The 98,838-nt window shown below is 46.1% G+C and carries 89 protein-coding genes (1 of these 89 cut by a window edge); 68 read left to right on the forward strand and 21 right to left on the reverse strand.

Annotated features, from left to right (window positions below; genetic code table 11):
• The 7 genes from purQ to purD all read left to right on the forward strand — a co-directional run.
• A protein-coding gene (gene purQ / locus AC1RRX_RS13250; protein ID WP_007408898.1) for a phosphoribosylformylglycinamidine synthase subunit PurQ crosses the window boundary here: on the forward strand, positions 1-570 show its 3' portion. Its footprint begins 114 nt before the window's first position; the window shows 570 of its 684 coding nt (coding positions 115-684); its start codon lies beyond the left edge, outside the window; its stop codon occupies positions 568-570.
• The gene (gene purL, locus AC1RRX_RS13255) at positions 554-2,782 is read left to right on the forward strand and encodes a phosphoribosylformylglycinamidine synthase subunit PurL (RefSeq protein WP_144464637.1); all 2,229 of its coding nucleotides are present in this window, start codon (positions 554-556) and stop codon (positions 2,780-2,782) included. Before purQ ends, purL begins: the two co-directional genes overlap by 17 nt.
• Positions 2,758-4,188 carry an amidophosphoribosyltransferase gene (purF, locus tag AC1RRX_RS13260; RefSeq protein ID WP_007609856.1) on the forward strand — a complete coding sequence of 477 codons (1,431 nt, stop codon included), beginning with the start codon at positions 2,758-2,760 and terminating at the stop codon, positions 4,186-4,188. Before purL ends, purF begins: the two co-directional genes overlap by 25 nt.
• Positions 4,189-4,279: 91 nt before the next feature.
• Positions 4,280-5,320, forward strand: a complete 1,041-nt coding sequence (gene purM, locus AC1RRX_RS13265; protein WP_144464635.1) for a phosphoribosylformylglycinamidine cyclo-ligase — start codon at positions 4,280-4,282, stop codon at positions 5,318-5,320.
• Positions 5,317-5,904 (forward strand): phosphoribosylglycinamide formyltransferase, encoded by a 588-nt coding sequence (purN, locus tag AC1RRX_RS13270; protein WP_007408902.1) that lies wholly within the window; start codon positions 5,317-5,319, stop codon positions 5,902-5,904. Before purM ends, purN begins: the two co-directional genes overlap by 4 nt.
• Entirely contained in the window at positions 5,901-7,439 is a 1,539-nt protein-coding gene (gene purH / locus AC1RRX_RS13275; protein ID WP_136803762.1) for a bifunctional phosphoribosylaminoimidazolecarboxamide formyltransferase/IMP cyclohydrolase, read from the forward strand. Before purN ends, purH begins: the two co-directional genes overlap by 4 nt.
• A gap of 15 nt (positions 7,440-7,454) precedes the next feature.
• A complete protein-coding gene (purD, locus tag AC1RRX_RS13280; RefSeq protein ID WP_032871756.1) occupies positions 7,455-8,723 on the forward strand; it encodes a phosphoribosylamine--glycine ligase in 1,269 nt (422 codons plus the stop codon).
• Between the two features lie 169 nt (positions 8,724-8,892).
• Here the strand turns inward: purD and AC1RRX_RS13285 are convergent, their stop codons facing one another.
• Positions 8,893-9,123 (reverse strand): YgaP family membrane protein, encoded by a 231-nt coding sequence (locus tag AC1RRX_RS13285; protein WP_063095886.1) that lies wholly within the window; start codon positions 9,121-9,123, stop codon positions 8,893-8,895.
• Between the two features lie 121 nt (positions 9,124-9,244).
• Here AC1RRX_RS13285 and AC1RRX_RS13290 point away from each other — a divergent pair, with 121 nt between their 5' ends.
• The 3 genes from AC1RRX_RS13290 to AC1RRX_RS13300 are packed head-to-tail and all read left to right on the forward strand — an operon-like array spanning position 9,245 to position 12,321.
• Entirely contained in the window at positions 9,245-10,987 is a 1,743-nt protein-coding gene (locus tag AC1RRX_RS13290) for an adenine deaminase (protein ID WP_144464633.1), read from the forward strand.
• Between the two features lie 24 nt (positions 10,988-11,011).
• A complete protein-coding gene (locus tag AC1RRX_RS13295) occupies positions 11,012-12,007 on the forward strand; it encodes a DUF3048 domain-containing protein (protein WP_144464631.1) in 996 nt (331 codons plus the stop codon).
• 2 nt (positions 12,008-12,009) lie between these two features.
• A complete protein-coding gene (locus AC1RRX_RS13300) occupies positions 12,010-12,321 on the forward strand; it encodes a YerC/YecD family TrpR-related protein (RefSeq protein ID WP_003155745.1) in 312 nt (103 codons plus the stop codon).
• Positions 12,322-12,356: 35 nt separating this feature from the next.
• On the opposite strand, the gene AC1RRX_RS13305 is transcribed toward AC1RRX_RS13300, so the two are convergent.
• On the reverse strand, positions 12,357-13,931 hold the full coding sequence (locus AC1RRX_RS13305; protein WP_032867582.1) for an FMN-binding glutamate synthase family protein: 1,575 nt from the start codon (positions 13,929-13,931) through the stop codon (positions 12,357-12,359).
• A gap of 195 nt (positions 13,932-14,126) precedes the next feature.
• Here AC1RRX_RS13305 and pcrB point away from each other — a divergent pair, with 195 nt between their 5' ends.
• The 5 genes from pcrB to AC1RRX_RS13330 all read left to right on the forward strand — a co-directional run bounded on the left by pcrB (position 14,127) and on the right by AC1RRX_RS13330 (position 21,569).
• Positions 14,127-14,816, forward strand: coding sequence for a heptaprenylglyceryl phosphate synthase (gene pcrB / locus AC1RRX_RS13310; protein WP_108725130.1), 690 nt, complete (start codon positions 14,127-14,129; stop codon positions 14,814-14,816).
• Positions 14,817-14,873: 57 nt separating this feature from the next.
• The gene (pcrA, locus tag AC1RRX_RS13315; protein WP_144464629.1) at positions 14,874-17,093 is read left to right on the forward strand and encodes a DNA helicase PcrA; all 2,220 of its coding nucleotides are present in this window, start codon (positions 14,874-14,876) and stop codon (positions 17,091-17,093) included.
• A 24-nt stretch (positions 17,094-17,117) separates the two neighbouring features.
• Positions 17,118-19,124, forward strand: a complete 2,007-nt coding sequence (gene ligA, locus AC1RRX_RS13320) for an NAD-dependent DNA ligase LigA (RefSeq protein WP_007408911.1) — start codon at positions 17,118-17,120, stop codon at positions 19,122-19,124.
• Positions 19,125-19,139: 15 nt separating this feature from the next.
• Positions 19,140-20,336 carry a CamS family sex pheromone protein gene (locus tag AC1RRX_RS13325; RefSeq protein ID WP_007408912.1) on the forward strand — a complete coding sequence of 399 codons (1,197 nt, stop codon included), beginning with the start codon at positions 19,140-19,142 and terminating at the stop codon, positions 20,334-20,336.
• Between the two features lie 237 nt (positions 20,337-20,573).
• Positions 20,574-21,569, forward strand: a complete 996-nt coding sequence (locus AC1RRX_RS13330; protein ID WP_039062736.1) for a phosphotransferase enzyme family protein — start codon at positions 20,574-20,576, stop codon at positions 21,567-21,569.
• Between the two features lie 37 nt (positions 21,570-21,606).
• Here AC1RRX_RS13330 and AC1RRX_RS13335 read toward each other — a convergent pair whose 3' ends face one another.
• Both AC1RRX_RS13335 and putP read right to left on the reverse strand, forming a co-directional pair.
• On the reverse strand, positions 21,607-22,299 hold the full coding sequence (locus AC1RRX_RS13335; protein ID WP_003155735.1) for an MgtC/SapB family protein: 693 nt from the start codon (positions 22,297-22,299) through the stop codon (positions 21,607-21,609).
• 120 nt (positions 22,300-22,419) lie between these two features.
• Entirely contained in the window at positions 22,420-23,898 is a 1,479-nt protein-coding gene (putP, locus tag AC1RRX_RS13340) for a sodium/proline symporter PutP (protein WP_007408914.1), read from the reverse strand.
• A gap of 421 nt (positions 23,899-24,319) precedes the next feature.
• Here putP and gatC point away from each other — a divergent pair, with 421 nt between their 5' ends.
• Genes gatC through gatB form a run of 3 tightly spaced genes read left to right on the forward strand, consistent with a single transcriptional unit; the run spans position 24,320 to position 27,526 of the window.
• Entirely contained in the window at positions 24,320-24,610 is a 291-nt protein-coding gene (gatC, locus tag AC1RRX_RS13345) for an Asp-tRNA(Asn)/Glu-tRNA(Gln) amidotransferase subunit GatC (protein ID WP_003155732.1), read from the forward strand.
• Between the two features lie 14 nt (positions 24,611-24,624).
• Positions 24,625-26,082 (forward strand): Asp-tRNA(Asn)/Glu-tRNA(Gln) amidotransferase subunit GatA, encoded by a 1,458-nt coding sequence (gene gatA / locus AC1RRX_RS13350; protein WP_007408915.1) that lies wholly within the window; start codon positions 24,625-24,627, stop codon positions 26,080-26,082.
• A gap of 13 nt (positions 26,083-26,095) precedes the next feature.
• Complete coding sequence (gene gatB, locus AC1RRX_RS13355) at positions 26,096-27,526, forward strand: Asp-tRNA(Asn)/Glu-tRNA(Gln) amidotransferase subunit GatB (protein ID WP_003155730.1); 1,431 nt, start codon at positions 26,096-26,098, stop codon at positions 27,524-27,526.
• Positions 27,527-27,591: 65 nt separating this feature from the next.
• On the opposite strand, the gene AC1RRX_RS13360 is transcribed toward gatB, so the two are convergent.
• Entirely contained in the window at positions 27,592-28,440 is an 849-nt protein-coding gene (locus AC1RRX_RS13360) for a TetR/AcrR family transcriptional regulator (protein ID WP_032871752.1), read from the reverse strand.
• Between the two features lie 128 nt (positions 28,441-28,568).
• Between AC1RRX_RS13360 and AC1RRX_RS13365 the strand changes: the two genes are divergently transcribed.
• The 3 genes from AC1RRX_RS13365 to rlmD all read left to right on the forward strand — a co-directional run bounded on the left by AC1RRX_RS13365 (position 28,569) and on the right by rlmD (position 34,300).
• On the forward strand, positions 28,569-31,712 hold the full coding sequence (locus AC1RRX_RS13365; RefSeq protein ID WP_108725129.1) for an efflux RND transporter permease subunit: 3,144 nt from the start codon (positions 28,569-28,571) through the stop codon (positions 31,710-31,712).
• A gap of 152 nt (positions 31,713-31,864) precedes the next feature.
• Positions 31,865-32,776, forward strand: a complete 912-nt coding sequence (locus AC1RRX_RS13370) for a diacylglycerol kinase (RefSeq protein WP_007408918.1) — start codon at positions 31,865-31,867, stop codon at positions 32,774-32,776.
• Between the two features lie 147 nt (positions 32,777-32,923).
• A complete protein-coding gene (gene rlmD / locus AC1RRX_RS13375; RefSeq protein WP_144464627.1) occupies positions 32,924-34,300 on the forward strand; it encodes a 23S rRNA (uracil(1939)-C(5))-methyltransferase RlmD in 1,377 nt (458 codons plus the stop codon).
• Between the two features lie 510 nt (positions 34,301-34,810).
• On the opposite strand, the gene AC1RRX_RS13380 is transcribed toward rlmD, so the two are convergent.
• The gene (locus AC1RRX_RS13380) at positions 34,811-34,984 is read right to left on the reverse strand and encodes a recombinase family protein (protein WP_162782336.1); all 174 of its coding nucleotides are present in this window, start codon (positions 34,982-34,984) and stop codon (positions 34,811-34,813) included.
• Positions 34,985-35,031: 47 nt separating this feature from the next.
• On the opposite strand from AC1RRX_RS13380, the gene AC1RRX_RS13385 reads away from it, so the two are divergent.
• Positions 35,032-38,043 (forward strand): defense-associated sirtuin 2, encoded by a 3,012-nt coding sequence (locus tag AC1RRX_RS13385; RefSeq protein ID WP_106080373.1) that lies wholly within the window; start codon positions 35,032-35,034, stop codon positions 38,041-38,043.
• A 998-nt stretch (positions 38,044-39,041) separates the two neighbouring features.
• Here the strand turns inward: AC1RRX_RS13385 and AC1RRX_RS13390 are convergent.
• From AC1RRX_RS13390 to AC1RRX_RS13405, 4 genes are all read right to left on the reverse strand, one after another.
• Positions 39,042-39,437 carry an immunity 22 family protein gene (locus tag AC1RRX_RS13390; protein WP_061046493.1) on the reverse strand — a complete coding sequence of 132 codons (396 nt, stop codon included), beginning with the start codon at positions 39,435-39,437 and terminating at the stop codon, positions 39,042-39,044.
• 305 nt (positions 39,438-39,742) lie between these two features.
• Positions 39,743-40,213 carry a TIGR01741 family protein gene (locus AC1RRX_RS13395; protein ID WP_042634939.1) on the reverse strand — a complete coding sequence of 157 codons (471 nt, stop codon included), beginning with the start codon at positions 40,211-40,213 and terminating at the stop codon, positions 39,743-39,745.
• Positions 40,214-40,300: 87 nt separating this feature from the next.
• Positions 40,301-40,780: an antitoxin YezG family protein gene (locus AC1RRX_RS13400; RefSeq protein ID WP_042634940.1), complete on the reverse strand. Its 480-nt coding sequence runs from the start codon at positions 40,778-40,780 to the stop codon at positions 40,301-40,303.
• Positions 40,781-40,784: 4 nt separating this feature from the next.
• On the reverse strand, positions 40,785-42,791 hold the full coding sequence (locus AC1RRX_RS13405) for a T7SS effector LXG polymorphic toxin (RefSeq protein WP_144464625.1): 2,007 nt from the start codon (positions 42,789-42,791) through the stop codon (positions 40,785-40,787).
• A gap of 298 nt (positions 42,792-43,089) precedes the next feature.
• On the opposite strand from AC1RRX_RS13405, the gene AC1RRX_RS13410 reads away from it, so the two are divergent.
• The 9 genes from AC1RRX_RS13410 (at position 43,090) to AC1RRX_RS13450 (ending at position 48,276) form a co-directional block, all read left to right on the forward strand.
• A complete protein-coding gene (locus AC1RRX_RS13410) occupies positions 43,090-43,809 on the forward strand; it encodes a YebC/PmpR family DNA-binding transcriptional regulator (RefSeq protein WP_003155709.1) in 720 nt (239 codons plus the stop codon).
• 179 nt (positions 43,810-43,988) lie between these two features.
• Complete coding sequence (locus AC1RRX_RS13415) at positions 43,989-44,285, forward strand: spore coat protein (protein ID WP_144464623.1); 297 nt, start codon at positions 43,989-43,991, stop codon at positions 44,283-44,285.
• A 176-nt stretch (positions 44,286-44,461) separates the two neighbouring features.
• Entirely contained in the window at positions 44,462-45,331 is an 870-nt protein-coding gene (gene ant(6) / locus AC1RRX_RS13420) for an aminoglycoside 6-adenylyltransferase (protein WP_007408932.1), read from the forward strand.
• Between the two features lie 133 nt (positions 45,332-45,464).
• Positions 45,465-45,713 (forward strand): spore coat-associated protein CotJA, encoded by a 249-nt coding sequence (gene cotJA / locus AC1RRX_RS13425; protein ID WP_007408933.1) that lies wholly within the window; start codon positions 45,465-45,467, stop codon positions 45,711-45,713.
• Complete coding sequence (gene cotJB, locus AC1RRX_RS13430; protein WP_007408934.1) at positions 45,697-45,960, forward strand: spore coat protein CotJB; 264 nt, start codon at positions 45,697-45,699, stop codon at positions 45,958-45,960. Before cotJA ends, cotJB begins: the two co-directional genes overlap by 17 nt.
• 14 nt (positions 45,961-45,974) lie before the next feature.
• Complete coding sequence (gene cotJC, locus AC1RRX_RS13435; protein ID WP_003155700.1) at positions 45,975-46,544, forward strand: spore coat protein CotJC; 570 nt, start codon at positions 45,975-45,977, stop codon at positions 46,542-46,544.
• A gap of 88 nt (positions 46,545-46,632) precedes the next feature.
• Positions 46,633-47,166: a GNAT family N-acetyltransferase gene (locus AC1RRX_RS13440; RefSeq protein WP_144464621.1), complete on the forward strand. Its 534-nt coding sequence runs from the start codon at positions 46,633-46,635 to the stop codon at positions 47,164-47,166.
• 28 nt (positions 47,167-47,194) lie between these two features.
• Positions 47,195-47,473, forward strand: a complete 279-nt coding sequence (locus tag AC1RRX_RS13445) for a YesK-like family protein (protein WP_017419062.1) — start codon at positions 47,195-47,197, stop codon at positions 47,471-47,473.
• Between the two features lie 113 nt (positions 47,474-47,586).
• Positions 47,587-48,276, forward strand: a complete 690-nt coding sequence (locus AC1RRX_RS13450; RefSeq protein ID WP_144464619.1) for a YetF domain-containing protein — start codon at positions 47,587-47,589, stop codon at positions 48,274-48,276.
• Positions 48,277-48,308: 32 nt separating this feature from the next.
• On the opposite strand, the gene hmoA is transcribed toward AC1RRX_RS13450, so the two are convergent.
• Both hmoA and AC1RRX_RS13460 read right to left on the reverse strand, forming a co-directional pair.
• A complete protein-coding gene (hmoA, locus tag AC1RRX_RS13455; protein ID WP_003155696.1) occupies positions 48,309-48,635 on the reverse strand; it encodes a heme-degrading oxygenase HmoA in 327 nt (108 codons plus the stop codon).
• Positions 48,636-48,719: 84 nt separating this feature from the next.
• Positions 48,720-49,082, reverse strand: a complete 363-nt coding sequence (locus AC1RRX_RS13460) for a VOC family protein (protein ID WP_053104743.1) — start codon at positions 49,080-49,082, stop codon at positions 48,720-48,722.
• A 160-nt stretch (positions 49,083-49,242) separates the two neighbouring features.
• Here AC1RRX_RS13460 and AC1RRX_RS13465 point away from each other — a divergent pair, with 160 nt between their 5' ends.
• From AC1RRX_RS13465 to yqgA, 5 genes are all read left to right on the forward strand, one after another.
• A complete protein-coding gene (locus AC1RRX_RS13465) occupies positions 49,243-50,109 on the forward strand; it encodes an STAS domain-containing protein (RefSeq protein WP_007408939.1) in 867 nt (288 codons plus the stop codon).
• Positions 50,110-50,424: 315 nt separating this feature from the next.
• Entirely contained in the window at positions 50,425-50,598 is a 174-nt protein-coding gene (locus AC1RRX_RS13470) for a YezD family protein (RefSeq protein ID WP_003155693.1), read from the forward strand.
• 29 nt (positions 50,599-50,627) lie between these two features.
• Complete coding sequence (ribR, locus tag AC1RRX_RS13475; protein WP_039252406.1) at positions 50,628-50,930, forward strand: FMN riboswitch-binding regulator RibR; 303 nt, start codon at positions 50,628-50,630, stop codon at positions 50,928-50,930.
• A gap of 92 nt (positions 50,931-51,022) precedes the next feature.
• Positions 51,023-51,667, forward strand: a complete 645-nt coding sequence (locus AC1RRX_RS13480; RefSeq protein WP_012117028.1) for a Bax inhibitor-1/YccA family protein — start codon at positions 51,023-51,025, stop codon at positions 51,665-51,667.
• 177 nt (positions 51,668-51,844) lie between these two features.
• Positions 51,845-52,198, forward strand: a complete 354-nt coding sequence (gene yqgA / locus AC1RRX_RS13485) for a cell wall-binding protein YqgA (protein WP_015416996.1) — start codon at positions 51,845-51,847, stop codon at positions 52,196-52,198.
• Positions 52,199-52,322: 124 nt separating this feature from the next.
• Here the strand turns inward: yqgA and AC1RRX_RS13490 are convergent, their stop codons facing one another.
• Positions 52,323-52,835, reverse strand: coding sequence for a MarR family winged helix-turn-helix transcriptional regulator (locus AC1RRX_RS13490; RefSeq protein ID WP_007408942.1), 513 nt, complete (start codon positions 52,833-52,835; stop codon positions 52,323-52,325).
• A gap of 150 nt (positions 52,836-52,985) precedes the next feature.
• On the opposite strand from AC1RRX_RS13490, the gene AC1RRX_RS13495 reads away from it, so the two are divergent.
• Positions 52,986-54,107: an FAD-dependent oxidoreductase gene (locus AC1RRX_RS13495; RefSeq protein ID WP_039252395.1), complete on the forward strand. Its 1,122-nt coding sequence runs from the start codon at positions 52,986-52,988 to the stop codon at positions 54,105-54,107.
• Between the two features lie 36 nt (positions 54,108-54,143).
• On the opposite strand, the gene AC1RRX_RS13500 is transcribed toward AC1RRX_RS13495, so the two are convergent.
• Positions 54,144-55,214, reverse strand: a complete 1,071-nt coding sequence (locus AC1RRX_RS13500) for a DUF3900 domain-containing protein (protein WP_144464617.1) — start codon at positions 55,212-55,214, stop codon at positions 54,144-54,146.
• Positions 55,215-55,378: 164 nt separating this feature from the next.
• On the opposite strand from AC1RRX_RS13500, the gene AC1RRX_RS13505 reads away from it, so the two are divergent.
• The 6 genes from AC1RRX_RS13505 to AC1RRX_RS13530 all read left to right on the forward strand — a co-directional run bounded on the left by AC1RRX_RS13505 (position 55,379) and on the right by AC1RRX_RS13530 (position 62,174).
• The gene (locus AC1RRX_RS13505; protein WP_144464615.1) at positions 55,379-58,561 is read left to right on the forward strand and encodes a bifunctional cytochrome P450/NADPH--P450 reductase; all 3,183 of its coding nucleotides are present in this window, start codon (positions 55,379-55,381) and stop codon (positions 58,559-58,561) included.
• Positions 58,562-58,853: 292 nt separating this feature from the next.
• Positions 58,854-59,447: a hypothetical protein gene (locus tag AC1RRX_RS13510; RefSeq protein ID WP_015416999.1), complete on the forward strand. Its 594-nt coding sequence runs from the start codon at positions 58,854-58,856 to the stop codon at positions 59,445-59,447.
• Positions 59,440-59,751 (forward strand): winged helix-turn-helix domain-containing protein, encoded by a 312-nt coding sequence (locus tag AC1RRX_RS13515; RefSeq protein WP_007609957.1) that lies wholly within the window; start codon positions 59,440-59,442, stop codon positions 59,749-59,751. The genes AC1RRX_RS13510 and AC1RRX_RS13515 overlap by 8 nt, the downstream gene beginning before the upstream one ends.
• Positions 59,752-60,642 (forward strand): ABC transporter ATP-binding protein, encoded by an 891-nt coding sequence (locus AC1RRX_RS13520; protein WP_108725122.1) that lies wholly within the window; start codon positions 59,752-59,754, stop codon positions 60,640-60,642.
• Between the two features lie 14 nt (positions 60,643-60,656).
• Positions 60,657-61,397 carry an ABC transporter permease gene (locus tag AC1RRX_RS13525; RefSeq protein ID WP_144464613.1) on the forward strand — a complete coding sequence of 247 codons (741 nt, stop codon included), beginning with the start codon at positions 60,657-60,659 and terminating at the stop codon, positions 61,395-61,397.
• 54 nt (positions 61,398-61,451) lie between these two features.
• Positions 61,452-62,174: a pentapeptide repeat-containing protein gene (locus tag AC1RRX_RS13530; RefSeq protein ID WP_108725121.1), complete on the forward strand. Its 723-nt coding sequence runs from the start codon at positions 61,452-61,454 to the stop codon at positions 62,172-62,174.
• 61 nt (positions 62,175-62,235) lie between these two features.
• On the opposite strand, the gene pznA is transcribed toward AC1RRX_RS13530, so the two are convergent.
• Complete coding sequence (gene pznA, locus AC1RRX_RS13535; RefSeq protein ID WP_157662605.1) at positions 62,236-62,361, reverse strand: TOMM peptide plantazolicin; 126 nt, start codon at positions 62,359-62,361, stop codon at positions 62,236-62,238.
• A gap of 962 nt (positions 62,362-63,323) precedes the next feature.
• Here pznA and AC1RRX_RS13540 point away from each other — a divergent pair.
• The 12 genes from AC1RRX_RS13540 to AC1RRX_RS13595 all read left to right on the forward strand — a co-directional run bounded on the left by AC1RRX_RS13540 (position 63,324) and on the right by AC1RRX_RS13595 (position 76,155).
• A complete protein-coding gene (locus tag AC1RRX_RS13540) occupies positions 63,324-64,028 on the forward strand; it encodes a Rossmann-fold NAD(P)-binding domain-containing protein (protein ID WP_012117035.1) in 705 nt (234 codons plus the stop codon).
• A 12-nt stretch (positions 64,029-64,040) separates the two neighbouring features.
• Positions 64,041-65,033: a TOMM precursor leader peptide-binding protein gene (locus tag AC1RRX_RS13545; RefSeq protein ID WP_144464611.1), complete on the forward strand. Its 993-nt coding sequence runs from the start codon at positions 64,041-64,043 to the stop codon at positions 65,031-65,033.
• A 2-nt stretch (positions 65,034-65,035) separates the two neighbouring features.
• Positions 65,036-66,382, forward strand: coding sequence for a YcaO-like family protein (locus AC1RRX_RS13550; protein ID WP_108725119.1), 1,347 nt, complete (start codon positions 65,036-65,038; stop codon positions 66,380-66,382).
• Positions 66,383-66,408: 26 nt separating this feature from the next.
• Positions 66,409-67,218 carry a SagB/ThcOx family dehydrogenase gene (locus AC1RRX_RS13555; protein ID WP_108725118.1) on the forward strand — a complete coding sequence of 270 codons (810 nt, stop codon included), beginning with the start codon at positions 66,409-66,411 and terminating at the stop codon, positions 67,216-67,218.
• A complete protein-coding gene (locus tag AC1RRX_RS13560) occupies positions 67,218-67,892 on the forward strand; it encodes a CPBP family glutamic-type intramembrane protease (RefSeq protein ID WP_237436811.1) in 675 nt (224 codons plus the stop codon). Before AC1RRX_RS13555 ends, AC1RRX_RS13560 begins: the two co-directional genes overlap by 1 nt.
• Positions 67,893-67,916: 24 nt before the next feature.
• Positions 67,917-68,723 (forward strand): class I SAM-dependent methyltransferase, encoded by an 807-nt coding sequence (locus AC1RRX_RS13565; protein WP_108725116.1) that lies wholly within the window; start codon positions 67,917-67,919, stop codon positions 68,721-68,723.
• Between the two features lie 469 nt (positions 68,724-69,192).
• Positions 69,193-71,121 carry a lipoteichoic acid synthase gene (gene ltaS, locus AC1RRX_RS13570; RefSeq protein ID WP_003155677.1) on the forward strand — a complete coding sequence of 643 codons (1,929 nt, stop codon included), beginning with the start codon at positions 69,193-69,195 and terminating at the stop codon, positions 71,119-71,121.
• Between the two features lie 215 nt (positions 71,122-71,336).
• Positions 71,337-72,101, forward strand: a complete 765-nt coding sequence (locus AC1RRX_RS13575) for a glucose-1-phosphate cytidylyltransferase (protein WP_015417001.1) — start codon at positions 71,337-71,339, stop codon at positions 72,099-72,101.
• 6 nt (positions 72,102-72,107) lie between these two features.
• Complete coding sequence (locus AC1RRX_RS13580; protein WP_144464609.1) at positions 72,108-73,076, forward strand: GDP-mannose 4,6-dehydratase; 969 nt, start codon at positions 72,108-72,110, stop codon at positions 73,074-73,076.
• Between the two features lie 24 nt (positions 73,077-73,100).
• On the forward strand, positions 73,101-74,012 hold the full coding sequence (locus AC1RRX_RS13585) for a putative nucleotide-diphospho-sugar transferase (protein WP_007408949.1): 912 nt from the start codon (positions 73,101-73,103) through the stop codon (positions 74,010-74,012).
• Positions 74,013-74,040: 28 nt separating this feature from the next.
• Positions 74,041-75,201: a glycosyltransferase family 2 protein gene (locus tag AC1RRX_RS13590; protein ID WP_144464607.1), complete on the forward strand. Its 1,161-nt coding sequence runs from the start codon at positions 74,041-74,043 to the stop codon at positions 75,199-75,201.
• Between the two features lie 15 nt (positions 75,202-75,216).
• Positions 75,217-76,155, forward strand: coding sequence for a putative nucleotide-diphospho-sugar transferase (locus tag AC1RRX_RS13595; RefSeq protein ID WP_007408951.1), 939 nt, complete (start codon positions 75,217-75,219; stop codon positions 76,153-76,155).
• 29 nt (positions 76,156-76,184) lie between these two features.
• On the opposite strand, the gene AC1RRX_RS13600 is transcribed toward AC1RRX_RS13595, so the two are convergent.
• The gene (locus AC1RRX_RS13600; protein WP_007408952.1) at positions 76,185-77,414 is read right to left on the reverse strand and encodes an MFS transporter; all 1,230 of its coding nucleotides are present in this window, start codon (positions 77,412-77,414) and stop codon (positions 76,185-76,187) included.
• 117 nt (positions 77,415-77,531) lie between these two features.
• On the reverse strand, positions 77,532-78,917 hold the full coding sequence (bcaP, locus tag AC1RRX_RS13605; RefSeq protein WP_007408953.1) for a branched-chain amino acid transporter BcaP: 1,386 nt from the start codon (positions 78,915-78,917) through the stop codon (positions 77,532-77,534).
• Positions 78,918-79,162: 245 nt separating this feature from the next.
• On the opposite strand from bcaP, the gene yfmT reads away from it, so the two are divergent.
• The 3 genes from yfmT (at position 79,163) to AC1RRX_RS13620 (ending at position 82,517) form a co-directional block, all read left to right on the forward strand.
• Positions 79,163-80,620 (forward strand): benzaldehyde dehydrogenase, encoded by a 1,458-nt coding sequence (gene yfmT / locus AC1RRX_RS13610; RefSeq protein ID WP_039062757.1) that lies wholly within the window; start codon positions 79,163-79,165, stop codon positions 80,618-80,620.
• 465 nt (positions 80,621-81,085) lie between these two features.
• Positions 81,086-81,490, forward strand: a complete 405-nt coding sequence (locus tag AC1RRX_RS13615; RefSeq protein ID WP_369878808.1) for a methyl-accepting chemotaxis protein — start codon at positions 81,086-81,088, stop codon at positions 81,488-81,490.
• A 142-nt stretch (positions 81,491-81,632) separates the two neighbouring features.
• A complete protein-coding gene (locus tag AC1RRX_RS13620; RefSeq protein WP_144464605.1) occupies positions 81,633-82,517 on the forward strand; it encodes an SDR family oxidoreductase in 885 nt (294 codons plus the stop codon).
• A 46-nt stretch (positions 82,518-82,563) separates the two neighbouring features.
• On the opposite strand, the gene AC1RRX_RS13625 is transcribed toward AC1RRX_RS13620, so the two are convergent.
• Positions 82,564-83,631 (reverse strand): tetratricopeptide repeat-containing glycosyltransferase family 2 protein, encoded by a 1,068-nt coding sequence (locus AC1RRX_RS13625; RefSeq protein WP_020955481.1) that lies wholly within the window; start codon positions 83,629-83,631, stop codon positions 82,564-82,566.
• Between the two features lie 158 nt (positions 83,632-83,789).
• On the opposite strand from AC1RRX_RS13625, the gene AC1RRX_RS13630 reads away from it, so the two are divergent.
• The 3 genes from AC1RRX_RS13630 to AC1RRX_RS13640 all read left to right on the forward strand — a co-directional run bounded on the left by AC1RRX_RS13630 (position 83,790) and on the right by AC1RRX_RS13640 (position 87,539).
• Positions 83,790-85,679: an ABC-F family ATP-binding cassette domain-containing protein gene (locus AC1RRX_RS13630; protein ID WP_144464603.1), complete on the forward strand. Its 1,890-nt coding sequence runs from the start codon at positions 83,790-83,792 to the stop codon at positions 85,677-85,679.
• Positions 85,680-85,868: 189 nt separating this feature from the next.
• Positions 85,869-86,291 (forward strand): MerR family transcriptional regulator, encoded by a 423-nt coding sequence (locus AC1RRX_RS13635; RefSeq protein WP_003155658.1) that lies wholly within the window; start codon positions 85,869-85,871, stop codon positions 86,289-86,291.
• A gap of 63 nt (positions 86,292-86,354) precedes the next feature.
• Entirely contained in the window at positions 86,355-87,539 is a 1,185-nt protein-coding gene (locus AC1RRX_RS13640) for an MFS transporter (RefSeq protein WP_144464601.1), read from the forward strand.
• A gap of 43 nt (positions 87,540-87,582) precedes the next feature.
• Here AC1RRX_RS13640 and AC1RRX_RS13645 read toward each other — a convergent pair whose 3' ends face one another.
• Complete coding sequence (locus AC1RRX_RS13645) at positions 87,583-89,139, reverse strand: ABC-F family ATP-binding cassette domain-containing protein (protein WP_012117051.1); 1,557 nt, start codon at positions 89,137-89,139, stop codon at positions 87,583-87,585.
• A 171-nt stretch (positions 89,140-89,310) separates the two neighbouring features.
• Between AC1RRX_RS13645 and AC1RRX_RS13650 the strand changes: the two genes are divergently transcribed.
• Both AC1RRX_RS13650 and AC1RRX_RS13655 read left to right on the forward strand, forming a co-directional pair.
• Positions 89,311-90,441 carry a DEAD/DEAH box helicase gene (locus AC1RRX_RS13650; protein ID WP_015239365.1) on the forward strand — a complete coding sequence of 377 codons (1,131 nt, stop codon included), beginning with the start codon at positions 89,311-89,313 and terminating at the stop codon, positions 90,439-90,441.
• Positions 90,442-90,515: 74 nt separating this feature from the next.
• Entirely contained in the window at positions 90,516-90,962 is a 447-nt protein-coding gene (locus tag AC1RRX_RS13655) for a GNAT family N-acetyltransferase (protein ID WP_144464599.1), read from the forward strand.
• Positions 90,963-91,013: 51 nt separating this feature from the next.
• Here the strand turns inward: AC1RRX_RS13655 and AC1RRX_RS13660 are convergent, their stop codons facing one another.
• Complete coding sequence (locus tag AC1RRX_RS13660; protein WP_144464597.1) at positions 91,014-92,033, reverse strand: NADP-dependent oxidoreductase; 1,020 nt, start codon at positions 92,031-92,033, stop codon at positions 91,014-91,016.
• 127 nt (positions 92,034-92,160) lie between these two features.
• Positions 92,161-92,511 (reverse strand): DUF3212 family protein, encoded by a 351-nt coding sequence (locus AC1RRX_RS13665; protein WP_094032623.1) that lies wholly within the window; start codon positions 92,509-92,511, stop codon positions 92,161-92,163.
• Between the two features lie 190 nt (positions 92,512-92,701).
• Between AC1RRX_RS13665 and AC1RRX_RS13670 the strand changes: the two genes are divergently transcribed.
• The 5 genes from AC1RRX_RS13670 to AC1RRX_RS13690 all read left to right on the forward strand — a co-directional run.
• The gene (locus AC1RRX_RS13670; RefSeq protein WP_003155650.1) at positions 92,702-93,049 is read left to right on the forward strand and encodes a YflT domain-containing protein; all 348 of its coding nucleotides are present in this window, start codon (positions 92,702-92,704) and stop codon (positions 93,047-93,049) included.
• Positions 93,050-93,213: 164 nt separating this feature from the next.
• Entirely contained in the window at positions 93,214-94,479 is a 1,266-nt protein-coding gene (locus AC1RRX_RS13675; RefSeq protein ID WP_144464595.1) for a pectate lyase, read from the forward strand.
• Positions 94,480-94,603: 124 nt separating this feature from the next.
• Positions 94,604-96,040 (forward strand): anion permease, encoded by a 1,437-nt coding sequence (locus AC1RRX_RS13680; protein ID WP_007408966.1) that lies wholly within the window; start codon positions 94,604-94,606, stop codon positions 96,038-96,040.
• Between the two features lie 105 nt (positions 96,041-96,145).
• Positions 96,146-96,844, forward strand: coding sequence for a hypothetical protein (locus tag AC1RRX_RS13685; protein ID WP_094031576.1), 699 nt, complete (start codon positions 96,146-96,148; stop codon positions 96,842-96,844).
• A 114-nt stretch (positions 96,845-96,958) separates the two neighbouring features.
• Positions 96,959-98,838 (forward strand): NTTRR-F1 domain (locus AC1RRX_RS13690; protein ID WP_492870927.1); only part of this gene is annotated, 1,880 nt, incomplete at its 3' end.

Here is a 98,838-nt window from a genome sequence, read left to right on the forward strand (position 1 = left end):
CTTGACGGATTTGACGGCGTGCTCATCCCCGGCGGGTTTTCATACGGCGACTACTTGAGATGCGGCGCCATCGCCAGATTCGCAAACATCATGCCGGCTGTGAAAAAAGCGGCTGCCGAAGGAAAACCGGTTCTCGGCGTCTGCAACGGATTCCAGATTCTGCAGGAGCTCGGACTTCTGCCCGGCGCGATGAGACGCAACAAAGATTTAAAGTTCATCTGCCGACCGGTTGAATTAATCGTGCAGAACGGCGGTACGTTATTCACATCTTCCTATGAAAAAGGACAATCGATTACGATTCCGGTTGCCCACGGCGAAGGCAATTTCTACTGTGATGACGAAACGCTTGAAAGATTAAAAGAAAACAATCAAATCGCCTTCACATACGGCGGCGATATTAACGGAAGCGTCAGCGGCATTGCCGGCGTCGTGAATGAGAAAGGCAACGTATTAGGCATGATGCCTCACCCTGAGCGCGCAGTCGATGAACTGCTCGGCAGCGCAGACGGTCTTACATTGTTCCGGTCTATCGTGAAAAATTGGAGGGAAACTCATGTCGCTACTGCTTGAACCAAGTAAAGAACAAATAAAAGAAGAGAAACTCTATCAGCAAATGGGTGTCAGTGATGACGAGTTCGCACTCATTGAATCTATTATCGGAAGATTGCCGAACTACACGGAAATCGGGATTTTTTCCGTCATGTGGTCAGAGCACTGCAGCTATAAAAACTCAAAACCGGTTTTACGCAAATTCCCGACTAGCGGCGAACGCGTGCTGCAGGGTCCCGGAGAAGGCGCGGGAATCGTTGACATCGGTGACAATCAGGCGGTCGTGTTCAAAATTGAATCTCATAACCATCCGTCAGCGATTGAGCCATACCAAGGTGCTGCGACGGGAGTGGGCGGCATCATCCGTGACGTTTTCTCAATGGGCGCCCGTCCGATAGCTGTATTAAACTCTCTTCGATTTGGTGAGCTCACTTCACCTCGTGTGAAGTACTTGTTTGAAGAAGTAGTGGCGGGAATCGCGGGATACGGAAACTGTATCGGAATTCCGACGGTCGGCGGAGAAGTGCAGTTTGACGCAAGCTATGAGGGCAATCCGCTTGTCAATGCAATGTGCGTCGGCTTAATTGATCATAAAGATATTAAAAAAGGCCAGGCGAAAGGTGTCGGCAACACGGTCATGTACGTCGGCGCTAAAACGGGCCGCGACGGCATACACGGCGCTACTTTCGCATCAGAAGAAATGTCAGATTCATCTGAAGAAAAACGTTCCGCGGTGCAGGTCGGCGATCCTTTCATGGAAAAACTTCTCCTGGAAGCATGCCTTGAAGTCATCCAATGCGACGCCTTAGTCGGCATTCAGGATATGGGGGCGGCCGGTCTGACAAGTTCGAGTGCTGAAATGGCAAGCAAAGCCGGCTCAGGCATTGAAATGAACCTTGATCTCATTCCGCAGCGGGAAACAGGTATGACCGCTTACGAAATGATGCTTTCCGAGTCTCAGGAACGCATGCTTCTCGTCATTGAACGCGGACGTGAACAGGAAATTGTCGATATTTTTGATAAATATGATCTTGAAGCGGTTTCCGTAGGTCATGTTACGGATGATAAAATGCTCCGCCTCCGCCATAACGGAGAGGTTGTTTGCGAGCTTCCGGTCGACGCGCTGGCGGAAGAAGCGCCTGTATACCACAAGCCGTCAGCAGAACCCGCGTACTACCGCGAGTTTCAGGAAACGGAAGTTCCCGCGCCTGAAGTAAAAGATGCGACAGAGACGCTTTTTGCCCTGCTGCAGCAGCCGACAATCGCCAGCAAAGAGTGGGTGTACGATCAATATGACTACATGGTGCGCACAAATACGGTGGTCGCTCCGGGCTCTGACGCGGGAGTGCTCAGAATCCGCGGCACGAAAAAAGCGCTGGCGATGACGACGGATTGTAACGCCCGTTATTTATATCTAGATCCAGAAGAAGGCGGGAAAATCGCAGTTGCCGAAGCGGCGCGCAACATCGTATGCTCCGGCGCCGAACCGCTTGCGGTCACGGATAATCTGAATTTCGGAAACCCGGAAAAACCTGAAATTTTCTGGCAGATCGAAAAAGCGGCCGACGGCATCAGCGAGGCGTGCAATGTTCTCAGCACTCCCGTTATCGGCGGTAACGTATCACTTTATAATGAATCGAACGGAACGGCGATCTACCCGACGCCTGTTATCGGCATGGTCGGCTTAATTGAAGATACCGCTCATATTACGACACAGCATTTCAAACAAGCGGGGGATCTTGTATACGTGATCGGCGAAACAAAACCTGAGTTTTCCGGAAGCGAGCTGCAAAAAATGACAGAAGGCCGCATTTACGGCAAAGCGCCGCAAATCGATCTTGATATAGAGCTGTCACGCCAAAAAGCATTGCTTGACGCGATTAAAAAAGGCTTCGTTCAATCCGCGCATGACGTATCAGAAGGCGGCTTAGGCGTAGCGGTTGCAGAAAGCGTCATGACGACGGAAAACCTTGGCGCCAACGTAACTGTTGCAGGGGAAGCGGCATTATTATTCTCTGAATCTCAATCCCGCTTCGTCGTTTCAGTGAAAAAAGAACACCAAGAGGCGTTTGAAGCGGCTGTGGCTGATGCGGTTCATATCGGCGAGGTAACGGCTGACGGACTTCTGGCGATTCAAAACCAGGACGGACAACAATTGGTTCACGCGCAAACGAAAGAACTTGAGCGCGCGTGGAAAGGAGCTATTCCATGCTTGCTGAAATCAAAGGCCTGAATGAAGAATGCGGTGTGTTTGGCATCTGGGGACATGAAGAAGCTCCGCAGATCACATATTACGGCCTGCACAGCCTCCAGCACAGAGGACAGGAAGGCGCCGGCATCGTGGCGACTGACGGTGAAAAACTGACGGCGCATAAAGGACAGGGGCTTATTACCGAGGTTTTTCAAAACGGCGAACTGAGCAAAGTGAAGGGAAAAGGCGCGATCGGGCACGTCCGGTACGCAACGGCTGGCGGAGGCGGATATGAAAATGTCCAGCCGCTCCTGTTCCGTTCGCAAAACAACGGCAGCCTCGCGCTCGCCCATAACGGCAACTTGGTCAACGCCACACAGTTGAAGCAGCAGCTTGAAAACCAAGGGAGCATCTTTCAGACTTCCTCCGATACGGAAGTGCTGGCTCACCTGATTAAACGCAGCGGACACTTTTCGCTGAAGGATCAAATCAAAAATTCGCTATCTATGCTGAAAGGCGCTTATGCCTTTTTAATCATGACTGAAACAGAAATGATCGTAGCGCTTGACCCGAACGGACTCAGACCGCTGTCAATCGGCATGATGGGCGATGCTTACGTCGTCGCATCAGAAACATGCGCATTCGATGTGGTCGGCGCGACATACCTTCGCGAGGTAGAGCCGGGCGAAATGCTGATCATCAATGATGAAGGCATGAAATCAGAGCGTTTCTCCATGAATATCAACCGTTCCATCTGCAGCATGGAGTACATTTATTTCTCAAGGCCTGACAGCAATATTGACGGCATTAACGTGCACAGCGCCCGGAAAAACCTCGGAAAAATGCTTGCCCAGGAGTCCGCGGTTGAAGCGGATGTCGTCACAGGCGTGCCTGATTCCAGTATTTCTGCGGCCATCGGCTATGCCGAGGCAACGGGCATCCCGTACGAACTCGGTCTCATTAAAAACCGTTATGTCGGCAGAACGTTTATCCAGCCGTCACAGGCTCTCCGTGAGCAAGGCGTCAGAATGAAGCTGTCCGCCGTCCGCGGTGTTGTCGAAGGAAAACGGGTCGTCATGGTTGATGATTCCATCGTGCGCGGGACGACAAGCCGCCGGATTGTCACGATGCTCAGAGAAGCGGGTGCGACAGAGGTGCATGTGAAAATTAGTTCACCGCCGATCGCTCATCCGTGCTTCTACGGCATCGACACATCAACCCATGAGGAGCTGATCGCTTCTTCTCATTCCGTGGAAGAAATCCGCCAGATCATCGGTGCTGACACGCTTTCTTTCTTAAGTGTAGACGGATTGTTAAAAGGAGTCGGCCGAAAATTTGAAGACACCAATTGCGGACAATGCCTCGCTTGTTTTACGGGCAAATATCCGACGGAAATTTATCAGGATACAGTGCTTCCTCACGTAAAAGAAGCGGTGCTGACAAAATAAAATCTGAAAATGACATAAAGGCAGCGGGAATTCAGGCTGCCTTTCTCTTTCTGCCTTTTAAGGAGAAACGAATTGATAAGGAGTGATAGGGATGTCTGATGCTTATAAAAATGCCGGAGTTGACATCGAAGCCGGGTATGAAGCCGTCAAACGAATGAAAAAACACGTGGAGCGCACGAAAAGGCTCGGCGTTATGGGAAGCCTGGGCGGTTTTGGCGGAATGTTTGATCTGTCAGAGCTTCCGTATCAAAAGCCTGTTTTAATTTCCGGAACAGACGGTGTCGGCACCAAGCTGAAACTCGCATTTTCAATGGATAAGCATGACACGATCGGCGTCGATGCGGTCGCGATGTGTGTAAACGATGTGCTTGCCCAAGGAGCGGAGCCGCTGTTTTTCCTTGATTATTTAGCGGTCGGCAAGGCCGATCCGGTAAAAATTGAGCAGATCGTTCAGGGCGTGGCGGACGGATGCGAGCAGTCAGGATCAGCGCTTATCGGCGGTGAGACGGCGGAAATGCCGGGGCTGTATACGGCTGATGAATACGATATTGCGGGCTTTTCAGTCGGCGTCGCGGAAAAAGACGAAATCGTCACCGGTGAACATATCGAAGAGGGGCATCTCTTAATCGGACTTACTTCAAGCGGCCTTCACAGCAACGGGTTTTCCCTTGTGAGAAAAGTGCTTCTTGATGACGGCGGACTTGATTTGGATACTGTCTATGAACCGTTTGCGCGTCCTCTCGGAGAAGAATTGCTGGACCCGACGAGAATATATGTGAAGCCGGTGCTCAAGGCGGTGAAAAGCGGTAAGGTGGACGGCATGGCGCATGTGACAGGCGGAGGATTCATCGAGAACATCCCGCGGATGCTGCCGGACGGATTGAGCGCGGAAATTGATCACGGATCATGGCCGATCCCGCCGATTTTTCCGTTTCTGCAGGAGCACGGCAAGCTGAAAGAAGAAGAAATGTTCAATGTCTTTAATATGGGCATCGGTTTTGTCCTTGCCGTTAAAGAAGAGGACTTGACAGACGTTATCGACACGCTTGAAGCTCAGGGCGAGAAGGCTTATTTGATCGGCCGGGTCAAGCGGGGCGAAGGCATTTCTTTCGGCGGTGCGGCTCTTTCATGAAAAAGTTTGCGGTATTTGCTTCAGGAAACGGATCGAACTTCGAGGCCATTGCCAAACGCATGAGAGAAGAGAAGTGGGATGCGGAGCTCTCGCTTCTCGTGACGGATAAGCCTCAGGCAAAGGCGGTGGAAAGGGCGGAGGCTTTACACATTCCGTCATTCGCCTTTGAACCGTCATCTTTTGAAAACAAAGCGGCCTTTGAACGGGCCGTTATTGAACAGCTGCGCCTGCACGGGGCGGAATTAATCGTTCTCGCCGGCTATATGAGACTGATTGGAGATACGCTGCTTGAAGCATACGGGGGCCGCATTATTAATATACATCCCTCGCTTCTTCCGGCATTCCCTGGGATTGACGCTGTCGGACAGGCGTATCGGGCCGGTGTGAAAGTGGCGGGCATTACCGTTCATTACGTCGACGAAGGCATGGACACCGGACCGATTATCGCGCAAAAAGCATTCGAAATACAGGAAAACGATACGCTTGAAGACATAGAGCATACAATACACGAGCTTGAGCACAAATGGTATCCGAGCGTTGTGAAACAGCTGCTGGGACTAAATAACAGAGGTGAAAAGGCATGACAATCAAACGCGCACTAATCAGTGTTTCTGATAAAACAAATCTCGTACCTTTCGTAAAGGAACTGACAGAGCTCGGCGTCGAAGTCATTTCGACCGGAGGAACAAAAAAACTTCTTCAGGAAAACGGTGTGGATGTGATCGGCATTTCAGAAGTGACCGGATTTCCTGAAATTATGGACGGACGGTTAAAAACGCTCCATCCTAATATTCACGGCGGACTGCTTGCCGTAAGATACAATGAAGAGCATATGGCGCAGATCAATGAGCATGGCATTGCCCCCATTGACCTTGTGGTCGTCAACCTTTACCCGTTTAAAGAAACGATTTCGAAAGAAGACGTAACATACGATGAAGCGATAGAAAACATTGATATCGGCGGACCCGGCATGCTGCGCGCCGCATCGAAAAACCATCAGGATGTGACGGTCATCACAGATCCGGCCGATTACAGCTCCGTGCTCAATGAGATTAAAGAACACGGCGGCGTTTCGCTTAAAAGAAAACGCGAGCTTGCGGCCAAAGTATTCCGCCATACCGCGGCATACGACGCATTAATCGCTGATTACTTAACACGCGAGGCCGGTGAGAAAGACCCTGAGCAATTCACCGTTACATTTGAGAAAAAACAATCGCTCCGCTATGGTGAAAACCCTCACCAAGAGGCTGTTTTCTATCAAAGCGCACTTCCCGTCTCCGGTTCCATCGCGGCGGCAAAACAGCTTCACGGCAAAGAGCTTTCTTACAACAATATTAAGGACGCAGATGCGGCCGTTCAAATCGTCCGGGAATTTACAGAACCCGCAGCTGTTGCCGTTAAACATATGAACCCGTGCGGAGTCGGTACGGGAGCTTCAATTGAGGAAGCATTCAATAAAGCGTATGAAGCTGATAAAACCTCCATTTTCGGCGGCATCATCGCGCTGAACCGTGAAGTTGATCAGGCAACGGCTGAAGCCCTTCACGGCATCTTTTTAGAAATCATTATCGCCCCTTCTTTCAGTGAAGAAGCGCTGAACGTACTGACGGCGAAGAAAAACCTTCGTCTGCTCACGCTTGAAGTGTCCGCATCAGGGAAGAAAGAAAAACAGCTGACATCCGTACAGGGCGGTCTTTTGATTCAAGATTTAGACGTCCATGGATTTGATGACGCCGACATCAGCATCCCGACAAAAAGAGAGCCGAGCGAGCAGGAATGGGAAGATTTGAAGCTGGCTTGGAAAGTCGTCAAACATGTGAAATCCAACGCAATCGTTCTTGCAAAAGACCATATGACGGTCGGTGTGGGAGCGGGACAGATGAATCGCGTCGGTTCAGCTAAAATCGCCATTGAGCAGGCCGGAGAAAAAGCAAAAGGCAGCGCGCTCGGATCAGACGCGTTTTTCCCGATGCCGGATACAGTCGAAGAAGCCGCAAAAGCGGGCGTCACGGCGATTATCCAGCCAGGCGGATCGGTCCGCGATGAAGATTCGATTAAAAAAGCGGATGAATACGGGATCGCCATGGTATTCACCGGCATCAGACATTTCAAACATTAAGAGGGGGAACGAAGCGTGAATGTATTGATTATCGGAAAAGGCGGCAGAGAGCATACATTGGCTTGGAAAGCGGCGCAAAGCCCGCTTGTTGACACGGTGTACGCCGCGCCCGGAAATGACGGTATGGCAGACTGCGCGACGCTGGTCAACATTGAAGAAAGCGATCATGCCGCACTCATTGCGTTTGCGAAAGAACATCATGTCGGGCTGACGATTATCGGCCCCGAAGTTCCTCTGATTGAAGGGATAGCGGACGAGTTTGAAAAAGCCGGACTGCTTGTTTTCGGACCGTCTGAAAAAGCGGCTATCATTGAAGGAAGCAAACAGTTTGCCAAGGATTTAATGAAAAAATACGGCATTCCGACGGCGGAGTATGAGACGTTTACTTCATTTGAAGAGGCGAAAGCATATGTGCAGCAAAAAGGTGCGCCGATTGTCATTAAAGCGGACGGGCTTGCCGCCGGAAAAGGTGTCACGGTCGCGATGACGGAAGAAGAAGCGATTGAATGCCTGCACGATTTTCTTGAGGATGAGAAATTCGGGGAGGCGAGCGCATCTGTGGTCATTGAAGAGTTCCTCGCCGGCGAAGAATTTTCTTTAATGGCGTTTGTAAAAGGGGAGACCGTCTATCCGATGGTCATCGCTCAAGATCATAAACGCGCCTTCGATGGAGACAAAGGGCCGAATACGGGCGGAATGGGAGCCTACTCACCAGTGCCGCACATTTCCGATGATATCGTCAGAAGCGCAGTCGAAACGATTGTGAAGCCGGCGGCAAAAGCAATGGTAAAAGAGGGGCGCTCCTTCACGGGCGTGCTGTACGCGGGGCTGATTCTGACGGAAAACGGATCAAAAGTCATTGAATTCAACGCGCGCTTCGGAGATCCGGAAACACAGGTCGTCGTGCCGAGAATGGAATCCGACCTCATTCAGGTGCTCTTAGATCTTCTGCATGAGAAGGATGTTGACCTAAGGTGGAAGGATACGGCCGCAGTCAGCGTTGTGCTGGCTTCTGAAGGCTATCCGGAAGGCTATGCGAAAGGGACGCCGATCGGCAGTTTGACGTCCGCTGAAGACGGGATCGCCGTTTTTCATGCCGGAACGAAAAAAGACGGCGGACAATTTGTTACAAACGGCGGCCGGGTCGCCAATGTCACGGCATTTGCGGAGACATTTGAAGCGGCGAGAGATAAAGTGTACAGCGCCGTTTCAGGGCTGACAAAACCCGGACTGTTTTACAGAAGCGACATCGGCGCCCGTGCGCTGAAAGCATCGCAGCGATAAAGAGGAAAACCCCGCGTTATATAAGATGCGGGTTTTCTTCTGAAAAGACGACTAAGACTGTCGGCTTGCCGTGTGACACGCAGTCATCGATGAAGTCTTCCGGCGTATAGACGGATTCTTCTCAGACTCGCGGGACAGGAGAAATTAAATAACAAGCCGAAACGGCTTGTTATTTTTCTTGCTGATGGCTGTCATCCTGATTCATTCCAGCTTGGAACATATATGTCACCGGACAGAAGCGGAGGATGCCGGACGCCGCTTTCATCGCACCCATCATCATACAGAAGAGATGCATCTTGCACCAAGGTTTTCTCGTGTATTTCGCTGACGCAGCAGACAAAATGGTGAGGCCGCAAGTGATGCGCAGAACGGCATTTAATAAACTGATATTCGGTTTCATCATTTCAGCTCCCTTAGAAAAAGTTTTTCATTCATCTTCAATAATTTGTAACGTTTTAGCCGTGCGATAATTGTGCGGATGTGATACGATGGGTCTAATATAAGCGAAGGAGAGTATGTGAATGTCCGAACGTACCTTTAACTGGAAAAACAAAGACATCAGATCACAGGCGGATGTTGTAGACTCAAAGCTGCTTCCAACGCTACTTTTACGGGATGCTCTCGTATTAAATCCTTTTTTAAAACAATGGCTGAAAAAGAATGTCTGGATTTACGGAGACCGAATTGTATATGTTGGTGATGAGCTTCCTGATGCAGCAGAGCACATTCATACCATAAATTGTGAAGGAAAATACATTGTGCCAGGTTACATTGAACCGCATACACATCCTTTTCAAATATATAATCCCCAAACGCTCGCCGAATATGTGTCTCAATTCGGAACAACGACGTTTGTTAATGATAACTTGTTTTTTCTTTTGCACAGCGGTAAAAAGAAAGCGCTTACTATATTGGAGGAACTGAAAAAACAGCCGGTGCAATATTTCTGGTGGTCCAGATATGATCTGCAGACTGAAGTGCTGAATGAGGATCAGCTTCTTTCTTTTGATGTCCGAAAGCAATGGATTGAGCACCCGGATGTCATTCAAGGCGGAGAATTGACCGGATGGCCGCGCCTCATGGACGGCGATGACCTGATGCTTCATTGCATGCAGGCGACAAAAAAACTGCGCAAGCGGATAGAAGGGCATTTTCCCGGAGCCTCTGAAAAAACACTGACGAAGATGAAACTGTTCGGAGCTGATTCCGACCACGAGGCGATGAATGGCGGCGAGGTGATGAGACGGCTTGAATTGGGCTACTATGTTTCGCTCAGACATTCATCCATCCGCCCTGATTTGAGAACGATTTTGCAGGATCTTCATCAAAAAGGCTTCCGGCATTATGATCATTTCTTCTACACGACGGATGGAGCGACGCCGAATTTTTATAAAGGCGGCATGACGAATGAATTAATCAAAATCGCTTTGGAGGAAGGGGTTCCGGCGATTGACGCCTACAATATGGCCTCCTTTAATATCGCGAAATATTATCAGATGGATGACTTTCTCGGTGTGATCGGTCCGGGCCGGCTTGCTTCATTGAATATTCTTGATGACCCGATGAATCCGGACCCGGTCACGGTGATCTCCAAAGGCATCCTGCTGAGGGAAGACGGCCGAAATATGAATGCGTTTACAGAAACGGATTGGAAAAAGGGCGGTCTTGTCCCTCTTGAGCTTTCATATGATATGACGATGGATGATTTACAGTTTTCAATGCCGATGGGTGTGATAATGCGCAACGCGGTCATTATGGAGCCGTATATGATTGCGATTGATAATTCTGTTGACCAGCTTTCTTTTGATCATGATGAATGCTATCTCACGCTTCTCGATAAGCATGGAAAATGGCGGGTCAATACAATGCTGAAAGGTTTTGCCGATCGGGTGCAGGGTTTTGTCAGTTCCTACACGACAACCGGAGATATTATCGCTGCCGGAAAAAATAAGGAAGATATCCTGCTCGCTTTCTCACGGATGAAAGAAATCGGCGGCGGAATCGTGCTTGCCGAAAACGGGAAGATTCTGCATGAGATTCCCCTCGCCTTAAACGGTTCTGCATCTGCGGAGAAGTATGAAGAAGTGCTTGAGAAAGAGCAAAAACTGAGGATGTTGCTGGAGGAGCGGGGCTACCGATTCTGCGATCCGATCTATACGCTGCTCTTTTTGCAGAGCACACACCTGCCTTATATCCGCATTACGCCGAGAGGAATATTCGACGTGATGAAAAAAACTGTACTCTTTCCATCGATAATGCGTTAAAATATAAAAGCAGGGAGCCGACATATGAAAAGATGGAAAACCGTTTGTATGCTTTGTTTTGCGTTTTTGCTGCTTGCCGCCTGCCGGCAGAATAATGCCGATCAGGTGCAGCCGAAAGAAGCGGAAGCTCCTTTAACGGGGCTGAAAACTGAGCAGAAGCTTGCAGAACGCCGTCCGATTGCAGTCGCAGTGAACAATCATCCGAAGGCGAGGCCCCAATCCGGGCTGTCAAAGGCGGATGTTGTCATCGAAGCGCTCGCGGAGGGCCGGATTACGCGGTTTCTCGCGATTTTTCAAAGTGAGATGCCGGAAACGGTCGGGCCTGTGCGGAGCGCGAGGGAATATTTTGTCACGCTCAGCAGCGGGTTTAACAGCATATTTGTCCATCATGGCTGGAGTCCCGGCGCAAAAAAGCAGCTGGAGTCCGGAGCTTACGATTATATAAACGGTTTGGATTTTGACGGAAGCCTGTTTTGGAGAGCCGATTTCAGCAAGCCGCCCCACAATTCCTATACGTCGTATGACAATATCAGGAAGGCGGCGGAACAAAAAGGATACAAGCTGAACGGAAAAACAGAACCGCTCCCATTTCAGACATCAGATGCAAAACCAGGAAATGAAACCTACAATATTCGGATAGATTATGGAACACAAAACATTACAAATCTTGTCGAATACGATTATGATAAAAAAGCTGATGCTTATACAAGAAGATCTGATGGTGTGAAAGCGACAGACCGGGAGACCGGAAAGCCTTTAGCCATGCACAACATTTTTATTGTTGAAGCCGGCCATCGCATGACAGACAAAGATGGAAGGCGGGCCATCGATATTCAGTCAGGGGGGAAGGGCCTCCTGCTTCAGCACGGCGATGTTATGGAGTCAGACTGGGAATATAAAGACGGCCGTATTCTGCCCGTAAAAGGCGGTGAGATTCTTCCGTTTGTGCCAGGAAAGACATGGATTAATATCGTGCCTGATCTCGATGCAGCTTCCATTAGTAAAGGAGAAGGTGTTTGACGATGCAAATCGATAAATTACGCGGAAAAGAACTGGACCAGTTATTTTTATCTATTTTATCGCTGAAAGATCTGGAGGAATGCTATCGTTTCTTTGACGATCTTTGTACGATTAATGAAATCCAATCGCTGGCGCAGCGTTTGGAAGTGGCGAGAATGCTCCGCGAAGGAAATACGTATCACAAAATAGAAAGCGAAACGGGTGCTTCCACAGCGACGATTTCCCGGGTGAAGAGATGCTTAAATTACGGTAACGACGCCTATGAAATGGCGCTTGACCGTGTAAACAAAGGAGAATCCTCCTCAGCTACGTAAAAAACCGCTCTGCCGATGACGGCAGGCGGTTTTTTTTATGCGTGCTGATTCAAAAGGCCGGGAAGTTCCCTCAGGCTTCCGTCTTCCTCCCGGTATACGATGTGTTCAGCTGAGAAATGAATCGGTGAGCTGATGCCCGCCGCCGCGGCGAGGTGAAACAGCCCTTCACGCAACGAGAGCACGTAGTTGCAGACGCGGTGCTGTTTATCCTCGATACTGAGCGCGCGCTGAAGTTTTGGATCGGTTGTCGCCACTCCGACAGGACAATGATTGGTGTGGCATACTTGAGCGCGGATACAGCCGACTGAAAACATCATTCCCCGGGCAATATTGACAAAATCCGCGCCTAACGCGAGGGCAACGGCAATCTTATCCGGAGTGAGCAGCTTTCCGGATGCGAAAATTTTCAGCTTATTTCTTATCCCGTATGTCTTCAAAAGGCCGTCAACAAGGGGGAGGCCGGTCAGAATCGGCAGGCCGACGGAATCCGCCAGCTCATGGAAAGAAGCTCCCGTTCCCCCTTCACTTCCGTCAATCGTAATAAAGTCGGGAAGTTTGCCTGATGAACTCATACAGGAAATAAGGTCTTCAAGGTCTTTGCGGCTGCCCGGGACAATTTTGATGCCGACCGGTTTTTCACCGACAGTCCTTAATTTCTCAATGAAATCAAGCATGTCCGGAACATTTGAGAACTCGTTGAAGCGGTTTGGGCTGTCAATGGATTGTCCGGGCTGCACATTTCTGATGGCGGCAATTTCTTCGGTTACCTTTGAACCGTCAATATGCCCGCCTCTTGCTTTCGCCCCTTGTGCAAGCTTTAATTCAAAGGCTTTAATCTGCTCGAGGCGGCTTTTTTTCTTGAATTCTTCCCACGAAAATTCTCCATCTTCGGTGCGGACGCCGAACAGCCCGGGGCCGATTTGGCAGATAATATCCGCGCCGCCTTTCAGGTGATACTCAGACAGGCCGCCTTCGCCTGTATTCATCCATGTGCCGCCGGCCTGGTGCAGCCCTTTTGACAGGGCGGTGATTGCCCTGTCGCCAAGTGAGCCGTAGCTCATCGCTGATTGTCCGATTAACCCTTTCACATAAAACGGCTTCTTGCATGTGTCGCGGCCGATCACTTGCACATCGTCCGGATGCAGGTAATAAGGGTCCGCTTTTGCTTTTTCGCGGTGTTCGCTGCGTTTCAGCAGGTTGTCTTTGTCAATCTTGTATACCATCGTGTCGATCTTCGGCGTCTGATCTGCGCGCAGCTCCTCCCTTTGTTTCGGGAAGAGGGCGTTACGGATATAATAGCCCGGCTGATCGAAATCCCGTTCTGAGCCGAAGCCCATCATTCTGCTCTTATACTTTCCGGACATGACCGTCTGTTCATATTCTCTCCGGGAAAACGGCTGTTCTTCGTTATCATTGCTGAATAAATACTGCCGCAGCTCAGGTCCGATTTTTTCAAATATATAGCGCAGTTTTCCCGCTGCGGGATAATTGCGCAGCACTGAATGTTCTTCCTGCTTTTCGTCTCTTATGTATATCCAGAGAAACAATGCGGCGGGAACTAAAATAATAAAAATCAATATACAAATCAGTACGATAATGGCTTGTTCCATTGAGATCAGACTCCTTGTCTTTTTTCTCTTTGACATTCCACATATTGTCTGTTTTCAAACATAGCCGTTTCCCGTCCGGCGGAGCGCAATCTTTTTTTGTGAATCAGGTGAATGACGTCTTTTTCCGTTTTTCCGGGCCAAACGAATTTGTTATAATGTTTAAATGGCAAGAAACGAATGGAGGAACGAAAACGCATGTACGATGTTAACGAGTGGAAGCATGTTTTTAAACTCGATCCGAATAAAGATTTACCGGATGAACAACTGGAACGGCTTTGTGAATCAGGGACTGACGCCATTGTGATCGGAGGAAGCGACAATATCACCGAGGACAATGTGCTGAGACTGATGTCAAAGGTGCGGCGGTTTTTAGTGCCGTGCGTACTTGAGGTGTCGACGATTGATTCCATTGTGCCCGGGTTTGATCTTTATTTCATTCCGAGTGTGCTCAACAGCAAAAAGGCGGACTGGATTGTCGGCATGCATCATCAGGCGATGAAAGAATACGGAGAGCTCATGTCAGTGGAGGAAATCGTGACGGAGGGCTACTGCATCGTCAACCCTGATTGTAAGGCGGCCGCTTTGACGGAGGCGGATACACATATAGAAACAGAAGATATTCTCGCCTATGCGCGGGTCGCGGAGCATTTGCTTCATCTCCCGATTTTTTATCTGGAATACAGCGGGATGCTGGCGGACATAGAAACGGTGGAGAAAACGAAGGCTGTGCTGGACAAGTCCGTCCTGTTTTACGGAGGCGGCATTAAAGACGCGGAAACGGCGGAACGGTTCGGCCGTCATGCCGATGTCATCGTTGTCGGAAATGCCGTATATGAAGATTTTGATCAGGCGCTTAAAACGGTGGCGGCTGTAAAGACAAAGTAGCCAAGCGGACGAAATTGATTTATGATAGAACATATGTTTGATAGGCGGTGAACGGATATGAATTACATTAGCAATCAATTATTAAGCGGATTAAATCCCGTTCAGCAGGAAGCGGTCAAGACGACGGACGGTCCGCTGCTTCTGATGGCGGGCGCGGGAAGCGGAAAAACACGTGTGCTGACGCACAGAATCGCATACTTAATGGCGGAAAAACACGTGGCGCCATGGAACATTCTGGCGATTACATTTACAAATAAAGCCGCCAGAGAAATGAAGGAGCGGGTAGAGAGCATTCTCGGACCCGGGGCGGATGAAATCTGGATATCCACCTTCCACAGCATGTGCGTGCGGATTCTGCGCAGGGACATTGACAGAATCGGCATCAACCGAAATTTCTCCATTCTTGATACGGCTGATCAGCTTTCCGTTATTAAAGGGATTCTGAAAGAGCGGAATATCGATCCGAAAAAGTTTGATCCGAGAAGTATTTTAGGGTCCATCAGCAGCGCAAAAAACGAGCTGATCGAACCTGAGGAATTCGCAAAAACGGCCGGCGGCTACTACGATCAGGTCACGAGTGACGTGTATACCGATTATCAGAAAAAACTGCTGAAAAACCAATCGCTCGATTTTGATGATTTAATCATGACGACGATTAAGCTTTTCGAGCGTGTGCCGGAAGTGCTTGAGTTTTATCAGCGCAAATTCCAGTACATTCACGTAGACGAGTATCAGGATACGAACAGGGCGCAATACCTGCTTGTGAAGCAGCTCGCGGCCCGTCTTGAAAATATCTGCGTCGTCGGTGACTCCGACCAGTCCATTTACAGATGGCGCGGGGCGGATATCGCGAATATCCTTTCCTTTGAAAAAGATTATCCGAGCGCAAACGTGATTCTGCTCGAGCAAAATTACCGCTCAACAAAGCGGATTCTGCAGGCGGCTAACGAAGTGATCAAAAACAACTCAAACCGCAAGCCGAAAAACCTGTGGACGGAAAATGACGAAGGCATCAAGCTTTCTTATTACAGCGGCGACAATGAATTCGGCGAAGGCCAATTCGTCGCGGGCAAAATTTATGAGCTGCACAGCTCGGGCCGGCGGAAGCTTTCCGATATCGCGATTTTATACCGGACAAACGCCCAGTCGCGCGTCATTGAGGAAACCCTTTTAAAATCCGGACTGAACTACAATATCGTCGGCGGAACCAAGTTCTACGACAGGAAAGAAATTAAAGACATTCTCGCATACCTGCGCCTTGTGTCAAACCCGGACGACGACATCAGTTTTACGCGGATCGTCAATGTGCCGAAGCGGGGCGTCGGCGCCACTTCACTAGAAAAAATCGCTTCATATGCGGCGATGAACGGAATGTCAATGTTCCAGGCGATCAAACAGGTTGATTTCATCGGCGTCAGCGCGAAAGCGGCAAACGCGCTTGACGGTTTTGGCGTAATGATTGAAAATCTGACGAACATGCAGGATTACCTGTCCATTACGGAACTCACGGAAGAAATTCTCGAGAAAACGGAATACAGAGAAATGCTGAAGGCCGAAAAATCAATCGAAGCCCAAAGCCGTCTTGAAAATATCGACGAGTTTCTTTCCGTGACGAAAAACTTCGAACAAAAAAGCGAAGACAAGTCTCTCGTCGCGTTTCTGACTGATTTGGCGCTGATTGCGGATATTGACCAGCTCGACCAGAAGGAAGAGGAATCAGGCGGAAAGGATGCCGTCACTTTAATGACACTGCACGCCGCTAAGGGGCTTGAATTTCCTGTCGTGTTCTTAATGGGCATGGAAGAAGGCGTGTTCCCGCACAGCCGCTCCCTGATGGAAGAAGCCGAGATGGAAGAAGAACGCAGGCTCGCATATGTAGGCATTACGAGGGCGGAAGAAGAACTGTATTTAACGAATGCCAAAATGCGCACCTTATTCGGCCGCACCAATATGAATCCGGAATCCCGCTTTATCAGGGAAATACCTGGCGATTTATTGGAGAACCTAAATGAGAAGAAAACACCTCGCATGCAGCCGGGAAGAAAAGTGCAGCCAAAACGCGGGCCCGTATCCCGTCCCGTTTCCTATGCGAACAAAACAGGCGGCGACTCGCTCAGCTGGGCGGTCGGCGATAAAGCGGGCCATAAAAAATGGGGCACCGGAACGGTTGTCAGCGTAAAAGGAGAAGGCGAAAGCACCGAGCTTGATATCGCATTCCCGAGCCCAGTCGGCGTGAAGCGTCTGCTTGCCGCTTTTGCGCCGATTGAAAAGCAGTAACCTGAAGAGGAAAGGAAGAACATGATGGACAAAGAAACAGCGAAATACCGGGCAGAAGAATTGCGCCGCACCATCGATCAGTACAGTTATGAATATTACACCTTAGATGAACCGAGCGTGCCGGATTCCGAGTACGACAGACTGATGCAGGAGCTGATTGCCATAGAGGAAGAGCACCCGGAACTCAGAACGCCTGATTCGCCCACACAGCGGGTCGGGGGAGCGGTGCTTGAATCGTTTCAAAAGGTGCAGCACGGCACGCCGATGCTCAGTCTCGGCAACGCATTTAACGATGATGATCTCCGCGATTTTGACCGCCGCGTCCGTCAGGCTGTCGGTGACGGCGTCGCTTATAATGTGGAGCTGAAAATAGACGGTCTTGCTGTTTCTCTCCGTTATGAAGACGGCTATTTCGTCAGAGGCGCGACAAGAGGAGACGGAACGACGGGCGAAGATATCACGGAAAACTTAAAAACGATCCGCAACATTCCGCTGAAAATGAAACGGAATCTTTCCATAGAAGTGCGCGGAGAGGCGTACATGCCGAAACAGTCATTTGAAGCGCTCAATGAAGAAAGGCTGAAACATGAAGAGGAGCCGTTCGCCAATCCCCGGAACGCGGCTGCGGGCTCACTCAGACAGCTCGATCCGAAAATTGCAGCGAAACGAAATCTTGACATCTTCGTCTACAGTATAGCGGAGCTTGACGAGATGGGTGTGGAAACACAGAGTCAGGGCCTGGATTTTCTGGATGAGCTCGGTTTTAAAACAAACCAGGAACGGAAAAAATGCGCCACGATAGATGAAGTCATTGAAATGATCGAAGAGCTGCAGGCGAAGCGGGCCGATCTCCCGTATGAAATTGACGGAATCGTCATCAAAGTCGATTCGCTCGACCAGCAGGAAGAGCTCGGGTATACGGCAAAGAGCCCGCGCTGGGCGATTGCTTATAAATTCCCGGCGGAAGAGGTCGTGACAAAACTTCTCGATATCGAACTGAATGTCGGAAGAACGGGCGTCATTACGCCGACCGCCGTTCTGGAACCGGTAAAAGTCGCGGGAACGACGGTCTCAAGAGCATCCCTTCATAACGAAGATTTAATTAAAGAGAAGGATATCCGCATTCTCGATAAAGTGGTCGTCAAAAAAGCGGGCGACATCATCCCTGAGGTCGTCAATGTCTTAATCGAACAGCGGACCGGGGAAGAAAAAGAATTCAATATGCCGACCAGCTGCCCTGAGTGCGAAAGCGAACTTGTCCGCATTGAAGGAGAAGTCGCGCTGCGCTGCATCAATCCGGAATGTCCGGCGCAGATCAGAGAAGGCCTGATTCACTTTGTCTCACGCAACGCGATGAATATTGACGGACTCGGAGAACGTGTCATCACACAGCTTTTCCGTGAACATCTCGTCCGTAATGTCGCTGATTTGTATAAGCTGACGAAAGAGCAGGTCATCCGGCTTGAGCGGATGGGGGAAAAATCAACTGACAATCTGATCAGCTCCATCCAAAAGTCGAAAGAGAATTCGCTGGAACGCCTGCTGTTCGGTCTCGGCATCCGTTTTATCGGCTCAAAAGCGGCCAAAACACTCGCCATGCATTTTGAAAGCCTGGAAAATCTGAAACAAGCCACGGAAGAAGAGCTGCTTGCGGTGGATGAAATCGGCGAAAAGATGGCCGATGCCGTTATCACCTATTTCCGCAAAGAAGAAATGCTTGAGCTATTGAATGAACTTGAGGAACTCGGTGTGAACACACTCTACAAAGGCCCGAAAAAAGTAAAAGCGGAGGACAGCGACTCTTATTTTGCCGGCAAAACCATCGTGTTGACCGGAAAGCTTGAAGAGCTGTCCAGAAATGAAGCCAAGGCGCAGATTGAAGCGCTCGGCGGAAAGCTGACGGGATCTGTCAGCAAAAAAACAGACTTGCTGATTGCCGGAGAAGCGGCCGGAAGCAAGCTGACAAAAGCGCAGGAATTAAACATTGAAGTATGGAATGAAGCACAGCTATTGGGAGAGCTAAAGAAATAAGAGGAGTGTTTTCTATTGAAAAAGATGTTGGCATTGGCGGCGACGGCAACGGCGGCAGTACTCATGCTGTCGGCCTGTTCGCCGAGTTTCGGGGGGAACAAAGAGGAAGAGATCACGCAGAAAACGGCAAAGTCTTCTGAAAAAGCGATCATACCGAAATATAATATCTCTGATTCCTACTATAAAATGGTGCTTCCGTTTAAGGCCGGAAAAGCGCGCGGCCTGACCGCGGACCGGCTGAACACGAGGCTGGACATCGATGAATTCGAGACGGGTCTGATGCGGCTCGCTCAAGACACGTTCCCGACGGATGACTATTTGTATCAGGAAGGCCAGTATTTAGATGAGGACACGGTACTCAGCTGGCTTGACCGCAAAAAAGAAGGCAGTGATCTGAAAAAGGCGAAAAAGGCAGATTCCAATTTTCAGAATCTCGGCTTAAACCCCGTGCTGCCAAGCTCGGGATCGGCAAAAGAGAAAAATGAAAACAGCCCGATTTACTTAGCGTCCATGCTTGAGCAGGATTACTTAGTAAGAAAAGATAAAAATTCCATCCAGCTTGGCGGTATCATGATCGGTCTCGCTCTCAACTCTGTATACTATTACCGTGAAAACACAGGTGATCCGCAGCAGGAAGTGGAGCTCAGTGACAAAACAATCCGCAGCCACGGTGAAGAAATCGCCCAGGAAGTCGTTAACCGCCTTCGGAAAATGGATAACCTGAAAAATGTGCCGATTACCGTCGCCCTTTATAAACAAGCGCCGAAAACATCAATCGTACCGGGGAATTACATTGCAAAAACAGAAGTCAAAGCCGGCTCATCCACCATTTCAAACTGGGATGATGTCAAAGAAAAGTACGTCTTCTATCCGGCGGATACAGACACGGCAAAGAAATACCCTGATGATTCCGAAGTATTTAAACGCTTCAAAAACGCCATCGACAGCTACTTCCCGAATTACACCGGAGTCGTCGGAACGGCAATGTACGAAAACGATGAAATGAGAAAAATGAAGATTGAAATCCCGATGCAATTTTACGGGAAAAGCGAAGTCATCGCCTTCACCCAATACTTAACAGGTGAGCTGATGGATTATTATTCAAAAGGCTCAGTTGATGTCGAAATTAACATTACCTCGTCTGATGGGCAGGAAGCGCTGATCGTCCGCAATGCGGGTGACAAAGAACCGACCGTCCATATTTACGATTAACCAAGATGCCCTTGTTCATTTCTGTATGAGCAAGGGTTTTTTTAATGTGAATATCGTTGGAGCGAGGAATGAGGTATGTTAAGATATTTGTATAATCAGGAATTAACAGGAAAACACATTTCATTTCTAAGCGGATGTTACTAATCTGCTGTGAAAAAAGAAGGGCAGGAATGTTGATGAATGACATTTGCTGAGTACACACACCGCCTACAAACGTTATGAAAAGGGTGAATCAGCATGCATAAAGATATTAAAGCGATTTTTGAGGAAGATAAGGTGCTGGCTGAAGCAGGTGAAATATACGGCTTTACCAAGTTTCAATTTATTGCGGACGCAGAGAACTACGTATATGAAATTGTGAAAGATAACGAACCTTATATTTTAAAAATTACGCATACGATCAGAAGAACACCGGAATATATTCTCGGAGAAATGGAATGGCTTCATCATCTGGCAAAGGGAGGGCTTTCAGCAGCAAAGCCGATTCCTTCATTAAATGGCAAAGATGTCGAAGAAGTGCCGGATGGAAAAGGCGGAGCGTTTTTAGTAAGAGTCTATGAAAAAGCGCCCGGACGCAAAGTGGAGGAATCAGACTGGAACGGAACTCTGTTTTACGAGCTTGGAAAGTACACGGGGAACATGCACCGGCTGACGAAAAGCTACCGTCTGAGCGATCCGACATATAAAAGGCAGGAATGGGATGAAGAGGAGCAGCTGAAGCTGAGAAAATACGTGCCCGCAGATCAGCATCTCGTATTTGAGCGGGCGGATGCTCTAATGGAAAAACTGCGCCGTTTGCCGAAGAACCCTGAAAACTACGGACTTGTGCACGCCGATCTGCACCACGGCAATTTCAATTGGGACAACGGAAAAATCACTGCATTTGATTTTGATGATATCGGCTACAATTGGTTTGTGAATGATATCAGTATTCTGCTGTACAACATGTTGTGGTATCCGGTCATCCCGTATGAAGACAAGGCCGCGTTTACGGGTGAATTCATGACTCACTTTATGAAAGGCTACAGGGAAGAAAATGACCTTGATCCCGCCTGGCTTGAACACATCCCGGATTTCCTCCGGCTGCGTCATATGCTGATCTACGGATTATTGCATCAGGCGTTTGACCTCAATTCACTCGGGGACGAGGAACTTGAGATGCTGAAAACCTTCAGGCGCGATATCGAAAATGAAACCCCGATTACGGAGTATAACTTTTCTGCATTCGTATAAATAGAAAAACGCCGGCTGAATCCAGCCCGGCGTTTTTTTATAGCGTATCACACTTCACTCCGACGACACCTTGAATTTCTTTAATATCATAATAGACGTCAGTGGTGTAGCGGTTTTTATGAACACTGACTTTCACTTCCATAATCGGAAATTCTTTTTCGCCCAGATCATCAATCCGGACGGAGTGAATGCGGAGCTGTTTGCTTTTCATTTCCTTTAAAATCTCGGTCATTTTGTCTTTATCGGAAAGAGACATTCTCACGCGGATATCTTTTTCCTTCAAGCGGTTGGGACCGATTTTTCTGATCAGCCACGGAAGAAATTCGACGCTGATCAGGATAAACAAGAGGCTTGCGAACGCCTCTTTATAAAAGCCGGCGCCTGTAGCCAGACCGAGCCCGGCTGCGCCCCAGATGATGGCCGATGTCGTCAGGCCGGATATGACGTCATTGCTTTTACGCAGGATCACACCCGCGCCAATAAAACCGACGCCGGAAATGATTTGGGCGGGAAGGCGGAGCGGATCCATCATGATTCGGTAATATTTTGGGAAATGATATGCCGCATTAATGCTGACGATCGTCAGCATACAGGAGCTGACGGCGATGACGATACAGGTTTTCAGTCCGAGCGGTTTGTTTTTCAGCTCGCGTTCAAGACCGATGATCATGCCGATCAGCGTGGCAATGCCCAGCTTTAATAAAATGTCTGGTTCGATAGGCCAGCTCAATTTGCACAGCACCTCCGCAATTTTTCTTATAATAAATTGATATGATTTTCTCACAGTATTTATAGCAGGACAAGTGCGGAAGAAAAAAGCCGTCAGGGATAAAATCTGACGGCTTTTTGTCTATTTCTTGTTTTTCAAAAGAGCTTCCATCCGGCTGAACAGCTGATAAGAAGCATCGGCCGGTTTTTTGGTCAGCAGGCTGACGGCAATACCGGCAATCAGACTGAGGAAGAACCCCGGAATGATTTCGTATACGCCGGTTGAAGCGGCAAGCCCTGTCGTGATCCAGATTAAAACGGCCGCGGCCCCGGTAATCATCGCCGCAAGCGCTCCCCATTCATTCATCCGTTTCCAGTACAGACTGAGCAAGAGCGCCGGGCCGATAGCCGAACCGAAGCCTGCCCACGCATATCCGACCAGATCAAGAATGGTGCTGTTCGGATTCATGGAAAGCAAAATGGCGATAACGGCCACGATCAATACCGACAGGCGTCCGGTCATGACCAATTCTTTATCGCTCGCTTCCCGTCTGAAAAAGGCGCGGTATAAATCTTCCGTAATGGCGCTTGCCGTTACGAGAAGCTGTGAGGAAATGGAACTCATGATCGCCGCTAAAATCGCGGACAGCAAGAAGCCCGTAATCAGCGGATGGAACAAGATTTTAGAAAAAATAATGAAAATCGTTTCCGGATCTTTTACGGAGACTCCGAAGTGATGAGAATACGCAACCCCGATAATCCCGGTAAGCAATGAACCGACAACTGAAATAACCATCCAGCTCATCCCGATTCTGCGGGCGGGTTTTAAATCTTTCACTTCTTTAATCGCCATAAATCGTACGATGATATGAGGCTGGCCGTAATAGCCGAGTCCCCATGCCAAATAAGAAATAATGCTAATGACGCTCGCGCCTTTAAAGATATCCAATAGTTTCGGGTTAACGGCGTTGATCGAATCAATCGTCGTTGAAACGCTCCCGAGCTGGGTAAAAGCAACGATCGGCACAAGCACTAATGCCGCAAACATGATCGCTCCCTGTACAAAGTCAGTCAGACTGACAGCGAGGAAACCGCCAAACAGCGTGTAAAGCACAACAACACCGGCCGTTAAAAACAAACCGAATTTGTAGTCGGCGCCGAATGCCGATTCAAATAACCTGCCTCCGGATACCATCCCGGACGATGTGTACAGTGTGAAAAAGATCATAATAATCACGGCGGAAACAATTTTCAGCAATGATGACGAGTGGCGGAACCGTTTATCGAAAAAATCGGGAATCGTAATCGCATCATCCGCAACTTCGGTGTAAGCGCGCAGCCTCGGAGCAAGCAGCAGATAATTTGAATACGCGCCGATCGTCAAACCGAGCGCCAGCCATAAGGTCGATAACCCCGTTGCGAACATTGCGCCGGGAACTCCCATCAGCATCCATGCGCTCATATCGGCCGCACCTGCGGACAGCGCCGTTACGAACGGGCCGAGTCCTCTTCCGCCCAGCATGTAATCATTAATATTCGTTGTCTTCCTGAATGCGTACCAGCCGATTAACAGCATGGCAGCAAAGTAAATGCCAAGAGATATAATTAATTCAATACTCACGTTTTTGGACCCTCTCTTCTTTCATGTAAATGTTGCATCACCTCTGTAGATTAGTAGTGCCGGAATATGCGCCGGCGATCCAGCCTTTAGTCATCATTCCATGCGGATCGCATGATTTAGTGCTGGCTATGGTTACTAAACCTAACAAAGTATCCCCGATCAATCAACTCTCGAAACCTGGCCCGCTCAAGGAAAAAATCCCCGCCAACATAGAACAGCTTAGAGATGAAAACGCTACCAATAAATTATAAAAGTAAAAATTTTCTGACATATAATTCGTTTCTCTTTCTCCCCGATTTAGGATAAAATAGAGAGGGTTTCATCATGCCTCAGAAGGCGGCGTTTTGTTGCTTTAGAGGGCTCGTTTTTGATATGATCAGTATTATATGACGAAACGGAGAATTATGCGGAGGTGGATCTTATGTCACGAATTTCTATAGAAGAAGTAAAGCATGTCGCTCATTTGGCGAGACTCGCCATTACGGATGAAGAAGCTGAAATGTTTACAGAACAGCTTGACAGTATCATCTCGTTTGCCGAGGAGCTTAATGAAGTGGACACGGATAACGTGGAACCGACAACACACGTGCTGAAAATGAAAAACGTAATGAGAGAAGATGAAGCGGGTAAAGGCCTTCCGGTCGAGGATGTCATGAAAAATGCTCCCGATCATAAAGACGGCTATGTCCGTGTGCCATCTATTCTGGATTAAAGGAGGGAGACAGTATGTCATTATTTGATCACAAAATCACAGAACTGAAACAAATGATACATAAAAAAGAAATCAAGATTTCCGATCTTGTTGATGAATCTTACAAACGGATCGCATCCGTGGATGATAAGGTGCAGGCGTTTTTACAGCTTGATGAAGAAAGAGCCCGCGCTTACGCGAAAGAACTTGACGAAGCGGTTGACGGACGGTCTGAACACGGTCTTCTCTTCGGAATGCCGATCGGCGTCAAGGACAACATCGTGACCAAAGGGCTTCGCACAACATGCTCAAGCAAAATCCTCGAAAACTTCGATCCGATTTACGATGCGACGGTTGTGGAGCGCCTTCAAGCCGCTGAAGCCGTAACGATCGGAAAGCTGAATATGGACGAGTTCGCGATGGGTTCTTCTACTGAAAACTCCGCGTACAAAGCGACGAAAAACCCTTGGAATCTCGATACGGTTCCCGGCGGATCAAGCGGCGGTTCCGCAGCTGCGGTTGCCGCGGGCGAAGTCCCGTTTTCACTCGGATCTGATACGGGCGGCTCCATCCGCCAGCCGGCTTCTTTCTGCGGCGTCGTCGGATTAAAGCCTACATACGGACGTGTGTCGCGTTACGGTTTGGTCGCTTTTGCGTCTTCACTGGACCAGATCGGGCCGATCACAAGAACCGTAGAAGATAACGCATTCCTTCTTCAGGCGATTTCAGGCCCGGACAAAATGGACTCTACGAGCGCCAATGTCGAAGTGCCGGACTTTCTTTCTTCATTAACTGGCGATATTAAAGGCTTGAAAATCGCCGTACCGAAAGAATATCTCGGAGAAGGCGTCGGCAAAGAAGCGAAAGAATCGGTTTTAGCCGCTTTAAAAGTGCTTGAAGACCTCGGAGCGACATGGGAAGAAGTATCTCTGCCGCACAGCAAATACGCGCTTGCGACGTATTATCTGCTGTCTTCTTCCGAAGCGTCTGCAAACCTTGCGCGCTTTGACGGCATCCGCTACGGCTACCGCTCAGACAATGCGGACAACCTGATCGACCTTTATAAACAGACACGCTCTGAAGGCTTCGGCAACGAAGTGAAGCGCCGCATCATGCTCGGCACCTTCGCGCTCAGCTCCGGCTACTATGACGCGTATTACAAAAAAGCGCAAAAAGTGCGCACGCTTATTAAAAAAGATTTTGAAGACGTATTTGAGAAATACGATGTCATCGTCGGACCGACAACGCCGACACCGGCATTCAAAATCGGCGAAAAAACCAGCGATCCGCTCACAATGTACGCCAACGATATTTTAACGATCCCTGTCAACCTCGCGGGTGTGCCGGGAATCAGCGTGCCGTGCGGATTTGCGGACGGACTGCCGCTCGGACTGCAAATCATCGGAAAACACTTCGATGAAGGCACTGTATACCGCGTCGCTCATGCTTTTGAGCAGGCAACAGATCATCATAAAGCGAAACCTGAACTGTAAGGGGTGAAATGAAGTGAACTTTGAAACGGTAATCGGACTTGAAGTCCATGTGGAATTAAAAACAAAATCTAAAATTTTCTCAAGCTCACCGACGCCATTCGGCGCGGAAGCGAATACCCAAACGAGCGTCATCGACCTCGGCTATCCCGGCGTTCTGCCCGTTTTGAACAAAGAAGCGGTCGAATTCGCGATGAAAGCCGCAATGGCTTTGAACTGCGAAATCGCAACGGATACGAAGTTTGACCGGAAAAACTATTTCTACCCGGACAACCCGAAGGCATATCAAATTTCTCAATTTGACAAGCCAATCGGCGAAAACGGCTGGATCGAAATCGAAGTCGGCGGAAAAACGAAAAAAATCGGCATCACCCGTCTTCACCTTGAAGAAGATGCGGGAAAACTGACGCATACGGGCGACGGCTATTCCCTCGTTGACTTCAACCGCCAGGGCACGCCGCTTGTCGAGATTGTATCTGAGCCGGATATCCGCACACCGGAGGAAGCTTACGCATATCTCGAAAAGCTGAAATCAATTATCCAATACACAGGTGTTTCCGACTGTAAAATGGAAGAAGGTTCACTGCGCTGTGACGCCAACATTTCCCTCCGTCCGATCGGCCAGGAGAAATTCGGCACAAAAACGGAGCTGAAAAACCTCAACTCTTTCGCATTCGTGCAAAAAGGCCTTGAGCATGAAGAAAAACGCCAAGAGCAGGTGCTTCTGTCAGGCGGAGTCATTCAGCAGGAGACGCGCCGCTACGATGAAGCGACGAAAAAAACCATTTTGATGCGTGTCAAAGAAGGTTCGGACGACTATCGTTATTTCCCTGAGCCTGACCTTGTCGAGCTCTACATTGATGACGAATGGAAAGAACGCGTAAGAGCAACCATTCCTGAGCTTCCGGATGAGCGCCGCAAGCGTTATATCGAAGAGCTCGGCCTGCCGGCTTATGACGCAATGGTTCTGACGCTGACGAAAGAAATGGCTGACTTCTTCGAAGAAACGGTCAATAAAGGCGCAGAAGCCAAGCAGGCATCAAACTGGCTGATGGGTGAAGTCTCAGCTTACCTGAACGCCGAACAAAAAGAGCTTGAGGATGTCGCACTGACTCCTGAAGGCCTTGCCGGCATGATTAAGCTGATTGAAAAAGGAACCATCTCGTCCAAAATCGCGAAGAAAGTCTTTAAAGAATTAATTGAAAAAGGCGGCGACGCAGAAAAAATCGTCAAAGAAAAAGGCCTTGTTCAGATTTCTGACGAAAGCGTGCTTCTGAAGCTGGTAACAGATGCGCTTGACAGCAACCCGCAGTCAATTGAAGACTTCAAAAACGGAAAAGACCGCGCGATCGGCTTCCTTGTCGGGCAGATTATGAAAGCCTCAAAAGGACAGGCCAACCCGCCGATGGTCAACAAGATCTTACTTGAAGAAATCAAAAAACGATAAAAAAAAGCAGCCGCCTGTAAGGGCGCTGCTGACATGGAGACCGGTAAGCGCCGGTCTCTTTTTTTTTATAAGCTGAAATAGGTTTCAATGGAAGCCCGCAGCATTTCAATCTGCTCATTTCCGCTGCCTGCCAAGTTGGACAGCATTCCTTTAATAATCGGTTTTCGCGGCTCTTCTTTTGCACATTCCTCTTCAATGACTTCAAGCGATACGAGGACGTCCTCAGGCAGCTCCTGCTGTGTTTTAATCTTTTGAATATCCGCAAGCAGTCTTTCTCTGTCCGCCGCGGGCTGAGTGAAGATATCCTCAGGCAGCAGCGGATCGGGATTGTCTCTTATCAGCCCCGTAATCAGATCATCGATTCTGGCAATCAGAAAGGCCGCCACGTTTTCCGTCCGGAATGCCGTATGTTCATTAAAAATCAAGAAATGAATATAGGAGCTCACAATTCCTTGCGCCATAACGGACGCATCCGCTAAAAACGGTGTGACGGCATCTCCGTAAACGGAGAGCAACGCATCCCGATACAGCATGTTAAATTGAATATTGGCCTCATGAAAATACTGTTTGACCTTTTGATTTTCAGGAATGACCTTTTCGCTCAGCAAGAGGATGATAAAGTCCTTGTGTTCCATAAATTCCTGGAATTGATATGCGATTTGTTTTCGGAATACGTCCTTAGGCGGTTTATGTTGATGTTCTGTTTTGATTTTCTTTATTTCTTCCATAGACATGCCGATGTAATACTCACATGCTGAGAGCAAAAGGTCTTCTTTTGATTTGAAATGGAGATAGAAGGCCCCTTTTGAAATTCCGCATTCACCGGCGATTTCCTGAATGGTTGTTGAAGAAAACCCTTTTTTGGCAAATAAATGGATGCCTGTTTTTATGATTTTCTCTTTTTTTTCGTTCATGACGTGCTTCCCCTTAATCCTGAAAAATTTAGAAAAATTTACTGCCTTATTAGTTGACGATGTTGAGTTATACCGTTTAGTATTATATAGAATGACCAGTCAGTCAATAAAAATTAACGGAGGACATGATGAACCACATTATTAACTTTGTACTGAAGAACAAATTCGCAGTTTGGCTGATGACGATTATCGTTACTGTAGCAGGGCTGTATGCCGGTCTGAATATGAAGCAGGAATCCATACCGGACGTCAACATGCCTTACCTTTCAGTAAATACGACTTATCCCGGAGCTGCTCCGAGTCAAGTTGCGGATGACGTGACAAAACCGATCGAGCAGGCGGTCCAGAATTTAGAAGGAGTGAGCGTCGTAACGTCCACATCCTCTGAAAACGTCTCATCGGTTATGATTGAATATGATTACAACAAGGATATGGACAAGGCGAAAACCGAAGTCGCTGAAGCGCTGGACAGTGTCAGCCTTCCTGACGACGCGAAAAAACCTGACATTTCCCGTTACAGCCTCAACTCTTTCCCGATTTTGACGCTCAGTGTGACAAGCGGCAAAAGCTCGCTTGAAGACCTGACCAAAAATGTGGAAAACACTCTCGTACCTAAGCTTGAAGGCATTCAGGGCGTTGCGTCCGTGCAAGTTTCCGGACAGCAGGAAGAGCAGGTGGAATTCTCTTTCAAAGACAAAAAAATGAAAGAGTACGGACTTGATGAAGATACCGTCAAGAAAGTGATCCAAGGCTCTGACGTCAATACGCCGCTTGGATTGTACACGTTCGGCAACAAAGAAAAATCAGTTGTCGTTAACGGAGATATTACGTCAATTAAAGATCTGAAAGATATGAGAATTCCGGTCACATCTTCTTCTGCCGCTCAAGGTCAAACGGGCGGAGCCGGTGCGGCATCTGCGGCGGACGCTCAGGCTATGCAGCAGGCACAGCAAAGCGCGGCAGCAGGGGTGCCGACAGTCAAGCTTTCTGACATTGCCGACATTAAAGATGTGAAAAAAGCTGAATCCATTTCCCGCACGAACGGAAAGGACAGCATCGGAATTAATATCGTAAAAGCCAATGACGCCAACACGGTAGAAGTGGCCGATGCGATTAAAGATGAACTGAATCAATACAAAAAAGACCATAAAGGGTTCAAGTACAGCTCGACTCTTGATATGGCAGAGCCGATTACAGAGTCGGTGGATACGATGTTAAGCAAAGCGATTTTCGGCGCGATTTTTGCGGTCGTGATCATTCTCTTATTCTTAAGAGATATTAAATCAACGATGATTTCTATCGTTTCCATCCCGCTGTCACTGCTGATTGCGCTTCTTGTGCTGAATCAGCTTGATGTCACATTGAACATAATGACGCTCGGTGCGATGACGGTCGCCATCGGACGGGTAGTCGATGATTCGATTGTCGTGATCGAAAACATTTACCGCCGCATGAGGCTGAAAGATGAACCTTTACGCGGGAAGCAATTGGTGCGTGAAGCGACGAAAGAAATGTTTAAACCGATCATGTCATCAACGATCGTAACCATTGCCGTATTCCTGCCGCTTGCCATGGTCGGCGGACAGATCGGCGAACTGTTTATGCCGTTTGCATTAACAATCGTCTTCGCGCTTGCCGCATCGCTGTTGATTTCGATCACACTGGTGCCGATGCTTGCGCACAGCTTATTCAAAAAATCGCTCACAGGCGCGCCTGTTAAAGCGAAAGAGCATAAGCCGGGCAGATTGGCCAATTTCTATAAAAAAGTGCTGAATTGGTCATTAAGACATAAATGGATTACATCTATCATCGCGGTTCTGATGCTTGTCGGCAGTTTGTTCCTCGTACCTCTGATCGGCGCGAGCTACCTGCCTGCGCAAGCGGACAAAACGATGCAGCTCACATACACGCCTGAACCGGGCGAAACGAAAAGCGAAGCTGAAAAAGCTGCGCAAAAAGCGGAAGACATGCTGCTTAAACGCAAACATGTCGATACCGTTCAGTATTCATTAGGCTCGCAAAGTCCGCTCGGCGGAAGCTCAAACGGCGCATTGTTCTACGTGAAATACGAGGATGACACGCCTGATTTTGACAAAGAAAAAGACAATGTCTTAAAAGAAATCAAAAAAACATCCAGCCGCGGCGAATGGAAATCACAAAATTTCAGTTCGTCAGGCAACAACAACGAATTAACGTACTATGTGTACGGAGATTCAGAGTCTGATATTAAAGGCACGGTCAAAGACATCGAAGGCATCATGAAAAAGCAGAAGGATCTGAAAGACGTCAACTCAGGCCTTTCCAGCACATATGATGAGTACACGTTCGTCGCTGACCAGGAGAAACTCAGCAAGAAGGGCCTGACGGCTTCGCAAATCTCCCAAGCCCTGATGTCCCAAACGTCACAGTCTCCTTTGACAACGGTGAAAAAGGACGGCAAAGAGCTTGATGTGAACATCAAAACAGAAAAAGACCAGTATAAGAGTGTAAAAGAATTAGAGGATAAAACCATCACATCGCCTGCAGGCCAAGAAGTAAAAATCGGCGATGTGGCGAAAGTGAAAAACGGCACGACATCCGATACCATTTCCAAACGCGACGGCAAAGTGTACGCTGACGTAACGGCAACCGTCACTTCTGACAACGTCACGAAGGTGTCATCAGCCGTTCAAAAGAAAGTTGACAAACTGGATCACCCGGACAATGTATCGATTGATACCGGCGGTGTATCAGCGGATATAGCTGATTCCTTTACGAAACTCGGCTTAGCAATGCTTGCCGCAATCGCCATCGTATACCTCGTTCTTGTGATCACGTTCGGCGGAGCATTAGCGCCGTTTGCGATTCTGTTCTCGCTTCCGTTTACAGTCATCGGCGCATTAGCCGGACTGTATGTATCCGGAGAGACGATCAGTCTGAATGCCATGATCGGTATGCTGATGCTGATCGGAATCGTCGTCACAAATGCGATTGTCTTAATTGACCGCGTCATCCATAAAGAAGCGGAAGGCTTATCGACGAGAGAAGCGCTCCTGGAAGCCGGCTCTACGAGATTGCGTCCGATTCTGATGACGGCGATCGCGACAATCGGCGCCCTGCTTCCATTGGCATTGGGCTTCGAAGGCGGAAGCCAGGTCATTTCTAAAGGACTCGGTGTCACTGTTATCGGCGGTTTAATCAGTTCGACTCTGCTTACCCTTCTGATTGTGCCGATCGTATATGAAGTATTAGCGAAATTCCGTAAGAAAAAACCTGGAACGGAAGAAGAGTAAGACAGCGGGCCTTGGCTCCTTAAACGGAGCCGGGGCCTTTTTTCTTCTGGCAATTCCTGTACATATTGTTGCGATTTTCTCAAGTCATAGTATAATTAAAGGTTGTTAGTGTTAATAATGGATCGGATACTCTTAAGTAGGATGATGAGATAATGAAACGTGCACGCATAATATACAATCCGACTTCAGGACGGGAGCTTTTTAAGAAAAATCTTGCCCAGGTCCTGCAAAAATTTGAACAAGCCGGTTATGAAACCTCCACCCATGCCACCACATGCGCGGGGGATGCCACCAACGCCGCAAAAGAAGCCGCTTTGCGGGAGTTTGACCTGATTATCGCAGCCGGCGGAGACGGAACGATTAATGAAGTCGTCAACGGCCTTGCACCGTTAGACAAACGCCCGACACTCGGTATCATTCCGGTCGGCACGACAAATGACTTCGCCAGAGCGCTGGGCATTCCGAGAGAGAATGTACTGAATGCCGCTGATACCGTCATTAACGGCGTAGCCCGCCCGATCGACATCGGACAGGTGAACGGTCAGTATTTTATCAACATCGCCGGCGGAGGCCGTCTGACGGAGCTGACGTATGATGTGCCAAGCAAACTGAAAACGATGCTCGGACAGCTTGCTTATTATTTAAAGGGAATGGAAATGCTGCCTTCACTTCGACCGACAGAAGTCGAGATTGAATATGACGGCAAGCTGTTTCAAGGCGAAATTATGCTGTTTTTAGTGACGCTGACCAACTCGGTCGGCGGATTCGAGAAACTGGCCCCTGATTCCAGCCTGAATGACGGCATGTTTGATTTGATTATTTTGAAAAAAGCCAATCTCGCGGAGTTTATCAGAGTCGCGAGCATGGCGCTCAGAGGCGATCATATTAACGATCAGCACATTATTTACACAAAAGCGAACCGTGTGAAAGTCAATGTATCAGAAAAGATGCAGCTGAACCTGGACGGCGAATACGGCGGCATGCTGCCGGGCGAATTCGTGAACCTGTACCGGCATATTCACGTCATCATGCCGAAGGAGAAAGCGGAACAGCTGGATGATTAATACGCGGACAAAATCCTAAAACAGTATTCGTTTTAGGATTTTGTCATCTTTTCAGCGTGATCGGAAACCTTTGAAGGCTGACATTGAATTTGAAGGTTTGCCAGCACGCTGAAACAAGGCTATTGGTAAAACTAGAGGTGATTATAGATGAAAATGAAACCCCCGATAGAAAAAAATGAATACTATGATGTGACATTTGAGGATTTGACGCACGAAGGAGCGGGCGTCGCAAAGGTTCAGGGATTCCCGATCTTCGTGCCGAACGCCCTGCCTGAGGAAAAAGCGCAAATCAAAGTGACACGCGTCAAAAAAGGCTTCGCTTTCGGCCGCTTGATTGAGCTGAAGGAAGAAAGCCCGCACAGAACGGATGCCCCGTGCCCGATCTACAAACAATGCGGCGGCTGCCAGCTTCAGCACATGACCTATGAAGGCCAGCTCTTGTTTAAACAGAAACAAGTCAAAGACGTCTTAGAACGGATCGGCAAGCTGGACCTGTCCAACGTCACCGTGCACCCGACACTCGGCATGGAAGACCCTTGGAACTACAGAAACAAAGCGCAGGTGCCGGTAGGAGAACGGGAAGGCGGACTCGTCGCCGGATTCTATCAGCAAAGAAGCCATGACATCATCGACATGAGCGCCTGCCTGATCCAGCAATCCAAAAACGACGAAGCCGTTCAAGCTGTCAAAGACATTTGCACCTCATACGGCGTCAAAGCCTACAACGAAGAACGCCACAAAGGCTGGCTCCGTCACATCATGGTGAGATACGGCGTCGTCACGGGCGAAATGATGATCGTCTTCATCACAAGAACAAGCGATTTTCCGCACAAAGCGAAAATCATCGAAGACATCACGGCGCAATTCCCGCACGTCAAATCCATCGTGCAGAACATCAACCCAAATAAAACAAACGTCATCTTTGGGAACGAAACAAACGTCATCTGGGGCGAAGAATACATCTACGACCTCATCGGAGACGTCAAATTCGCCATCTCCGCCAGATCGTTCTATCAGGTTAACCCGGAGCAAACAAAAGTGCTCTACGACAAAGCGCTTGAGTACGCGGAGCTGCAAGGAGAAGAAACCGTCATCGACGCCTACTGCGGCATCGGAACGATTTCTCTCTTCTTAGCGAAGCAGGCGAAGAAAGTATACGGCGTCGAAATCGTGCCGGAAGCCATTGAGGATGCAAAACGCAACGCTGAGCTGAACGGCATCACGAACGCAGAATTCGCAGTCGGAGAAGCGGAAACCGTTATTCCGAAATGGTATGAAGAAGGCATCACGGCCGACACCCTCGTCGTTGACCCGCCAAGAAAAGGCTGCGACGAAGCCCTCCTGCGGACAATCATCGACATGAAACCGAAGCGGGTGGTGTATGTGTCCTGCAATCCAGGCACCCTTGCAAGAGACCTGCGGGTGCTTGAGGATGGCGGGTATCAGACGCTCGAAGTGCAGCCGGTGGATATGTTCCCGCATACGAATCATGTGGAGTGCTGCGTGTTGCTCGTGAAAAAATAGAAGATATATAAGGGGCCGAGAATCGGTAATGGATTCTTGGACTCCCATCTGTTTTTGTTGAAGTAATCCCTTTTCTAATTTTAACTTTTCCTATATTTAGTTTAGCGAGTTGGATACCATTATCCTGAATGAGTAATCTGTATTCTTCTTGTTGGGTTTTACCCCGTATTTTCCTGCAAGTGCAGCCGTTTTGTCTTTCTTTATGTTTTCTATCTCCTTGAGAATGTTAGTGAGTTGTTTGTGATCCCACTGAATTAAGTTTGTTTGCAGCCTTTTTATCAATGTCTTTTTGAATAGATTTTGTAGAGACTGTAGAGAGTGTTGAAAACATTTGCTTTATATCATTTGAAATTGCTTCAATCAGTCCATTTTCTCTTACATGATGATCTGAACATTTTGTATGACCATACTTATTTTATGACCCACAAATATATCCCTTACGATTGGCTTTATAGTACATTCTCTTACTACAATCAGCACAAAGAGGGAATATTTGTTAACTGGTGTTTTTTAGCTTATTATCCGTTTGCGTTTTCTTTCAGAGATTAACTGTTGAACAACATGAAAATCATCTTTTGAGATAATAGACTTATGAGTGTTTTCGATGACAACGTAATTTGCTGGATCAATCTTTTTACGCTTTTCAGTTGTTACACTAATTGAAATTTCCTTTTGTTGAACCAATTTAATCCTCCCAACTATAAAAGGTAGCACGATAACTGGAAGTGTTGATGGTGAAGGTGGATTTGGAAAGTAAAAGGTACGGAGAAAAATTAAAAGAGGTGTTTCTCATGTTGGACAATAATGTAGTTGAATGTATAAAAGAAATCACAGAATCCTCAAGGAATGGAAAACTTGTCTTTTTTGTTGGCGCGGGAGTTTCAACACTTTCAGATTATCCTCAATGGTGGAGGTTGGTAGATAAGTATCATGAAGAGCTCTATGGGAGTCCAAAGAAAGGAAACTATTCTTCTGATGAATATCTTCGAATTCCTCAAATATTTTATAATGTCAAAGGTGAAATGGCATTTGATGGTATACTAAAAGATTTTTTTCAGGTAGATAAGCCTACGAACCCGATACATGACAAGATATTAGCTATGAACCCAGCACATGTAATTACAACTAATTATGATAATTTGATTGATACTGCTTGTTGGAAGAGAGGGAAATATTTTAGTGTAATAAGCGCTGAAGAAGACGTTGCTAATGCTACTTCATCAAGGTATTTACTAAAGGTTCATGGGGATTTTAGAAAGGGCTTTAAAGGGGAAAATGTAGTTTTAAAGGAAGATGACTATCTGAATTATGATCAGAATTATCCTCTTATCAGTAATCTCATGAAGACAATAATTGCAACGCATACCATTGTTTTCATAGGTTATGGTTTAGGAGATTATAATATTAATATGTTGTTAAATTGGGTAAGAAAGTTACAAAAGGACAGTTTTCATAAACCGTTTTTTATTAGAACAGATCCTTCGCCCATTGAAAATGAGACTTTAATCTATTATGAAAATAAAGGATTACGAATAATTGATGCGGCTAGCTTGATAGATAGTAATGAATATGATTATTTAGAACGTTATTCAGCAGTAATGGATCTTCTTATTGAATCACAAGAAAATAAATTTATCACTAAAGATGACGAAGTAATTGATTATATATACGGAAAAATAAGCCCATTATTTGCCCTTCAGTATATTCGTAAAATTGATCTCAAACATGTTTTTGAATACGATTATCACTTTGAAGTCAATGGTACTGTTGTTCGGCATAAGAATAAGGGATTTGGTTACATGGAGCGTTTTTTTGAATTAAAAGAGAGCTGCGATGAGAGAAGTAAACTTTCCAAAAAACAATATGAAAGGTTTAATGCTCTTTCTAATTTCTTTGAGAAGAATGGAGTTATCTGTATGGCGAAAGATGCAGGTACTCTGAATACTTCAATAGAGATTAATAGTTTGGCGTATCACGGCAAATATGATGTAATGAAGAAATTTATTGAAGAACAATCGGTAAGTATTGAGGATGATTATAAAAAAGCATTTTTTCTTGCGTGTTTAGGTAGGTGGGAGGAATCCTATGACCTTTATTCAAATATCATCTTAAATTCTATAGATGAGTCAAATGGGTGTGTATATTATCTATCACAAATAAATAGATATAGGATCTATCAATCAATAACACAAGCTGTAACGCAGTTTAATGGTCTTGGTTTATTAACATTTGGGAGGAATTATAAACCATTTACTGATGAATTTCTTGCTAGGATTGAAAGAGAGATGACAAATTTCAACATTGATGATTTGTTTAATGGTATGCCATTTGAGTTTCAAAAGAAATATAAGATACTTGAGTTTTTAAGTGATAATCAGTTTCTATATGACGATACTGTAAAACTTTTTGAGTTGACTAATAAAGTGCGTTCTGAAATGAGTGAAGGATCTTATTCTTTTGGAATGTCATCTGATATTGTTGTTCTTCTTCGGCTTTATGATAATTTACGGTTTTTATATGAAAATTGCTTATGGTCTGTTTCTTTTCATGAATTTCATCAATATATACGAAACTCAATGAGCCTACTAATTGAAAAGGCTGAATATGAGCGAACGAGGGATATAGATGAATTAGGATTCTCTTTTTTTGGAAAAAAATCAGGTTTTTTTATGGAATATTACGATTTTGTTAATATATCGAGACACTTTAAAATTGATGACATAAAGAACCTTGAGAGAAGTTGCTCAATTGATAAAATTAGGTTTGGTGAACAGGAAAAAATAGAAGAATACTTAGTTGGTATAGCAGAAGAAATTACTAAGCAATTTTCTGCTAATGGAATGAACGTCGTTTTTTATACTCAGTTTATTTCAGAAGCAAAAGCAGCACTATATTTTGCTAAATATGTAAAACTATCTGAAGAGGGACTTGGGAAAATAGTGAAAGCATTGTTGTTTTATTTTCCTGAGAGAGATTTAGATATAGGAAAACGCTATGTATGGTTAGAGAGGTTAACTAAATTTAATGGTTTACCTAAGTCAATAATTTCAATTATTGATGATTTTCTAGTGTTACATGCAGAGAAACATATTGATCAAAATTATTCAGAGGTATCATCAAATGGTTTATATTCCAGGGACTATGGTGCTTTAATTAAGCATTTTCAGAAGAATTTCATTTCAAAAAGATTATCAGAAATCACTTTATGTTTAACACAAGATAAGCAAAAACAAATTGATTTTTTGTTTAAATTATTACCCATACTTTCCACTAATGCAAAAAGTCATCTATTAAGTTTTAAAAAAGTTGAAAATATAAATGATTTAATGAATGGAATTAGAATAGGCTTAATTGATGAGTTCACTCCGGAGTATGAAGAATTAATTATTGAATATCTGGAGACACGAAAAGCAAATTATATTGTTGAAAAGGGGATACAAACTTTTTCTTCTAACGACTATATGAGTACCTTTGGTCTATGGTATTTTCTTGAGGAAATAAATAATTCAAAAATGGAAGAATTTATCGGAATGGATGATCAGTATGACTTTTTTGTAGACCCAGAGAACTTTGATTACAAAAAGTTTATACCTTCGTGGCTAAAAAATTATAATGATAAATTACTTGGTAAAATCGCTGGAAATAAACATATGAAACATCATGTGATTGAGGTACTAAAAGAAAGAGTTAAAAACTCAAATGATAAGAGGTATTTGGAAATTTTAATGAACCACTTTATCTAACTCGTTGTAAATCTTTACTAAAGGCGAATTCCACTGCTCAAGAAAATTTGCTATGGTTTGTCTACACCTAGCTCTCTACGCATGTGGAGTGTGTGGCTGTGCTGGAACTTAGAGAAGGGCAGTTAACCCCTGTGTGGGGTGTTGCCTTTTTTTAATAATTTTATATTTAAATCCCTAATTTCTGATATATGCCATTCAAGTGAGGTCATCATTTTGGGGATCTCGAGCAGAAGTTTATCAACATCTTGAACATTGTTAGGATTAGTGTGTTCACTCTTCTTGAGAAGTTTGTCCATGGCGGCTAATAATGCAGATAAGTCGGTTAGGTTTCTTGTTGTTCTTTGAATTCTTCAACAGGCAGTATATTTGTTTGACCATTGTTATTTATCTTTTCTAAAAGGTTTACAATTTCTTTTAATTGGTTAAACTTTGCTTTCTCTTATCTTGTTTTTTAAGTCTTTTATTTTGTTTCATTCATAGTGGTAGTGAAAATCATAAACCCTGTCCATCGATTCAAAAAACGCCAGAGTCCCTGTTGGTAGAGCAATGAAAAATGCTTGTTTAGGCAATAGATTTTATATTGTGTGTCAAGGTGGTAAAGCATTAAATGTTTGAGATTCTTAAAGGCTGATCTGGAAAATAGGTTTCTCTTTTCCACTATTTAAAACTTCTTCCACTATATTCAGTAAATAGGCCTATAACTGATCAACTAGGTCCCAATATATAACATCCAACATATACTGATTCCTATATTTGAATTGAATGGCTCCGTTTATATAGTTGAAATCAAGATCGGGTTTTACTTCTCTTAGTTCATGGAAATTATCAATTTGTATAAAATATGTATCGATCTTATTAGGCAAATCAGATAAATTGGTTATGGTTTAGTTTGGTCTACATATGAGAGTTTGAATATAATACATTTTATCACCTTGTCATCGCAAACTTCAGAAAAAGAGACGCAGCCTAAGCTGCGTCTTATCCTTTTTAAATTCCACTTAAACATAGGGTACTGCTCCAATAAATTTAAATGAATAGTTTTTTGCGTTTATTTCTTTCTCCCTGCCGTCATATTCAAAATTATATAAAAGAACAGCAGCATTGATTTGATCAGGGAGTGTGATACCTACCATGTCCTCGAAACGAGGTAAGATGACACTATCGTATGAACAGCCGTCAATTAGTGCAGGTAAATTGTTACGACTATTTTCATGTGCAACTTTTTCTATAAAATCTTCATCTAAATCATCGATATCTATATCAAAGTCAATTAAAAATTGGGAAGGAAGAAAATCACCCTCATCTTCATTGTAAACTAATTCAACATATTTACTTAATGATTCATTATCCTTTATACTTCCGATCCATAATGATACGTAATTTTGGCGCTCCATATAAACCTCCTATTATTTAATCCTCAATCCTTTTAGCGGGGCTTCCACTCCACCTTTAAGTCTATAGTTTGCCCAATTATTCAATCTTTGGACAAATATATTATAGTTTAAAGATGAATCAATAATTCCCGGAAATTTTTGGTAGTGTTATAGGTTGTTTGCATAATGATAGATAATTGTCTTGAGAAAGGTTAGCCTCATTATAGAGTAATCAATATATTCATATAGAAAACCTCTGAAAATTCTTTATTTTAGATTAGTTTATAAAAAATAGCTCAGCAGAGTAGGGCTGAGCTATTTTTTTATTATAGACCGAGGTAGCTAATTACAAATTCTTTATCATCGTCATCTTCAGGCAAAATACCAAGGTTTTTATATTCCCATATTGCGATTCTTTCATAACCATCTAATTCTGATGCTAAAATATCATCAGAATTATATTCTAATTGGAATTCTCCACTGCTATCCAATGTTAGTGTAAGGTTCGTCCAAACATCATTGTTATTATTTCTGTGTTCAGTTCTTAATTCTTCAAAAAGTTCTCTTAGCTCTCTTAATAACGTCTTGAAAATGTCCTTGCTTACGTTGTAGTGGCTAGGTATGTCTTGTGAATAAATAATTTGATTATTTTCTGGTGTTTTGAAGTGAAAAAGAACCATTGTGGAATCATCTAATACTTCTGCATAAAGATAAATTTTTGTCCATTCACAAGGTATGATGTCATTCAAATTCTGACTAATAAGCTGATACAAATCTGGCATTTTCCTAGTTTCCAATCTTTTCACCTTTAATCGTCGAGAAATCTTAGTTATAAAAATAGCCTAGCAGTGAAGGCTGAGCATTTTTGATTATTGTAAAATAGATTATTCTTCTTCCGAATTTAGATAGCGTTCCAAGAACTCCCTGTTTTTCTTACCAGTAGGAACCAAACCTAAATGTTTATATTCCCAAACTACTTGACGTTGAGTACCGTTTAGTTCTGAAGCAATAACATCATCATAATCATAGTCAATTGAAAACTTTCCGGTATGCTCTAGCTTGAGTGTAAGGTTAGTCCACACATCTGAGTTATTCGCTTTCCATTCATCTCTTAGTTCATCAAATAAATCTTGTAGTTCGATTAACAAGTCATCATAAATTTGTTCACTTACTTGATAATGTTCCGGAATGTCATGTGAATAAATGAACGCTTCACTATTTTTTGTATTAAAGAAAAAGTATACTTCTCTAGAGTCATCTAAAATCTCTGCGTATAGAGCAACTTTATTCCATTCTGCTGGAATCATTTCATTAATTAGTTCTGCTATTTTTTGATATAATTGGCCCATTTTTTCTGTCTCCATAATATCAACCTCCTGCTTGGTTTCTTATTGTCATATTTTTATATCTGCCATCACCAACTTTATACTTCACTTTAAATAAAGTTGGTCTCAATGAATCGCCTTGATAAACATTTTCTATTTGCACACTAACTGTTTCGGGAGGTTCTTCTTTAAGAGCTTTTGCCCATTCCTGCTCCATCTCATACCATTTCCCGCCGCTCCTATTAATCTGAGAATTCATCGGCACGATGTTGTCGAATTGGCCTGAGCCTTTGAATTGGGTGGCGATTAGGTGGCCTCCGTCGTCATCTGTCAGACGGTCTGGTTTACCTGCTTTTGACTGTGCATATTGGTTGCGTTTTGCTTCTCCCAGCTGCAAGTCTGCTTTGACACTTGTAATTCTACCATAGTTGTCAGTGGTGTACGTGTAGCCTTCTTTTGTTTTGTAGATGACATTCGGCTTCAATACTTTCTTTCTGGTCCATTTCGCAAAATGCTCGCCGTATTTGACTGTTACCGGCGGTACATGCGGTGCCGGTGTCCGTCTGCCGCTTGCGGAGGTTCCGTACGGTTTCGGCAGGATGACCTTGGCGAATTTCTGAAGTCCTTCTTTAAGTGTGACCCCGTTGACTGCGTTGTAAGGAACGCCTGCCGGCACTAAGTCGTGACGCGGATGATACGGGAGAATATCAGCCAGGGTGAGATCTCCGATTTGATTTAACTTGGTTTTGACACGTTTTTTTGCTACTTCCATGCCTGTGTTTACTTTTTGTTTGATGTGATCAACGGTTTGTTTTGAGACCGTTATCGCTTTTTGTGCTGTGGCGGATTTGCTTGCTGCTGTTTTGACTTTGGTCGTCACTTTGGCGGCTGTGCCTGTTTTTGAGACGGCGCCGACGCCTTTTGTGCCGACGACTGATGTCACAACGGTGCCCACTGCATATGACACCCATCTTGCTCTGGAGTAGGTGTCGCCATTCACCATGTCTTTTTGGTACGATTCTTCGATTGCCGCTGAAATGGCTTCATACGTTTTGATCGGGTGAGCCACCGCTCCTGTAATGGCTTCAACCGTTCCGCCCGGATCTGTGACCATATCCCACAGGCCTGTGACCGCGTCTTTTCCGGAATCATAAAGGCCGACGGCAACGCCTTTGAAACCGTCTGTAAGTTCACGCGTGTTTTCAATTTGAGTGAAGTAGCGCTGCTGTTCTTTTGTCAGGTTTTTATAGCCGATTGTTTTGGCCATTGAGTAGAATTCATCGGCATTCGCATAATCGTAGTTTTTCAGTCTTTCTTTCAGTTTTTCAATCTCTCGCTCTTTCGCCTCTTCCTTCTTAATCGTCAAATAAGCATCCGAATGTCTTGCGATATCGCCTTTTTTCTTATGGATGTCGCTTTCTCGGTACGCTTTGGCATTGTAGTGAAGCGGCGTGGCGCTTTTTCCTTTGCCTGTTGCGTTTTGAAGCTGCTGGAAATCTGCTTGGATAAAATGTTCATTTGCTTCGGTTTCTGCGTATTCTTTCGTTAGATCGTGATCAAGCTTGCCGAGCTTATGTATCGTTTCGCTTCTTTTTTTGTCAGCTGAAGAAAGCTTCTGATCTGTGCTTTCCGTTGAAAATAGATCAAGCGAGATGATGTCATCGATCTCTCCGAGGATGGAGCGCATGTCCTTTTTCTGCTCCTCCATAATCGCCTTTGATTTACTGAGGGCGTGGGTGAGCTCATGCTCCAGAAATGATTCCTCCACATGCGAATTGAAAAGTCCGGCGTCTTCGACCTTGCCGGGAAGGCTTGTGAGAAATGCGATTTTCATGTCGATCAGATCAAGCCAGCTGTCTGTGACGCCGGCGTGGTCCTTAAAAAAAGCTTTGATGTTATTTGCGCCCCGGCCTGAGAAATCATTGTCACCAAGATCAGCCATACCTTGAAACGCTTTTTTCAGGTTGACCATCTGACCGCGCAGTTTTTTATATTCACCCGCGCGCTGCTTGGCGGCGGCGAGGAGGGTGGTTGCTTCGAAAACTTTCATGACCATATCCTTTCTTTTGTTCGATATCAAAATTTTACCACGTGAGTCAGGATATACAGTGTAGGAAATAGGTAATGAGAATAAAATGAATCTCTTGGCTTGCGACTTCCTTCCTGTATGAAGGGAGGCTTTTTATGTTTTGTATAATAACCCTCACATTCGGCTTACTGCGCTCCGGTGATTTTAAGCGTGCCTGTTTTTTCTAATGTCTTACACTCGAAACAACCCAACCGCTGAGGTATAATAGAAGCAGAGTATTTATCATACAGATTCAATTCGTGAAAGAGAGTGGAACAAAATGGGCCGTAAGTGGAACAATATTAAAGAAAAGAAAGCATCAAAGGACGCAAATACGAGCCGGATTTATGCGAAGTTCGGCCGTGAGATTTATGTGGCGGCAAAACAAGGCGAGCCAGATCCGGAATCGAACCAGGCGCTAAAAGTGGTGCTTGAGCGCGCGAAGACGTACAGTGTGCCGAAAAATATTATTGAGCGTGCGATTGAAAAGGCGAAAGGCGGCGCGGAGGAGAACTTTGACGAGCTGCGTTACGAAGGTTTCGGCCCGAACGGTTCAATGATCATCGTTGATGCGTTAACGAATAATGTAAACCGCACGGCGCCTGAAGTGCGCGCCGCATTCGGGAAAAACGGCGGAAATATGGGTGTGAGCGGGTCTGTCGCTTACATGTTTGATGCGACCGCCGTTATCGGCGTTGAAGGCAAGACGGCGGATGAAGCGCTGGAATTGCTGATGGAAGCTGATGTGGACGTGCGCGATATTTTAGAAGAGGATGACAGTGTTATCGTGTATGCCGAGCCTGATCAATTCCATGCCGTACAGGAGGCATTCAAAAATGCCGGCGTTGAAGAGTTCACGGTTGCGGAGCTGACGATGCTTGCGCAAAATGAAGTCGAGCTCCCGGAAGATGCGAAAGCTCAATTTGAAAAGCTGATCGATGTGCTGGAAGACCTCGAAGACGTACAGCAGGTTTATCACAATGTAGATTTAGGCGAATAAAGACAAAAAGGCCGGGGCGGCATAAGTTCCGGCCTTTTTATTTTGCTTATGCGGTCGGCCTGTATCGTATTTCTCCGTAAGCAATTATTGATTATTTCGCCAAAACTGGGCGGATGCCCATACGTTTCCTTCCGCATGTCATAAACTGGACTGTAACCTATGTGAAGGAGCGATAAATCATGAATGAAAGAAGACCGATTTACGGCGGCGGCTATGGCGGCTACGGAGGCTACCCGGGGTACGGTTTTGGCGGCTACGGAGGCTACGGAGGCTACGGAGGCTACGGTGGCTTCGGAGGATATCCGGGATACGGTTTCGGCGGCGGCTATGGCTACCCGGGGTACGGTTTTGGCGGCTACGGAGGCTACGGAGGCTACGGAGGATATCCGGGGTACGGTTTTGGCGGCTATGGCGGCTACGGCGGCTACCCGTTCTATCATCATCATCATCATCATCGGGACAGCCAATATATCTGACCATTCGGGAAAAGCACTCTTGGAACAGCAAGAGTGCTCTTCTCATGTTCTTGCAGCTGTGTTACGATTGGAGCAAAATCATCAAGTACATAGGACTTTTCTGTAAATCATGAGCAAGTTGTTTATAAACTGAAAAGCATGATCTGTAAAAATCTCTTTATCGGGAGGTTTTCCATGTGAGAAGTGAAGGCGAAATGATGAAATTGATTCTTGATATTGCGATGAAGGACGAGAGAATCCGTCTTGTCACTTTAGAGGGATCAAGAACCAATAAAAATGTACCGAGAGACAAATTTCAAGACTATGATATTTCTTATTTTGTGACCGATATGGACTCTTTCACATCTGACGAAAGCTGGCTGGATCAGTTTGGCGAAAGAATGATGATGCAAAAACCTGAAGATATGGAACTTTTCCCTCCGGAACTCGGAGACTGGTTCTCCTATCTAATGCTTTTTAAAGATCATCATAAAATCGACTTAACTTTGATCCCTCTGAGTCAAACAGAGGCTTATTTTACACAGAGTGATGGTTTGGCGGAAATATTATTAGACAAGGATGACCGAATCAACAGTAAGATTATTGCGAGTGATGAACAATATCATATAAAGAAACCGACCCCCAGAGAGTTTGATGATTGCTGCAATGAATTTTGGATGGTTTCAACCTATGTTATTAAAGGATTAATGCGTAAAGAAATACTGTTTGCGCTGGATCATATGAATGACATTTTAAGGCCTAATGTTTTGCGTATGATTGCGTGGAATATCGGGATAGAGAATCAGTTTTCATTAAGTGTAGGGAAGAATTATAAGTATATTCAACATTACATGAATGCGAAAGATTGGGAAATTCTGCTGAATACTTATGTCGGCAATACTTATGAAGGCGTGTGGAAGGCATTGTTTGACTGCCAGGGTCTCTTTAGAGCATATTCAAAGTCAGTGGCTGTTTTATTGAGATATGAATATCCTGAATATGATCAACAAATTACGGAATATACATTGAAACATTATCAGCGCTTTCAATCAGATTTTTCATTATGATTTTTTTACTTCAAATTCCAGATGAGTTACATTGAGTCCGTTTTTAACGGGCTTTTTTATTTTCTTACAGGGCATAAATGCCGATACGGATTCATACCTATTAAGGTCATGTGTTTAGGAAAGGAGGATCGTAATGAAAGAAAATCAGCCGTTTACACCGGTCAAATCCTATAAACCCTTCCACAGCCGGTTTGATCCCTGCCCGCCGATCGGGAGAAAATACTTCAGAACGCCGCCGCATCTTTATATGCGGTTTCAGCCGTATCACTTAGAGCAGTTTTCTCCGATGGAGGCATTGAGAAAAGGGACCCTTTGGAAGGATCTTTACGATTTCTATGATAATCCTTATCGGGGGGGAATCGAATATGGCGAAAAAGATTGATGATGAATATTATCGGCTGCTGGAGCAAATTCAGGCGGCGGACTTTGTCTTGGTGGAGCTGACGCTTTATCTGGATACGCATCCCCATGACCGTCTCGCGCTTCAGCAGTTTCATGAATATTCCCGGTACTCAAGACAGCTGAGAAAGCGGTTTGAGCCTGAGTACGGACCGCTTCTGCAATTCGGCGTGAGTCAGGTCGGCGCTCAATGGGACTGGGGCCGCGGTCCTTGGCCATGGCAAGTATAAGGAGGGATCTGTAAATGTGGGTATATGAAAAAAAGCTGCAGTATCCGGTTAAAGTCAGTACATGCAACCCGATGCTGGCTAAGTTTCTCATTGAACAATACGGCGGGGCGGACGGCGAATTGGCCGCAGCGCTCCGGTACTTAAACCAGCGCTACACGATTCCTGACAAGGTGATCGGCCTGCTGACGGATATCGGCACGGAGGAGTTTGCGCATTTAGAAATGATTGCGACGATGATTTATAAGCTGACAAAAGATGCGACCCCGGAGCAGCTGCGTGATGCAGGGCTCAGTGATCATTACGTCAACCATGACAGCGCGCTGTTTTATCACAATGCGGCCGGAGTTCCGTTCACAGCGTCTTACATACAGGCGAAGGGAGATCCGATCGCTGATTTATATGAGGATATTGCGGCTGAAGAAAAGGCGAGAGCGACGTATCAATGGATTATTGATATTTCCGATGATCCTGATCTGAATGATTCACTCCGTTTTCTGCGTGAGCGTGAAATCGTCCACTCTATGCGTTTCAGGGAAGCGGTTGAGATTTTAAAAGAAGAACGTGATAAGAAGAAAATTTTTTAAACGGCCCTCAAACACGACGGCTGTTTTTTTCCTTTCTGCGTTTGGTCTATAATGAAGGTGTCGAATATTCTGATTACAGGAGGATTTTATGACACCTTTTACGATTACGGAGGAGAAGGCGGGGGCATTCCGGGTCACCTCCGCCCGGAAAGATGATGCAAAAGAGGTCATGGATCTGCTCGTGCAAGCGGCAGAATGGCTTCGCGATAAAGGGGCGAACCAGTGGAGCGGCCTTCTGCAAGGGGAAGATACCCACAATATGCGGGAGGCGATCGCCCAAGGGTATGTTTTTTTATTCAGGCAGAATGAAGAGCTGGCCGGCGTCGTCATGCTGCTTCCCGAAGCAAGCGGGTGGGACAGACGTCTTTGGGGCGATGAAGGACATGAGGAGTCCGTATATCTCCACCGGCTGGCGATTAACAGGCGGTTTGCAGGGGCGGGGCTCGGCCGGACAATCATGACTTGGGCGGAAACGGGTGTGTCTTGTCCGGGAAAAACGAAAATCCGGCTCGATTGCGTGTCCGAAAACAAGGCGCTTCAGTCGTTTTACAGCGGAATGGGGTACGAATCAAAAGGACCCGCGCCGGGTTATCATTTGTTTGAAAAAAAGGTGAGCAAATAAAAAGCTTCTCATGACGGAGGTAAAAGACATGGGGTTTTTTTATCTGATCTGTCTGGCCGCATTTTGTCTTAACTTTGCCGTATCGGCTGTGCTCCGCAAGAAATGGCCGAAAAAGATGTGGCCTGAGTGCCTTTTGGCGGTGCTGGGCCTGACTGCTTTCGGTACGGTTGTTTACAGCATTTTCGGTGTCGGCGGCTGGGAAGGAATGGGCTTGGGGCTTGCCGCGATGTTTGCGGGTTCCGGAGCGGCCGCCGGTTATGCCGCTGAGGTGTGCTTACGGGTCGTCAGATCGAATCAAAAACAGTAAGCAGAAGTGAAAAAACGCGGCCTCGGCTGCGTTTTTTTGTGTGTTGCCGGCCGCTGTATAGAAAACAGGCGGATGTCCATAATGGTAATGACTTTTAAGAAGAAGGTGCGAATATGGGACATTTACTTACAGTGGCTTGGGAGTTAGTATGCGGTTTGGGTATTTTATTTGTGATTTTAAAATTGCTTGGAAAAACTCAATTCTCGCAAATTACGCCGTTTGATTTTATTTCCGCGCTCATCCTCGGCGAACTGGTCGGAAATGCGGTGTATGATAAAAGCGTCAGGATTTTTGAAATCATTTTTGCCTCTCTGTTATGGGGGATTTTAATTTATCTCATCGAACTGATTACGCAGAAAGTAAAAAGCTCCAGAAAGCTGTTGGAAGGCGAGCCGAGTATTATCATACATAAAGGAAAACTGAAATATGATGTGCTGAAAAAGAATAAGCTGGACATTAATCAATTGCAAAGCCTTCTCAGACAGGCGAATTGCTTTTCCATACAGGAAGCGGAGTACGCGATTTTAGAAACAAACGGGATGGTCAGCGTCCTGCCGAAATTTCAATATGACACGACGAAAAACGGCGACATGCAAATAAAGCCGAAGCAGGTCTCTTTGCCGGTCACGCTGATTATTGACGGCGAAGTGCTGTATGAAAATCTGAAAGAAGCCGGGCTGGAAGAAAAGCAGCTGAATCAGGAGCTGAAAAAGCTGAACATCAAAAAAACGGAGGACGTGCTGTATGCGGAATGGAAGCCCGATAAACCGCTGTTTGTCCTGCCGTATGAGGAGAAAAAATAAAAAGAGCATTGCCCTGGGGCAAATGCTCTTTATTATTTTTCATGTACGCCTGTTTTAACGGCTCTGACATGATACATACCGACATCCGTCCCAAGCATATAATCAGGTTTCGGCTTGCCTTGGTTTGCTTTGTGGGCCGCGATGTGGTCTTCGCTTTTTTCCCATTGTTTCCAATGGTCTTCTGACTCCCAGCGGATTAACACGACGACTTCTTCATCACCGCGGCGGACTTTTTTTTCCAGGACCGTTACGTCTATCAAACCTTCCTGCTTTTCAATCACGCCTTCTGAACTGAAGCGTTCGATTACTTTGTCGGCATGTCCTTCTTTTACGGTCATTTTTCTGATTTGCACAAACATCTGGCAGCTCTCCAATCATTTTCACGCTTTATCCAACATTTTAAATGAAAATGATTCTCAAAGTCAATTAAGATGCCTGACGGATTACGATTTCAGGAGAAAGACATGACCATCCTCATCTTTAAATTGCACGAAGCTGCCCCAGTCCATTTGTTTCGGTTCATCTAAAAAGGTGATGCCGTTCTTTTTCATCTGTTCGTATGCGGCAAAGACATCTTCACACTCAAATACGATAGAAGCCTTCATATGCTCGGCCCCTTTCATCATCGCTTTCGGATAAATAACCAAATGAGTGGCGGCTCCTTTGGGCGCTACCTCAAGCCAGAAGGCGCCCGGTCCCATCGGATGCTCGGCGACGGTTTCAAACCCTGCTTTTTCCGTCCAGAATGTTTTCGCTTTTTGCTGATCATCAGTGTATACGGCGACTGTCGCGATTTTTTTGATCATCATACTGACCTCCTGTTTCATTTCTTTTATAGTGTATCCTCCTGCCGAAAAAAGCAATCAACAGCTTTAATGTGCAGGTTTTTTTAATTTCTCTAGTGCGATCGGCGATTCCGATTTATAATTTAGACAAAAGTACATATTCTTGAAAGAGGAGACGGCAGTGAACAAAGACCAATTACTTCATGATTATATTATTACACATTCGGCAGAGCTGACGGAAAAATGGCTCAAGCTGAGACGGAAGCTGAGAGGGCGTTTTTATTCTGCGGATCAATTAAGTGAGGAAATGAAACGGCTGCTGATCGAGCAGCATACCTTTACAAACACGGTCATCGCAAGCGCTTTTTTGGAAGATCCGGCCGTTTTTCAGCATAACAAAGAAAAATGGGCCGCACAGGTAGCGAAAAGCAGAGTGGAGCAAGACGCGGAGGTTCATGAGGTCGTTGAGGCGATCGGCAATTCAAGAACCGTCTTTTGGGAGGCGGTCACCCGTTTTATGGATGAGCATCAGGACATCGTAACAAACGAGGATGCCCGCCGCTGGAATCACCTTGTCAACGGCTCGTTTGATCAGCTGATGACGGATTTTACTGAACAGTTTCAGAAATTAATGATCGCGAGGCTGTCATCTCAGCAGGAGCTTATTTCCGAATTGAGCTGTCCGGTTATTTTGATCGCGGATACGATCGGCACTCTGCCGCTCATCGGATCGATTGATACGAGACGGGCACGCGTGATTTTGGAGTCGGTGCCGGAAAACTGTGTCGCCAAACGGATCACAAACCTTGTGATTGATCTGTCCGGTGTGCCCATTGTCGATACGATGGTGGCGCAGCAATTGTATATGCTGTCGAAAACGTTATTTCTCCTCGGCATCAGAACCGTGTTTTCCGGCATTCGGCCTGATGTGGCACAGACCTCTATCCAATTGGGGCTTGATTTTTCAGAGTATCAAACTTACGGCTCCCTGGAGCAGGCGCTCGCCAGCATGGGTGTCACATGTGTGATCGAGGAAGCAAAAGCATAGAAAAAAGGGTGCTCCGTCCAGAGGCGGGGCGCTTTTTTTGTCAGCGGAAAACAATGTAAATATGTCGGAACTTGAAGATTGCATTCTTAAAAACAGCTATATGACGCCTTGGGAGTCGATTTCGGGATGACACGGTTTAAATCAAAGCGAAGGAAGTGACAGTTTTCGCAAAGAAAACATATCCAAAAATTGTGTAAATGTTATTGATTTCTGAATGAAAACATAATAGTATAATTATATATTTCTTATCAGAATAGTATGAATTAAAACACTCATTGTCAAAAGACGAACGGCCAGACATAAAGGGGGAGCATGATGACGTCCAAAGGAAACGTAGATCCGCATGTGATCGAAAAGATTATCAGCGCGCTGGAAACGCTCGATTTCGGGACAGTTCAGATTACGGTTCATAATTCCCAAGTGACACAAATTGATAAGGTGGAGAAATATCGATTTTCCCTGAAGAGCAAAGAAGTAAAACAATCTTAAAAAACAGCCAATGACAGGAGGCGGTACATATGAAGCATTCAACTGTTCCTTTCCGGGAGATCCGGTATCTGCACCTGCCCGAAGTGCGCTTTCTGCATTGGTGCACGAAGCAATACGGCATTAACAAAGGCGTGCTCAATACAATTGACGGCTGGTTTTATGATGCGGGCGTCATTCCGATTCCCGTCAGGCGTCTTTATGTGCTGGCATTTCTCGATTTCGCGAAAACGCCGGGGCAGAAGGGGAATATCCGATTCGGGCACGGCGGATTGACGAAAAAACTGCATGATTTCATGGATATGCAGGAGTGCGCAGCAAAACGTCAGGCCTGACATCCTTAAAATCTTCTTAAAATCATGCAAATTTCTCCCATTTTATTTATAATAGACCTATCAAGATCATTTTTTTTGGGAGGACTTTTGACATGCAAACTGCTGCTTATGAGAGCAAACAATCTATTATGCAGCGCATTATAACGGTATTTGTGTTTACACTGTTAGTTGCGACAATCGGCCTGTATACGGGTCAGTTCATTCCGCCGGCATTGATGCTGCCGCTGTCGATCTTAGAGGTTGTCATGATCATCGCCGCGTTTTGGCTGCGCCGAAAAAAAGCCGTCGGATATGTGTTTGTCTTTTCATTCGCTTTCATTTCCGGAATGACGCTGTTTCCGATTATCAGCCATTATGCGTCCGCAGCGGGGGCCTATGTCGTATTGGAGGCATTCGGTTCATCGTTTGTGATTTTTGCGGTGCTCGGCACGATCGGCGCTAAGACGAAAAAGGACTTGTCGTTTTTATGGTCCTTCTTGCTTGTCGCTGTCATCGCGCTTCTCGCAGTGGGGATCTTTAATATTTTCAGCCCGCTGAATTCCGCCGCCATGATGGCGTATTCCGTCATCGGAACGATTGTGTTTTCAATGTACATCTTATACGATCTGAACCAGATCAAGCACCGGGACATCACGGCTGACCTGATTCCTTTGATGGCATTGACGCTTTATATCGACTTTATTAACCTGTTTATCAACCTGCTACGGTTTTTCGGAATTTTAAACAGTGATGATTAACCGCGCGAAAAAGGCGCCCTACTGAGAGGGGCGCCTTTTGTTAATTCTAAGAGTTTTGAATTTTTAATCTCATAAGCCATGAGATCCCCTTTGTCATACGTTTGCCAGCTAGAAGTGAACGGAGGGTTTGTCATAATAACAAACCTGTTTCAAAAAATTTGAAAGGGGAAGGATATTATGCCTTGTAGTACAGATTATGCAACATATGTATTGAGAGTTTGTACCGATGCGGATTCTTATTCTGCAAAAGCTACTTCCATTGATTGTGTAGCATCATATGGGGGCGGGACAATCGCAACATTTGATTATTCCATGACAATTGATGTTTGGAACGGTTCAAAATGGGTGGCTAATGAAACAAAGAAAGGTTCTTTCAGTCACTCAACACCTAAAAAAGTATTTAAACTCTCAAATCAAAAATCGTTAAAAAAAGGATCAAATAGTGTGAGAGTGAGGTTGAAGACTAAAAATCGATATACAAATGTAACTTCCAGCATTAAAACACCTGCATTTATAGTGAAGAGAAAGTAATTTTAAAATTATTTCTTCTGAAACAGCCTGAACAAACAAATGTGCAGGCTGTTTTGTATAACCCTCATCTTTTTACTTCAATTTCCATCTCATAGAAATTTGCCTTTGTTTTTACGATACTACTTTATGTTCTGCCGCCGGAAAACAGCAGAAGCTTATCAAATAATACTTCAAGCATTTTTGTCAATTCCGCTTTTTGTTCAGCGGTGAAGCTTTCCATGACTCCTGAAATGTTGGAGAAGTGGCCGGGAAGAAACAGCATCAGCTTTTCTTTTCCTTCTTTTGTGAGTTCGATGCTGATTTTTCGTCTGTCGCCGGTATGCCGGCTGCGGTTTACAAAGCCGTCCCGTGCGAGTCCGTCGATCAATCCGGTGATGGTCGCTTTGGTGACGTTGGATTTTTTCGCCAGCTCTGTCGGACTCAGGCTGTGTCCGGGTGCGTCAAACAGAAACATTAAAATTTTGAATTTCCCTTCGGACAATCCGTGACTTGAGAAATAATGCTCCATGACCTGATTCATTTTTTTAGACATATCAAATAACGTCAAAAATGTTTTCAATGATTCAGCATCCATATCGGCGTAAATCTCAGCGCGTCCGGCAATCTGCGAGTAATCCGGCAAATGTCTCAACTCCATTTTTGTAAGCCTCCGTACCATTTTAGTGATTCAAAGTATAAGCTTGCCGGATTCAAAAGGCAACTTATAAAGATTGACAGTTTTTCAGCCTATATAGTAAGGTGGCTAATAGTTAATAAGTGATAAATAAATAGAGAAGGCGGTATCGTGATGAACCATGAAGTGAAAAAGATCATCATAGCGGGCGGAGGGATCGGCGGCCTGTCCGCAGCGATTTCTCTCGGCAGAGCGGGTTTTGAAGTGACCCTTTGCGAGGCGGCGTCCGGCATGCGAAAAAGCGGAGCGGGCATTCTCCAGCCTCAAAATGCGCTGCGGGTGCTTCGGGAAATCGGTGTGTATGATGAATGCTGTCAACACGGCTTTCAAACGGAATGGCTGAAGCAGCATGATGAAAACGGAACGCTGCAGTTTAAAGTGAGTGAGGCGTTTTTAGATGATTCATTGCCGGGGCGGAATAATATATTGCGGCAAACGTTAAACGATATCCTCAAAAAGCATGCTGAAGCGGCGGGGGTCACGATTCTGCTCGGTAAAAAAGTCGTGTCTTACGAAGAAACGGCAGATGAAATAACGGTGCATTGTGCAGACGGAACCATGATGACGGCTGACATTCTCGCCGGCTTTGACGGCATCCGCTCCGCTGTCCGCGATCAAATGCTGCAAAGAGAAGTGAAAACAGAGTATCTCGGCATGGGAGCGCACAGATTTTACATTTCTTTTCCCGAGCCGATATTTCATGATTCAACACTGATGTATAAAAAAGGGCAGACGCAGGTCGGAGTCGTGCCGCTCTCTGAAAAAACAGGATACGTATTTATCATCCGGCCGTATGACGCTGACTTCAGGGATGACGAGGACACGCGTTTTGAACGGGTGAAAGACTTGCTGCGCGGAATTCCGGGAGTAAAGTTTGTGACAGAGAATATGTCAAAGGAATATCCCGTTTTGTTTCATAAGATTGAGCAGATGGCGGTCAAAGAACCGTGGCACAGAGGCCGCGTCGTTCTGGGCGGGGATGCCGTCCATGCAGGAGCGCCGACATTGGCGCAGGGAGCGGCGATGGCGATTGAAGACGCGATTGTGCTTAGTGAAGAACTGCGAAAACACGAAAACCATGAAACTGCATGTCAAGTATACTTCGAAAGACGGGCGGAGCGGGCTTTACAGGTGCAGAATCTCTCATCTGAAATCGTCCGCCGCGAGATAAAGGGAACGCCCGGCGTCCAAGACATCATGAGGGAATGCTATCGATTGCTCAAAGAGCCTTATTAAATAAAGCAAGTCCAGAACATGGCGTCTGGACTTTTGTCAGTCTTGTTCAGATTTATTCCGTATCCGTTCAATCACCTCATGCAGCCCCTCAGGCTTGTGAAACTCCACCGGCGAACTGCCTTTTTCAAACGAGATCGTCTCCGCCTCAATGAGCGCGACATAGCGCCCGTTCACTTTTGCGAGATGGATGGATTCGCCGAAATCAGCCAGTAATCCTTTAATCTCTGTTTCTCCTACTTTCATTTTCAGCTCGGCTTCCGGCGTGTGTTCAATGATCTGCGCGGATGCCTCGATGACTTGATGGGTGTCGAGGCGCTCCTGAATTTCCCGCTTTTCACTCGCTTCCCAAATTTCAATGTCGTGCTCAAACTGCTGAAGCTCTTCGCTGTTTTCTTCAAAAGTTTCATACACGTGCTCCTGCACCATGTTCATGACTTGGTTTTTCATGATTTCCGGCATCGATTCGCCGTATTCGACAAATTTGAGAAAATCTTCGAAATAACGGGCGTGCGAGGCCTGGTGGATTTTCAGCTCATGCTCTTCCGTCATGCCTTCTTCCGGCATATACGGATATTGAATGCTTTTCATGTTTTTTGTCGTGATGGCCATTTCGACCTTTTTAATGAGAGACGAGGCGTCTGAGATGCGGGCGACCTTCGGCTCGAAATCGCATTTCATCATAAAGACGAATTTGTCTTCAAAATACTTGCGCGGAACGGCCGATGCCACGATAAAAACACCGCCGCGCACGGCGCTCGTGTCAAGGTAAGTGCGGACGAACTGCTCGCTTGCTTCGATAAATGCTTCCTTCGTATCCGCAAGTCTGGCGCGGTTGAAAAGGTTGTAATTCGGATTTGAATCAAGCTCATGGCCCGGCTCCATGATAAAATGGCCGATTTTTGTTGGGACCTGCTCGGATTGCGGATGCCGTTCGGCTTTCCGTTTGACGATTTTCTTCAATTCCCCGTCAAGAAAATCCTTCAGCTCGCTTTCTTCAAATTCTTCCGTGTCAAGCGTCTGGAAATGTTTGAACTGTTTGTTTGCCTGTTCGTCTTTTCCTTCCACTTGAATGACATAAAACGATAAAAACTTGATTTCAAAATCCATATGTGAACTCACCTTATTTCTGTATTTAACAAGCCTCTCCAGTATAGAAAAAACCGTTATCGATCGTCAATCCGATGATTGATCCGTGACGGCGGATAATCGGCCGGTGAAAAGGGCAATGTAGTTGGAAGGAACGCATCAATGTGTTAGAAAGGGTGTTATTCATGAAGGAAACAGGTCCGATTCCGCAGCCGAAGACATTCGGCCCGCTCGGCAATCTTCCTTTGCTTGATAAAGACAAGCCTACAATGTCGCTGATCAAACTGGCAAACGAGCAGGGGCCTATTTTTCAGCTGCATACCCCGGCGGGCGCCATTATCGTCGTGTCCGGCCATGAACTGGTGAAAGAGGTTTGTGATGAAGAACGGTTCGATAAAAGCATTGAAGGAGCTTTGGAGAAAGTCCGGGCGTTTTCCGGTGACGGGCTGTTTACAAGCTGGACGCATGAGCCTAACTGGCGAAAGGCGCATCATATTCTGATGCCGACCTTCAGCCAGCGCGCGATGAAAGATTATCATTCGATGATGACTGATATCGCGGTGCAGCTGATTCAAAAATGGGCTAGGCTCAACCCGGATGAGGCCGTTGATGTGCCTGCCGATATGACCCGGCTGACGCTTGATACGATCGGGCTTTGCGGCTTTAACTATCGGTTTAACAGCTATTACAGGGAAACGCCTCATCCGTTTATCAACAGCATGGTGCGCGCCCTTGATGAAGCGATGCACCAAATGCAGCGCCTTGATGTTCAGGATAAGCTTATGATCAGGACGAAGCGCCAATTTCATCATGACATTCAGGCGATGTTTTCGTTAGTAGACAGTATTATCGCAGAGCGCCGGTCAGGCGGCCGGGATGAAAAGGATCTGCTGGCCAGAATGCTGAATGTGGAAGACCCGGAAACGGGCGAAAAACTTGATGATGAAAATATCAGGTTTCAAATCATCACGTTTTTAATTGCCGGCCACGAAACGACCAGCGGCCTGCTTTCCTTTGCCATCTATTTTCTGCTGAAACATCCCCGTGTTTTGGAAAAAGCCTATGAAGAAGCCGATCGGGTATTGACCGATCCCGTTCCTTCATATAAACAAGTACTGGAGCTTAGTTATATCCGAATGATTTTGCAGGAGTCATTGCGCTTATGGCCGACCGCCCCTGCGTTCAGCCTTTATGCGAAAGAGGATACGGTGATCGGCGGGAAATATCCGATCACGCCGAAAGACAGAATTTCCGTCTTAATTCCCCAGCTTCACCGTGATAAAGACGCGTGGGGAGACAATGCGGAGGAATTTTATCCGGAGCGGTTTGAACATCCTGATCAAGTGCCTCACCATGCGTATAAGCCGTTCGGAAACGGTCAGAGGGCGTGTATCGGTATGCAGTTCGCCCTGCATGAAGCAACTCTTGTTCTGGGGATGATTCTGCAGCATTTTACCTTTATCGATCACACCGATTATGAGCTCGATATTAAACAGACACTGACGATCAAGCCCGGCGACTTTCATATCCGGGTGCGGCCGAGAAATAAAGAAGCCGTTGCGGCTGCTCTCCCGGCGGCTGAAAAAGCGGCGGAAGACGTCGAAAAAGAAAAACGGGAAACAAAAGGCGCATCCATTATCGGGCTTGATAACCGACCGCTTCTGATTCTGTACGGATCAGATACGGGAACCGCAGAAGGCGTGGCGCGGGAGCTTGCCGATACTGCCGGGATGCACGGCGTCCGGACTGAAACGGCGCCTTTAAATGACCGGATCGGAAAACTGCCGAAAGAAGGAGCTCTCTTGATCATTACGTCCTCTTATAACGGAAAGCCTCCGAGCAACGCGGGACAATTCGTTCAATGGCTTGAAGAAGTCAAACCCGGGGAACTGGAAGGCGTCCGATATGCCGTCTTCGGCTGCGGTGATCATAACTGGGCGGCGACATATCAGGCTGTACCGAGGCTTATTGATGAGAAGCTTGCCGAAAAAGGGGCGGAACGCTTTTCCTCCCGAGGCGAGGGGGACGTCAGCGGCGATTTTGAAGGAAAGCTTGATGAATGGAAAAAAAGCATGTGGACGGACGCCATGAAGGCATTCGGTCTCAAGCTGAATGAAAATGCCGAAAAAGAGCGAAGTGCGCTGGGCCTTCAATTTGTCAGCGGGCTTGGCGGGTCTCCTTTGGCACAGACGTATGAAGCGGTTTACGCATCCGTTGCGGAAAACAGGGAACTTCAGGCGCCGGAAAGCGGCCGGAGCACAAGGCATATCGAAATCACTCTGCCGAAAGAGGCTGCCTATCATGAAGGGGATCATCTCGGCGTGCTGCCGGTAAACAGCAAAGAGCAGGTCAGCCGTGTTCTCCGCCGGTTCAATCTGAACGGGAATGATCAAGTGCTGCTGACAGCCAGCGGACAGAGCGCGGCTCATCTCCCGCTCGATCGGCCGGTCAGGCTGCATGATCTTCTGAGCAGCTGTGTCGAATTGCAGGAAGCGGCATCAAGGGCTCAAATCCGGGAAATGGCCGCTTATACGGTCTGCCCGCCGCACAAACGGGAATTGGAAGATTTTCTTGAGGAGGGCGTCTATCAGGAGCAAATCTTAACTTCGCGCGTCTCGATGCTCGATCTCCTTGAAAAATATGAAGCGTGTGAACTTCCGTTTGAGCGATTTCTGGAGCTTTTGCGCCCGTTGAAGCCGCGGTATTATTCGATTTCAAGTTCGCCCCGGAAACATCCCGGGCAGGCTTCAATTACCGTCGGCGTCGTTCGCGGCCCCGCCCGGAGCGGTTTGGGTGAGTATCGCGGAGTCGCTTCGAATTATTTAGCGGACCGCGGCCCTGAGGATGGTATCGTGATGTTTGTCCGCACTCCGGAAACACGATTCCGGCTGCCGGAAGATCCGGAAAAACCGATTATTATGGTCGGTCCCGGCACAGGAGTCGCCCCGTTCCGCGGATTTCTGCAGGCCCGGGCGGCGTTAAAAAAAGAAGGAAAAGAGCTGGGGGAGGCTCATCTGTATTTCGGATGCAGAAACGATCATGATTTTATTTACCGTGACGAGCTTGAAGCTTATGAAAAAGACGGAATCGTGACGCTTCATACGGCTTTCTCCCGCAAAGAAGGCGTACCGAAAACGTATGTGCAGCACTTAATGGCGAAAGACGCCGGCGCTTTAATTTCCATCCTCGGCCGGGGAGGGCACCTCTACGTATGCGGCGACGGCAGCAAAATGGCGCCCGATGTAGAGGCAACGCTGCAAAAAGCGTATAAGTCGGTCCACGAAACAGACGAACGGCAAGCGCAAGAATGGCTTTTGGACCTCCAGACAAAAGGCATTTACGCAAAAGATGTTTGGGCGGGGATTTGACCGATTTGATGAAAAGGACTGGATGACTCCAGTCCTTTTTCCTTCAAGAAAATGAATTGCTTTCCAATCGATATACATTCGGTTTGTCAGCAATCTGAAGGCTTTGTTGTGAGATCTTATAACAAGATAAGGATGTCTCACAGTGGTGGAAGGATATCAGCGCCAAGAGTCCCATCTGCTGTTTCCAAGACTAAATAGTTGCGCCTATTTTGGATAAAACCTCTTTACAAATATATGGAATTAGAATATACTCTGTTTCACAAAGTACTTTGTAAAAAGAGGAGCCTGTCTTATGTCAAATCAGAATTTTCGAGAATCAGAGATAGCTGAAAACTTATCTCATATCAAGGTCTTGACGAACTACAAGACTGAGTACTCAAGGCAAACCAGTCCATATTTCATTATTTGGGGCTGTATATGGATTATTGCGTACTCCGTTTCTTTATGTAAGGTACCTTCTGTAGTCCTTGCTTGTGTCTGGTTAATACTGGCAGTATTAGGGTGGATACTGACTTTGAAGACATATCTTAAGCAGAAACAATTTGATCCCATGCCCACTTTCTTAAAGAATCAATTAAAATATGCATGGATTGGATTCATATTAATGGTATGCATTTTTGTTTTCCTGATTTTAATGGGATTATTGCCGCGAACAGGAGAATTTCTATCGTTTTTGATTGTGTTAATGGTGTCTATTATGTACATATTCTTAGGCATCGTGTTAACAAAAGAGATTTTTATTATGGGATTTTGGCTGAGCATACTCGGTATGCTTACATTCTGTTTATTTCCTGAGGCAATGAATATTGTTTTTGCATTTATTGGCGGAGGCAGCCTATTACTTACAGGAATGATTTTGAAAAGAAAAGGGCAAGGAAATGAGTAATGTTAACAATATCAATGATTTAATACATGCCAAAGTACGGTTGGGAATTATGAGTTTACTGATGACTTATGATCAATGTGATTTTACTTTCCTGAAAAAGTCATTAGACATCACAGATGGGAATTTAGGTTCGCATCTGAAAAAGTTAGAAGATGCAGCTTATATAGAACTAACCAAGAAGTTCGTATCCAAAAAGCCGAAGACTATTGTTCAGATTACGAAAGAAGGGAAAGCAGCCTACAAGGAGTACATTAATACAATTGAATCCATATTTAAAATAAATAACAGTGGGGGAATGGTGTAAATGCTGCAAGTTGAACATATAAGTAAGCGCTATGGCACGACTCTGGCTTTGGACAATGTGGCTTTAACAATTCCGAAAGGAGTCTGTTATGGACTTGTTGGACCGAACGGATCCGGTAAATCTACCTTAATTAAGATCATCTCGCGCATCATCCGGGAATATGACGGTAAGATTGAATTTGTCGGCAATAAAAATGGCAGACTGGGTTATGTTCCACAGGATATCAGCCTTGAAGAAAAATTAACCGCAAAGACCAACATGGAATTTTTTGGAAAGGTGCATGGACTGAATGGCTTAAAACTAAAGCAAACAACAAAAAAACTGTTAGAAGATATCGGGTTGTCAGAAAGGGCAAACGACGTTGTGGAGAACTTTTCCGGAGGAATGAAGCGCCGTTTAAATATCGGGTGTGCACTAATGCACGATCCAGACTTAATTATTCTAGATGAGCCGACGGTAGGCGTGGATCCGCAATCACGCCGCTACATTTTTAACATCGTAAATCGACTCAAAAAAGCCGGTAAAACCATTATTTATGTGAGCCATTACATGGAAGAGATTGAAACTCTTTGTGACTATGTAGCTTTTATCGACAGAGGGCAGATTATCGATGAAGGAGAAATAAATGAACTGCTTAAACGACATGAAGAATCATCTATTATGTTTAACTCCTCATTGTCTCATGAATTAATAAAGAGCCATGGTTTTGAGTTTTCAGTCGTTAATTCAGGGCTGATAATAAAAACCAAAAAACCTTTAGAAACCATGGAGCGCTTAATTAGCGTCAGTAAGGAAAACAATATTGTGCCTCATCAGTTGTTTTTATATAAGCCAAAATTAGAAGATGTATTCTTTAAACTTACCGGCACTGATTTGCGTGATGAAGAATAAAGGGGGAATTTATCATGTTACCGCTCGCTCAAATTGAAACGCTAAAACAGTTAAAGGATAAGTCTCTGTTTTTTTGGACGATTATATTACCTATTGTGTCCATCATATTGCTGATTGAGCTATTTACGACAGCCAGTACAAACAAAACTTTAGTAGCTTCACAATCTGTAACCGGTATGAGCGTATTCTTTTCTACATTCATTATTATCTCCATCGTTATAAGTTTTGTAAAGGATCGGGAAAAAGGAATTGTATCAAGACTGGCAAGTACCCCTTTAAAGCCTTATAACTTCTTCTTAGGAAAAAGTATCCCTTTTTTAGTCATAACTTTTATGCAAATTCTTCTCCTGTCCGTTCTGGGAATATTTCTGTATGATATTGAAATTAATAATTTTCCGGCGTATATGTGGGTTGTTGTGTTGATATCTTTACTAGTTACATCCTGGGGAGTTGCCATTTCAGTCTTTGCAAAGACTGAAAATACCGGTTTGGTCATGACAAATGTGATTGCATTAGGTACCGCTGTTGTATGCGGTTTATGGACCCCTTATGATCAATTACCAAGCTATCTTCAAACTATTGGAATGCTCTTTCCGCAGTACTGGGCGCATCAAGGGTTAATTCAATCGGTCTCGACGATATCGGGAGGAGAAAGTCTAATATGGGTAACCCTTGTTGTACTGAGCTATACAATACTGGGATTTATAGTTTCTCTAATTGGATACCGGCATTACATTAAAATGGCAAGAAACTAGACCGCTGAAGAATGGGTCATTAAAACGCAGCTGGGACTAAAAGGAGAGCGGGAAATGATAAGTGAAAAACTAAAACTGTATGTCGAGGGTCTATTTAAAAAGTACGAAAGAAATTCGTTACTGAGCAGAAAAAAAACGGAGCTTTTAACTAAGCTTCATGATAGAAGTATTAGCTTGGAAGCAGAGGGTATGACAAAGCTGGATATTGAGAAGTTGCTTATACGCGAAATAGAATCCAAAAGCTTGGCGGTCGATACCAGTGACCTGAATATAGATAAATCCAATGTATTAAAACTCAAAAAAAAGACGTTTATAAATAAGAATTTGCAAAAAACGGAGGATTTTGAGCCGGTAAATGCCGAGTACTATCTCAGTGACTTTAAAAGTGCAACTCTTCAGAATATCGATGTCGAACACTCTGTCTTCAAAAACTGCTACTTCAAGAATTTCTCATGTAAAGACTCCGCCATCATAGAATCGACATTTAAAAAAAGTGATCTCAGCCAGTCAAATTATGACACATGTAAACTTGAGTATATGCTTTATATCGGTTGTCACCTGCCAAAAGTCAATTTTACAGATACCTCCATCCTGCATACGTTCTTCAAGAACTGCTATCTAAAGAAAGTATCCTTTACGAACTGCAATCTAATTAATATTCGGTTTGAATCTTGTGATATTGCAAACGTTAAAATTACAGGAGGCAAAATGGATAAAACAACATACCGTATACTGCAAGAAGAGGGGACTTCATTACATTCAGTAGAATTAATTTAAATTTAATATAAAGAAGCATAGACCAATAAGAATCATCTTATTGGTCTATTTGTCTTAGAGGTTAAAACGTAGATGAACTAGAGATGATTGTGGTACAGGTACAGCGTGCAGCCATTGGCTCGAATAAATGTTGACCTTCTCCGTGTACACTTGCAATAAGAGCAGTTGGCACTTTAATTTGAGTCATAATTGTTACCTCCTCCATAAAATTTATCGACAAAGAATTTACCGATATGTACCATATTGTGATTTATATGGACAATATTGTCAACCCAAATATGTAATTTTTTGTGATATAGATAATGGATTTATAATGAGCAATTTGGTTTAAGAAGCTGAATCACTCTAAATTTAGTTAAAAATGAAATTAATAATTCTGAATTTTATATTTGATCAGAGGGAAAGTATGTGTTTTAATAGGGTTATGGGAATAAATACTATTTTTTAAGCGGAATAACCCAACTTGTTAGGAAAAAGGAAACGTTGTTTGAAGTTAAAGCTAAGCCAATTCAGGCGAATCGCATAGGCTGATCGGGGCTTTGGGTGGATTCTTAACAGGAAATGTCAAACTTCAAGGAAGCTTGAGCTTTGTCTGTTGGACAAAAGGGATGACTGCCCGACTGCTTAGAATAAAGCTTAAATTTACTAAGGGTTTCTTGTACCCCATTGGTATTGTAATGATTCTGGTGTCACCTACGAAAGATTTACTCTTCTTTGTATTACCTCAGCATTCTTCGAAGCTTCTTCAGATAGTATTACAAAATCAATAACTGATTTAATGATATTTGTGTATTCGTAACTCCCTGTATTATTTTGTCGCAGAGAGATGAACCAGGCTAAAGTAGGAGGAAGTAATACGTTATTAACTTATTTGTTTTTCTCAAGACACCATCCTTTGTTTACTTTTAAGAAAGGTATTTAACTTCTGATCCTAACTAACTTAATCTTGTATGCTGTTTTCTATTTGCTGCTGCACTGTCCTAACTGTTATGGTTCAACCATCTTTTGTTAAGACATTTATTTACGGTGATTATCAAATTTATAATTTCCATATTAAGTATTAATTGGTTATATTAACTTTTTGCTTATCTTTCTGATGACAAATCATGAGATTGATCGAGTGAGATTATTGATTAGGAGGTATTGGACGTGAAAATTCACTACATGGGAGTTAGGGAACCCCTGAAACAAATATTGGAGGATAAGGCGGCTGAGCTCCATGATTATCCATTGCAGATTGTAGATTTAGGCGGATCAATAAAGTACGAAAGTGATTCTTTCATCAACTCTTTTGACTTGGATGCAGAAACAATCATACTTTCAAACCGGAGATATAATTTGAATGATGAATTGGGTTACGTGGAAACAGAGTTACTACAAAAATATAAAAAAAGTATTTTATACAGAACATCCCCTTTGGATATCGGAATCGAGTTGTACAGAGGATGGGCAGCAGCCACAGGAATACTGCTCACTGCTTTTTCTCCGGTAGGCGTAAATTGGATTTCCACTCAAGATGTTGCATCTGCATGCTTAATCTCAAAAAAAGATGTAAATGTTCGCGCAGGGAAAGCCTTTGACCTAACCGGAGCGGAAGTTATTAGTATGGAAAGACTTAAAGATATATTTGAACAAGATTTGGAGATGCAGATAGATTTACAATGTAAAAATAAAGAGGAAGCGATTAGGATGCTGATGCAAAATAACATGCCACTGGATCTAATAGAATGGTTGGTAGAATATCAGATACTGTCTTCCGATGACCGATTAGAACCAACTACTAATATTCTGGAACAGATAATTGGGCATCCGCCAAATGCAGCTCAATTATTTGAAAATAAACAAATTAATTAAGGAGGAATACAGATGTCTCAACAAACTCAATCTATTCAAACGGTTGTAAGGTTCAAATTATCTCCTCATATTACTTTGGGAGAATTGGAAGGAAGCCTGTTAAGCTTTAAAGCACAATCCATTACAAAAGTTGATGGAGAAGGAATCGTTGAATTCTTTGAGGCAATTTCAGAATATCTTGTATGTGAGAATGGAGTCTCAATTGAAGAACTGCACCAAAGGTTCAACTTAGAGAAAGAACAGTTAAGAAACGTCTTCGATTTCCTGGTGACGAACGGATTGTGTATACAATCTACTTCTAATTTTGACATGACTGCTTTTTTGGCATATGAGAGGGCAGGGGGGCAAGTGGAAGTCAACCAGATCTTACATAGATTAAAGACAAGCATAGTGGAAGTTGTAGCACATGGGGAAAATAACCTAGCAATAACCCTTACTAATAGCTTGCAGGAAACAGGATTAAACATAGATTGGAAAGAAAAACCGGATAATGGGAAGCCTTCGATACGTATTGCTGTAGCAGCTTCACATTTGGACCCGCTGTTAGAACAAGTAAATGATCAATCATTAGAAGATCATGTCCCTTGGTTGTGTGTTATTCCATACGATGGTCAGACAGCTTGGGTTGGTCCATTTTTCATCCCGCACAAGTCTGCATGTCTCCATTGTTATAACTTACGTAAATCAGCAAACTTTTCAGATGAGGTATTTCGTTCAGAATTGATGAAGGTCAAGCCAGTCAACGCTGCGAAACAACCGGTATATAATCAGCCAGTTCATTTGGTACAGGCAGGAATAGCGAATAATCTTGTCACAGAGTGGATTACACTAAGAGACTATGCACCAAGCGCCGTTCCAGGTGGTTTTATAACTGTCAATTTGGATGACAGGGGAGTTTCGGTTGATAATCATCGTGTATATAGAGTACCGAGATGCCAAAAGTGTTCTCCTGCCGCTGACACAGGATTTCCTCAAGTATGGTATCACGGCGAGGTGCCCAAATAATTATGGTGAGTAAATGGACGACATTAGAAGATTCATGGAAAGTCCTTGATAGTCTTGCTGATCCATATGTAGGTATAGTGAGAAGAGAGTATCGGAAATTACGCGATGTAGATGACGTTTGGGGACACTCGTACGGTGCTCATGGGACAGACAGTAAAATTTTATTCGGAGTCCCCTCTAATTCTTATAATGGAGGCGGATCGGATAATGCGGCTGCGGCAAGACTAGCTGCTATTGGGGAAACGGTGGAAAGATATAGTGCAGCTTATCTTCCATTTGATTCCGATGTTGTATGTTTTGGATCACAAAAGGAATTAGAGAAGGAGAATAAGCGTTTCATTGGATATAAAGATTGGGAATTGTACGCTCCAACTCAATTCAAAGATCCTATATTTCCTCATGAAGTTTGGGATGAAAATACTAAGCTGTGGTGGAGAAAAGGGACATATGCGAAAACAAATGAGGAGGTATGGACCCCAGGGCAACTAATCCATATCGCCAATCATACGGAATGGCCTGGGGACACTAATATAGGTCATGCTACAAGTAACGGTCTTGCTTGCGGAATTACCTTTGTAGAAGCAGCAATTTCAGGTTTATTTGAAACGATTGAACGGGATGCTTTTATGCTTACCTGGTATAACAAGCTGAGCTTGCCCCAGATTGATGTGAATTCTTCTCCGAGATTAAAACGCTTTTATGAAAGATATATTAAACCAACATCATTGCGGCTGCACTTAGTTGATATGACTGTATTTTCAGGTATTCCTTCTGTGCTAGCAGTTGTCAGAAATCCTCATACGAATTTAGCCCCTTTTGCAATTGGAGCCGCCTCCTCCTATTCAATAGAAAGGGCTTGTGAAAAGGCAGCAATTGAAGGGATGTATACAAGAACTTGGGTCAAGACGGAACAACGTTTAGGTAACGCATTAGTGAATGCGGATTTTAATAGGGATATCAATAGTTTTGAGGACCATATCAAGCTTTACGCAGGAACCGATATCGTCAAGGAAGCTGATTTCCTTACAAGTAACAGCACTTTAGTTGATGTTAACCAATTTAAGTCATTCGATGATAGTTCTCCTGATGTACTTTGGAATAGTCTAAATGATCACCTATATGAAAAAGGTTTCAAAGTGGCTACATTTGATTTAACAAGTCCTGATATAAAAGATGCCGGAGCTTATGTAGTAAAGTCCATCATTCCAGGGTTTAAACCTATAGATGTCCTTTACAGGGGAAGAATGTTGGGTGGAGAACGTATATTACGACATTCTTACGATTTAGGGTTAGTACCAGAGCCGTTTACAATCGAAACACTTAATCCAGTACCTCATCCATTCCCATAAATACTAAGGTGAAAGGGGTTAACGAAATGAAAGAGATTGAAAGGCATGCCACTAATTTGGTTGATGTAGTCTATGGCAATGAAAAACTAAGATTTGATGATCCTTCTGAGAACTGGTTTGAGGCTTCGAAAGTTTATCGAAGCTCTATGGCGTGGGACGCGCCAGGAGTAGCAGGCCTAATGAGATCTGCAACATTACAGAAGATCGCTACTCATGCAGGTAAACGATTTGATGACTTGCCATTGATTACATTACCTTCCCCATTGAGGACAAGTGTATCATTAGATGAAGTTATTCGAAATAGGAGAAGTATCGAACAGTTTAACGGTGGTAGTACAACATTATCACAGCTTTCTACCATTCTGCAGGGTAGTTATGGATTAATAGAGCGCCCTGAAGGTCCTAGACGCCCTATTCCTTCTGGCGGAGCTCTTTATCCGTTGGATCTGTACGTTGTTAGCAACAAGGTGGATTCTTTGGAAAAAGGTCTATATCACTTTGATCCTTATCGAAAGGGCCTAGTTCATCTAGGTGAGTACTCTGAAGAGGATTTCGGAAGAATAATGTTACAAGAAGAAGCTGTAAAGGACTTTTCTTTCGCTGTAATCATATCGGCTAGCTTTTGGAGGTCAAGGTTTAAATATGGCCATCGTTCATATCGATTTATATTTATTGAAGCGGGTCATCTGATGCAGAATATGATTTTATTGGCCACAGCCCAATGTATCCAGAGCCGTCCATACGGAGGGTTTATAGATGATGAGCTCATGGATCTTATTGGTGGCCATAATGGAGTAGACGATGCACCTATATATACTTTAGTTGCAGGAACATGATGGAGTTAAGGGTATGCATCTTTATAGGGATCCTGATTCATTTGATGGGTCCCTATGTTTCAAAGCTAACAGTTATGTATCAAATCAAGCATAGAACTAAGGAATATAAACTGACTCGTCATATAACACCGCAGCGCAGTTATGATATTATCACCGTTTTTGGTGGAATTATGTGTTGCAGCATCTTCTTATTAGATGATAACTTTTTTTTAATACATAGCAATAATGCGTACGGTGTTTTATTATTTAGTGCCCTAGGTTTCTTTTTTCCTTATGTTATCTGGAAGCGTAAAAACAAATCTGTTGTATTTGTTAAAAGAAAAGTAAATAAACTTGATACATTGATTTTCCTGCCTTTATGCGCAGTTTCAGAGGAATTAATATGGAGAATTTGTATTCCTTTTCTATTTAAACTATACTTCTTTGATTCTGTCTTATTGTGTACGTGTATTAGCTCGATAGGATTCTTACTGCTCCATATTCCCCTTGGTGGTGTAAAGTCAGCCCCCTATATGACTGTATTTACTGTAATAGCTGTAATAGCTGCACAATTTGATTTTTTATCAGTAGCTGCATTCCATATTGTGCATAATTTAACTATCCAGTATTTTCGTCCTGTCAGCAAAAGGAAAATAAATACATCTTCGCCGACAATGTCTCAAGCAGAGTGGTAAACTCTTTGGAGGTGTCACAGTTATATGGAAATTGAAACAATTGTCAGAGAGTCAGAAGCCAACAGAATTCAAGCACAAACATGGTTTTCTCATCCTGAGAAAAGTAAAGTGAGCTTTCGGTATGATGAGAGGGAAACCTCATCCATTAGAAGTATTTCAATTGAAACATTTCTGTCGTTTTACTCCAGTAAATTTAATAGAGAGCCGTATTCTGTATTAGATATTGGTTGCGGACAGGGGCAAGTAATTCAATATTTGAACAGTCGGTTTCAAAAGATCGAACTGACAGGTATTGATTCCTCTGCCCAAGCAATTTCTTCAGCAAAAAAACTCGGTATTAATGCATCTTTTATATGTTCAAATGCAGAAAATATTATGCAATATGTGTCTAAGAAGCAAGACATTATATTCATACATCTATGTTTTGGACTCTTTAAGAATCCTATTGCTATTGTAAATACACTCATCCATCTATTATCAGATCAATCATGTATCTATATTGTAGACTTGGACAGGAACAGTTTGGGAGAGGGCCTTAACACAGCGCAATCTCGTGAGGAAGAAGCCTATTTAAAAGATCAATACCGTGCTTCTTTAACACTGGAAGAATTTAAACAGCTGCTGCATGTTGTGACCAAAGAACAACATGGGGTGTCATTTCAGGTGGGTAATTCCTTTATTGGCGGGTTTGATGAAACCAGTTCACAATTTTTTTCGCTAATGAGAAACAGAAATTTGCAAGACGCGTTAAGGACCAGTGTTGGAGAACAGTTTAAGCAGTCACAAATGCCAGCTCTGCTGCATGGTTGGATTATAAAAAACAAAAGGTAAACGTGAAGAAAGCATTTTTGTATATCTTTAGGGTCTAAGCGATAATTTGACAGGTAAAGGACTGGATGACTCCAGTCCTTTTTTTACATCAGCCAAAAAAACCTTCAAGTTTTTCAACCCCTTTGCATACAATAACTTCAGCCCGCCTGTTGGGCGGCTGCCTTTGATATTCATTTTTCGTTTTTAGAAGTTTGTGTTATTCTTATATTTGGTATCTCCTATTTTCAGACCCGGTCTGATACGGTACCTTTTAATGCCAGAAAAAAATGTGAAACGAAGAACGGATATCCTGCGTCTAATGGCTGGCGGGATAAGATGTTCAATGGGCATGACACGAATGATAAATATATCGTTTTTTTAAATGGTGTGTTTATGGGGCTGTGTGATGCTTTCGTTTTGCTCGGAAAGCAGGAATTGAAGCAAAAAGTAAGAATACAGATTTAAAGTGTTTAGGAAAGTAGAGGTTGCCATGAAGAAATTATTTTCTTACAGACTTAGTTTTTTTGTACTGGCTATTATTTTGTTTTGGGCCAAAACGTATTTAGCCTATCATGCTGAATTCAACCTTGGGGTGAAGGGTCCGACGCAGCAGTTTCTGCTTGTGATCAATCCGTTCTCAAGCGCCATTTTCTTTTTAGGACTGGCATTGTTTGCGAAAGGCCGCAAATCAGCGATTATCATGGTGATTATTGATTTCATCATGACGTTTATTTTGTATGCAAATATCCTATTCTATCGATTCTTCGATGATTTCTTGACATTCCCGAACTTAAAGCAATCCGGTAATGTGGGAAATATGGGAGACGGCATCTTCAGCATTATGTCCGGCCATGATATTTTATACTTTGTTGATATTATTATTTTAATCGCGCTTCTGGTGTGGAGACGTGAGCTGAAGGAATTCAAGCTGAAAAAACGGTATACGTCATTAATTATCGTGACGGGTATTGTTTTGTTCTTCGTGAACCTGGCGATTGCCGAAGAGGACCGCCCGGAGCTGCTGACAAGAACGTTTGACCGCAATTACATTGTAAAATACTTAGGCCTTTATAATTACACGATTTATGACGGCGTACAGACGGCGCAGACGGAATCCCAGCGGGCATATGCCAGCAGCGATGACCTGACGAGCGTTGAAAACTACACATCGTCGCATTATGCGAAGCCGAACGCCGAGTATTTCGGCAAGGCCAAAGGCAAAAACATTATTAAGATTCACTTGGAAAGTTTCCAATCGTTTTTGATCAACTACAAACTTGACGGAAAAGAAGTCACGCCGTTCCTGAATAAACTCGCCCGCGGCGGAGAGGACATGACGTACTTTGATAACTTTTTCCACCAAACGGGCCAAGGTAAAACATCTGACGCCGAGCTGATGATGGATAACAGCCTGTTCGGACTGCCTGAAGGGTCAGCCTTCGTGACAAAAGGGGAAAACACGTATCAATCGCTTCCTGCCATCCTTGACCAAAGTGAGGGCTATACAAGCGCCGTTTTACACGGTGACTACAAATCATTCTGGAACCGTGACCAGATTTACAAACATATCGGCTACGATAAATTCTTTGACGCCAGCACATACGATATGTCTGATGACAACCTTGTCAATATGGGACTGAAGGATAAACCATTCTTCAAAGAATCCATTCCGAAGCTTCAATCGCTGAAACAGCCGTTCTACGCGCATTTGCTCACGCTGACGAACCATTATCCGTTTACGCTTGATGAAAAAGACGCAACGATCGAAAAAGCGAAAACGGGCGACGCGACTGTGGATGACTATTTCCAGACGGCGCGTTATCTCGACGAGGCGCTTGAACAGTTCTTTAAAGATCTGAAGTCATCCGGTTTATATGACAACTCGGTGATTATGCTTTACGGAGACCACTACGGAATCTCTGAAAACCATAACCGCGCGATGAAAGAAATTCTCGGCAAAGAAATTACGCCTTATCAAAACGCGCAGAATCAGCGTGTGCCGCTTATGCTTCGCATCCCCGGCAAAAAAGGCGGGGTGAACCATACGTACGGCGGTGAAATGGACGTTGTGCCGACGATCCTTCACTTGGAAGGCATCGATTCTAAGAAATATATTAATTTCGGCACCGATCTCTTCTCGAAAGACCATGATGATACGGTGACGTTCCGTAACGGAGATTACGTCACGCCGAAATATACTTCCATCTCCAATGTCGTATACGATACGAAGACAGGAAAAGAACTGAAAGGCAATCAGGAAACGAAAAACCTGAAAGCCAGAGTCACAGAGCAGCTGAAGCTGTCTGACAGCGTGATGTACAAAGACTTGCTCAGATTCCACAAATTGAGCGACTTTACGCCGGTTGATCCGTCTAAATATCATTACGGCAAAGAAAAGCTGAATCAGGATAATAAATAATAGAAAGAGCCTTACGGAATTTCCGTAAGGCTCTTTTTTTGTGTGTATCTTCACCAATCTGAAAAAAGAGAGAGCTTTTGGTCACAAAGGGCGCCAATCTCTCATATCTTACAGTAGATTTTGAAACCGGTGATAGAGAATCGGACAAATTATCGGGTTGGTTTCTCTTATACGGGCGGTTTCGAATCCAATATTCACAGAGAAGAGGGGTAGAGATGAAAGCAGTCATTCTCTGCGGCGGAAAAGGAACGAGAATGAGCGAAATCACCAATGAACGTCCCAAACCGCTCGCCATGATAGGCGGCAAACCGATTCTATGGCATATTATGAAACTCTATCAATACTATGGCGTGAACGAATTTATCCTGCTTCTTGGTTTCAAAGGAGAGATGATTAAGGAATATTTCTTAGATTATGACTGGAAGAATCACAGCATGACGCTGGACAGCTCTACCGGAGAAGTACGGATATTGGGAAAATCCGAGCCGTGGAAAATCACTTTTCTAGACACGGGGGAACACACGCAGACAGCGGGGCGGCTTTTACAGGCAAAGGACATCATCGGTGATGAAACCTTTCTTATGACGTACGGGGACGGACTGGCCAACATCAACCTGTTTCATCTGATCAGCTATCATCAATCAAAAGGGGCAGCGGTGACCGTCACCGGTATAGAAAAGTCCTCGCAATTCGGAACGCTGACGGTTGAAGACGGCATGGCGAAAAGCTTTTCTGAAAAAACCTCGAGTGACGGCATCATCAACGGCGGATTTTTCGTGCTCAGCCCGAAGGTATTTGATTATCTGCCGAAAGACAGGGATGTCATGTTTGAAGAAGAACCGCTGAAGGAGCTGGCGAAAGACGGCGAATTGGCGGTATACCGGCATTACGGTTTCTGGACGGCGATCGATACGTATAAAAACCTGCTGGAAATCAACAAGATGTGGGACCGGGGACAACATGTATGGAAGGTATGGTGATTAAATTTGAGTTTCTGGAAAAATAAAAATGTGTTTGTGACGGGATGTACAGGTCTTTTAGGAAGCTGCTTGGTGAAGGAACTGATCGATCAGGGGGCCAATGTGACGGGACTTGTCCGTGACACTGTGCCCAAGTCGAACCTGTATCAGGGAGAACAAGTGAAGCAAATGAATATCGTGCAGGGTGCGCTTGAAGATCTGGATGTGATTGAGCGGGCGCTGGGCGAATATGAAATTGACACGGTCTTTCATTTAGCCGCTCAGGCGATCGTCGGCGTCGCAAACCGCAATCCGATTTCCACATTTGAAGCCAATATTCTTGGCACATGGAACATCCTTGAAGCGTGCCGCAGGCATCCGCTCATCAAGCGGGTGATCGTCGCGTCCAGTGATAAAGCGTACGGCGACCAGCCGACACTGCCGTACGATGAAAACATGCCTCTTCAGGGCAAACATCCGTATGACGTATCAAAAAGCTGTGCCGATTTGTTAAGCCACACATATTTTAATACGTACGGACTTCCGGTCTGTATTACGCGCTGCGGCAACTTGTACGGCGGCGGAGATTTGAACTTTAACCGGATTATTCCGCAGACGATTCAGCTCGTGCTGAACGGTGAAGCGCCGGAAATCCGCAGCGACGGCACATTTATCCGTGATTATTTTTACATCGAGGATGCGGTCGAGGCATACCTTTTGCTGGCGGAAAAGATGGAGGAGCTCAATCTTGCGGGAGAAGCGTTCAACTTCAGCAATGAGATTCAGCTGACGGTGCTGGAGCTTGTAGAAAAAATTCTTAAGGCCATGGACAGTGACCTCAAGCCGAAAGTGCTCAACCAGGGAAGCCATGAAATCAAGCACCAATATTTATCGGCGGAAAAGGCGAGGATGCTTCTGAATTGGACACCCGCACATACCATTGATGAAGGATTGGAAAAAACGATCGAATGGTATAAAGCCTTTTTTCAAAAGTAACAGAAACAGAGGTGAGAGAAAGACGTGACAAGCGCATATTGCACAGTTTTATCAAAAGGAAGGCTGTATCAGGCTATCGCTTTGTTCGGCTCATTGAAAGCGGTTCAGGCGGACGCCCCCATTTTTACTTTGTGTATGGACCAAGACACCTATGACGTGCTTCAGGCAATGCGGCAGGATAATGTCACCTTGATTCAGGTGTCCGCACTGGAAAATGAGGAGCTCCTTGAACTGAAGCGGACGAGGGATCAGAGCGAATACTGCTGGACGGTGAAGCCGGTATTTCTCGAATTCGTGCTGGACGGACATCCGGAATTAGAGCGTGTCACGTACATTGATGCCGATTTGTTTTTCTTCGCCGATCCGCGCGCGATTTTTGACAATCAGCCGGATTGTTCGGTGCTTCTGTCACGGGGCGATATCGTCATTCCCTCATTTGGAAAACAGGAAATCGACATGCTGCAGCGTCTTTTAGGCCGGTATAATTCCGGTTTTCTCAGCTTCAAAACCGACAGTGCCGGTACAGATTGTCTCAGATGGTGGAAAGAACGCTGCCTGGAAGAATGCAAAAATGCGCCGGGCGAAGGAAAATTCGGAGATCAAGGCTACTTGGATTACATGTCCGGCTTGTTCCCGAATGTGTGTGACATCACCACGCCCGGCGTGAATATCGGCCATTGGAATTACGGCCGCCACACGTTTTCATGGAAGGACGGGCGTCTTGTGCTCGAAGACGGAAGTCCGCTGATTTTCTATCATTTCAGCGGATACCGGATCGTTACAGCCGGCGACATTCGGCAGATTCATGAGACGGACCGGACCGACCTGCCGTTTGTCCATCAGCTTTATCAGGACATTCTGAAGCGGGTGATCGGGACGGTCAGCGCCGTCTGCCCGGAGTTCAGCGGCTTTGCATCTGAGGATGATAACAAATAAATGATCATATACAGGAAGTGAACGAAAAGTGAAGGCAAGCGTCATTGTTCCCGCATATAATTCCAAGGAGCGGCTTTATAACAGCCTGCTGTCCCTGAATGAACAGGAATGCACAGAGCCGTTCGAAGTGATTGTGGCTGACAACGGTTCGGAAGACGGAACCTTATCCATGCTTGAATCATTCAGCGCGAATTTTCCGCTGATTTTTGTGAGAATTAAAGAAAACAGAGGGATCGCTTACGGACGGAATCAGGCGGTCCGCAATGCCAGAGGCGATATTTTGATCTTCCATGACAGCGACATGCTTGCCGAAAAGGATTTGGTGGCGAAGCATATCAAGGCTCATGAGAACCGGGACGATCTTGTCGTATGCGGTATGTTCTGGAAGCGGATTTACAGCTTTTATTATGACCGTTTTGAAAAAGAGCATAAAGAGAAACTCGCCGAACTGTATGAAGAGCTGCCGGGCGATAAAGAGCCGCTCCTTGATGAAAGTGATATCAGAGACGGAAGTTTTCTTGACCAATGCTTTGATTTAGATACCGACTTTATCCGTGTGCTGAAAAGTATTTTGGAAAAATACGGAGATGATTTGAACGGCTACCGTCTGCCGTGGCGTTTTTTCATTACGAACAATTCGTCAGTCAAGAGACAGCACGTGGCAGATCTCGGCCTGTTTGATGAAGGCATTGTCAGATACGGCTTTGAAGATTATGATCTCGGCATCAGGCTTCATCAGTCGGGAATGAGATTTCAGCTGCGGCGCGATATCATGAGCGTCCATCAGGAGCATCCGAGCAACTGCGCTTCCGTTGATGATATCAGGGCGAATATCGCGTACATGTGCGACAAGTACAATGACATTCGTTCGCTTGACGTGCACCTCGCGTTTAACGGCCCGTTTGACGCGGAGTTAACCAACAGCATGATGGCAGACATCGAAGTGCTGCTTGATTATGAGAAATATGAAAGCCTGCTGCACATTTTTCTCGAGCTGCTGCACGCGGTTAAAGACCGCAACCTCGACCCGGACTGGAAGACGAAAAGCCCGCGGATCACGGCGAACAGCTTCAATCTGCCGGAGGTCGGAAAGCTTTTGGCAAAAGCGGAAAAAAAGCTGGGCGTCACGCACTTTGCAAGGGCGTTCAAAGCGCTGGCTGCTGATTTACTGCATGTGGATCTTAAATAAATTGGATGTGATATGGTGAGTAAATATCATTTTTCAACCATTGTTTCCAGAACGCATATCTTTAAACTGATGCCGATGATTCATTCTCTCCATGAGCATTGCCGGGATTTTCATCTGTATGTGCTGTGTGTCGATCAGAAAGCGTACGAACTGCTTCAGCAGGTGCCGTGGGAACATATCACGGCGGTTCAGCTCCATGAAATGGAGGACCCGGAGCTGCTTGAAGCAAAGGGCGGCCGGACGTTTCATGAATATTGCTGGACGCTGAAGCCGGCATTTCTGTTCCATGTGATGACGGAGTATGATGAAGCTGAATATTTTGCCCACTTGGACACCGATCTCTTTTTCTTCTCAGATGCGGGCGAGCTGTTTGCGGAAAAGCCGGATGCTTCCCTTTTTCTGACGGATCACCGCAATTCAGAACGGTTTGCGTCTTATTACAAGCTGACAGGGCAGTACAACACCGGGTTTGTCGGCGCGCGGAATACCGGGGAAGCGTATCGGGCGGTCTGGCAGTGGAGGCAGGATTGCATCTCCTATTGTACGGTGGAGATGAATGAAGAAAAAAAGACATACGGTGATCAAAGGTATGTTGAAAAGTGGCCCGCGCAGTTTGAAGACGTTCATGTCACGGAGTCGATCGGCGCGAATGCGGCGCTGTGGAATATTGAGCAATATGACGTCAGCCTGCGCGGCGGGGCTGTATATGTCAATGACACCCCGCTGATTTTTTATCATTTTTCAGGCTTTACGCTCGTCACGGAGAACGAATTCAATCTGTGCTGGTACTATCACATTGATGACGAGGCGACAGTCAATATGATTTACGTGCCGTACATCAAAAACGTAAAAAAATGGATTGATGAAATTCAAAAAGCGTTTCCTGATTTCAGAGACGGGTTTATTCCGAAGTATGCGGTTCCTGACACTCATTTTTATACGGTTGAAACATAAAATCCCTGCCTTTTCGGCAGGGATTGTTTTTATGAATGCCATTCTTTTAATGTTTTGTCGCTCGGCAGGACAAAGGCGAGCAGACCTAAAACGGGCAGAAAGGCGACGGCTGTCATGGTCGGCGTCAATCCCGCTGAATCAATAAGAGCTCCGAGCGCAACGGCTCCGATCGCGCCCATTCCGAAGGCGAGCCCGACCGTAAGCCCTGACATCGTTCCGATTTTGCCTGGAACAAGCTCCTGCGCGTAGACAACAGTCACGGAGAAGCTGGACATCAGAACAACACCGATCAGCGCCAGTACGCCATAGGCGATGACAGGTCCCGCAAACGGAAGGAAAATCGTCAATGGAGCCGATGCTATCATCGAAACGATGATGACGTTCCGCTTTCCGAAACGGTCTGCAAGCGGCCCGCCGAGAAACGTTCCGACAGCTCCGAAAAATAAAAAGACGAAGATGTAGCTCTGTGCCTGCTGAATGCTGACATGATAGGCATTCATCGCATAGAACGTATAAAAGTTGCCGATCGCGCTCACATACCAGGAGCGCGCGAAAATTAAGAAGATAATCATGATAAGGGCGAGAATAATCGGTTTTGTAATCACGGTCTGCACAGCGGAGGCCGGTGATTTTTTACTTACTGCCCGCAAATGAATAAGGCGGCCTTTATACCATTTGGCGATATAAATGAGAAACAGAACAGCGATTGCGGCGACTAGCGTAAACCAGACAGAGCCGAATTGACCGAGCGGAACGAGAATCAGCGCGGTAATCAAGGGCGCCATCGCCTGGCCGGTATTCCCTCCGACTTGGTAAATCGATTGCGCCAAGCCGCGCTTTTCGCCGGCGGCCATGTAGGCGACACGCGATCCTTCAGGATGAAAGACGGCGGAGCCAAGGCCGATAAAAAAGACACAGCATAAAATCGTCAGAAAAGACGGGGCGAACGCGAGACCTAAAATGCCGAGCATGCTTGCGGTGAGTCCGAGCGGCAAAGCATACGGCATCGGGCGTTTATCCGTATACCAGCCGATGACGGGCTGCATCACGGAAGACACCATATTCAGCGTAAAGGCGATAATTCCGAGCTGCGTAAATGTAAGATTCATGGAACGTTCCAAAATCGGAAACATCGCCGGAATCACCGCTTGCAGTGAATCGTTCAGCAGATGACAGATCCCGATAATGAACAAAATAGAATACATGGTTGTCTCGGGACGATGGACAGGTTTTTCTTTAAGCGGGGCGGCAATTGCCAAAGTGATTCTCCTCCTTTTTATGTAAACGAAGCATACACCATATTATTCATAAGGTGAATGAATTATCAAGTGCAAAAAAGGCTCTTCTTTCTCAAACAGAAAAAAGAGCCTCCCTTTTTATTTATTTAACAAACTGTGTTTTCTCGAATACATCATATAAACGACGATCCCGGCGGCGATCCAGATGACAAAGGCGAGCCATGTCACGCCCGGCAGGCTGCTTGCGAGATACAGGCATAAGCATGCGCTGATGATCGGCACAAAAGGCACGAAAGGAACACGGAAGGAAGATTTGATCTCCGGATGTTTCTTTCTTAAAACGATGACGGCGATCGCAATGACCGTAAAGGCCGCCAAGGTTCCCATGTTGACGAGATGCGCCAAGGTTCCCAAATCAATAAAACCCGCGATCCCGGCGGCAACGATCCCCGTCACCCATGTGTTTTGAAACGGTGTTTTAAAACGCGGGTGAACCTTGGAAAACATGCGGGGCAAAAGGCCGTCTCTGCTCATCGCAAATGTAAGGCGCACCTGAGCGTAAAGCAGAGCGAGCATGACCGTTGTAATCCCGATAATCGCGCCGACGGAAATAATGCCTGCTATCTTGTTCTGGCCGACAAATTGGAGCGCGAAAGATACCGGATCTCCGACATTCAGCTTAGTGTACGAAAGCATTCCCGTCAGGACGAGCGATACCGTAATGTAAAGGACGGTGCAGATGGCGAGCGCGCCGATGATTCCGACCGGCATTGATTTCTGCGGGTTTTTCACTTCTTCCGACGCGTTTGACACGGCATCAAATCCGAGATACGCGAAGAAAACGGTCGCGGCGCTCGTGATGACGCCTTTCATTCCGAACGGCATAAACGGCGACCAGTTTTCCGGTTTCACGTAGCCGAAACCGACGATGATAAACAGCAGAATGATCGCAATTTTCATCAATACAATGACATTGTTAAAGCGGGTGCTTTCTTTCACGCCCCTTGAAACAATCGCGGTAATGACCAAAATAATGATAACGGCCGGCAGGTTGAACACGGCACCCGTTTTGCTGCCGGGTGCGGCGGTCAGCGCCTCCGGAAGATGCAGCCCGAAGCCCGCAAGAAGCGACTGGAAATAGGATGACCAGCCGGTTGCGACGGCGGCGAGCGCGATGACATATTCAAGCATTAAGTCCCATCCGATTAAAAACGCGAGACACTCCCCGAGAGTGACATATGAATACGTATATACGCTGCCTGAAATCGGAATGGATGAAGAAAATTCCGCATAACAAAACGCGGCGAGCGCGCAGGCAAGGCCCGCGAGCACAAACGACAGAATCAAAGCCGGTCCTGCGCCTGTCGCGGCCACAGTCCCGGTAATCACAAAAATCCCCGTGCCGACAACACAGCCGATTCCGAGCAAAACCAAGTCAAAAGCGCTTAACGAGCGGGACAGGCTGGTCTGTTTGCTCTGGGCCTTTAAGTCGGCCAGCGGCTTTTTCCGAAATAGTAAAGACATATGGGTCCTCCTGAAAATTCATAATATTCTTATCATTATATACACTGACGTTTGTATTATATTGTCGAAATTTCTCGCAGTCAATTAAAGAATTTTCCACTTTAAAAGGACAAAGCTAAAAAGCGTCGATGCACGGAAGGAACGGGAATTTTATTGTGAAATAGTTCAATTTTCTCACCTTAAGACCGATACAAAAGATGACTCATCAACTAATTTCAAGTTTCGGTGAAAGGGAGATGTTTTACATGTTTCAATATGAAGAACTAAATAAGCAGTTTATCGGCGGCCGATGGAGGGATGGGAGCAGCCGGAACGTATTGGAAAACAGAAATCCTTATACTCAAAAAGTCATCACCTCATTCCAAAAAGCGACGTCTGATGACGTGGATGCGGCATATCGCGCCGCGGCTCTTGCGAAACAAGAATGGGACCAAGTAAACCCTTTTAAAAAGCGGGCCATTTTGGAAAAAGCCGTTTCTTTCATTGAAGAGCACGAAGAAGCGATTATTTACTTAATCATGGAGGAGCTTGGCGGAACACGGCTGAAGGCTGAGTTTGAAATCGGACTTGTCAAAAATATGATAAAAGAAGCCGCAACATTTCCGGTGCGGATGGAAGGGAAAATTCTCCCGTCCACGATTGACGGAAAAGAAAACAGGCTGTACAGAATACCCGCCGGAGTCGTGGGGGTGATCAGCCCGTTTAATTTCCCGTTTTTCCTTTCGATGAAATCTGTTGCGCCGGCACTCGGCGCGGGGAACGGCGTCGTGCTGAAGCCTCATGAAGAAACACCGATCTGCGGCGGAACGCTTATCGCGAAAATTTTTGAAGCGGCCGGCGTACCGGACGGGCTGCTGAATGTTATCGTGACGGATATCGGGGAGATCGGCGACAGCTTTGTTGAGCATCCCGTCCCGCGGATAATCTCATTTACAGGCTCAACCGGAGTGGGCAGCTATATCGGACAGCTTGCGGTCAAACACTTTAAAAAACCGCTGTTGGAGCTTGGCGGAAACAGCGCGCTGATCGTGCTTGAGGATGCTGATCTTGAATACGCCGTCAATGCGGCCGTATTCAGCCGGTTTACGCATCAAGGCCAGATCTGTATGTCGGCGAACCGCGTGCTCGTTCACACATCTGTATATGACAAATTTACAGAGCTTTACGAAGCGAAAGTGTCATCGCTGAAAGTCGGCGATCCGATGGACCCTGATACGGTTATCGGCCCTTTAATCAATGAGAGACAGGCGGAAGGTTTGAGACGGTCTGTCGAAAAAGCGATAGAAGAGGGAGCGGTTCCGGTGCTGTCCGGCCGATTCAGCGGAACGGTCGCTGAGCCCGTCATTTTAAAAGATGTGAAACCTGAGATGAGCATTGCGAAGGAGGAGCTGTTCGGACCGGCCGTCTGCATCATGCCGTTTGAAACGGAGGATGAAGCGGTAAGCATCGCAAACGCGACACCGTTCGGTTTAAGCGGAGCCGTGCATACGGCAAACGTTGAGCGCGGCGTTGAGTTTGCTAAGCGGATCGAAACCGGCATGATTCACGTCAACGATACGACCATTAATGATGAACCGAACGTCGCGTTCGGCGGCGAGAAGCAATCAGGTCTCGGCAGGCTGAACGGTGAATGGAGCCTTGAAGAATTCACCACGCTGAAATGGATTTCGGTTCAGCATGAAAAACGGCAATTCCCATATTAAGAAGGAGTGAAAGAAATGAGTATACAGACGGAGCAGCAAACGCACAGCCTGCTTGACGCATTTGTCAAAGTTGCGCCTTTTTTAAACAGCCTGATCCAAGATGACATCACCATCGGAATTTATGATACAGAAAAATTAATCGTGAATATTCCGGCTAAAACGTTTTCTCTTAATGTAAAGCCGGGAGACCCGCTGCAAAAAGGGGACATCATTACAGACGCGATCCGCATGAATCAGAAGAAGACAAGCATGGTGCCGAAAGAGCTCTTCGGATTTCCGCTGATCGCCAGAGCGATTCCGCTTCACGATGAAAACGGAAAAGTCATCGGCGGCGTCGGTCTCGGCACGAGCCTTGAAAAATCAGCCAAGCTTCATGATGTCGCTGAAAGCCTGTCCGCCGTCGTGGAACAGACCGCTTCGGCCATCGCGGATATCTCAGAATCCATCAGCGGTTTCTCAGCACAGATGACCGGAATTTCCGCTCAGGCGAAACAAGTCAGTGAAAGCGCGGGAGAAATCGCCGACATTTCCGTCACTGTCAAGGGCATCTCGGATCAAAGCAATCTGCTCGGTTTGAATGCGGCCATTGAAGCCGCGAGAGCAGGAGAATCCGGCAAGGGCTTTTCCGTGGTGGCCGACGAAATCCGCAAGCTTGCCACTCATTCAAAAGACAACGTCGGCCAAATTGACCAGATTACGAAAAAAATCCACAGCCTGCTGAAAGGGCTGGAGGACTCTATTGAATCCATCAACCAGAACACAAACGGCCAAGCGGCGGCGGTTGAACAAATTTCTGCCACCATGCAGGAAATTTCGGGAAGCGCCCAGCATTTAGCGAAAATGGCTGAAAACGTACTCGGAGAGTCATAAAAAAGGGAGCTTACGGGCTCCTTTTTTGTTTTCCCTTTATCAATCTGAAACTGCACTTACACGTTTGATCCGTCATGCTAAAGGGGTACACATACGAATACATCACCAATGATAAAGGAGAGTCTTGTATGTCTGAGCAAATCTGCACAACCCGCTGACGAAATATGATCATGATGAATTTCCAAAACAATATCAAGAACCGCCCGGTTTGCAGAAAGAGATGAAGCCTGTGCCGGACTGCGGTGAAACGAGCTATAAAGGAGCCGGCAAGCTGAAGGGAAGAAAAGCCCTCGTCACCGGCGGCGATTCAGGTATCGGCCGGGCCGCCGCGATTGCTTATGCCCGGGAAGGGGCGGATGTGGCGATTAACTATCTGCCTGAGGAACAGCCGGATGCTGAAGAAGTGAAAGCGTTAATTGAAAAAGAGGGAAGAAAAGCCGTTCTGCTGCCGGGAGATTTAAGCGATGAAGCGTTTTGCGGAGAATTGGCGGAAAAAGCGTATCAAGAGCTTGGCGGTCTTGACACGCTCGCTCTTGTCGCCGGCAAACAGCAGGCAGTGGATGATATCAGCGATCTTACTACAGAACAAATCTATCAAACATTTGAAGTCAACGTATTCTCGCTGTATTGGCTCGTCAAAGCCGCGCTTCCGTATCTGCCGGAAGGCGCGTCTATTATCACGACAACGTCCGTAGAAGGTTATAATCCAAGCCCGATGCTGTTGGATTATGCCGCGACGAAACATGCCATTATCGGTTTTACCGTCGGCTTAGGAAAACAGCTGGCGAATAAAGGAATCAGAGTCAACTCGGTAGCGCCGGGGCCGATCTGGACGCCTCTGCAGATTTCGGGAGGACAGCCCGGTGAAAACATTCCGAAATTCGGCAAGGAAACACCGGCCGTTCCATTAAAGCGCGCCGGACAGCCGGCGGAGCTAGCAGGGATTTATGTCTTTTTGGCCTCAGAAGAATCGAGCTATGTGACATCCCAGATTTACAGTGTAAGCGGAGGAATTCCGACAGCGTAATCAATAAGGAGCTGCCCTTCATACGGGGCAGCTCTTTTTTTCGATGTTATGTGCCGAGCACGTTTTGATTATACAGGACACTCGGATGTGACGGATGATAGGAGGCGGCTTTGTCGTTATGAATCTTCGCTTTTTCTCTGTCGCCGAGCTGCCAGTGGCAGACGCAGAGCTGCAGATGGGGATACCAGGTGGAATATTCGAGCTGGGTAAAGCCTGCATCACTGCTTTTGGCGGATAGGGCGAGCTCATACCAAAACACGCCCTGCCGGTATTGCCGTTTCTCCGCAAAATAGTCGCCGAGCCTGCAGCAGAACTCCGGCCGCGGACAATCGATCAGAAATGATTTTAAGAGAGACGTCATGGCGGCCTCTTCATGGCCGACCGCCCTGTAGCAATCGGATAGATATTGGCACGTTCTGATCTCGTCTTCGATCCAGCACTGTTTTGTGGAAAGAAAATGGTGATAATACGTGATGGCGCGCTGATACTGGCCGTGATCCTTTAATTCATTCGCGAAGTAAAACAAATCGCGCGGTGTCATCGTTTCACTGTTTTCCGCCATTTTCTCATAAATCTTCAAGTTGCGGTCTGAGGGAGGCGAGTGCTTTTTCTCGGATTTCCGGTGTGTGACGGCAATATCGGTTTCTATGATGTTTCCGTATACTTCAAGATACTCATGCACGGCTCCGATCCAGCGGAACCCTTTTTCACGCTTGACGAGTCGGTTGCGGCGGTATCTGAAGCTGACCTCTCCCCGATCATCAAAGCCGACGTGATAATACATGGATACCGCGTCCACCTCTTTTGAAAGCGACGCCTTCAGTTCAATCAGCTTTTCACGGTCCTTTTCCGTCAATATATCGTCGGCGTCCAGCCACAGAATATAATCCATTTCCGCTTTCGAAAACACAAAGTTACGGGCGGCCGCAAAGTGATCGATCCATTCAAAATCATAAATCTTATCCGTATAACGGGCCGCGATTTCTTTCGTCCGGTCGGTCGAGCCCGTATCAGCAATCACAATTTCATCCGCAATGTCTTTGACGGAATCAAGACAGCCCGCAAGCACTTCCTCTTCATTTTTCACGATAACGCACAAACTGACGCTGATCATGTCATCACCTCTTCACCTCCAGTGTATAAAAGGAGAGGCGGAAACATTCTTCGGACAAAATGATCTCTTCCAAGAAATTTGTCTGTCCTTTTACTAGTTTTATTCCAGCGCCTGATTTAAAATGAACACATGAACTTACGTGAGGATTGATAGGGACCATGAGCATCATAAAAGCGGAAAACCTTTATAAAACATACGGAGATAAGACATTATTCGACCATATCTCCTTTCATATTGAAGAGAATGAAAGAATCGGTTTAATCGGCCCGAACGGAACGGGGAAGTCTACGCTTCTGAAAACCATTGCCGGCCTTGAATCAACGGAGGAAGGCGAGATTACGGCTTCAGGAAGCGTGCATATTGAGTTTTTGCATCAGGACCCTGAGCTTCCGGCCGGACAAACCGTACTTGAGCATATTTATTCCGGCGGATCAGCCGTCATGAGAACGATGAGAGAATACGAAAAAGCGCTTCAGGCGCTGAATGAAGAACCGGAAAATGACCAGCGCCAGAAACAGCTGCTTGATGCGCAGGCCCGAATGGACGCGAATGATGCGTGGGAGGCGAATACGTTAGCCAAAACGGTTTTAACCAAACTTGGCGTCACCGATCTGATGAAGGATGTCAGCGAGCTGTCCGGCGGCCAGAGAAAGCGCGTCGCGATTGCGAAAAACGTCATCCAGCCGGCTGACCTGCTCATTTTGGATGAACCGACAAACCACTTGGACAATGAAACGATTGAATGGCTGGAAGGCTACTTATCGCAATATCCGGGCGCCGTTATGCTTGTCACGCACGACAGATATTTTCTGAACAGGGTGACGAACAGAATTTACGAGCTTGAGAGAGGCAGCCTTTATACGTATAAAGGAAACTATGAAGTATTCCTGGAAAAACGGGCCGAACGGGAAGCGCTGGCGGAGCAGAAAGAAACAAAACGTCAAAACCTCCTGCGCCGCGAATTGGCGTGGCTCAGAAGAGGGGCGAAAGCGCGCTCGACGAAACAAAAAGCGAGAGTGGACAGAGCGGAGGCGCTCAAAGAGCAAAAAGGGCCGGCAGTCTCCGGATCACTCGATTTCGCGATCGGTTCCCACCGTCTCGGAAAACAGGTGATCGAAGCCGATAACGTCACCATTACCTATAACGGCCAAGCGCTGATCAGCCGGTTTAATGAGCTTGTCATCCCGGGGGAACGAATCGGCATCATCGGGCCGAACGGAATCGGGAAAACGACACTTTTAAACAGCCTCGCCGGCAGAATTCAGCCTGACAGCGGCAATATCACCATCGGGCAGACGGTCCGGATCGGCTACTACACCCAGGACCACAGCGAAATGAACGGTGATATGAAAGTCATTGAATATATAAAAGAGACGGCTGAAATCGTCAAAACAGCGGAAGGCGATGTCATCACCGCGGAACAAATGCTTGAGCGTTTTCTGTTCCCGCGTCCGATGCAGCAGACGTATATCAGAAAGCTGTCGGGCGGGGAAAAGCGCCGTCTGTACTTGCTGAATGTACTGATGCAGGAACCGAATGTGCTGTTTTTAGATGAGCCGACCAATGATCTGGACACGGAAACATTAAGCGTGCTCGAAGATTATATCGAACAGTTCCCGGGCGTCGTCATCACCGTATCCCATGACCGCTATTTCCTTGACCGCGTCATTGACCGCCTGATCGTATTTGAAGGACACGGTGTCATTTCCCGTTTCCAAGGTTCGTACAGTGAATACATGGAACACGCAAAAGCGAAGAAGACGGCGGTAAAACAGCCGGCCGAAGAGAAAAAGGCGGAGGAAGAGCCGAAGAAAAAGCGCAAAAAGCTTTCATATAAGGATCAGATCGAATGGGACGGCATCGAAGACAAAATCGCCGGCCTTGAAGAAAAGCATCAGCGTCTGGAAGCGGAAATCGCTGAAGCGGGAAGTGATTTCGGAAAGATTCAAGAACTGATGGCCGAACAGGCAAAAACGGCTGAAGAGCTTGAAGCGGCGATGGAGCGCTGGACCGAATTGTCACTGATGATTGAAGAACTTGAGAATTAAGAAAAGCCGGTACGGCCCCCGAGAAAGATGGCGGGTCATTCCGGCTTTTTTATCTTACACAGATGTCTCCCGGCGCTTTAAAGACAAACGTTTTGTCCAAGCAAAGTTTATCAGCATAAAAAGTTAACGTTTACGTTAAGGTTCAAATGGTGTATAATAGAAACAGATACGACAAGAGGGGGATTCACCTTGGAATGGATGAAGATTGATCAAGTTGCCAAGCGAAGCGGATTGACAAAACGAACCATTCGTTTTTACGAGGAGATTGGTTTGATTCCTGCTCCTAAACGGACAGAAGGCGGCGTCCGGCTTTACTCTGAAGATGATATGGAGGAGCTCGAAAAAGTCACCAGCACAAAAGAAGTGCTCGGTTTTTCCCTTCAGGAGCTTCAGCAGTTTATGGAGATGAGCCGTCAGCTGGAATTAAACAAAGAGGGGTACTTGTTGTCACTGGATCCGAAGGAACGGAAAGAAAAGCTGGAAGAGATTCAGCACGCTTTGAACCACCAGCTTGAGATGATTGATGAGAAGATCAGCACATTTCAGCATTTTAAAACGCGCCTTAACGGAATGAAAGAAAAAGCTGACCGCGCCATTCAATCAATCGAATGATTTTGCTGTAAACGCTATGGATATAGCGTTTCTTTTAATGGATGAAACAGGAGGTCTGGTCAAATGGATACATCATCACAACAGAAAACAGGCTTATTCAGCCAGCCGAAAGCCGTTTGGGCGGTTGCGTTTGCCTGTGTTATTTCCTTTATGGGAATCGGTCTTGTCGATCCGATTCTTCCGGCGATCGCCGCACAATTACATGCTTCACCTAGTGAAGTATCTCTGTTATTTACAAGTTATTTGCTCGTTACCGGTTTTATGATGTTTTTCTCCGGCGCGATTTCAAGCCGGATCGGCGCAAAATGGACGCTGCTTCTCGGACTTATTTTTATCATCGTGTTTGCCGCCCTCGGCGGAAGCTCAAGTTCAATCGCTCAGCTTGTCGGCTATCGCGGCGGCTGGGGGCTTGGGAATGCTCTCTTTATTTCAACCGCGCTTGCCGTCATTGTCGGGGTATCAGTCGGCGGCAGCGCCAAAGCCATTATTCTGTATGAGGCTGCACTCGGCTTGGGGATTTCCGTCGGGCCGCTTGCCGGCGGAGAGCTTGGCAGCATCTCATGGCGCGCTCCGTTCTTCGGAGTATCTGTCCTTATGTTCATAGCGCTTTGCGCGATTTCACTCATGCTGCCGAAGCTGCCGAAACCGGCGAAACGCGTCGGTGTGTTTGATGCGATGAAGGCGCTCAAATATAAAGGCCTTTTGACAATGGCAGTATCTGCATTCTTATACAACTTTGGATTTTTTATTTTGCTTGCTTATTCTCCGTTCGTGCTGGATTTAGATGAACACGGCCTTGGATATGTCTTCTTCGGCTGGGGGTTATTGCTGGCAATTACGTCAGTCTTTACGGCGCCGCTCGTGCACAAAGCGCTGAGAACAGTGGGTTCGCTCGTCGTTCTCTTTATCGCCTTTGCGGTCATTCTCATCGTCATGGGGATCTGGACTGACCATCAGACGTTGATCATTACATGTATCGTTGTCGCCGGTGCTGTTCTCGGTATGGTGAATACGATCATGACAACCGCTGTGATGGGTTCTGCGCCGGTTGAACGTTCAATCGCGTCTTCAGCCTACAGCTCAGTCCGTTTTATCGGCGGTGCGCTCGCTCCGTGGATTGCGGGGATGCTGTCAGAACACTTCACCGCAAGCACTCCATATACAGTAGGCGGGATCGTCGTTTTTGTCGGCATGCTTGTCCTTCTCATGGGACGCAAACATCTCGCCGGAATAAAAGCCGGACATTAAGAAAAAAAGGAACTTCCGCACAGGCGGGAGTTCCTTTTTGTGTTTACAGCACTTTCGTCGTCCAAGATTCACAATTCCATGTTTCCGTCGCGATATCCATGTAGAACTCGGGTTCGTGGGAAATCAGCAGAATGGAGCCTTTGTATTCTTTCAGCGCGCGTTTCAGCTCTTCTTTCGCATCGACATCCAGGTGGTTTGTCGGTTCGTCAAGCACGAGCAGGTTTGTTTCTGAATTGATCAGCTTGCACAGTCTGACCTTCGCTTTTTCTCCTCCGCTGAGAACGGAGACGCGGCTTTCAATGTGTTTGGTCGTCAGGCCGCATTTGGCGAGGGCGGCGCGGATTTCGTACTGGGTAAAGGAAGGAAATTCGCTCCACACTTCTTCGATGCACGTATTGTTATTGGTTTCTTTCACTTCCTGCTCGAAATAGCCCGTGTATTGATGCTCGCCCCGTTCCACCGTGCCTTCCAGCGGCTGGATTTCACCGAGCAGGCTCTTTAACAGCGTCGTCTTCCCGATGCCGTTTGCGCCGTACAGGGCGACTTTCTGTCCGCGCTCCATTCTGAGATTGAGCGGGCGTGACAGCGGAGTATCGTAGCCGATGACTAAGTCCTTCGTTTCAAAAATGAGCTTGCCTGACGTTCTCGCAGGCTTGAAATGGAATTCCGGTTTCGGTTTTTCGGCCGCCAGTTCGATCATATCCATCTTATCAAGCTTTTTCTGGCGGGACATCGCCATATTTCTCGTGCTGACCCGCGCTTTGTTGCGGGCGACGAAATCTTTCAGCTCAGCCACTTCCTGCTGCTGTTTTTTATAGGCGGCTTCGAGCTGCTGCTTTTTCACTTCGTAGACTTCCATAAACTGATGGTAGTCGCCGACATAACGAGTCAGCTCCTGATTTTCCACATGATAAATCAAATTGATCACGCTGTTTAAAAACGGAATGTCGTGAGAAATTAAGATGAACGCATTTTCATATTCCTGCAAATAGCGTTTCAGCCATTCAATATGCTGCTCATCAAGGTAGTTGGTCGGTTCGTCCAACAGAAGAATTTCCGGTTTTTCTAAAAGCAGTTTGGCGAGCAGCACTTTCGTCCGCTGTCCGCCGCTTAAATCAGTGACGTCGCGGTCAAGTCCGACATCCTGCAGGCCGAGGCCGCGGGCGATTTCTTCAACTTTGCTGTCAATCACATAGAAATCATTGTTTGTCAGGGCATCTTGAATGACACCGACATCTTCAAGCAGCTGCTCAAGCTCATCAGGGTCCGCTTCGCCCATTTTGTTGTAAATCTCATTCATTTCCTCTTCCATCGCAAATAAGTAATGGAACGCATCTTTCAGCACGTCGCGGATCGTTTTTCCTTTTTCAAGCACGGTATGCTGATCGAGGTAGCCGACACGCACGTTTTTCGCCCATTCAACCTTACCCTCATCAGGCTCAAGTTTTCCGGTAATAATATTCATAAACGTTGATTTACCTTCGCCGTTTGCTCCGATTAAGCCGACGTGCTCCCCTTTTAAAAGACGGAACGATACATTGTTAAAAAGCGCACGGTCACCAAAGCCGTGGCTTAAATCTTTTACGGATAAAATACTCATCATTACACCTCTATCGTTATCAGACACGCTTTATTTATCATGTGTCTTTCTCATTTATGATTATAAAGGAGGAGACCGTTTGTTAAAAGGCTTGGAAGGAAAAAGAAAATTGCGTTTGGCGCTTGCATTTGAGATACTATGGAGTAGATTTTAAGAATTGAGGAGAACGACATGACCCAAACATGGCCATTTTTACAGCATACACAACCATTTATCGCCGAAAACTGGGAGGCGTCAGGTTTTCAGGAGCCGACCGTCATTCAGGAAAAAGCCGCTCAGGTGATTATGGAAGGGAAAGACGTCATCGCCGAATCCCCGACGGGAACGGGAAAAACATTGGCGTACACGCTTCCGGTTCTGGAGCGGATCAACCCGGAACAGAAACATCCGCAAGTGATCATTTTAGCACCGTCCCGCGAACTTGTGATGCAGATTTTTCAAGTGATTCAGGAGTGGATAAAAGGCTCTGATCTTCGCGCTTTGTCTTTGATCGGCGGAGCAAACGTGAAAAAGCAGGTGGAAAAGCTCAAAAATAAACCGCATATCATTGCGGGCACACCGGGCAGGGTGCTCGAATTGATTCAGGCGAAAAAGCTGAAAATGCATGAAGTCAAGACGATCGTTCTTGATGAAGCGGATCAGCTCGTGACACAGGAACACCGCGAAACGATGAAAAAAATCATTAAAACGACGCTGAAAGACCGACAGCTTTTAAGCTTTTCCGCTACGCTGCAGCCGGAAACAGAACAGGTGCTGAATACCATCGCACACGAACCGGCCGTTTTGAAAGTGGAGCGGAATACGGCGGAAAAAGCGCGCGTCACGCATCAATATCTCGTCTGCGATCAGCGGGATAAAGTGAAGCTATTGCAAAAGCTGTCACGGCTGAACGGCATGCAGGCGCTCGTGTTCGTCAGAGATATCGGAAATTTAAGCGTCTATGCGGAAAAACTCGCCTATCACCATGTGGATCTCGGCATCCTGCACGGAGAAGCGAAAAAAATGGAGCGGGCAAAGATATTATCAGCGTTTGAACGGGGAGAATTTCCGCTGCTTCTGGCCACTGACATTGCGGCGCGCGGACTCGATATCGATGATCTTCCGTACGTCATTCACGCGGACATCCCGAATGAAGACGGGTACATTCACAGATCAGGCCGGACGGGGCGGGCCGGTAAAGAAGGAACCGTACTCAGCCTTGTCACGCCGATGGAAGAATCCAAATTGAAAAAAATGGCCAAATCACTCGGAATTGAGCTGAAAGAGGCCGTTTATTCAGGCGGAAAATTATCTGAGAAATAAGAAACGGAGGGCGGAAAGCCCTTCGTTTTTTTTTGTTGTAAAATAATAGAAAAGGTTCAGGCGGGGGCGGGAAGATGGTGTCAATAGACAGATTTCAAATATTGAAGGTACGTGAGCTGAAAATACTTGAACACTGGTTTAAGAACGATATTATCAAACGGAGAATGGATGCGATGCTGCCATTAGACGCGTGGTATGCACGATTGAGTAAAGATGAAGACGATACTGTCCTTATGGCATATAACGGGCAGCTTCCGGGAGGCATGGTCTCTATAGAGTTTGTGGAGGAGCGGGCGTATATCGGATTGATCGTCAATCCTTTGTACCAGCTTCAAGGGTACGGAAAACAGATCTTGCAAAAACTGCTGACTGACCCTGGGTTTACCAGCGTGCGGGAATGGGCGGCAAGCATCGAAAAAGACAATCAAATCAGTTTAGCCTGCTTTCAAGCAGCAGGATTCACTTTGGAAGATACGGATCCTGATGAAGACGGCTTTCTTACTTTGATTCTTCGCGGCTGATCCGAAAAAAAGAAAAGGAGGGGACAAAGCCCTCCTTTTTTTATCATCATGTTAACTTAGATCACTGACTTTGATGATCTGTTTGCCTTTGTTTTCTCCTTTAAACAGGCCGAGGAACGCGTCAGGAATATGGCTGAATCCTTCCGTAATCGTTTCTTCATAATGAAGCTTTCCGTCCTTAAGCCATTCGGCCAATTGTTTCGCACCTTCGGAAAAGCGGTCAGCATAATCACTGACGATGAATCCCTGCATCAGCGCTTTTGTTTTGATCAGCTTCGGCTGGACGCGGGGGCCCATGTTTTCTTCTTCACTTTCGGTATTGTACGATGAGATCGCTCCGCATACCGGAATGCGGGCGAATTCATTCAGCAGGTTTATCACCGCATCTGAAATCGGTCCGCCGACATTGTCAAAATAGACATCGACGCCGTCAGGACATGCCTGTTCCAGCGCTTTTTGAATATCATCCGCCGTTTTGTAATTAATGGCTTCATCAAATTGAAGCTCCTCTTTCAAATACGCGATTTTTTCATCAGATCCGGCGATGCCGACAACCCGCGCGCCTTTGATTTTGGCAATCTGTCCGACTGTTGAGCCGACGGCGCCCGCCGCGCCTGAAACGACGACGGTTTCGCCTTTTTTCGGACGGCCGATATCGAGCAGCCCGAAGTAAGCGGTCAGTCCGGTCATCCCTAAAATGCCGAGATACGCCTGGGCGGGTGCGATATCCGTATCCAACTTGCGGAGGGCGGACTCATTGACGGCTGAATATTCCTGCCATGCGAGATTTCCGATCACAACATCTCCTTTTTTCAGCTTATCGCCGTCTGTCAGAACCTCGGCAATCACTCCGCCTGTTATGGCTTCATCTAAAGCGAACGGCTCTACATATGATTTTGTATCCTGCATCCGTCCGCGCATGTACGGGTCAACGGACACATAACTTGTTTTCACAAGCACTTCGCCGTCTTTCGGTTCGGGCACGGCAATCGTTTCAAAGCGGAAATCGTCATGGGCGGGAACGCCTTTGGGGCGTCTTGCCAATTGAATTTGCTGCTGATGATTCGGCATACTGAATCCTCCTTCAAGATAAGTGGTTGTTCCAAATGTAACACGAACCATTTCCCGATTACAAAATCAAACCGTCAGCGGCCATAAAAAAAGAAGGGCCAGGGCCCTTCTTTCCTTATATGCATATTTAATAGAATAACCGGTACACATCGGTGTTTTTCTCATGTTCCAAATATTCATAGGCATTCGTTTTTGAAGAATGAAGCATGTCAGCGGTAATCACGGGCTGAAGCGCGGTCAGGTAAGAACCCAGCTTATTTTCAATTTCTGTCGGCAGAACGGATTCGATATCACCGATATTGATAATCATAGAGAAAACGAAATCGATATTAATATGAAAAGTATCTTCAGCAAAGGCCGTAAGCTCTTTTATTCCATCCGGGCAGCGGGTTTGCCGGCGGAATACCTGCTTCACTAAATCACTGACAACCCAAGCGTTAAATCGCTGTTCCGGTGAAAAGTAATGGATAGGAACCACCTCCCTGCTTGATCGGCTCATGAAGATTTTTATTTTTCTGATAGAAGTAGCTTTCCCTACTGTAACATGTCCCGCCAGAAAATATCCACCGACAATCTGCCCGATTTTTCACGGAACTCTCCTTCTTTTGTTTGATCCTTGATTGAGCGGGTAAACATCCAATATACAAAACAAAAGGGAGGACTTATCAATGAAACCGGTAGTAAGAGAATATACAAATGATCAAAAACTGATGCAGGACGTAAAAGAGCTTCAGCAGCTGGGTGTCGCAAAAGAGGACGTATATGTGCTTTCTCATGATGACGACAGAACGGACCGCCTGGCCGATAATACTGATGTCAATACCATCGGAGCGAAAGAAACGGGCATTAAACACGCAGTCGGCAATATGTTTAATAAAAAAGGCGACGAGCTCCGCAACAAAATTCACGAAATCGGCTTTTCAGAAGAGGAAGCATCACAATTTGAAAAGCGCTTAGATGAAGGAAAAGTTCTTCTGTTTGTCACGGATAACGAAAAAGTGAAATCATGGGCGTAAGCTGAACAGATCCCAAGGGGTTTTCGGTCCCCTTGGGATTTTTTTGCGGTTTCCGCAATAAAACCGAAAGGCGCATTCTGTACATTTTCGGTGCTGTTTCTCAACTGATTTGATACAATTCAATTGTAATAAATTGGAACAAAGAATCAGGAGGAGCACAATTCATGAAAAAATTGTTATTTATGCTGGCGGTTTGTTTGTGTATGATCCCTGCGGACGTCTATGCCGCTGATCTGGGACGGCAGACGTTAGGAACAAATGACGGCTGGGGAGCCGCTTCCGGCGGGACAACCGGCGGCGCGAAAGCCTCTTCATCGAATGTATACACCGTATCAAACAGACAGCAGCTCGTTTCTGCATTAGGGGGAAGCGCCAACAGCACGCCGAAGATTATTTACATACAAGGCACAATCAATATGAATACGGACGACCGCAATAAAACGCTCGGCTTTCATGATTATAAAGATCCGGCATATGATCCGAACGCCTATCTGAAGGCGTACGACCCGGACAAATGGGGAAAAAAAGCGCCGTCAGGCACCCAGGAAGACGCCAGACAGCGATCGCAAAAAAACCAGAAGGCACGGGTCGTGGTTGACATTCCTTCAAATACGACGATCATCGGCTCGGGTTCAAATGCCAAAGTGACAGGCGGGAATTTTAATATTAAGAACGGCGTCAACAATGTCATCATCCGCAACATTGAATTTCAAGACGCTTACGACTATTTTCCGCAATGGGACCCGACGGACGGCAGCAGCGGCAACTGGAACTCGGAATATGACAATATCACCATTAACGGCGCGACGCACATCTGGATCGATCATTGCACCTTTAATGACGGATCGAATCCCGACAGCGGTTTTCCCTACTATTACGGGAGAAAATATCAGCACCATGACGGCCAGACGGATATAGCCAACGGGGCGAATTATATTACATTGTCCTATAATAAATATCATGACCATGACAAAGGCTCCGTCATCGGAAACAGCGACAGCAAGACGTCGGATGAAGGAAAACTGAAGGTGACCATTCACCATAACTATTATCAGAACATCGTCCAGCGCGCACCGCGGGTCCGGTACGGGCAGGTTCATATTTATAATAATTTTTACGCAGGCTCGAAAAGCGCCGCATACCCGTTCAGCTATGCGTGGGGCGCGGGCCACGCGTCAAAAATATATGCCCAGAATAATGTCTTTGAAGTGCCGGGACTGGCTGCTGATAAAGTCATCAGCGTCTTCAGCGGCGGAAAAGCGCTTCATGAAGACGGCACTCTTTTAAACGGCGCCTCCATTAACGCGTCAGCCGCCAACGGATTAAGTCAGTCCGTCGGCTGGACACCGTCATTGCACGGTTCCATCGGCTCATCATCAAATGTAAAATCAGATGTTATATCTAAAGCCGGGTCGGGCATATTAAAATAAGAAACAAGAAACACAAAGGAAAATATTCCTTTGTGTTTTTTAATTAACAAAAACGTTTATTAACTTAGTTAAGTAGTAAAATGGGATAGGGGATGGAAGACAACAAAATAGGAGGAGACCTGTAATGGCTTCAGAAAAAGACGCAAAAAAACAGCAGGCAGTAAAAATCATTCCTTTGCTTATTACTGTTGCTGTGGGATTAATCATTTGGTTTATTCCCGCGCCGTCCGGACTTGAACCTAAAGCATGGCATTTGTTCGCTATTTTTGTCGCAACAATTATCGGCTTTATCTCCAAGCCCTTGCCAATGGGCGCAATTGCAATTTTTGCATTGGCAGTCACCGCGTTAACGGGAACGCTATCTATTGAAAATACGTTAAGCGGATTTGGAAACAAGACAATCTGGCTGATTGTCATCGCCTTTTTTATTTCCCGGGGGTTCATCAAAACCGGGCTCGGCGCCAGGATTTCTTACGTATTCGTACAACGGTTCGGGAAGAAAACACTCGGCCTTTCTTATTCACTGCTTTTCAGTGATTTAATTTTATCACCTGCCATTCCGAGCAACACGGCACGGGCGGGCGGCATTATTTTTCCTATTATCAGATCATTATCCGAAACTTTCGGATCAACGCCGGCAGACGGAACAGAGCGGAAAATCGGCGCTTTCTTATTAAAAACCGGTTTTCAAGGAAACTTGATTACGTCTGCGATGTTTTTGACGGCAATGGCGGCGAACCCGCTGATCGCCAAGCTGGCCCACGATGTCGCAGGGGTGGACATCACATGGACAAGCTGGGCAATCGCAGCCATTGTACCGGGATTGGCGAGCTTAATCATTACGCCGCTCGTCATTTATAAGCTGTATCCGCCGGAAATTAAAGAAACACCGGATGCGGCTAAAATCGCAACGGAAAAATTGAAAGAAATGGGTCCGTTTAAAAAATCCGAACTCTCCATGGTCATTGTCTTTTTATTGGTGCTTGCGCTGTGGATTTTCGGAGGAAGCTTAAATATTGACGCAACGACGACGGCCCTGATCGGATTATCCGTTTTGCTTTTGTCACAGGTATTAACATGGGAGGACATCAAAAAGGAACAAGGTGCATGGGATACGCTGACTTGGTTCGCGGCGCTTGTGATGCTGGCGAATTTCCTGAATGAGCTCGGCATGGTGTCTTGGTTCAGCAATATGATGAAATCTTCTGTTTCCGGTTTTTCATGGATTGTGGCATTTATGATTCTGATTGTCGTGTATTATTACACGCATTACTTCTTTGCGAGCGCAACCGCGCATATCAGCGCCATGTATGCGGCATTTCTCGCCGTCATCGTGGCGGCAGGCGCTCCGCCGCTGTTGGCGGCGCTCAGCCTGGCGTTTTTCAGCAACCTTTTCGGTTCGACGACGCATTACGGCTCAGGAGCGGCTCCGGTCTTTTTCGGAGCGGGTTATATATCGCAAAGCAAATGGTGGTCCATCGGCTTTATCCTGTCAATCGTCCATATTGTGACATGGCTTGTGATCGGCGGATTATGGTGGAAAGTATTAGGGTTATGGTAGAAGAAAAAGGCAGACTCAGGTCTGCCTTTTTTTATTTCTGTAAGGAAGGGGAAGGGCCTGCACATGATGACTCCAGTGCGAATAGAATATGGCCGGGGTGATAATATGAGCAGCGGCCGTAATCAATACATGATATTGAAACAGAAACCTTACAAATATATGAGCAGACATATGAAACATCGGTATGAACAATTACCATGTGAACATGAAAGGCCGGAAACAGGGACGGAAAAACGGTTTCCGTCTTCAGATGAAAATCGATCTGCCTTGTGCGTACCCGGGCTGCGAGGTCCCGAAGGCAAAAGAGGACCCGCCGGCTCCCGCGGTCCGCAAGGGGAGGCGGGTCCGCCCGGTCCACCGGGGCCTGAGGGGCCGCCGGGAGCGGTTCCTGCGGTAGCTTTTCAAAATACAGCAGACCAAATGATGATTCCGTTAGAAGGAACACCGATAAACGTGTTAAGCGCAGTGATAGCCGCGCCGACAGATCAATTGGTGAAAACGGATGCCGTCATACAAGTAAATGTTGAATTAGATCCGCTCGCGTCTCATTTCTCATTGGTCTTAGCTGTCGATCTGCAAAGAAATGGCGTATCGATACAAACACAGAGACAAGAGCGGAACCTCTTTTCTTCAGGCGGACAAATCATAGGAATTCCTTTTACGTACATCGACGAAATGAAGGCGGATGAAACAGCCGCGTACCAGCTCTATTTATCCGTCCTTTCTTCGAATTACGTAACACAAGTCGCAGCGGCAAACCGCTCCCTCATTGCGACGGGATTCCCCATTCAAGGATCGGATTAAGGTGATGAAAAGAAATCACCTTTTTTATTTAGATTGTCAAAACACAGCCCGTATTAATATGCTGTCTTAATAAGTAAGACGGTCAACAACGGGAAGGAGAGGGAAAAAGATTGAATGAATAATCCGATTATAAACGGAAGCTTTGAAACCGGCACATTAGCGGGGTGGAGTTCGGCAAATACCCAGATTAACAGTTTGTTTGCACATTCAGGGAGATATTCTGCGCAATTTATTGGAGCTCAGCCATATGCTTACCTCAGTCAAATCGTTCCAATTTCAGCCAAGTCAGTGACTCTATTCGTATCACTCGCAACGCTCGGAAATGAGCCAAGTCCCCAAGTAACTCTCCAGATCATATATGTCAGCGCAGCAGGTGAACAAATCAGTTCCATTCAAGAAAATATTACACCCGGAAATTTGCCGAACGTGCTCTTTCACACATGGTCTGAAATCTATAAAACAAGCAGTGTGCCTTCTGGCGCGGCCTCTGCTGTCATTGTATTAAGTAAGGTTTCTTCCGGCACGGTTTTAATAGACGACGTTTCATTGGCGCAAACCGGGGGTGAACCTGGCGTAACAGGAATTACAGGTCCCACTGGAGTGACGGGCCCCACAGGAGTGACCGGAGCAAGAGGAGCGACCGGAGCAACCGGAGTAACTGGAGCTACCGGCTCGACTGGTGTAACAGGAGCAAGAGGAGCAACCGGAACCACGGGCTCAACCGGAGTGACTGGAGCAAGAGGAGCGACAGGAGTAACTGGTGCAACGGGAGCAACCGGAACTACGGGCTCAATCGGAGTGACTGGAGTAAGAGGAACAACTGGCTTGACTGGTGCAACAGGCCCAACCGGAGTAACCGGATCAACCGGATCGACAGGCCCAACCGGCTTGACCGGTTCAACAGGAGTGACTGGGGCAACGGGGATAGCAGGCTCAACAGGCCCAACCGGCTTGACCGGTCCAACAGGAGCGACTGGTGTAACTGGTCCAACCGGAGTAAGCGGGTCAACAGGAATAACAGGCGCAACGGGATCAACAGGCCCCACCGGAGTAACGGGTCCAACTGGATCGACAGGAGCGACTGGGGTAACGGGTGTAACCGGGGGAACGGGAACAACCGGACCGACAGGCGCAACCGGCTCAACTGGTGCGACGGGATTAACTGGAGAAACAGGCTCAACCGGGGGAACAGGTCCAACCGGTGCAACCGGAGAAACAGGTCCAACGGGAGTAACAGGAGAAACCGGGCTAACAGGCCCAACTGGTGTAACTGGTTCAACAGGAGAAACTGGAGCGACGGGTGCATCCGGGGCGACCGGCGCAACGGGAATAACTGGAGAAACCGGAGCAACAGGAATAACAGGCCCAACCGGCGCAACAGGATCAACAGGAGAAACTGGCCCAACAGGAGTAACTGGAGCAACAGGATCGACTGGGGTAACTGGTGTAACCGGGGGAACGGGAACAACCGGCTCGACTGGTGCAACAGGAGCGACCGGTGTAACTGGCTCAACCGGTCCAACTGGAGTAACTGGTGCGACGGGAGAAACCGGCTCAACGGGAGCAACCGGAGAAACCGGAACCACGGGCTCAACAGGCCCAACCGGTCCAACAGGAGAAACCGGCTCAACAGGGCCAACAGGTGTAACAGGATCAACTGGGATAACCGGCTCAACCGGTGCAACTGGAGCGACTGGTGCAACGGGGATAACAGGAGCGACTGGCGCAACCGGTGTAACAGGAGAAACCGGAGCGACTGGTGTAACAGGGTCAACAGGAATAACCGGTGTAACTGGAGCAACAGGAGTAACCGGGGCAATGGGAGAAACTGGCTCAACGGGAGAGACCGGTCCAACCGGATCAACAGGTTCAACAGGAGAAACCGGTGCAACAGGGATTACTGGCTCAACAGGTGAAACCGGTGCAACTGGAGCGACTGGTGCAACGGGGATAACAGGAGCGACTGGCGCAACCGGTGTAACAGGAGAAACCGG

The organism is Bacillus sp. GW821-FHT11D08, from assembly GCF_058808515.1.

Bases quoted from the DNA above. Each gene is read 5' to 3' on its own strand.
- cotJA (WP_007408933.1), top strand. From the start codon at position 45,465: ATGAAAGAAAATCAGCCGTTTACACCGGTCAAATCCTATAAACCCTTC.
- AC1RRX_RS13390 (WP_061046493.1), bottom strand. From the start codon at position 39,437: ATGGAGCGCCAAAATTACGTATCATTATGGATCGGAAGTATAAAGGAT.
- AC1RRX_RS13445 (WP_017419062.1), top strand. From the start codon at position 47,195: ATGGGGTTTTTTTATCTGATCTGTCTGGCCGCATTTTGTCTTAACTTT.
- purH (WP_136803762.1), top strand. From the start codon at position 5,901: ATGACAATCAAACGCGCACTAATCAGTGTTTCTGATAAAACAAATCTC.
- AC1RRX_RS13480 (WP_012117028.1), top strand. From the start codon at position 51,023: ATGCAAACTGCTGCTTATGAGAGCAAACAATCTATTATGCAGCGCATT.
- AC1RRX_RS13685 (WP_094031576.1), top strand. From the start codon at position 96,146: ATGAGCAGCGGCCGTAATCAATACATGATATTGAAACAGAAACCTTAC.
- AC1RRX_RS13560 (WP_237436811.1), top strand. From the start codon at position 67,218: ATGGAGTTAAGGGTATGCATCTTTATAGGGATCCTGATTCATTTGATG.
- AC1RRX_RS13545 (WP_144464611.1), top strand. From the start codon at position 64,041: ATGTCTCAACAAACTCAATCTATTCAAACGGTTGTAAGGTTCAAATTA.
- rlmD (WP_144464627.1), top strand. From the start codon at position 32,924: ATGAAAATGAAACCCCCGATAGAAAAAAATGAATACTATGATGTGACA.
- AC1RRX_RS13525 (WP_144464613.1), top strand. From the start codon at position 60,657: ATGTTACCGCTCGCTCAAATTGAAACGCTAAAACAGTTAAAGGATAAG.
- ribR (WP_039252406.1), top strand. From the start codon at position 50,628: ATGAAGCATTCAACTGTTCCTTTCCGGGAGATCCGGTATCTGCACCTG.
- pcrB (WP_108725130.1), top strand. From the start codon at position 14,127: ATGTACGATGTTAACGAGTGGAAGCATGTTTTTAAACTCGATCCGAAT.
- gatC (WP_003155732.1), top strand. From the start codon at position 24,320: ATGTCACGAATTTCTATAGAAGAAGTAAAGCATGTCGCTCATTTGGCG.
- AC1RRX_RS13630 (WP_144464603.1), top strand. From the start codon at position 83,790: ATGAGCATCATAAAAGCGGAAAACCTTTATAAAACATACGGAGATAAG.
- pznA (WP_157662605.1), bottom strand. From the start codon at position 62,361: ATGACTCAAATTAAAGTGCCAACTGCTCTTATTGCAAGTGTACACGGA.
- AC1RRX_RS13365 (WP_108725129.1), top strand. From the start codon at position 28,569: ATGAACCACATTATTAACTTTGTACTGAAGAACAAATTCGCAGTTTGG.
- AC1RRX_RS13300 (WP_003155745.1), top strand. From the start codon at position 12,010: ATGCAAATCGATAAATTACGCGGAAAAGAACTGGACCAGTTATTTTTA.
- AC1RRX_RS13285 (WP_063095886.1), bottom strand. From the start codon at position 9,123: ATGAAACCGAATATCAGTTTATTAAATGCCGTTCTGCGCATCACTTGC.
- AC1RRX_RS13410 (WP_003155709.1), top strand. From the start codon at position 43,090: ATGGGCCGTAAGTGGAACAATATTAAAGAAAAGAAAGCATCAAAGGAC.
- AC1RRX_RS13510 (WP_015416999.1), top strand. From the start codon at position 58,854: ATGTCAAATCAGAATTTTCGAGAATCAGAGATAGCTGAAAACTTATCT.
- AC1RRX_RS13370 (WP_007408918.1), top strand. From the start codon at position 31,865: ATGAAACGTGCACGCATAATATACAATCCGACTTCAGGACGGGAGCTT.
- AC1RRX_RS13400 (WP_042634940.1), bottom strand. From the start codon at position 40,780: ATGGAGACAGAAAAAATGGGCCAATTATATCAAAAAATAGCAGAACTA.
- AC1RRX_RS13615 (WP_369878808.1), top strand. From the start codon at position 81,086: ATGACCGGAATTTCCGCTCAGGCGAAACAAGTCAGTGAAAGCGCGGGA.
- AC1RRX_RS13295 (WP_144464631.1), top strand. From the start codon at position 11,012: ATGAAAAGATGGAAAACCGTTTGTATGCTTTGTTTTGCGTTTTTGCTG.
- yqgA (WP_015416996.1), top strand. From the start codon at position 51,845: ATGCCTTGTAGTACAGATTATGCAACATATGTATTGAGAGTTTGTACC.
- AC1RRX_RS13440 (WP_144464621.1), top strand. From the start codon at position 46,633: ATGACACCTTTTACGATTACGGAGGAGAAGGCGGGGGCATTCCGGGTC.
- pcrA (WP_144464629.1), top strand. From the start codon at position 14,874: ATGAATTACATTAGCAATCAATTATTAAGCGGATTAAATCCCGTTCAG.
- AC1RRX_RS13670 (WP_003155650.1), top strand. From the start codon at position 92,702: ATGAAACCGGTAGTAAGAGAATATACAAATGATCAAAAACTGATGCAG.
- purL (WP_144464637.1), top strand. From the start codon at position 554: ATGTCGCTACTGCTTGAACCAAGTAAAGAACAAATAAAAGAAGAGAAA.
- AC1RRX_RS13305 (WP_032867582.1), bottom strand. From the start codon at position 13,931: ATGGAACAAGCCATTATCGTACTGATTTGTATATTGATTTTTATTATT.
- AC1RRX_RS13450 (WP_144464619.1), top strand. From the start codon at position 47,587: ATGGGACATTTACTTACAGTGGCTTGGGAGTTAGTATGCGGTTTGGGT.
- AC1RRX_RS13645 (WP_012117051.1), bottom strand. From the start codon at position 89,139: ATGAGTATTTTATCCGTAAAAGATTTAAGCCACGGCTTTGGTGACCGT.
- AC1RRX_RS13330 (WP_039062736.1), top strand. From the start codon at position 20,574: ATGCATAAAGATATTAAAGCGATTTTTGAGGAAGATAAGGTGCTGGCT.
- AC1RRX_RS13555 (WP_108725118.1), top strand. From the start codon at position 66,409: ATGAAAGAGATTGAAAGGCATGCCACTAATTTGGTTGATGTAGTCTAT.
- cotJC (WP_003155700.1), top strand. From the start codon at position 45,975: ATGTGGGTATATGAAAAAAAGCTGCAGTATCCGGTTAAAGTCAGTACA.
- hmoA (WP_003155696.1), bottom strand. From the start codon at position 48,635: ATGTTTGTGCAAATCAGAAAAATGACCGTAAAAGAAGGACATGCCGAC.
- AC1RRX_RS13405 (WP_144464625.1), bottom strand. From the start codon at position 42,791: ATGAAAGTTTTCGAAGCAACCACCCTCCTCGCCGCCGCCAAGCAGCGC.
- AC1RRX_RS13680 (WP_007408966.1), top strand. From the start codon at position 94,604: ATGGCTTCAGAAAAAGACGCAAAAAAACAGCAGGCAGTAAAAATCATT.
- AC1RRX_RS13565 (WP_108725116.1), top strand. From the start codon at position 67,917: ATGGAAATTGAAACAATTGTCAGAGAGTCAGAAGCCAACAGAATTCAA.
- purN (WP_007408902.1), top strand. From the start codon at position 5,317: ATGAAAAAGTTTGCGGTATTTGCTTCAGGAAACGGATCGAACTTCGAG.
- AC1RRX_RS13415 (WP_144464623.1), top strand. From the start codon at position 43,989: ATGAATGAAAGAAGACCGATTTACGGCGGCGGCTATGGCGGCTACGGA.
- cotJB (WP_007408934.1), top strand. From the start codon at position 45,697: ATGGCGAAAAAGATTGATGATGAATATTATCGGCTGCTGGAGCAAATT.
- AC1RRX_RS13575 (WP_015417001.1), top strand. From the start codon at position 71,337: ATGAAAGCAGTCATTCTCTGCGGCGGAAAAGGAACGAGAATGAGCGAA.
- AC1RRX_RS13660 (WP_144464597.1), bottom strand. From the start codon at position 92,033: ATGCCGAATCATCAGCAGCAAATTCAATTGGCAAGACGCCCCAAAGGC.
- AC1RRX_RS13515 (WP_007609957.1), top strand. From the start codon at position 59,440: ATGAGTAATGTTAACAATATCAATGATTTAATACATGCCAAAGTACGG.
- purM (WP_144464635.1), top strand. From the start codon at position 4,280: ATGTCTGATGCTTATAAAAATGCCGGAGTTGACATCGAAGCCGGGTAT.
- ltaS (WP_003155677.1), top strand. From the start codon at position 69,193: ATGAAGAAATTATTTTCTTACAGACTTAGTTTTTTTGTACTGGCTATT.
- AC1RRX_RS13500 (WP_144464617.1), bottom strand. From the start codon at position 55,214: ATGGATTTTGAAATCAAGTTTTTATCGTTTTATGTCATTCAAGTGGAA.
- AC1RRX_RS13640 (WP_144464601.1), top strand. From the start codon at position 86,355: ATGGATACATCATCACAACAGAAAACAGGCTTATTCAGCCAGCCGAAA.
- AC1RRX_RS13625 (WP_020955481.1), bottom strand. From the start codon at position 83,631: ATGATCAGCGTCAGTTTGTGCGTTATCGTGAAAAATGAAGAGGAAGTG.
- AC1RRX_RS13385 (WP_106080373.1), top strand. From the start codon at position 35,032: ATGGTGAAGGTGGATTTGGAAAGTAAAAGGTACGGAGAAAAATTAAAA.
- AC1RRX_RS13520 (WP_108725122.1), top strand. From the start codon at position 59,752: ATGCTGCAAGTTGAACATATAAGTAAGCGCTATGGCACGACTCTGGCT.
- purF (WP_007609856.1), top strand. From the start codon at position 2,758: ATGCTTGCTGAAATCAAAGGCCTGAATGAAGAATGCGGTGTGTTTGGC.
- bcaP (WP_007408953.1), bottom strand. From the start codon at position 78,917: ATGTCTTTACTATTTCGGAAAAAGCCGCTGGCCGACTTAAAGGCCCAG.
- AC1RRX_RS13650 (WP_015239365.1), top strand. From the start codon at position 89,311: ATGACCCAAACATGGCCATTTTTACAGCATACACAACCATTTATCGCC.
- AC1RRX_RS13655 (WP_144464599.1), top strand. From the start codon at position 90,516: ATGGTGTCAATAGACAGATTTCAAATATTGAAGGTACGTGAGCTGAAA.
- AC1RRX_RS13490 (WP_007408942.1), bottom strand. From the start codon at position 52,835: ATGGAGTTGAGACATTTGCCGGATTACTCGCAGATTGCCGGACGCGCT.
- AC1RRX_RS13530 (WP_108725121.1), top strand. From the start codon at position 61,452: ATGATAAGTGAAAAACTAAAACTGTATGTCGAGGGTCTATTTAAAAAG.
- AC1RRX_RS13290 (WP_144464633.1), top strand. From the start codon at position 9,245: ATGTCCGAACGTACCTTTAACTGGAAAAACAAAGACATCAGATCACAG.
- AC1RRX_RS13470 (WP_003155693.1), top strand. From the start codon at position 50,425: ATGACGTCCAAAGGAAACGTAGATCCGCATGTGATCGAAAAGATTATC.
- yfmT (WP_039062757.1), top strand. From the start codon at position 79,163: ATGTTTCAATATGAAGAACTAAATAAGCAGTTTATCGGCGGCCGATGG.
- AC1RRX_RS13495 (WP_039252395.1), top strand. From the start codon at position 52,986: ATGAACCATGAAGTGAAAAAGATCATCATAGCGGGCGGAGGGATCGGC.
- AC1RRX_RS13460 (WP_053104743.1), bottom strand. From the start codon at position 49,082: ATGATCAAAAAAATCGCGACAGTCGCCGTATACACTGATGATCAGCAA.
- AC1RRX_RS13550 (WP_108725119.1), top strand. From the start codon at position 65,036: ATGGTGAGTAAATGGACGACATTAGAAGATTCATGGAAAGTCCTTGAT.
- AC1RRX_RS13675 (WP_144464595.1), top strand. From the start codon at position 93,214: ATGAAAAAATTGTTATTTATGCTGGCGGTTTGTTTGTGTATGATCCCT.
- AC1RRX_RS13505 (WP_144464615.1), top strand. From the start codon at position 55,379: ATGAAGGAAACAGGTCCGATTCCGCAGCCGAAGACATTCGGCCCGCTC.
- AC1RRX_RS13360 (WP_032871752.1), bottom strand. From the start codon at position 28,440: ATGAACGAAAAAAAAGAGAAAATCATAAAAACAGGCATCCATTTATTT.
- gatA (WP_007408915.1), top strand. From the start codon at position 24,625: ATGTCATTATTTGATCACAAAATCACAGAACTGAAACAAATGATACAT.
- ligA (WP_007408911.1), top strand. From the start codon at position 17,118: ATGGACAAAGAAACAGCGAAATACCGGGCAGAAGAATTGCGCCGCACC.